The following is a 111,964-nucleotide window of genomic DNA, read 5'->3' as shown; positions in this document are numbered from 1 at the left end:
GTCCTGGAGCAGTTCGGCGGTGCCGAAGCGGACCGGATACGTGCCTGGGGTCGGTGCTGGTCTCACCGTCGGACCTTCCCGGTAGTCTCGCGGCCGTGGCTCTAGCTCTATACCGAAAGTACCGTCCGGCTACCTTCGCCGAGGTCGTCGGGCAGGAGCATGTGACCGATCCGCTGCGCACGGCGCTGTCCGCCGGCCGCATCAACCACGCCTACCTCTTCTCCGGCCCGCGCGGCTGCGGCAAGACGTCCAGTGCCCGCATCATGGCGCGGTCACTGAACTGCGCGAAGGGCCCGACGCCGGATCCGTGCGGCGAGTGCAACTCGTGCCGCAACCTCGCGCCCGAAGGCCCCGGCAGTGTCGACGTCACCGAACTCGACGCAGCCAGCCACGGTGGCGTCGACGACGCCCGCGAGCTGCGGGACAGGGCCTTCTACGCCCCGGCCGACTCGCGCTATCGCGTCTTCATCATCGACGAGGCGCACATGGTCACCACGCAGGGCTTCAACGCCCTGCTGAAGATCGTGGAAGAGCCGCCGGAGCACCTGATCTTCATCTTCGCGACCACCGAACCGGACAAGGTGCTCCCCACCATCCGGTCGCGGACGCACCACTACCCCTTCCGGCTGATCCCGCCCAGTTCCATGCGCGAGCTGCTGGAACGCAACGTCGCCGCCGAGGGCGCGAAGGTCGAGCCCGCGGTGTATCCGCTGGTCATCCGCGCGGGCGGGGGTTCGGCGCGGGACACGCAGTCGGTGCTGGACCAGCTGCTGGCGGGGGCCGGGCCGGACGGCGTCGACTACTCGCGCGCGGTGTCGCTGCTGGGCGTCACCGACGTCGCGCTCATCGACGGCATGGTCGACGCGCTGGCCGCGGACGACGCCGCCGCGGTGTTCGGCACCGTCGAGCGGCTCGCCGAGGCCGGGCACGACCCGCGCCGGTTCGCCACCGACCTGCTCGACCGCCTGCGCGACCTGGTGATGCTGCGTTCCGTGCCCGACGCGGGTGAGCGCGGACTCGTCGCCGCGCCGGACGACGAACTCAAGAAGATGAAGGAGCAGGCGGGCAAACTGGAGCCCGCCACGCTCTCGCGCTACGCCGACATCGTCCACAATGGACTTTTGGAGATGCGGGGCGCGACCTCGCCGAGGCTGGTCCTGGAGTTGCTCACGGCGCGGATGCTGCTGCCGTCGGTCGCCGAGGGCACCGACGCGTTGCTCGCCCGGCTCGAACGGCTCGAACGCCGTGCCGCTTCGGCTCCGGCGGCCGTCGCCGCCGCTCCGTCGCCGGCCGCTCAAGCCGCTCCGGTGGCCCAGTCCGCTCCGGTCGCTCCGGCGGGTGAGCCCGTGCGCGAGTTCCAGCGGCCGTCGCAACGGGCCGCCGCACCCGCGCAGCCGCAGGCCGCACCGGCTCCCCAAGCCGCCCAGCAGCCCGCTCCACGGCCCGCCGCGCGGCCCGAGCCGGTCATCGATCGGCCCACCCCGCCCCCGGCCGCCGCGCCCGCTCCCGCCGCGGCTTCCGATGGCGCGACGGACGTGGACGGGATCCGCGGCCGCTGGCCGCAGGTGCTCGCCGCGATCCGCAAGGTGCCGGGCGGCCGCAGCACCGAAGCGATGCTCACGCAGGCCAGCGTGGTGAGTGTCGAGGGCAACGCCGTCACGCTCACGCACAGCGCCGAGCCGCTGGCCCGACGGCTTTCCGAGCCGCACAACGCGGAGCGCGTCGCGACCGCGTTCAAGGAGGTCTTCGGCGGCGACTGGCAGGTGCGCTGCGTCCACGGCGCCGCACAGGCCCGGCAGGCCGCCGCGCCCAAGGCCGCGCCGCAGCCACCGGCGCCCGAGCGGTCCTTCACCCGCCGGTCCGTCGAAGCGCCCGCCGCCCCTCCTGCGCCGCCCGCGCCCAAGCCGGAGCCCCAGCGGCCGAAGGTGACGACCTCCGAGCCGGACATCCCGCTCCCGCCCGAGCCGGTCGAGGAGGACGAGGACCTCTACAACGAGGACGCGAGCCCCGCCCCGCCGCCTCCGCCGCTCCCGCCCGAGCAGGATCCGGAAGAGATCGCCCGGAAGCTGCTCGCCGACCATCTCAACGCCCGCCCGCTCGACGAGCGCAAGTAGTCCTCTGGATGCGGTCCTTGCACGCGCAACGACCGCATCCAGAGGACGAAACGCGGGGTCAGCGGGTCAAGGTGACCCGCCACGCCGGGTGGTCGGTGCCGGGGATCGACGTCTTCCCGGAGCTTCCGAAGCCGAAGACGCCACCGGCGATGATGTGCTGCACGCCGCCGTCGCCCTTCCGGAACGAGCCCGCGGGGACGCACGCCTGCGCGCTGGGGTCGCCCGGGTAGCGCAGGTTCAGGTCACCGCCGAACACGGTGCCGGTGCCGTACTTCGCCAGCAGGCCCTTCAGGTCCTGGCACTGCCGCTCGACCGCGGGTCGCTTTGTCGACAAATGCGTCGTGCACGCGGTGACCGTGCCGAACTTCGCGCACAGGTAGGCGCGCTGTTCCGCGCCGCCGTCCTGAGGCCCGTAGTAGCCGCCTTCGCGCGCCTTCACCGCGCCGAGGTCTTGCCTGGCCAGCACCGCGATGCCGTACTCGCCACGCCCTGACGTGCACGGATACGGTGACGTCCGGCCGTTCTCCTTCTTGCCGACGGGCTGCCACACGACCGTGTACGCCCGGCCGGACCGCGCCTTGACGTCGGCGGCCAGCTTCGTCGTTTCCGACGAGCAGGCCTCGTTCAAGGTCACGACGGCAGGGTTCACCGCGACGATCGTGCTCGCCGCCTTCGCCATCGGGTTCGTCCCGCCCTGGTCGAAGCAGTTCGCGACCCCGCTCCGGCACAGGTTCATCTGCAGCACCGGGAAGTCCGTCGCCGCGGCGGCTGGGGCGGCCGTGCCCACGATCAGGGCGACGGCGGCGAGTACCGATTTCATGGAGCGGTCCCTTCGTGGAGTTCCCCGGCGAGCAGTGCCGTGCCGAGCCGGGTGAGGTGGTGCAGGATGGCGCTGCCCTGCCGGGCACTGGTGACGAGCCCGGCCTCGCGCAGCACGGCGGCCTGTTTGCTGGCCGTGCCGATCGACGTGCCGAGGCATGAGGCCAGCTTGCTGGTCGTGCGCGGGGCACGCAGCGCGCCGAGGCTTTCGGCGCGGGTCCGGCCGAGGAGCGCCACCAGTTCGGGGGACACGTCCGCGGGGTGGGTGCCGGTCACCCTGGCCGGGTACAGCAGCACCGGCGGCAGCGCCGGATCGATGAACGTGACCGGCGTGTTCGCGCAGAACCGGCTCGGGATCAAGGTCAGCCCCCGGCCGTCGAGATGGACGGTCCGTTCCCGTGGGTACGCGATCTCCAGCACCTCGCCGTCCCAGCCGCGGACGCCGGGGATGCCGCGCATCATCGCCCCCGCCCCCTCGGTGGCCAGCGTGCGGACCCGCCGTGCCCGGTCGGCGGCGACGGTCTCGCGCATGCTGTGCCAGAACGGCTCGATCACCAAGCCGTACGCGTCCCGCAGCGCGCCGACGACCCCGCTGACCTCCTCGCGATCACCGTCGGCGAGCCGCTTCACCCAGGGCGGCGCGGCGCCGGTGAACACGGTCCGGAGATCGGCGCGCAACCGCCCGCGAGGCGTGCACGCCACCGCCTCGAGCCCGCTTTCGAAGGAACCCGCCGAGGTGGGCGGGGTCAGGAAGTCGGGAAAGTTCCCCTTCGGTGGAACCAGCGTGAACAAGGTCTTCAGCGATCGTGCCGCTTCTTCGTTCTGGCGCAGGTTCAGCCGGACCTGCTGCCGCCAGGCCGACGGGCGGTCCTCCCTCAGCTGATGCGAACCGAGGACCAGTTCCCACAGTGGGTCGGGTGCTTCGGCTATCCGGATCCCTTGGAGATCCTTCCGATCGAAGATCATGCGCAGAGTCATGCCCAGTCCCCCTCAAGACGGCATTTTCTTCTCCGCCGGTAACTCAAACGTGCCGGACATGCCGAGACAAGCCATTCGGCCCAATCCGGGAGGGTGGGACGGAAACCCGGCGCCGACCTGCGGAGACACCGGCGCGTGGGACGACATCGGGAGGTCTCACGCCGGGGATTTTTTCGCTGGGACGAAAAGGTGTGTCCCGTCGCTGGGTCCATCGGTGACGCTTAGTAGGCACCACGCGGGGAGGGATCCATGGCAGGGGGAGGACACGGCCGGGCCTTGGCGGAACTGCTCGAAGAGCTGAAACGGCGTAGCGGCCACAGCTACGAACGGATCGGCGTCAAGGCACATCTGAGCCGTTCGACCGTTCACCGCTACTGCAGCGGTGCCAGCGTCCCGGCCGCTTTCGGGCCGCTGGAACGGATCGCGACAGCCTGCGATGCGGGGCGCGACGAACTGTCGGCGCTCTTCCGGTTGTGGGAACGCGCGGACGCGGCAAGGGGAGATGTCGCGTCCGCGCCTCCCGTGCCCGATCCGGTGCCGGAGCCCAGGGCGCGGCACCGGATCGGATGGTGGCCGCTGGTGGCCTCGCTCGTCATGGTCACCCTGGTCGGGGCGAGCGCCGTGCCCGCGGCGGAACCGGTCGCGCGGACGGTCCACGCCCCGATGTGGACGGACCTCCCGGCCCCGGTGGGCAAAGAGTTCTTCGGGGTGACCGCGAACAGCGAGACCGGGCTGATGCCGTCGTTCGGCGCCGGGGCCGTCCGGCTGGGATTCGGGAACCCGCTGGCAGAACCTGGAACCGCGGCGTGGCAGGCCGGAATGGTCCACTTTGGACAGAATGGTCGACGGCGCGGGCCAGGCGGACCGCCGTCGGCGATGCCGGTTCGAGCGGGACGGCGAGGAGTTCCGGATCGCGTGGGCGCCCGCCGGCACCGCGCGCCTGTCCGCCCCAGGCACGGTGGAACTCCTGGACGGACGCGGCCGGAGACCGGGTCGGGCTTAGTCGAGGTCACGGGCAGCCCGGCGCTGCTCAAGCCCTAGGTCCAGGTGGTCGTGAGTGGCGATTCGGGTTCTCACCCGAATCGCCACTCACGACCCGGCGAGGTAGTCCTCGATGGCCTTCGCGATGACGGCGGCGTACTGCTGACGTCCTTCTTCGCTCGCCATCGCCGCGGCTTCGGCGGCGTTGCGCATGTTCCCGCATTCGACGAGCGCGGCGGGCCGCGTCGAGAGGTTGAGCCCCCCGAGGTCGGCGCGCGGGGCGAGCCCGTTCGACCCGAGGTACGTCGACGTCGGGAAGCCGCCCGCGCGGAGCCCGTCCCGCAACGCCGTCGCGAGTTTCATCGAGGGCTCGCCCTGCTGGGCGTTCAGCGGCGGTGCCGAGTAGGCGACGTGGAAACCGTGCGCCCCGGCGGAATTCGAGCCGTCCGCGTGGATCGACACGACCGCGTCCGCCTGCGCGTCGTTCCCGATCGCGGCGCGTTCGTCGACGCACGGCCCGACCCCGGTGTCGTTCTGCCGGGTAAGGACGACGCGGATTCCCTTGGCCGTCAACGCCTGCGAGATCCGCTGCGAGACGTCCCAGGTGAACGCGTGCTCGGAATAGCCGGAGTTCGTCGACGTTCCGGTGGTGTTGCACGGTTTCGTCTTGCCGCGCCCCGCCGGGACCTGCCTGTTGATCTCGCCCGGCTTGCCGGAGTTCCCGCCGTTGTGACCGGGATCGAGCACGACGACCTTGCCCGTTTTCGGCTGCTGCGTGCTCGGAGGCGGCGGCGCGCTCGAAGACGGCGGCGTGCTCGTCGTGGGACTCGGCTGCGGAAGGGTGGTGAAGACCGTCGTGGTGCCGGGCGGGGCCGGACTCGACGGCGAGGACGCGGGGGTGTCCACCCCGCACGCCGTGAACAGCGTCAATCCGATCGCCACCACAAGGCCCAGCCGTCGTCGCACGGCGCCCACGGTGCCACACGCGTGACGGCTAGGCTGGTAGGCGGCACGGGATTTTCCAGGAGAGGACCGATCGGATCATGGTGCAACCCGGTGGCGGCTTCGACCTGTCGCAGATCATGCAACAGGCCCAGCAGATGCAGCAGAAGCTGGTCGAGGCCCAGGAAGAGCTGGCCAACACGGAGGTGACCGGTACTTCCGGCGGCGGCCTGGTCACCGCGACCGTGTCCGGCGACAGCCAGCTCAAGTCGCTGTCCATCGACCCCAAGGTGGTCGACCCCGACGACGTCGAGACCCTGTCCGACCTGGTCGTCGCGGCCGTGCGGGACGCTTCGGCCAACGCGCAGAAGCTGACCGAGCAGAAGCTCGGCCCGCTCGCCGGCGGCCTCGGTGGCGGGATGCCCGACCTCGGCGGCTTCCCCGGGCTCGGCGGCTAGCTTGTACGAGGGTGTCGTCCAGGATCTGATCGACGAACTCGGGCGGTTGCCCGGCGTCGGTCCCAAGAGCGCGCAGCGGATCGCCTTCCACCTGCTGGCCGCCGATCCCGCGGATATCGCGCGCCTGCAGGAAGTGCTCGGCAAGGTCAAGGAAGGCGTGCAGTTCTGCGAGGTCTGCGGCAACGTCTCGGAGCAGGAGACCTGCCGGATCTGCCGCGACACCCGCCGCGATCTCACGGTCATCTGCGTGGTCGAGGAGCCGAAGGACGTACTGGCGGTCGAGCGGACGCGCGAGTTCAAGGGCCGCTACCACGTGCTCGGCGGCGCGCTGGACCCGTTGTCCGGCATCGGACCCGAGCAGCTGCGCATGCGGGAGCTGCTCGCGCGGATCGGTGGCGCGGAGATCAGCGAGATCATCATCGCGACCGATCCGAACACCGAAGGCGAGGCGACCGCGACGTACCTCGTGCGGATGCTGCGCGACTTCCCCGGCCTGACCGTGACGCGGCTGGCATCCGGTCTGCCGATGGGCGGTGACCTGGAGTTCGCGGACGAACTGACGCTGGGCCGGGCGCTCTCGGGACGGCGGGCTCTCTAGCTTCCTTAGCGCGTGAAGGCCCCCTTCCCTCGGCTCAGCCGCGTGAAGGGGGCCTTCACGCGCGCGTCAGTCACCTGCCTGAACGGGCCGATGACCACTGAAACGAGAGGAAAGACGTCATGCGAGCACGAAGAGCGCGGTCCGCGGTCGCGTCGGCACTGATCGCGGCGACGCTCGCCGCGGCGCACAGCCCGGCCGCGGTCGCCGACGACACCACGACGACGTTGAGTTTCGCGGCGCACCAGGACGACGACCTGCTTTTCATGAACCCCGACATCGCGTCGGACATCCAGGCGGGCTACAACGTCTGGGTCACCTATCTCACCGCGGGTGAGCTGCCCTGCGAAAGTCACCACCCCTGCGGTATGGAATACGCGGACACGCGGATCCAAGGTGTGCGCGCCGCTTACGCCGAGGCGGCCCGGGTGCCGAACGCGTGGACGTACGAGGAAATGCGGTTCGGTGGTCACCCCGTCGCCGTCAATCACCTCAACGGGACGAACGTGCACCTCGTCTTCACCTATATCCACGCGGCCGCCGGACCGGAGGACAATTGCGGGGACCTTTACCGGATGGTGCAGGACGACTCCTATGTGGTCCGGCCGATCGACCACCGGCCCGCGTACACCAAGGCCACTTTCGTCGGCATGGTGAGGTCGATCATCGACCATGTCGGGCCCGACTACATGCGGACGCAGAGCACCATCGGTCACCGGGAACGCCGGCGTGACGGGGTGGCGGACAACGTCGACCATGTCGCCGGTGCGATCCTCGTCGCCGACGCGAACGTCGACGGTGCCGGCGACACGGTGATCCGCAGGGACGAATACCAGGGTTACATAATCACGGATTTCCCGGACAATGTGGGCGGTTACTGGCGGGATCGCAAGCACCAGATCTGGAATCGCTACAAGCCTTTCGACCACCAGATGGGCCCCACCAGCTGGGACAACGTGATGGGTAAGCAATACCGGCCGCAGGGCCGGATCTTCTGGCCGGGTACGCCCTGGGTTCCGCCGGGCGACTTCGGCAAGTGCTAGTGGTATTAGCGGAGGACACGGACCGGCGGGCTCGGCGGGCAACGGTGCTCCGGCCAGGTGGGTCCGCCAGGTCGTACTCGGGTCGCCACGCTGCGTGAAAGGCAAGATCCCGGTAAACCCGTGCCTGCCGCCGTGTGTAAAAATCTGCGTCGGCCTGCCGATCGGACGGCGAAAGTTCGCCGTGTATCCGGATGCGTGCGTCAGGGCCGATAAGCGAGGAATTCCGCCATGGATTGGCTTGCCGCGATACCGGCTGTGTTGCTGTGCGCGTCGCTGTTGGTACTGCCAGGTCTGCCGATCACGTACCTGCTCGGCCTGCGCCGTCTGACGGCCGTCGCGCTCGCGCCGGTCGTCGTGGTGGCCGTGGTCGTGCTGACGGCGATGGCCGCTTCGAAACTCGGCATAGCCTGGTCTCCGTTGCCGGTACTCGGCGTCTTCGCCGGGTTGACGGTGGTGGTCGCCTGTGTGGTCGTCCCGCTCCGCAAGCGGCTGCCGCGGCCGGCGACGGGCGACGGCAGGCAGGTCGTCGGCGCTTCGGTTCTCGGCCTCGCCGGAGCCGCCCTCCTGGGCGCGCTCACCGTGCGCCTGTCGATCCGCGGCCCCGAAGAGCTGATCCAAACCGAGGACTCCGCGTTCCACTACAACGCGATCGCGAACATCCTCAACACCGGTGACGCGTCCACGCTCATGATCGACACCCTTGGCGTGCCGGGCCGGTCCCACGGGTTCTACCCGGCCGCCTGGCACGACCTGGCTTCGCTGTTCGTCATGATCACCGGAGGATCGGTGCCGGCGGCCGCGAACATCCTGTCGATCTCGATCGCGCTGGTCATCTGGCCGCTGGGCTGTGTCCTGCTGATGCGGCAGCTCGCCGGGCCGTCGCGGACGGCGCTGGGGCTCGCCGGTCTGATGAGCATCGCCTTCGGCGCGTTCCCGTGGGAAATGCTCGGCTGGGGGATCCTCTGGCCCAACCTGCTGGGCCTTTCTCTCGTGCCCGCCGCGTTGGCCGCCCTCCTGTCCGTGGCGAAGCTCGCCACGGAGGACGCCATCGGCCGCGGCCGGGCGTGGCTGCTCGTACCGATGTTCGGCGTGGCCGTGACGATCGCCCACCCGAACGCGGTGATCAGCCTGGCGGCGGTCGCGGTGCCGGTGGTGTTCGTCGGTTTCGCCAGGGCGTCGATCCGGCGGTACCGGGCCGGTCGTCGTGGTACCGCCGCCCTCATGGCGGCTCCGATCGTGCTGGCCGCTCCGGTGTACTGGCTGGTCGTCGTCAAATCCGGGCTGTTCGCGGGCACCATGAACGCGGAATCGCCGCCGTTCGAGTCACCGTCGCACGCGCTGGGGGAGGCACTGACCGGGGCCACGAACGGCCGCGGCGCGGGCTGGGTGCTGGCGGTGCTCGTGATCATCGGTGCGGTCTCGTGCTTCCGTCAGCGGTTCCGGCGGTGGCTGGTGGCCTCGCACGCCATCTCGGTCGGCCTCTACGTGCTGGCCGCGGGGGTGCCGGGCGCGGGACGCCGGGTGTTCACCGGCTTCTGGTACACCGACTCCCACCGGCTCGCGGCGATGATCCCGATCACCGGAGTCCCGCTCGCGGTGATCGGGACCATCGCGGTGGTGGCCGCGGTCCGGTCGTGGCTCTCGTCGGTGAGCTTCCTGGAGCACCGGCGGGTCATGGCCGCACGGGCCTCCGCCGCCGCGCTCCCCGTGGTCGTCGTCCTGGCGCTGGTGGCGACCGGCGGACTGAATCTCGTCGATCACCGCAACCGGGTCCTGAGCGCGTATCCCAAGGTCGATCCGCTCGTCAACCAGGAGGAACACGCGCTGTTCGAGCGGATCGGCGAACGAACCGAACCCGGCACGATCGTGGCCCAGATGCCGTACAACGGCAGCCCCTTGGTGATGGCGCTGAGCGGTCGCCAGGTGCTGTTCCCCCAGCTCAACATCGGCAGGCTCACCGCGGACCAGATCTACCTTGCCCGCAATCTCAGCAAGGCGGCGACCGATCCGCGGGTCTGCGAAATCGCCGGCAGGATCAACGTCCGCTACCTGCTGACCAACGACATCCCGCGAGGGAACCTGTGGGACGGGCTGACCTACCCGACCGGCGAGGGCTTCCGTCAGATCGACCAGGGCGGCACGTTCAAGCTGTACCGGATCACGGCCTGCGACGCGTCGGCCGACTGAGGCCGGAGGGGATCAGCAGAAGCCGAGCTGAGCCAGCGTGTTCACGACGATCTCGGACGGGTGGTACTTGTCCATCCAGTTGTCGCCGCGACGCGAGGTGTAGGTGTCGAGGAAGTTGCGCAGCTTGTCGCCGCTCATCTCGGTGAGCTCGATGTTGGCGCCGATGCCGACGTGCCGCTCGGTGCGGTTGCGGTGCACCGCGCACGGCAGGCCGAGGTAGCCGCATTCCTCCTGGAGGCCGCCGGAGTCGGTCACGACGTACTCGGCGCGCGCGACCAGCGGCAGGAACTTCAGGTACCGCAGCTTCGGCCGGATGATGAAGCGGTCGTCGAAAAGGTGCTCCAGCTTGAGAGCGCGCAGCTTCTCCCGCTCCGGCGCGCCCGCCATGTACAGCACCGGCATCTTGCGGCTTTCTTCACGCAGGATCTCGAGCACCTCGCGGTACTTGTCCGGCCGGGACAGCAGCTCGAAGCGGTGCAGGGTGGCGAGGCCGAACTTCTCCGGCAGGTCCTCGACCACCAGCGGCTGGCCGATGGCCAGGCGCATTGAGTCGATCGCGGTGTTCGCCTCGGTGTCGATCACGACGCCGCGGGTGTTCCGCAGGTTGTTCACCTCGCGCGACGTCGGGGCGAAGTGGATGTCGACGACCTTCGCCGCGATCTTGCGGTTGAGCTCCTCGGGCAGCGGTGACAGGATGCTGCCCGACCGCGCCCCCGCCTCGATGTGCCCGACCCGCGACTTGAGGATCCGCTTCCCGATCAGTGCGCCGTAGGGCGTGGTGAACGTGTCGCCGTGCACGAGGACCAGCGGCGGGCGACCGTCCGCGGTCAGCTCGGCACGCAGTTCTTCCCGGCGGCTCCACGCGGTGCGCAGCACCTGGCCGGCCCATCCCGGCACCTGCGCGGGCGACTCGAGATTGTGGGCCTTGTCCCGCGGCACCATCCAGAGATCGGGTTCCGGGAGGTTCAGGTCGGCCACCACGTCGGCCACCTCGTCGACGTGCTGCGCGGTGAACCAGATCTTCGGCCGCATACCGCGCTCGACGATCCCGTGGTAGACGGGCGCGATCTTGATCAGTTCCGCGGTGGTACCGAGGATGAAGGAAATCACCGTGAGTGCCCATTCTCGAGTCGGGTGCGGTGGGCCAAGGATACTGACCGACCCGTCGCCGGAGCTCCCGGGTAGCCTCGGCACCGTGAGTGCGAATCCGCTCGTCCCCTCGCTCAGTGTCGTGATCCCTGTCTACAACGAACAGGACTGGATCGAACGCAGTGTCGGCGCGCTGCTCGCCTCGGCCGAAGCGGCGAACTGGCCGATCGAGGTCGTCGTCGTGGACGACGGCAGTACCGACGCCACGCCGGTGAAGCTCGAAGAGCTGCGCGAACGGCACGGCATCACCGTGCTCAGCCAGGTCAATTCGGGCCGTTTCGAAGCGCGAAGCGCGGGCATCGCGAAGTCGTCCGGCGAGTGGATCGCGCTGCTCGACAGCCGCGTCATCGTCGGCCATGGCAGCCTCACGTTTCTGCGCCAACAGCTCTCGGGCCACTCCGAGCGCGCGGTTTGGAACGGTCACATCGACGTCGCCTCCGAGAACAATCCCTACGCCGGTTTCATGGCGGGGCTCGTGAAGGTTCCTTGGCGCGCGTATTTCGCGAATCCGCGGTTGACGTCCTATGGCATCGAGGAATTCGATGTTTATCCCAAGGGGACGACATTCTTCTGCGCGCGGCGTGAACTTCTCGAAGGGTCGATCACCGCATTCGTCTCCCTCTTCGACGACATTCGCTTCGCGAGTGACGACACCCGCATGCTGCGCTGGATCGCCGAACGCGAGCGGATCTGGCTGGCCCCCGAATTCAACGCGGTCTACAACGGACGCGACTCGTTCGAGAAGTTCGCCCAGCAGGCCTACTTCCGCGGCACCACCTACGTGGACTCCTACATCGGCTCGCCCGGCCCGGCCCGCAACGCCCTGTTCGGCGCGCTGGCCGTCGGAGTGGCCGGTCTCGCCTTCGCGGCGAAGAAGCCGAAGACGACGTTGGCCGCCGGAGTGCTCGGCGCCGTCGCGGCGGGCGAAGTCGTGAAGAAGTGCGGCGCGACCGGCCCGGAGGCCAAGGCGGTCACCAAGCTGCTGCCGGTGTTCGCCGGTGGTTTCGGTGCCGGTGTCCTGCGTGGCCTGGCCATGGCCGTCCGGGCCAGGCTCCGGCGCCGATGAGTTCCGCGGGCGTGGAGGAAGCGGGCGCGAAGGCCGGAGCGCGGAGCGGCCGGACGACGGCGGGCAGCCTCGGCGGCTCGCTGCTCGTGTCGATCGGTCTCGGCTACGTCCTGACCGTCGCCTGCCAGCGCCTGCTGCCCCCGCAGGAGTACGCGGTCTTCGTCACCTTCTGGGGCCTGCTGATGGGTCTCGGCAGCACACTTTCGCCGCTGGAGCAGGAGCTGTCCCGCCAGTCGGCGGTCGCGGCACTCGACGGGGGCAGGGCGGGCCGCCCCGCGCTGCGAGCGGTCGCCGTCGGCGCGGTCGTCGCGGCGGTCTTCTCACTGGCCTTGCTGATCCCGCCGATCAACGACCGGTTGTTCCGCGGTGACTGGACACTGGGGCTGATCGTGCTGGTCGGCGGTGTCGCCTTCGCCTTCCAGTTCGGTACCCGAGGGCTCCTGATCGGACAGCACAAGGTCAAGCCCTTCTCCCTGCTGGTGATCGCCGAACCGGCGGTACGGGCGCTCGTCCTCGGCGTGCTGTTCGTGGCCGTCGCCTACAACGTCGTCACGCTGGCCATCGCGGTCGCCGCCGGCTCGTTCGCCTGGCTGCTGTTCGCCCGCCCGGCCCGCCGTCTGATCGACCCGCACGCGGAGGGCGACGGTTGGGGTGTCACCTCCCGCCGGATGGGCATGCTGCTGGTCGGCGCCGCGCTGACGTCGGCGGTCATCACCGGCTACCCCGCGCTGGTCGGTCTGCTGGCCCCCGGTGACGACGGCGCCAGGGTCGGCGCGCTGTTCGCCGCGCTGGTCATCGCCCGGCTGCCGCTGACCCTGATCGGACCGGTGCAGTCGCTGGTCGTGCCGTTCGTCGTCCGGCTGTCGACCACCGACGAGGGCCGGAATCGCCTGCAACGCGTGCTCGCCCTCGGCGTCGTGGCCTCGTTGGCGCTCGCCGCGCTCGGCGCGCTGGTCGGGTTGTGGCTCGGTCCGTGGGCGGTGCGGTTCGTCAGCGGCCCCGGCTACGACGTCGACGGCTGGTCGGTCGCGGGGCTGGTCTGGTCTTCGGTGGTGCTGGTGCCGATGCAGCTGCTCACGGCCGTGCTCGTGGCCAGGACGCAGGCGCGTCTCGTGCTGATCACCTGGACCGTGGTCACCGGAACGGCCTCCCTGTTCCTGCTGTTCCTGCCCGGTGACACCGTGTTCCGCGCGGTCGTCGCGCTGGCCGTGGCGCCGACGCTCGGTCTCGCGGTCGTGGTCGCGTTCGTGCTCCGGCGTGCCCCGGTGAACGGGACGAAGACAACCCCTGGCTCCGCTGAAACGTCTTGATAGGAGCCCAGTAAGGTGCGACGCACCGGGCCGAATGGGACAGGACGGTGCCGGGCGCCGGTGAGATTGGGACAGCGAATTCGATGAACGTGCTCCTCGTTATGCTCGCGTTCTGGCTGCCGGGCCTGCTGTTCGGCGCCGCGATCCGGCTCCGAGGGTGGACGCTGGCCGCCGCCGCGCCGCTGCTCACCTTTGGTCTCGTCGCCATCGGTATCCCGGTCCTCGGCAACTTCGGCATTCGCTGGAACATGCTGAACGTCGCGCTCTGGACGATAGTCGTGTCGGCCCTGGGTTTCGCGCTCGCTTTCGCCGCAGCGTGGTTCACACGCCGCCGCCACCCCGACTGGGAGCGGGACCGGCCCGAACGCTCCGTCCGCGACCACGTACTCATCGGCGCCGGAGTGCTGACGGGCCTCGCCGTCGGCACGGTGACCTTCGTGCGTGGTTCGCACAGCCTGAACAACGTCCAGCAGGGCTGGGACGCCCCGTTCCACGGCAATCTGGTGCGCTGGATCGCCGAACACGGCGACGCCCGGCCGTCGACCGTCGGCACCATCGCGAACCTGCCGAACCAGACCGACTACTTCTACCCGGACACCTACCACGCGCTGCTCGCCCTGGTCTTCGACAAGGGCGGCCTGGCGATGATGCCGACGCTGAACCTGGCGGCTCTGATGGTCGTGCTGACCGTGCCCGTCGGCGTCGCGGCGATGTGCCGCGCGTGGGGGATGCCGGTCCTCGCGACGGCCGCCGCGGCGGCCGTGTCCACCTGGTTCACCGCCTTCCCGTACGACTCGCTCTGGCGCGGACCGCTGTGGCCGTACGTCGCCGGTGTGGCGCTCGTGCCCGCGATGCTCGCACTGGCCAAGCTCCTGGTGACACCGCGAGGTATCACCGGACCGGTGGCGATCGGTATCGGTGTCGCCGGCCTTGCCGGACTGCACACCAGCCTGATCTTCGTCATCCTCGTCTATTTCCTGCTGATCCTCCTGGCCGTGCTGTTCCGCCTCGAGAAGATCGATTGGCGCCGCAGCGCCGCGTCGCTGGTGGCCACGGTGGTGCTGGCGGCCGCGTTCGGCCTGCCGACCGTGCTGCCCGCGCTCTACAACGCGAGCGGGGTGACCGCCGCCTACTGGGCGTCGGAGACCAGCGTTTCCGGTGCGTTGGGGCAGACCATCACGTTCTCGCCGACGGCCGCCTTCCCGCAGTGGTGGATCGGTATCCCGGCGTTCATCGGCATCATCCTGCTGGTCCGGCACCGCAGGATGCTGTGGATGGTCGGGGCGTTCGTCGTCCTGGGCGGCCTGTTCGCCGCGACGATCTCGCTGGAGACGCCGCTCATCCATACCCTGACCGGGCCGTTCTACAACGACCACTGGCGGATCGGCGCGCTGGTCCCGCTGGCGGGCGCGGTCGGCTTCGGCGCCTTCGTGCACGCCACGGCGGGCAAGTTCGCCGAGAAGGTCGGTGAGCGCATGCCGAACCTGAACCCGGCCACCCTGGCGGTCGTGGGCGCGGTCGTGGTCGGTCTGGTGGCGGGCCTGCTGAGCAAGGGCGGTTACATCGGCCGCAATTCCGCGCGACTGGCGTTGAACTACGGTGAGGGCCCCTCGGTTTCCAAGGCCGAGGAAGAGGCCTATGCCTGGCTGGGCGCACATGTCGTGCCCGGTGAACGCGTGATGAACGACAAGGCCGACGGCTCGGTGTGGCTGTACGCGCTCGCGGGGGTTCAGCCGGTCGAGTGGACCAACTACGGCGCCGAGTTCACCACCAAGGCGGGCTGGCTCAGCGTGTTCCTCAACGACATCAACCGCGAGCCGCGTGTGCGCGAGGCGCTCACCGACCTCAAGGTGCGCTACGTGCTGGTCGGCAAGGGCAAGGTGGCCCCCAACGCGCAGTCCGCGGTGGGTCTCCAGCGCCTCGACATCACTCCGGGTTTCAAGCGCGTCTTCCGCAACCTCGACGCGTCGGTTTACGAAATCGAAGGTCAGCAAGGTGTAGTCGATCCCGGTTCGAGTATCGGGGCCGACACCGCTCACGGCCAGTAAGAGGATAGAGTGATCCAGTGTCCAGTACGACCGTGACCACCCGTCGCGTACTCATCGTGATGCCTGCTCTGAATGAGGAGGCCAGTGTCAGCGCGGTCATTTCCCAGGTCAAGAAGTCATTGCCGGGGATGGATGTGCTGGTCGTCGACGACGGTTCCGTCGACAACACGGCGAACCTCGCCCGCGCCGCGGGTGCCGAGGTCGCGCGCCTGTCGGTCAACCTCGGTGTCGGCGGGGCGATGCGCACCGGTTTCCGGTACGCCGCCGCCCGCGGTTACGACGTCGTGGTGCAGGTGGACGCGGACGGCCAGCACGACCCCGACGAGGTCGCGGCTCTGCTGGACGGGCTGAACGACGCGGACATCGTGATCGGTTCGCGGTTCGCGGGCAAGGGCTCCTACAAGGCGAGCGGCCCGCGGAAATACGCGATGGTCGTGCTGTCCTTGGTGTTTTCCCGGCTCGGCAAGACCCGGCTCACCGATGTCACGTCCGGCTTCAAGGCGATGGGTCCCCGCGCGATCAAGCTGTTCGCCGCGTATTACCCCGCCGAGTACCTCGGGGACACGGTCGAATCGCTGGTGATGGCGATCCGCGCCGAACTGAAGATCAAGGAAATCCCCGTGATCATGCGGGAGCGGGCGGGTGGCACGCCGAGCCATTCGCCGGTGAAATCGGCCGTTTATCTCGGTCGGGCCGGGCTCGCTCTGCTGCTGGCGCTCATGCGCCGTCGACCGGCTGTCGACTCGTCGGATTCGGCGTAAAGGAGCTTTCATGGCTGGCTGGCGCATTCTCAGTATCGTCATCGCCTGTTTGGTGCTGTTCGTCGTCCTCGAGATGATGCGGCGGCGGAAGCTGCGTGAGAAGTACGCGGGCGTCTGGCTCTTCCTCGCCGTCGGCGTGGTGGTGCTCGCGCTCGTTCCGCAGGCCGCCGACTTCCTCGCCGACGTCACCGGCATGCAGACGCCGTCGAACTTCGTGTTCCTGATGGCCGGTGTGGTGCTGGCCTTGGTCGCGCTGCATCTGTCGACCGAGGTCGGGCATCTCGAAGAAGAGGTCCGGACCTCCGTCGAGGAGATCGCGCTGCTCCGCTGCGAACTCGCCGACGCCCAGCGTGAGCTGGAAGAACGCGTCGCGGCACTCGAAGCCAAGACCGCGGCTCCCGACAACGTCAACGGGCTCCCCGAAGTGAGCCCCGCACGCGCACGCTGATCGACGCCCTTTTCGCGGCCCCGCCGAGGTTGGGCGCCGTCCGCGTGCTGGCCGTCGACGGCCCGTCCGGCTCCGGGAAGTCCACGCTGGCCGACAAGATCGTGGCCGAACTGGCCGGTCGTGGTGTCCGGGTGGCGCTGGTGAGCACCGACGAGTTCGCCACCTGGGACGATCCCGTTTCGTGGTGGCCGCGGCTGGAGACCGGTGTCCTGGAACCGCTGCGCGCGGGCAGGGTCGGCCGGTACCGGCGAGTGGACTGGTCCAGTGGTGTCCCGCTGCCGGGTGAAGAGGTCGAGATCCCGGTCCCCGAGGTGCTGGTGCTGGAGGGCGTTTCCAGTGGCCGCGCGCGGATGCGGCCGTCATTGTCCCTGCTGACCTGGCTCGACGGCGGGAGCGAGGCCGAACGGCTGGACCGCGGCGTCGAGCGTGACGGCGAGGGGTCCCGGGCGGAACTGCGGCGCTGGCAGTTGTTCGAGCGCGGGTGGTTCGCGGTCGACGGGACCCGGGCCGCGGCGGATCGCGTTGTCACCTCTCGTGAGTGGTAAGCCCCGTGCCGAGTGGCGGTTTCGGTACAAGCGGTCGTGAGTGGTAAGGACGGTTAGAACCGGCCTTACCACTCACGAGAGGCGGCCCGATACCCGCGAATGTCCTGTTTTGTCAGTGACCCATTGGTTGTAGCGGTAAGCACCCATTTGAGTCAGTGACCCGGCACTCTGCGCGTTAGTGGTCCGGAATTGATTACACTCCGTCCGGAATTGCGGACACTTTGCGGTCGTATTGGCCGTCGTGTAGCGCGATCGTAACCTCGCGTGCTTAAGTGCGGGCTGAGTTCCCGCTAGTGTCGGCGGGCACACCGATCGTCCGTGGAGCTCGACTTTCCGACCGACCGGACGGTGCCTAAACACCGAAAATCTCCTCAAGGGGTGCCAGATGCAGCAACTGCGGGTGACCCGAGCACGCCGAGTGGCCCTGATCGGGCTTGCCGGCGCACTCGCGGTCTCCATTTCCGCCTGTGCCGAATCGAAGCGTGAAGAAGGCGCAGGGGGTGGCTCGGGAGGCACGATGGTCTTCGGTGCCGCCGGTAACCCGAAGACGTTCGACCCGCTCTTCAACGACGACGGTGAGACCTTCCGCATCATCCGCCAGATGATGGACACGCTGATCATGAACAAGCCGGGGACCGCGGACCTCGAGCCTGGTCTGGCGGAGAAGTGGGAAGGCAGCAACGAAGGCAAGACCTGGACCTTCACCCTGAAGAAGGGTGTCAAGTTCCACGACGGCACCCCGTTCAACGCCGAGGCGGTCTGCTTCAACTTCAACCGCATGTACAACATGAAGGGCGCCGCCGCCCAGAGCCAGATGATCTACTACGGCGACGTCTTCGAGGGCTTCGCCAAGAACGAGGGCGACGCTTCCGGCGACCCGGTCTTCAAGGACTGCCAGGTCAAGGACGAGTCCACCGCCGTCCTCAACCTGAACAAGGCCAAGGGCGCCTTCCCGGCGGCCTTCACGCTGCCGTCGTTCTCGATCCAGAGCCCGGACGCGCTGAAGAAGTACAACGCCGACGCCGTCACCCAGAGCGGTGACTCGTTCTCCTACCCGGAGTACGCGCTGAAGCACCCCACCGGCACCGGCCCGTTCAAGTTCGAGAGCTGGGACCAGGCCAAGGGTGAGATCACGCTGGTCAAGGCCACCGACTCGCCGACCCAGACGGCCAAGCTCGACAAGCTGGTCTTCAAGGTCATCCCGGACGAGAACGCCCGCAAGCAGGCGCTCAAGGCCGGCGACATCCAGGGCTACGACTACCCGTCGCCCGCGGACTACGGCCTGCTGCGCAACGACGGCGAGCAGGTGCTCATCCGCCCGTCGTTCAACGTCCTGTACCTGGGCATCAACCAGAAGAACAACCCGAAGCTGAAGGACCTCAAGGTCCGCCAGGCGCTGGCTTACGGCCTCAACCGTGATCAGTTCGTGAAGTCGAAGCTCCCCGAGGGCGCCGAGACCGCGACCCAGTTCGTGCCGAAGGCGATCGACGGCTACAACGAGAACGTCACCAAGTACGACTACAACCTTCAGAAGGCGAAAGATCTGCTGCAGGAAGCCGGCGCCGAAGGCATGACCCTGAAGTTCTACTACCCGACCGAGGTCACCCGGCCGTACATGCCGAACCCGGCCGACATCTTCACCTCGCTGTCCGAGGACATGAAGGCCATGGGCATCAAGGTCGAGCCGATCGCCAAGCCGTGGAACGGTGGCTACAAGGACGACGTCCAGAAGGCGGGCAAGCACGACGTGCACCTGCTCGGCTGGACCGGTGACTACAACGACGCCGGTAACTTCGTCGGTACCTTCTTCGGCCGCGAGAAGCCGGAGTTCGGCTTCGCCAACCCGGAGCTGTTCTCGGCCATCTCGGCCGCGGACGCCGCGCCCGCCGGTGAGGCGCACACCAAGGCGTACCAGGAAGTGAACCAGAAGATCATGGAATACCTGCCCGCCATCCCGATCTCCTACGGCCCCCCGGCGATCGTCGTGGGCCCGAAGGTGAAGGGCCTGGTGGCCAGCCCGCTGACCGACGAGCGCTTCTACACCGTCACGGTCAACTGATCCACCACCACTGAGCCACTAGGGGGTGGGCGCTACCGCGCCCACCCCCTAGTGGCCCATTCCCGGGCTGGCAACAAAGGAACGCACGTGCTCCGTTTTCTCGTGCGTCGGCTGCTACAAGCGATACCGACGCTCTTGATCCTGTCCATTTTGATCTTCGCCTGGCTCCGGTCCCTGCCCGGTGGCCCCGCCGGCGCCCTCCTGGGTGACAAGGCGACCCCGGAGAAGATCGCCGACCTGAACAAGCTCCTCGGCCTCGACGATCCGATTTTCGTCCAGTACTTCAAGTTCCTCGGCCGGGCGATCACCGGCGATTTCGGCAACTCGCTGGTCTCCGCCCAGCCGGTCATGTCGGAGATCGGGAACTTCCTTCCCGCCACGATCGAGCTAGGCTTCTGCGCGATGCTCATCGCGGTGGGCCTCGGCATCCCGTTCGGCTACCTGTCCGCCCGCTTCCGCGGCGGGGCCGTCGACAACGTCATCATCGTGCTCAGCCTGGTCGGCGTCGCCGTCCCGGTGTTCTTCCTCGGCTACATGATGCAGGACCTGCTGGCCGCCCCGCTGGGACTTCCCTCGCAGGGCCGTCAGATGGCCGGTCTCGACGCCACCACCGTCACCGGGTTCGCGGTCTTCGACGGCATCATCACCCAGGAATGGGACGCCGCCTGGGACGCGCTCACCCACCTGATCCTCCCGGCGTTCGCGCTGGCCACGATCCCGCTCGCGGTCATCGTCCGGATCACCCGGGCCTCGGTGCTGGACGTGCTGAACGAGGACTTCATCCGCACGGCCAACTCGAAGGGCCTGACCCAGCCGATCGTGCGGCGCCGTCACGTGCTCCGCAACGGCCTCCTGCCGGTGGTCACCGTCATCGGCCTCCAGACCGGCGCGCTGCTCGGTGGCGCCGTGCTGACCGAGCGGGTGTTCAACTTCCGCGGCCTCGGCTTCCTGCTCGCCGAAGGCATCGAGCGGCGTGACTACCCACGTCTGCAGGCGCTGCTGCTGTTCGGCGCGCTGGTCTACGTGCTGGTGAACATGCTGGTCGATATCTCGTACGGGCTCATCGACCCGAGGGTGCGTGTCCGATGAACACCTTGCTGAACAAGAAGAAGGAGCCGATCGACAAGCTCGCGGCTTCGTCGGCGAAGGGCCACAGCCTCGGTGGCGAGGCGCTGCGCCGGATGATGCGGAGCCCGGTGGCCATCACCGGCGCCGTGATCACCGGCCTGTTCCTGCTGGTGGCGATCTTCGCACCGCTCCTGGCGCCGAAGGATCCCTACGAACGGTATCTGCAGAGCCAGGTCATCCTCGGCCAGGGCATCATCCCGGGCGCTCAGCCCGGTTTCCCGCTCGGTGTCGACGACTTCGGCCGCGACTACCTTTCGCGGCTGCTGGTCGGCGCGCAGAACACGCTGCTGGTCGGTGTGCTCGCGACGATCATCGGCGTCGTGGTCGGCATGATCATCGGTGGCCTCGCCGGTGCGTTCGGCGGCTGGGTCGACACCGTGCTGATGCGGCTCGTCGACGTCATGCTGTCCGTGCCGTCGCTGCTGCTGGCGATCTCGGTCGCCGCGCTGTTCCAGAAGCCGAGCCAGTGGACGGTGATCGTCGCGGTGTCGATGGTCAGCGTGCCGATCTTCGCGCGGTTGCTGCGCGGTTCGATGCTCGCGCAGAGAAACAGCGACCACGTGCTCGCGGCGACGTCGCTCGGCGTCAAACGCGGGGCGATCGTGTTGCGGCATATGCTGCCCAACTCGCTCGGCCCGGTCATCGTGCAGGCCACGCTGACCCTGGCGACCGCGATCCTCGAGGCGGCGGCGCTGTCGTTCCTCGGTCTCGGCGACCCGGACCCGAACCGGGCGGAATGGGGCATCATGCTGAGCCGCAGCGCTCGGCAGTTCCTCGACATCCGCCCCGAGCTGGCGTACTACCCGGCCATCGCGATCATCATCGTCGCGCTCGGGTTCACGCTGCTCGGCGAGTCCCTGCGGGAAGCCCTCGATCCGAAGAACAGGCGGTGACTTTCTGATGGCACTCCTCGAAGTACGCGACCTCAAGGTCGTTTTCCAGCGACGCGGTGAGAAGCCGTTCACCGCGGTGGACGAGGTCAGTTTCGACGTCGAACCCGGCCAGACGGTCGGTCTCGTCGGTGAGTCCGGTTGCGGCAAGTCCGTGACCTCGCTGGCGATCATGCGGCTGCTCGCGAAACGCGGCAACCAGGTCAGCGGTTCGGTGTCGTTCGAAGGCACGGATCTGCTTCGCCTGTCGGACAAGGAAATGCGGGACCGCCGCGGCCGTGACCTCGGCATGGTGTTCCAGGATCCGCTGTCCTCGCTGAACCCGGTCATCCCGATCGGCCTGCAGATCACCGAGGTGCTGGAGCGGCACCGCGGGATGGCGCGCAAGGCGGCGTCGGTGGAGGCGGCGGAGCTGCTGGACAAGGTCGGCATCCCCGACCCGACGCGGCGGCTTTCCGAGTACCCGCACCAGCTGTCCGGTGGGATGCGGCAGCGTGCGCTGATCGCGATCGCGCTGGCGTGCCGTCCGCGGCTGCTCATCGCCGACGAGCCGACCACCGCGCTCGACGTGACGATCCAGGCGCAGATCCTCGCGCTGCTGCGGGAACTGGTGCAGGACACCGGGACCGCGCTGATCATGATCACGCACGACCTCGGTGTCGTCGCCGGTCTCTGCGACGAGGTCAACGTGCTCTACGGCGGCAAGATCGTCGAGCGGGCGGAGCGGCACTCGCTGTTCGCCGAGCCTCGGCATCCGTACACGCACGGCCTGCTCGCCTCGATCCCGCGGCTCGACGCGGGCCGCGGCGAGAAACTGATCCCCATCAAGGGATCCGTCGCCGACAACATCCCGTGGGACGGCGGCTGCGCCTTCGCGCCCCGCTGCCCGAACGCTCTCGGCGTGTGCCGGGAGGTTTCACCGCAGCTGACCCCCGATCGCGGTGGACTGCTGCGCTGCCACAACCCGGTGATCCCGGCCGTGGCCGCACGAGGAGGGGTCCGATGACGCACGCGGTACCGGAGCAGGAAGTACTGCTCGAGGTCAACGACCTCAAGGTGCACTTCCCGATCAAACGCGGCATCGTGATCGACCGGACGGTCGGGTACGTGTACGCCGTGGACGGCGTCGATCTGGCCATCCGCAGGGGTGAGACCTACGGTCTGGTCGGGGAATCCGGCTGCGGGAAGTCCACTTTGGGCAGGGCGATCCTCCGGCTGACCGAACTGACGAACGGCAACGTCGTCTTCGACGGCACCGACGTCGCGGGCCTCAATGGCGAGGACCTGCGCAAGGCCCGCCGCCGGATGCAGATGGTCTTCCAGGACCCGATGTCCTCTTTGGACCCTCGGCAGTCGGTGGAATCCATTCTGACCGAAGGAATGAAGGCGCACGGCCTCGCCAAGGACAAGGAGGCGACGGCCAAGCGGCTGCGCGAACTCCTCGCCGCCGTCGGTCTTCCGGAGTCCTCGCTGCGGAAGTACCCGCACGAGTTCTCGGGCGGTCAGCGTCAGCGCATCGGGATCGCGCGGGCGCTCGCGGTCGAGCCGGACCTGATCGTCGCCGACGAACCGGTGTCCGCGCTGGACGTCTCGGTGCAGGCGCAGGTGGTCAACCTCCTGGAGGACCTGCAGGAGAAGCTCGGGCTCACGTACCTGGTGATCGCGCACGACCTCGCGGTGGTGCGGCATATCTCCGACCGCATCGGCGTGATGTACCTCGGCTCGCTGGTCGAAGAGGCCGACGCCGACACGCTGTACGAGAACCCGCTGCACCCGTACACGCGGGCGCTGCTTTCGGCGATCCCCGTGCCGGACCCGACGGTGGAGGACAACCGGGAGCAGATCCTGCTCGCCGGCGACCTGCCGTCGCCGGCGCGGCCGCCGTCCGGCTGCCGGTTCCACACGCGATGCCCGTGGAAACAGCAGAGCCTGTGCGACACCGACCGCCCGCAGTTGCGGGAGATCGGCGCCGGGCACCGGGTCGCCTGCCACTACGCGGAGGACATCCGCGACGGGCGGATCAAACCGCACGAGGTCAAGACGGAACTCGTCGGAGCCGGGGAGCTGAACCCCGACGTCGGCGGGCTGCCGGACGTCGGCTCGGCGGCGGAGATCCTCTAGTCCCGCTTGAAGTACATGAAGGCCCCCTTCCTTGCGTCTGGGTACAGGAAGGGGGCCTTCACGCGCTTCTCGCATTCAGAGGACTAAACGCGGGCAGGCGCGGAAGGCCGCCTTCGGGCAGACTCGTGTCATGCGGGTCACAGTGCTGGGAGCGTCGGGGCGGACGGGCATCCACGTGGTCCGGCTTCTGCGGGGCCGAGGCCATCAGGTGCGGGCGGGGCTGCGCAGTCGTCGCCGCGCGGAGGAGGTCGCCGGTCTCGGCGCCGAAACCGTGGTCGCGGACGTCACCGCGGACGCGGAAGACCTCGTCGAGGCGCTCGCCGGTTCCGAGGTGGTGATCAGCGCGATCGGCGCACCCGATCCCGATCAGGCCTCCGTCGACCTCGTCGACCGCGACGGCGTGATCACCGCGATCCGCGCCGCCGAGAAGGCGGGTGTCTCGCGGTTCGTGCAGCTTTCCGCGCAGTTCGCGGATTCGCCGGACCAGGGCGATCGCCTGGTGCGGTCGATCCTGATGGCGAAGCAGATCTCCGACAGTGTCCTGCGGCGCTCCAGCCTGAACTGGACGATCGTCCGGCCCGGCACGCTCACCGACGACCAGCCCACCGGCCGCGTCAAGCTCGGCGGTCACCTCGAACCGGGCCGCGTCTCCCGCGCGGACGTCGCCGCCGTCCTGGTCGCCACGCTGGAGGAGCCGCTCACCGAGAACCAGGGTTTCGACGTCATCGGCGGCGAGATCCCGATCGCCTCGGCGCTGGCTTCGTTCAGCTGAGCGCTTTCTTCCGCTCCCGCGCCGCCCGCAGGTTGGCGACGTTCCCGCAGGTGCGCACGTCGTGCCAGACCCCGCTGTTGTTGCGCGAGACGTCGTAGAAGGCCGAGCGGCAGCCGTCGAGACGGCACAGTTTCAGCCGCGGCCAGATCCCGGCCTGCTGCGCGAGCAGCGTCTCCGTCCACAGTGCCGACGCGAGCCACTGCAGTCCGGTACCGGACGGGAACAGCCGGACGACGCCGTCCCGCAGCGTCAGATCCGCCTTGACCGGTTTGCCGAAGTCCGCGTCCCCGTCTTCCACGAGCGAAACGAAGGTCTCTCGCAGGTCGCGAAGCGCGCGAAGGTCGCCTGGCCCCAGCGTGATCTCGGGCACCTCGGCGTCCCGTGCCCGCGACCATTCCGCCAGCGCCTCGGCGGCCCAAGGCCGCGTCAGGTCGGTGTCGTTCAGCAGGTCGAGGCCGTAGGTCTTGATCGCCTTCGTGTTGAGGAAGTCCTGAACGAGCGCCAGCCCCGAGGGGGCGGTGCGTAACCGGTATCGGTCCGTCGCGGTCCATGACATAGGTCAAGCGTACTTGACTCTGTCGGCGCGCGTCGCCATGCTGACGACAGAGGCAAACAATAAACACTTCTGTCAAGGGAGTACAGTCATGACCTCCATCGAAGGTGCCGTCGCCCTGGTCACCGGCGGGCAGCGCGGGCTCGGCAAGGCGTTCGTCGCCGAACTGCTGGCCCGCGGTGCCGCCAAGGTCTACGCGACAGCCAGGTCGCCGCGCGAGGAGACCGACCCGCGGATCGTCCCGCTCCCGCTCGACGTCACCGACCCCGAATCCGTCCGCGCGCTGGCGGAGAAGGCGGGCGACGCCACGATCGTCTTCAACAACGCCGGAGTCCTCGGCCTCGGTTCGCTGTTGACCGATGACGTCGACGCGCACCGCCCGGTCTTCGAAACGAACGTCTTCGGCGCGCTGCGGATCGCGCAAGCGTTTGCGCCGCAGCTCAAGGACGGCGGAGCGCTGGTCAACGTGCATTCGATCCTGTCGTGGGCGGCCGGCTCGGGCTCCTATGGCGCGTCGAAGGCGGCCTTCTGGTCCCTCACGAATTCGCTCCGCATCGAGTTCGCCGACCAGGGCACGCAGGTCGTCGGCGTCCACCTCGGCTACACCGACACCGACATGACCCAGGGCCTCGACATCCCCAAGAACGACCCGCGCGACGTCGCCCGCCAGGTCGTCGACGGGCTGGAGAAGGGCGAGACCGAGGTGCTCACCGACGACCTCACCCGCCACGTCAAGGCCGCGCTGTCCGGCCCGGTCGAGCACCTCGGCACCAGCCGGATCGGCGCGTAGAAAACGATTGGCGTGAGGCCTCCGGCCCGAGGTAGTTTCGCCGCCATGTGTGCTTCCGCGTTCACCAGGACCCGCCGCAACTAGCGGCGGATCCCCGGCGTCAAGCAAGGAACCGCCGCCCGAGCGAGTCATCGCCGGGCCTGCCTCGTGCTGCCCGGCTCACCTCGAAGCCGCGGAGATCCCTTGCGCACACAGCGTCCTGGCCGTCATGAACTCGGCCAGAACTTCCTCATCGACCGGAACATCATCGAAACCGTCGTGAAGCTCGTCGACGGTACGGACGGGCCGGTCATCGAATTCGGCACCGGCGACGGCGCGCTGACCTTGCCGCTCGAACGGCTCGGCAGGCCACTGACCGGCGTCGAGATCGACGACCGCCGAGCCGCCCGGCTGGCGGGCCGCGTCCAGCCCTCGACGAAGATCGTCACCGCGGACTACCTGCGGTTCCCCCTGCCGAAGACGCCACACGTACTGGTCGGCAATCTGCCGTTCCACCTGACCACCGCGACCCTGCGTCACGTCCTCGCCGCTCCCGGTTGGACGGACGCCGTCCTGCTCATGCAGTGGGAGGTGGCGCGCCGCCGGGCCGGGGTCGGTGGCGCGACCATGATGACCGCGCAGTGGTGGCCGTGGTTCGACTTCCGGCTGGCGGGGCGGGTGCCCGCCACGGCGTTCCGCCCGCGGCCCGGCGTCGACGGCGGTCTGCTCACCATGACCCGCCGCGAGCGTCCGCTCGTCGAAGACGCGGATCGTGTGCGCTACCAGGACTTCGTACGGCGGGTGTTCACCTGCCCCGGCAAGGAAGTCGTGCCCAAAAGCCTCACCGCACACCAGTGGGCTGAGGCGTTTCGGCTTCGGCGAGGAAATCCGGTTCGCGCACGCGGCGCTTCGTCGAACCGAACAGGACGCCCCCGATGACCACGGCCGCGGCGAGGATCTCTGCCAGTGAGGGGCGTTCGTCGAGGACCAGGAACGCCATCGACAGCCCGACGACCGGCACCAGCAGGGAGAACGGCGCGACCACGCCCGCGGGGTTGCGGCGCATCAGCGACGTCCAGATCCCGGAGCCGACGATCGTGCCGAACAGCACCACGTAGGCGAGGCCGCCGAGGCCGATCAGCCCGGTGGTGGTGCCGAGGGTGCTCAGCGAGTGGCCGATCTCGGCGGGGCCCTCCATGGCCAGCGACAGCGCGAACATCGGCAGCGGCGGCACCACGGACATCCAGAGGACGAAGTTCAGCGGGTTGTCCGGTGCCGCCTGCCGGGTGCTCAGGTTGCCGAACGCCCAGCTCAGGGCGCCGAGGAGGGTCAGGATCACCGGCAGCAGGGCGGCGTTCCCGGCCTGCTGCCAGGCGATCGTCGCCATCCCGGCGACGGCGAGCAGGATGCCGGTGAGCTGCCGTCCGGACACGCGTTCACGCAGGAAGACGGCGCCGAGCAGGACGGTGAACGGCGCCGACGCCTGCAGCACCAGCGACGCGAGACCGGTCGGCATACCGGTGTCCATCGCGATGAAGAGGAACACGAACTGCCCGGTGCCGAAGCCCAGCCCGTAGCCGAGCAGGTGGCGGATCTTCACCTTCGGCCACGGCACGAACAGGATCGTCGGGATGGCGATGACCGCGAAGCGCAGCCCGCCGGCGAAGACGGGCGGGAACTGGCCGAGAGTGGCGTGGATGGCGAGGAAGTTGCAGCCCCAGAGGACGGCGACGAACAGGGCGAGCAGACGATCGCGGGCGGGCATGTCTTCACTCTTACGTGGTGCGACCCTTTAGGACCAGCGAGAATATTTGCAGCGATCGTTCAGTTCGGCTTCACATATGCTGGCGGTATGGACATCGGCCGGTTGCGGACCCTGCGGGAGTTCGCCGATCGCGGCAGCGTGACGGCGGCCGCGAAGGCGTTGCACTGCACGCCGTCCGCGGTTTCCCAGCAGCTGCGCGCCTTGCAGAGTGACGTCGGTCTCGCGCTGACCGAACCCGCCGGAAGAGGACTGCGGCTGACCGACGCGGGTCGCGCGCTGGTCGCCCGCGCGGACGACGTACTCGCCGCCCTGGAGCGCGCGGAGTCCGAATTGGACACTTATCGCAGCGCCCCGCGCGGCCGGGTCCGGGTGGCGATCTTCCAGTCGGCCGGGCTGATGCTGCTGCCCGGGCTGCTGCACCGGACGGCGGAGTTCGACGGGCTGGACGTCATCGTGCGCGACGTCGACATGACCCCGCCGGAGGTCCCCGGGCTCGTCGCGGATTACGACATCGTGGTGGCGCACCGGGACGAGCACGCGCCGTCGCTCGGCTCGGACCGGCTGGAGACGCGGCATCTGCTGCGTGAACCGCTCGACGTCGCGCTCCCCGCCGGGCACCGGCTGGCGAAGCGGCGCCGCATCGAGCTGGCCGAACTCGCCGACGAACGCTGGATCAGCGTCAACGCCGGGTTCCCGGTGGACGACATCCTCCAGTCGCTGATCATCCGCACCGGGGTGCGCCCGCAGGTCGTCCAGCGCATCAACGATTTCCGCATCACCGAGCGGCTCGTCGCCGCCGGGCACGGGATCGCGCTGCTTCCCCGGTACACAATGGATACTCGGCGCGGCAGCGGCCTCGTTTGCCGCCCGCTCGCCGGGATCAAGGCGGCGCGGCACGTGGAAGCGGTCTACCGGATCGGGGCGGCTTCCCGGCCGGCGGTGGCGAAGGTGCTCGACGCGCTCGCCGGCGAGGTCGGCGCGCTCACGGGCGAGCGTGACTCCTCAGGTGGTCCAACGCGATCTTGAGCGCGTCGGCGATCGGCGTGACGTCGTGGCGCAGGTGGGCCATCAGCAGGCCGCCTTGGACGCAGCTCATGGCGGCTTGCGCGAGCCTGGCCGGGTCGGCGTCCGCGGCGAGTTTTCCCTTTTCTCGCAACGATTCCAGTCCGCGCTGGAGATGTGACTCCCATTCGCGGTAGGCCTTGTCCAGCAGCGGGGCCATCTGGGGGTCGTCGCCGAGTTCGCCGGTGAGGTTGCCCAGCGGGCAGGCGATCGGTCCCTTGGGCGTGGTCTGGATGGCCAGGATCTCGCTCGCCCACTGGTCGAAATCGGCCCAGTCGTGCAGCTCGAAGATGGTCGGCTGATTGCCGAGGATGTTTTCGAGGAAGCGGGCGATGACCGCCTCGACGAGCTGATCCTTGTTCTTGAAGTAGTGGTACATCTGCGATTTCCCGGCGCCGCTCGCCGCGAGCACCTTGTCGACGCTCGTCCCGGCGACGCCGTTGACGTACATCAGCTCCGCCGCCGCGTCGACGATCGCGTCCCTCGTCATCCGCCCCTGCGGGGTCTTCGCCGGTTGACCACTCATGTACCGAATAGTACAGTCGGCCTCACTGTACCGATCAGTACAACCGAAGGAGCTGTCGATGGGGGATCTCAACACCGACCTCGCCGAGCTGCGGGAATCCGTCGCGAGCCACGTTCCGGCCGAGGTCGCCGAGGTGCTCAAGGCCGACCGTGCGACGTTCGTGGGGGTGGTCGCCGAGGAGGCCGCGAAGCCGGGAACGGCGATGCCGGACCTCGTGCTGCCGGACGTCGGCGGCGAGCGGGTCCGGGTCGCGGACGGCCCCGCGGTCGTGGTGTTCTACCGCGGCGCGTGGTGTCCGTACTGCAACCTGGCCTTGCGTACGTATCAGCGGGAACTGTTGCCGGAGCTGGAGAACCTGGGCGTGAAGCTGGTCGCCGTCAGCCCGCAGCTGCCGGACGACTCCTTGTCCACGAAGGATCTCGAGTTCGCCGTGCTGTCCGATGTGGACAACCAGCTCGGCCGTGCGCTCGGCATCACGTTCCGGCTGGCTCCGGAGACGAAGCCGGCCTTCGACACGCTCATCGGCGACGTCGAGAAGATCAACGGGGCGGCGGAATGGGAGCTGCCCTATCCGACCGTCCTGGTCGTGGACGGCGAGGGGGTCATCCGGTACATCGACGTGCACCCGGATTACACGACGCGCACCGATCCGGCCGACATCCTGGCCGCCGTGAAGGCCCTCTAGCGCGTGAAGGCCCCTTCCCCTCGGCTCAGCCGAGGGGAAGGGGCCTTCACGCGCGAAGCGAAAACTACCGGTGAGCCCGGTTCACCGCGGAAACGACGGCCCGCAGCGAAGCGGTCACGATCGACGGGTCGATCCCGATGCCCCAGTACACCCGGTCGGAGATCGCGCACTCGATGTACGACGCTGCCCGCGCGTCGTCGCCTGGCGAGAGCGTGTGCTCGCTGTAGTCCAGCAGCCGCAGGTCGAACCCGACGGTCGACAGCGCGTCGAAGAACGCCGCGATCGGGCCGTTGCCCCGGCCGGTGACCTCGTGCTCGTCACCCTCGACCCGCACGGTGGCGGTGATGTCGTACTCGCCGTCGCCGTTGTCCCTGACGTGCTGGCGCACCAGCTCCAGCGGCGTCTTCAGCTCCAGGTACTCGGCCGAGAACGCGTTCCACATCGTGGCCGGGTCGACCTCGCCGCCCTCGGTGTCGGTGTGGCGCTGGACGACCTTCGAGAACTCGATCTGCAGGCGCCGCGGCAGGTCGAGCTGGTGCTCGGCCTTCATGATGTAGGCGACGCCGCCCTTGCCGGACTGCGAGTTCACCCGGATCACGGCCTCGTAGTTGCGGCCGATGTCCTTCGGGTCGATCGGCAGGTAGGGGACCTCCCACGGGTGCTCGTCGACCGGCGTCCCCACCTTGTCGGCGGCGGCCTTCAGCGCGTCGAGGCCCTTGTTGATCGCGTCCTGGTGGCTGCCGGAGAACGCGGTGAACACCAGGTCACCGGCCCACGGGCTGCGTTCGTGCACCGGCAGCTGGTTGCAGTACTCGACGGTCCGCTTGATCTCGTCCATGTCGGAGAAGTCGATCTGCGGGTCGACACCCTGGCTGTACAGGTTCATGCCCAGCGCGACCAGGTCGACGTTGCCGGTGCGCTCGCCGTTGCCGAACAGGCAGCCTTCGATCCGGTCCGCGCCGGCCTGGAAGCCCAGTTCGGCGGCGGCGATGCCGGTGCCGCGGTCGTTGTGCGGGTGCAGCGACAGGATCACCGAATCGCGGCGGTCCAGGTTGCGGTGCATCCACTCGATCGAGTCGGCGTAGACGTTCGGCGATGCCATCTCGACGGTGGCGGGCAGGTTCAGGATGACCGGCTTCTCCGGCGTCGGCTGCCAGATCCCGGTGATGGTGTTGCAGACCTCGAGCGCGTACGACAGCTCGGTGCCGGTGTAGGACTCCGGCGAGTACTGGAACCGGAAGTCGGTGTCCGGCTGCTTCGCGGCGTAGTCGACGACCAGCTCGGCGGCCTGCGAAGCGATCTTCGTGATGCCGATGCGCTCCTCGCGGAACACGACGCGACGCTGCAGGATCGAGGTCGAGTTGTAGATGTGGACGATCGCGCGCGGCGCGCCTTCGAGCGCCTTGAAGGTGCGCTCGATCAGCTCCGGGCGGCACTGGGTCAGCACCTGGATGCTGACGTCGTCCGGGATGGCGCCCTCGTCGATGATCTCGCGGACGAAGTCGAAGTCCGTCTGCGACGCCGCCGGGAAGCCGACCTCGATCTCCTTGTAGCCCATGCGGACCAGCAGGTCGAAGAACTTGCGCTTGCGCGCGGGCGACATCGGGTCGATCAGGGCCTGGTTGCCGTCACGCAGGTCGACGGCGCACCACAGCGGCGCGGTGTCGATGCGCTTGTCCGGCCAGGTGCGGTCGGGCAGCGAGATGTCCTCGACCAGGTCGTACCAGGGGCGATAGCGGTGCACGGGCATCGAAGTGCCGCGCTGGGTATTCCACGAAGCCTGCTCGGAAGGCGCAGGACGGGTGGGCTTGCGGATGCTCATGAGGGGACGGTTCTCCTGAAGAATCGGGTGCGACGACCGGCACCACGAAGCCCCGCGACGGGGAGCCGGTCCGATCAGGCCCCGTCGCGGCAGCGAAGCAGGAGAGCTCGAGCCACGACGCCACCTTAACCGCGTGATCTCCCGAAAGGAAACCCGGGCCGCGATCGAACCGTGACTCAAGTGGCGCCCATTCGGGTTACTCGCGGGTAGCAATCGGACCAGGCGGCGTGCCACACTGCCCGGCATGGGCGAGCACGCTGAAGAGAAGGAAACCGCTGATCAGCCGACCAGACGCAAGGTCGACTGGCGAGCGGGCGGTGGTCGCGCGGCCGGCATACTGGCGAGCGTGGTCCGCTGGGTCGGATTGATCTTCGCGGCCATCCTGGTGCTGCACGTCGTCTTCGTGATCGGCGAGGCGAACCCCGGCAACGGCATCGTGTCGTTCGTCCGAGGCGGGGCCGACGGGCTCCTGCTGGGCTTCAAGGATCTCTTCATGCCCGAGGACGCCAAGCTCCGCGTGTTGATCAACTACGGCATCGCCGCGGTCTTCTGGATGGTCGTCACGGGAATCCTCGCCAGGATCATCCGACGCGTCGGCGGTCCGGCTTAGCGCACGGAGCACTACGCTGGGGGGTATGCCCGCCCCCGACCGTCACGAGGCGATGGCTTACGAGATCGTCGCCGTGGGTTCCTCGGCGGGTGGAGTCAAGGCGCTCATGGCGATCCTCGGCGAGCTGCCCGCCGATTTCCGCGTGCCGCTGATCGTCGTCCAGCATCTCGATCCCCGGCACGACACGGTTCTCGCCGATATCCTCAACCGGCGGTCACGGCTGCGGATCAAGCTGGCCGAGACCGGGGACGTCCTCGAGCCCGGCGTCGTCCACATGGCACCGCCGAACCGGCATCTCCTGGTGAGACCCGGCGGTGTGCTGGAGCTTTCGGCGACCGAACAGGTGAAGTTCGTACGGCCGTCGGTCGATCTGCTCTTCGAATCCGTCGCCGCCGTCTACGGTCCCGCCGCCCTCGTCTGTGTCCTGACCGGGACAGGGTCCGACGGTTCGGCAGGGGCCGCGATGGTGAAGGCGCGGGGCGGCAGCGTTGTCGCCGAGGATCCGGCGACCGCCGAATTCAAGGGCATGCCCCAGGCCGTGGTGAAGGCCGTGCCGGTCGACTTGGTGCTTCCGCTGGACGAAATCGCCGGTGCTCTCGTCGGCCTGGTCAAGGGAACGAGGACGCTATGAACGCGCCGGACGGCGAAAACCACGACGATCGCGGGCTCGAGGACCTGCTGACGTTCATCAGGGATTCCCGCGGCTTCGATTTCACCGGCTACAAGCGGACCTCCCTCGCTCGCCGGATCCGGAAACGGATGCAGGCCGTGAAGATCGACGGATACGCCGAATACCGGGACTTCCTGGAGATCAACGCCGAAGAGTTCCTGGAACTCTTCAACACCATCCTGATCAACGTCACCAGTTTCCTCCGGGATCCCGAAGCCTGGCACTACCTGCAGACGACCGTCGTGCCCGAAATCGTGGCGAGGGTCGGCGAAGAAGGTGAGATCCGTATCTGGAGCGCCGGATGCTCCAGCGGCGAGGAGGCGTATTCCCTCGCGATCATCTTCGCCGAGCACCTCGGTGTCGAGGAGACCACGAGGCGGGTCAAGATCTACGGGACCGACGTCGACGAGGAGGCCCTGCGCGAGGCGAGGACGGGGCTGTATTCCTCGAAAGCGCTGGATCGATTGACCGAAGGACTGAAGAAGAAGTACTTCGAGCCGACCGGCAATCTGTTCGCCTTCCGGCGAGACCTCCGGCGTCGGGTGATCTTCGGCAGACACGACATCACGCGTGACGCCCCCATCTCCCGGGTCGACCTGCTCGCTTGCCGCAACACCCTGATGTACTTCAACGTCGAGGCACAGGCGAAGATCATCGAGCGCTTCCATTTCGCGCTCAACGAAGGTGGCTACCTGTTCCTCGGGAAGGCCGAAATGCTGCTTTCCGACGGCATCCGATTCGACGCGGCCAACATCCGTAACCGGGTTTTCAAGCTGCGAACGGGGGGTATGCCGGTGAAGCCCGCGCGGTTCGACGTCCGGGCAGGCGCGGGGGTGCGGGACGCCAACCGGCGACGTCACGTCACCGAACTCGCCTTGGCGTCGTCACCCGATTCGGTCCTCGGCGTCGAGCGTGACGGCACGGTCGCCCTGATCAACGGCTCGGCTCGGTTGCAGTTCGGGCTGTCCTCGGACGACGTCGGCAGGCCGTTCCACGATCTGGAGATCTCCTACCGGCCGATCGAACTCCGCTCGGTGATCGATCAGGCCCACGCCGAGCGCCGCAGCGTGCGGATCGATTCCGTCCGGCGCCAGAAGAGCACGGAAGAGACGCAGTACCTCGACATCATCGTCCGGCCGCTGATCACCATCGAAGGCGAGGACATCGGCGTGGCCATCACATTCGTGGACACCACCGAGGCGACCAGGCTCCAGCAGGAGGTGAAACGGGTGCAGGAGGACCTGGCGACGGCCTACGCCGAACTTCAGTCGACGAACGCGGAACTCGAAACGGTCAACGAGGAACTCCAGTCGAGCATCGAGGAACTCGAGACGACGAACGAGGAACTCCAGTCCACGAACGAGGAACTCGAGACCACGAACGAAGAACTCCAGTCGGGCAACGAAGAACTCGAAACCATGAACGAGGAGATGCGCATCCGCACCGCGGAACTCGACGAGACGCGCATGTTCTTCGAAGGAGTGCTTTCGAGCGTCGAAGCAGGCGTGGTCGTGCTCGACGGAGATCTTCAGGTGCGCAGCTGGAACCGGGGCGCCCAGGAACTGTGGGGTATGCGCGCCGACGAGGTCTACCGGCAGGATTTCTTCGGCCTCGACTTCGGCCTGCCGACCGCCGGGCTCCGCGACACCGTCGAGGTCTGCAACGAGACCGGGCATCGGGCGGCGCGGGTCGAGATCGACGCGGTGGACCGGAAGGGCAGGTCACTCGTCGTTTCGGTCAGCTCCTCGCCGCTGCGGGGACCGGGCGGCGGAGTGGTGCTGCTGATGGAAAAGCGGCGGGGGTGAGTCAGCGCCCGCGCGTCGTGTTCCTGGGGAGTGAACCCACCAGATCGGACGCCGTCACGCGACGGGTGACGATCAGTTCGCACAGGTCGCTGATCCGGCGGTTGTGGCCGCGCGCGTAGCGACGCAACAGGCGGAACGCTTCGCCCGGCTCGATCTCCAGCCGAGCCGAGACGATGCCCTTCGCCTGCTCGATGATCACCCGGCTGTCCAGCGCCACCTGCAGTTGTGCGGAGGTCCTGGTCAGGCCGGCGATCGCGCGGTGGTTGAGCATGCCGATCGTCGCCGCGTCGGCGAGCGCGACCGCGACCCGCAGGTCGGCCACCGGCAGCGGAGCGGTTTCCGTGGTCAGGATCGTGACGTCGCCGAGGACGTCTTCGCGGCGGCTGAACGGGAACGCGTGTACCGATCGGAAACCGAGCGAGAGAGCGGCGGGCACCAGTCGTTTCCAGCGTGTTCCCGCCTCGTCCAGAAGCACGTTGACGACCGGCTCACGCCCTGCGCGGCAGTCCACGCCGGGGCCTTCCTCGGCGAGGATCCGGGCGAGCGACGGTCTTTCGAGCCGTTCATCGGTGTGTACCGTGATCGGGTGGTCGCCTGCCGCGACGAGCCGGACCGAAGAGGACGAAACCAGCTCTGCGTAACGGTTCGTCACACAGAGCCAATAGTCTTTCGGGTCGAGCGCGGGTGCCAAGGTGTCGGCCAGCTCCACCAACGTGTCGGCGACCCATCTTTCCCGGTTCTGCATGAAATCCGGCCTTCCTGCGAAATACGGTTTCGAGGGCGCTGGGGAATCAACGCTAGTCCTCCGCCCGCTGACGGGGAACCCGCCGGGCTCAGCCGTTCGGGTCCTCTCCGCGGGCGTCGCCGGGCGTACGCTCAGCCCATGTGGGACGGCACCGGTGGTCGGTACGACCCGACCGCCATGCGCCGACTGATCGACACCGAGCGCGGGCGGGCGGATCGAGCGGCGGCAGTCGCGAGGCGGCACGAAAGCCTGATGGAGACGGCCACCGTCTCGATGCGGCCCTTTCATCTGCGGATGGCGGAGCTGCACCGCGCCACCGAGCGCAAGCACCGGGCCGCGGCGGACATGCACGCTGGCTACCTCGACGCCGTCGGGCGCTGGGCGGACCTGCCGGAGGAACCGGCGGGCGTGCCCCCGGCGTTCATGACGGTCGCCGCCGAGGCGACCGGCCTCCGGAGCCTGGCGGTGTCCCTGTTCAGCACCGGCGGGGGCGAGGCTTCGGTCGTCGTGTCCGATCCCATCGCCGCCAGGGCGCACGACCTCGAATACGCCCTCGGCGAAGGACCTGCCCGGGACACGACGGGGAGACCGGGGGTCTGCGGCGAGCCGGAACTCGTGAGCCGGTGGCCCCAGTTCGGCCCGGCGGCCAGGGAACTCGGCGTCCGATCGGTGGTGTCGGCCCGGCTTGGCCCCGCCGAGGTGCCGATGGGCAACGTCACCGCGTACCGGCCCGAGCCCGAACCGGGTGCCGAGGTAGCCCGGTCGGTGGGGGTGCTCGCCGACGTGCTGACCAGCACCGCGTTGGACCCGGCGGTGCGCCTGGACGTGGACGACGGCCTGCCGGTGCATCCGCTGTTCGGCGACGTCGACCTCTGCGTCGTGGCGCACCAGGCCACCGGGGTCGTGATGTCCACCCACGACTGCTCGGCGGCCGACGCTCTGGTCCTCATCCGCGCGCACGCCTTCGCACGGAACGAGAGCGTCACCGAGCTCGCCCGTGCCATCGTCGCCAGGACGTACCGGCTCAGCTGACACCGAGCCTTTCGTAAGCCTCGACAGCGGCCTTCGGGTCGTCCGCCTGGAACTTCACGACGCGGACGGTCTCGGTCTTGCCGAGCGGCCGGGTCACCGTGATCGGCTCACGCAGTTCGGCGACCAGGTTCGTCTCGTAGAAGTTGTCGTAGCTGAGCCAGGTTCCGTCGCGAAAGGGCTTCGCCTTGAGGGGATCGTGGCTTTCCTTCACGTGCCGCAGGCTGAGCACGTTCTCCCTGGGGATCCGCACGTCGTAAAAGGAGCTGTAGCGCACCCGCACCTCGCGCGACGAGATCACGTGCGGCCGGACGACGGTGCCGGCGTAGACCCCGAACACCAGCAGCGCCGAGTACACGCCAAGGGCGAGCAGCAGGAGGTCGACGACGAGGCCGAAGTCGATCAGCCAGAAGAGACCCGCTTCGACGGCGCTCACCACCGCGAACACGATGAAGATCGACTTCCCGTTCGCGCCGTACGGCACCGCGACGGCGTCCCCGTCGATGCCGTCCTTCCGGCGCCTGAGATACAGCCAGAGTCCGGCCATCGTGCGGGATTCGTTGCGGAGAACGCTGCGAAAGGCCCCCATGACCCCAGGTTAGCGATCGAAGTGGGTCAGGATCTTCAGCGCGTCGGCGGATCCCGGGTCCTTCGGCGTGTAGATCTCCAGCCGGTGGTCGGGGCTGTCGGGCTGGAGCCACACCTGGTAGTCGACGCTGACCGCGCCGACCGTCGGGTGACGCAGGTGCATGGCGCCGACGGTGCAATCAGCCACGTCGCCGGTCGCCCAGAGTGACGCGAACTCGTCGCTGCGCATCGAAAGCTCGCCGATGAGCCCGGCCAGGCGGGCGTCGGTGGGGTAGCGGCCCGCGGTCAACCGCAGGTAGGCGACGTGGATCGGCGCGAGTTCGGCCCGGTTCCGGTGCAGCTCGCGGGTCAGCGGGTCGAGGAAGAACATGCGCGGCAGCGACGGCCGCCGTTCGGGATCGTTCGGCGCGTCGAAATCCAGGTGTTCGGCCATGAGCGTGTGTCCGGCGTGGTTCCACGCGAGCACGTCGCCGCGACGGCCGAAGACGAGGGCGGGCACGGCCTCGCCGAGGTTCTCCAGCAGCGCGAGGACCCGCGGGTGCGGGTCTTCCGGGCCGGGGTCGGACAGCTTCGGGAGCGCGGATTGCCGGGCGAGGTTGTGCAGATGGCCGGTCTCGACGTCGTCGAGCCGGAGCGCGCGGGCGAGCGCGTCGAGCACCTGCCGTGAAGCGGTTTCGGCCAGTCCTTGCTCCAGCCGCGTGTAGTACCCGGCGCTCACTCCGGCGAGCTGGGCGAGCTCTTCGCGGCGTAGACCAGGTACACGGCGCGAAGTGCCGTACGTGCGCAGGCCGATCTCGGCGGGCGTCACGCGATCACGACGGCTCTTGAGGTATACGCCGAGGCTTTCCATGACTCCGAGCCTAAGTTCTCCGCCCGCCGCGTGGGTGTACCCGCCGGGTGTACCCACGGCACGGGGATGGCTGCTCACTCGAAGCCGGTACAGCGTCGAGGGCATGACACGACAGCACTCCCGGGCCTGGTTCGGCCTGCTGGTGATCCTCTGCCCGGTGTTCCTGGTCTCCATGGACGGGTCGATCCTGTTCCTCGCGATGCCCAGGATCAGCCAGGCGCTCACCCCCACGGCCGATCAGGCGCTGTGGATCCTCGACGTCTACGGCTTCGCGGTCGGCTCGCTGCTGATCGCGTTCGGCAATATCGGCGACCGGTACGGGCGGCTGAAGCTGCTGATGATCGGCGCCGCGGTGTTCGGCATCGGTTCGGCGGGCGCCGCGTTCGCCCCGAACCCGGAGCTGCTCATCACGTTCCGCGCCCTGATGGGGCTGGCGGGAGCGACGCTGCTGCCGTCCGCGCTGGCGGTGCTGAGCGAGCTCTTCCCCGACGCGCGACGCCGGGCGCGGGCCATCGGGATCTTCGCGGCCGCGTTCGCCGCCGGTTTCGCGATCGGCCCGGTCGTCGGCGGTGTCCTGCTGGAACGGTTCGCGTGGGGCTCGGTCTTCCTGGTCAACCTCCCGGTGATCGCGGTGTTCCTGGCGCTCGCGCCAGTGCTGCTGCGGGAGGTGCGGGCCACCGGGAAGGGACGCGTCGACGTGCTGAGCGTCGTGCTCTCCGCGGCCGGCCTGCTGCTCGCGATCTACGGGATCAAGCACGCGGCCGCCGACGGACTGTCCGTCACCGCGGTCTCCGCCGCCGTCGCCGGGGCGGGGCTGCTGGTGTGGTTCGCCCGGCGTCAGCGGGGTCTCGAGTACCCGCTGGTCGAGTTCTCCTTGTTCCGCGACCGTGTCTTCACGATCGCGATCGTCACCGGGCTGCTGCCGCTGGCGGCGTGGTCGGCGGCCGCGTACCTGTCGGGGATCCACTTGCAGTCCGTGCTCGGCCTGCCCGTGCTGCACGCGGCGCTGCTGGCGTTGCCGGGCGCGGCCGTGCTCACGATCATGTGCGTCGTCACGCCCGCGCTGGTCGACCGGATCGGCGCACGCGCGGCGCTGATCGTCTGCCACTTCTCCATCGCCGCCGGGCTCGCCCTGCTGCTCATGACCGGTGTCACGGGCGGAGCGGGCTGGTACGTCGCGTCGACGGTGGTCGCCGGCGTCGGCTACGGCATCTCGTTCAGCGTGGTGGCCGACACGGCCGTCGCCGCGGTGCCCGCCGCGCGCGCGGGAGCGGCGGGCGCGATCGCCGAAACGAGTAACGAGATCGGCAACGCGCTGGGGATCGCGCTCATGGGCTCGCTCGCCGCGCTGGTGTTCCGGCTGGCGGGCCCGGACCTCGCGCCGACACTCGGCGAAACCCTCGAGATCGCGCCCACAGCCGCTCTTGACGCGAAGGAGGCCTTCGTCGCGGGCCTCCACACCGCCGTCGCGGTGCTGAGCCTGCTGCACGTCGGGCTCGGCATTCTCGCCCTTCGCTGGCTCCCTCAGCCGTCGAAAGCGCTCGTGCCCCAGGCGTCGGCGTAGGCGAATTCAGCCAGCGGGACTCGCTCGCGCGGCGCCTTTTCGCGCTCGATGCGCCAGTCCTCTTCGAGCACCGAGGGGTCCGCGGGCGAGCCGACGGCGATCGCGACCTTCGGGACGACGTCGTCAGGGAGGCCGAAGAAGTCCTTCGCCGCTTCGGCGGAGAAGCCCGCCATCTGGTGCGCGATCAGGCCGAGGTCGACGGCCTGGAGCACGAGGTTCTCGCTCGCCAGCCCCAGCCCGTACTCGGCGTACGGGACTTCGCCCTTCTCGTTCGTGGTCACCATCACGCCGATCAGCAGCAGCCCGGCGCGATGGGCCCACGCCCGGTTGCCCGAGTTGAGCGTCGAGAGGATGCGGTCGAACGACGGCGTTCCCCGCAGGCCGACCAGGTAGCGGGCGGGCTGGGTGTTGCCGAACGACGGCGCCCAGCGGGCCGCTTCGAGCAGCGCGCGGAGCTGGTCTTCGGTGACGATCGCTGACTCGTCGTAGGCGCGCGGGCTCCAGCGGTGGGCCAGGATCGACGCGATCGGGGTACTCGTGTCGGCGGGTTTGTGCATGGCTCGGGAAGATACAGCGGAGCGGAGCTCCTCGTTCGAGGGTGGAGGCGGGGGCATGGATGGATAACAAGGGGTGCTCTCCGTCACTAAAGCGAAAGCCCTCCGACTATTTCGTTGGTGTTAAGGAAGATTTACTTCCAGGAGTCCTCGAAGTGGTGGTCAGGACCACTTACGAGGGTGGCGAGCGCGCGTCACCCCGGTAGGCTTTCGCCCAAATAAGGGACGCGGGGGCTCCTCGGTGCCCACCAGGAGCACGCCCGGCCCGTCGAGGAGGTTCGGGCGTGGCCCTCGTGGTCCAGAAGTACGGCGGTTCGTCGCTGGAAAGTGCCGACCGGATCAAACGCGTCGCGGAACGCATCGTCGCCACCAAGAAGGCGGGCAACGACGTGGTCGTCGTCTGCTCCGCCATGGGCGACACGACCGACGAGCTGCTCGACCTGGCTCAGCAGGTCAACCCGGCGCCGCCGGAACGCGAGATGGACATGCTGCTCACCGCGGGTGAGCGTATCTCCAACTCCCTGGTGGCGATGGCGATTTCGGCGCAGGGCGCGGAGGCCTGGTCGTTCACCGGCTCGCAGGCCGGTGTGGTGACGACGTCGGTGCACGGCAACGCGCGGATCATCGACGTCAGCCCCAGCCGGGTGACGGAAGCCCTCGACCAGGGCTACATCGCGCTGGTGGCCGGGTTCCAGGGCGTGTCGCAGGACACCAAGGACATCACCACCCTCGGCCGCGGGGGTTCGGACACCACCGCCGTCGCGCTGGCCGCCGCGCTGAACGCCGACGTCTGCGAGATCTACTCCGATGTGGACGGTGTGTACACCGCCGATCCCCGGGTCGTGTCCGACGCGCGCAAGCTCGACACCATCGCCTACGAGGAGATGCTGGAGCTGGCGGCGAGCGGGTCGAAGATCCTGCACCTGCGTTCGGTGGAGTACGCGCGCCGCTACGGCGTCCCGATCCGAGTCCGTTCTTCCTACAGTGACAAGCCGGGCACCACGGTGACCGGTTCTATCGAGGAGATCCCCGTGGAACAAGCGTTGATCACCGGTGTGGCGCACGACCGCTCCGAAGCCAAGATCACGGTGACCGGCGTGCCCGACACGACCGGTGCCGCCGCCCGGATCTTCCGCGTGATCGCCGACAACGAGATCGACATCGACATGGTGCTGCAGAACGTGTCCAGCACCGTCTCGGGCCGCACCGACATCACCTTCACCCTGTCGAAGGCCAACGGGGCCAAGGCCGTGCAGTCGCTGGAGAAGATCAAGGACGAGATCGGCTTCGAGTCGGTCCTCTACGACGACCACGTCGGCAAGGTGTCGCTCGTCGGCGCGGGGATGCGTTCGCACCCCGGTGTCACGGCGACGTTCTGCGAGGCGCTCGCCCAGTCGGGCGTCAACATCGAAATCATCAACACCTCGGAGATCCGGATCTCGGTGCTGATCCGGGACGCGCAGCTCGACGACGCGGTGCGCGCGATCCACGAGGCGTTCGAACTCGGCGGCGATGAAGAAGCCGTCGTCTACGCGGGGAGTGGTCGCTGATGCCGGAAGGTTTGCGGGTAGGCGTGGTCGGGGCGACCGGTCAGGTCGGCGGCGTCATGCGCCGTCTGCTGGCCGAACGGGGCTTCCCGGTCGCCGAAATGCGGTACTTCGCCTCGGCGCGGTCCGCCGGTTCGAAGCTTCCTTGGCGTGACGGGGAAATCGTCATCGAGGACGCGACGACCGCGGATCCGTCCGGTTTGGACATCGCGCTGTTCTCGGCCGGTGGCGCGACCTCCAAGGCACAGGCGGAACGGTTCGCCGCGGCCGGTGCCACGGTCATCGACAACTCGTCGGCGTGGCGGATGGACCCGGACGTCCCGCTGATCGTGAGCGAGGTCAACCCGGAGGCGATCAAGGAGGCGCGCAAGGGGATCATCGCGAATCCCAACTGCACCACCATGGCCGCGATGCCGGTGCTCAAGCCGCTGCACGCCGAAGCGGGTCTGGTGCGGCTGGTCGCCAGCACCTACCAGGCCGTGTCCGGCAGCGGGCTCGCCGGCGTGGAGGAGCTGGAAGGCCAGCTCGCCGCGGCGGCGGCGAACGCGGGCGCGCTGACCCACGACGGCGCGGCGGTGGACTTCCCCGAGCCGAAGAAGTACGCGCGGCCCATCGCGCACAACGTCCTCCCGCTGGCCGGGTCCATTGTGGACGATGGTCTGTTCGAGACGGACGAGGAGAAGAAGTTCCGCAACGAGAGCCGCAAGATCCTGAGCATCCCGGAGCTGCTGGTCTCGTGCACCTGTGTGCGGGTGCCGGTGTTCTCGGGGCACTCGATCTCGATCAACGCCGAGTTCTCGCAGCCGCTTTCGGTCGCCCGTGCGACCGAACTGCTGACCGGCGCCCCCGGCGTGGAGCTGTCGGACATCCCGACGCCGCTGCAGGCCGCCGGCCAGGACCCGTCGTACGTCGGGCGGCTACGGACGGACCCGGGCGTCGACGGCGGTCGTGGTCTGGTGCTGTTCCTGTCGAACGACAACCTGCGGAAGGGTGCGGCGCTCAACGCCGTGCAGATCGCGGAACTGGTCGCCGCGAACTCCTGACGCCTGCTTGCGCGTGAAGGCCCCCTTTCCTCGGCTGAGCCGAGGGAAGGGGGCCTTCACGTCGTAATTGCGTTGTCGAGGGCCTTCGGCCCGTGCATGCTCAAGGGCGGCAAAACGTTTCCACGAAGGGAAAATCATGTACACGGCGGTCGAAGGCTCGCGGGTTCCGATCCGGATGTGGGCAGACCCCACGTCGGTCGAGGACCAAGCCATGCGACAGCTGCACAACGTCGCCAACCTGCCGTGGGTGCACGGCGTCGCGGTCATGCCCGACGTCCACTACGGCAAGGGCGCGACCGTCGGCAGCGTGATCGCGATGCGCGACGCGGTGTCCCCGGCCGCCGTCGGCGTGGACATCGGCTGCGGGATGAGCGCGGTGCGGACCTCGCTCACCGCCACCGACCTGCCCGACGACCTGCTGAAGCTCCGCCGCCGGATCGAATCGGCCGTCCCGGTCGGGTTCGGCCTGCACAAGACCCCGGTGAACCCGGCGAAGGTGCACGGAGTCGGTGGCTGGGACGCGTTCTGGAAGTCCTTCGGCGACCTGCATCCCGGCGTCCAGGAGCTGCACGACCGCGCGTCGCGCCAGATCGGGAGCCTCGGTGGCGGCAACCACTTCATCGAGGTCTGCCTCGAACAGGGCGGCGAAGACGAAGGCCGCGTGTGGCTGATGCTGCACTCCGGTTCCCGCAACATCGGCAAGGAACTCGCGGAACGGCATATGGCCGTCGCGCGGAAGCTGCCGCACAACGCGGACCTGCCGGACCCGGATCTCGCGGTGTTCGTCGCGGGCACGCCCGAGATGCAGGCGTACCGGCGCGACCTGTTCTGGGCGCAGGACTACGCGGCGCGCAACCGCGCCACCATGGTCGCGCTCGTGAAGCAGGCGCTGAAGGACGTCGTGCCGCACACGACGTTCGACGACGCGATCAGCTGCCACCACAACTATGTCGCCGAAGAGACCTACGACGGCGTCGATCTTCTGGTGACCCGCAAGGGCGCGATCCGCGCGGGTTCGGGCGATCTCGGGATCATCCCGGGCAGCATGGGCACCGGTTCGTACATCGTGCGCGGTCTCGGGAACGAGTCGTCCTTCCAGTCCGCGTCGCACGGCGCGGGCCGCCGGATGTCGCGGAACAAGGCGAAGAAGCTGTACACCGCCGAGGACCTCGCCGCGCAGACCGCCGGCGTGGAATGCCGCAAGGACTCCGGTGTGGTGGACGAGATCCCGGCCGCGTACAAGGACATCGAAACGGTGATCAAGGCGCAGACGGATCTCGTCGAGGTGGTCGCGCACCTCAAGCAGGTCGTCTGCGTGAAGGGCTGAATTACCGGGCGGTTCGTGGGTGGTGGCCGGGGGAACCCGACATACCACCCACGAAATCGCTAGTCTTGACCGCATGAAGAGGTTGGGAATCGCGGCGCTCCTGGCGGCCGCCGGGCTCGCGCTGGCGGGCTGCAGCGAGGTCACGAACGCGGTCGATCAGACGAACAAGGCGGCGACGAAGGTCAGCGCCTGCGCCGAGGCGCTCAGCCTCGCCGACCTCAATCCGGACCCGGCGACGCTCAAGGAGCGCGCCGCGGACAAGGAGAAGCGCCTGCGTGAGCTGGCGGGCAGCGTCGGCGAGCAGAACGTGGCGGGTGCGCTCACCGGTATGGCCGACTCGTACCTGCAGGTGCAGAAGGAGAACATCCAGGACGCGGGCAAGGTCGCGGACTGGACCAAGCGCAACCTCGAGCAGCTGGAAGCCCTCCGGAAGGTCTGCGCCTAGCCCTGTTTCGCATTTCGTCCTCTGAATGCGGTAGTTGCGCGTGCAACGACCGCATTCAGAGGACGAAACGCATCAGGAGGAAGTGAGCGCGGGCACCTGGGCGGGGGGCCGGGAGCGGCGCCAGAACAGGCCGGCCGAAGCGATCGCCAGCGCGCCCAGCGCCGAGGCCGCGAAGCCCCAGCCGGGGCTGGAGTGGTCGATCACGAACCCGATGATCGGGCTCCCGATCGCCAGCCCGATCCGGCTGGCCGCGTCCAGCAGGCCCATCGCCTCCCCGCGCACGCGGGCGGGCGCCGCGGCGCTGACCGTCTCCGTGCTCGCCGCGAGCGTCGGCGCGCACAGCACGTTGCTCGGGAAGAGCACGATCGCCAGCAGCCACCACGGCTCGGCGATCAGCCCGGCCGGCAGGGTCAGCACCGCGAGCAGCACCATCAGCGTGCCCTGCGAAAGCGACCGCCGGACCGCGCCGTGGATCGCCCCGCCGAGGACCGACGCGACGCACATCAGCGTGATCAGCAGCCCGGACCAGGCGATGTCACCGCTCGCGCGCAGCGTCGCCAGCGCGGCGAGCTCCATGCCGACCAGGCAGAACAGCGCGCCCGCGGCGATGAACATCGCCATCACGAGCCGTCCGGTGAGCCAGCTCCGCACGGTCGGCCGCTCCCCGGTGAACACCTCGGCGTCGGCCTCGGCGCGGATCGGCGGGTTCTGCCGGTAGATCAGCGTCGCCGAAAGCGCGAAGCAGACCCCGATCCCGGTGAGCGCGTAGACCGCGGGCAGCTGAGTGATCGCCATGATCCCGGCCGACGGCCCGATCATGAACGACGCCTCCACCAGGATCGTGTCCAGCGAGTAGGCCGCCCGCCGTTGTTCGAGTGGCACGAGCGCGGTGAGCACCAGCCGCGCGAGCGTGCCGGCGGGCACCGACAGCACCCCCGCGGGGAGCGCGACCGCGAGCAGCACCTGATACGGCAGATGCGGCGCGCTGATCCAGAACGCCGACGAGGCCAGTCCGCAGATCGCGACCACCGGCCGCAGCCCGTAGCGGTCGACGTACCGGCCGACGAGCGGTGCCCCGATCGCGCTGCCGAGCGTGGTGGCGGCGCCGACCAGCCCGGCCGCGCCGTAGCCGCGGCCCAGGTCGTTGACCACGTACAGCGTCATCGTCACGCCCATGGCCGTCATCGGGAGCCGGGCAAGGAACATCAGCAGCATCGAGCTGGGAACTCCGGGCACGGCTAACACGCGACGATACGGAGCGAGGGCCATACGTCCGATGAGAACGTAACTTGGTACGCGCGTGCAAGTTTTTTTCGCGTTGCCCGGATCACCCGGTCCGGGGTGTTTTCTTGACTGATTCCAGATTAGACGAGAGGGTGGGGGAGGACTGACCGCTCACCACCACGAACCAGGAGGCACCGGCGTGACCCTGCCGACCACGAACAACGTGGGCATCCCCGTCGCGAGCGACAACGATTCCCTGACCGTAGGCGCCAACGGCCCGATCCTGCTCCAGGACCACTACCTGATCGAGAAGAACGCCCAGTTCAACCGTGAGCGGGTGCCGGAACGCGTCGTCCACGCCAAAGGCGGCGGCGCGCACGGCTTCCTCGAGGTCACGGAGGACGTCAGTCAGTTCACGAAGGCCGCGCTGTTCCAGCCGGGCGTGCGCACCGAGAGCCTGGTCCGGTTCTCCTCGGTCGCCGGGGAGAACGGCTCGCCCGACACGTGGCGCGACCCGCGCGGTTTCGCGGTGAAGTTCTACACCTCCGAGGGCAACTACGACCTCGTCGGCAACAACACCCCGGTGTTCTTCATCCGCGATCCGATCAAGTTCCCCGACTTCATCCACTCGCAGAAGCGCCGCGCCGACAACCATCTGCGCGACCACGACATCCAGTGGGACTTCTGGACGCTGCGGCCCGAGTCCGCGCACCAGGTCACCTGGCTGATGGGCGACCGCGGCATCCCGTCGAACTGGCGCGAGATGGACGGCTTCGGCTCGCACACCTATCTGTGGGAGAACGCGGGCGGCGAGAAGTTCTGGGTCAAGTACCACTTCAAGACCGACCAGGGCATCGGCTACCTCACGCAGGCCGACGCGGACCGGATCGCCGGCGAGGACTCGGACTACTACATCCGCGACCTGTTCAAGAACATCAAGCAGGGCAATCACCCCAGCTGGACGCTCTACGTCCAGGTGATGCCGTACGCCGAGGCCGCGGACTACCGCTTCAACCCGTTCGACCTGACCAAGGTGTGGCCGAAGGGCGACTACCCGCTGATCAAGGTCGGCCGCTGGGTACTCGACCGCAATCCGGCGAACTACTTCGCGGAGATCGAGCAGGCCGCGTTCGAGCCGTCCAATCTGGTGCCGGGCATCGGCCCGTCGCCGGACAAAATGCTGCAGGGCCGCCTGTTCGCGTACCCGGACGCCCACCGCTACCGGATCGGCGCGAACTACACGCAGTTGCCGGTCAACGCGCCGAAGTCCCCGGTGAACAGCTACTCGCGTGACGGCGCGATGCGCTACAACAACCCGGGCGACCCGGTGTACGCGCCGAACTCGTACGGCGGTCCGCACGCGAACGCGGAGATCGCCGCCGAGACCGCTTCGGGCTACGGCGTCGAGGACGAGGTCATCCGGTCGGCGTACAAGCTCCACGCCGAGGACGACGACTTCGGCCAGCCGGGCACGCTCGTCCGCGACGTGATGGACGACGCGCAGCGCGAGCGGCTCGCGAGCAACATTATCGGCCACGCCTCGAACGACGTCTCGCGCCCGGTGCTCGAGCGGGTCTTCGAGTACTGGCGGAACGTCGACAAGGACCTCGGCGACAAGGTCGCGGACGCCTTCCGCGAGTAAAGGACCTCTCCTGGAGAGGTTGCTCCCACCACGGAACGCCCCCGGTGCGCGCACCGGGGGCGTTTCCATGTCCCCACTCGCATGTGAAACCAGAAGAGGGCGTGACGTGCGTGGGGGACACCCCGAGTGGAGCAGTACGACACGCCTGTCCGACGGAGTGATGAAGCCAAACGATCACCGTTTACACCGCTGTGGGTGAACGAGCCGCACCACGGTGTCGACCGGTCACAGGTGGTCATAAATCGGCGGGAAAAGGATGATCTTCAGGGGGAGGCGCAAGATTTCGCCGTTAATCAATTGCGGGAGTCTTACCCGGGAATGAATCCGGCACGTAAGGGTTAGAAAAGTGTTCCAACCGGTGATCGGGTGGTGTTCGGCCGATACGGGGGGTATCGATTTACCTCGTCAGGTCCCAGAGGCCAGGAGGTAAGGGAATGAAAGGCAACATTGCCCGGACGATTGCCGCGGTCGCCGCAGGCAGTCTGTTGGCGGTGGCCTCGGCCGGCGCCGCTACGGCTGGCACCGATGGTGGGAAGGGCTCGTCGAACACACAGGCGCTCGCCGCGCAGGTGCTGCAGATGCGAGACGGCCTCACCAAGGTGGCCTACGCCGGCGACGTCGCCAAAACGCGGGCGGACTTGGACAAGCTCAGCCCCGTCCTCGGTGACATCGCCGCGGGCAAGCGCTACCAGATCCAGACCGAAACGCAGAAGCTTGGCGACCTGGCCCAGGGCCGTTCCGTCGAGTCCAGCAGGCTGCTGGCCGACCCGACGGCGAAGGCGCGACAGCTGCCGCCGCTGCCGGTGCCGATCCCCTCGCTCCCGGACCTTCCCGGACCGCTGAAGATCGTCAGCGACCTGGTGAAAGCCCTGCTCGCGGCCGTGACCGGCATTCTCGGTGGCCTGCTCGGCGGACTCCCTGTCCCGCCGCTGCCGGTCCCGCCCGTACCGCTTCCCACACCCTAGAAGGAGACCGGGAGTCGTCAGGGTTCGCCGTGCAGGGCGGCGGGCCACGATATGGGGGCCGGAGCCCGAGTGGGGACATTTCTCCTCACTCGGGCTCTGGCTTTCACTTCGGCGCGAGACCCAGCCGCAAGGCTCCCGCCGCTTCGGCCGTCGCCTCACGGAACCGCCGTCCGACGCCGAGGAAGTTGATGTACCCGTGGATCAGATCCGGCTGGCGGCTGAGCGCCACCGGAACACCCGCTTTCCGCAATTTCTCCGCGTAGGCCTCGCCCTCGTCGCGCAGCGGATCGAAACCGGCCGTCGCGATATACGCGGGCGGCAATCCGGAAACGTCACCGTGCAGCGGCGACAGTTTCGGGTTGTACAGATCGGTGCCCTTCGGCACGTAATGTCCCTCGAACCACGTCATATCCGTGTCGGTCAGGAACAGATCCTCCGCGAACAATTCCCGGGAGCGGCGGCGCACGGTGAAATCGGTCGCCGGGTAGAACAGCAGCTGGAACGCCGGGACCCCGCCGCCGCGTTTCACTGCCCGCTGCGCGGTCACCGCGGCGAGGTTCCCACCGGCGCTGTCACCGCCGACGGCGATGCGCGCCGGGTCTGCGCCCAGGTCCCGCGCTTTCGCGAAGGCGTACTCGAACGCCGCGATCGCGTCTTCGGTGGCGCCGGGGAAGCGGGTCTCCGGCGCGAGCCGGTACTCCACCGAAAGAACCCGCACACCCGCCTGTTTCGCCAGGTAGCGAACGGTGTTGTCGTGGGAGACGCGGCTGCCGACCACCCAGCCACCGCCGTGGAAGAACACCAGTAGCCCGGACGGATCCGGCAGCCCGGCCGGCGTGTAGAGCGTGGCGGGCACGTCGCCGTCACCCGTGGGGATGAGCAGTTCCCTGGTGGCGACCGGTTCGATCGTCGGCCCGCTGACCAGGTGCCTGCTCGCCAGGAGCATGGTGCGCGACTCTTCGACGGTCCCTCGCACCAGCGACGCCTTCGCCAGCTTCTGCAGGCGGAGCAGGAGCTGGGCGTCCAGCGCGAGTTCCTGTCCGTCCAGGCGGAGGGGCGGTCCCGCGATGGCCCGTCTGACCGGCTTCGGGAGCCAGAACGCAAGCTGCGAAAACGCGGCCTCGGCACGGATCTGGAGCGGTATCGCCATGCTTCCTCCTGAGGGCTTCCCGTCAGGTTACTTTCGAGTAGGTATGCCGTCCAGCGGGGAACGGGGCGGTTGAGGCGAACGGGTGTGACGCAGGCCTCCGTTTCAGATCCTGGTCCTCCACTTAAGTAGAGGGGCTAGCCTCGAAAGCGTGACTTCGACGAACGCGGTGCATGTCCTCGGGATCGGCGGCTCTCTGCGGGAGGGCTCGCAATCCGAGCGTGCGCTGCGCATCGCGCTCGGCGCCGCGTCCGAAGCCGGAGTCACCACCGAGCTGATTCCCGGGCCCGAGCTGGTGTTGCCGTTCTACGACACCGCGCTGGGGGAGCGGCACGAGCGAGCCACCCGGCTGGTCGAGGCGATCCGCCGCGCCGACGGGATCGTCGTCGTCTCGCCCGGCTACCACGGCGCGCTGTCCGGCCTGGTGAAGAACGCCCTGGACTACGCCGAAGACCTGCGCGACGACACCCGTCCGTATCTCGACGGCCGCGCGGTCGGCCTCGCCGCCGTCGCGTACGGCTGGCAGGCCGCGGTCACCACGTTGGAGCAGCTGCGCACGATCACGCACGCGCTGCGCGGCTGGGCCACCCCTTTGGGTGGTTCGATCAACACCGCGGAGACCAAGTTCGACGAAGCCGGCGGCGCCTCGGACGAGAAGAGCGTCCGCACGCTTCGCCTGATCGGAAGCCAGGTCGCCGAGTTCGCGCTGAGTCGCGCCGGTCACTAGTCGTTTGCTCCGGTCGTCGTCCGGGTAATTCCCGGACGTGACGCCTGCCATGGGGTGGCAAGGTTTCGCGGTTGCGGGATGTTGACACCGAAGAGACGCTCAACGGGGCGTGTCTTGAGACCAGGAGGTAGGCGAAGAATGGCTGAGGCTCTGTACACCGCTGTGGCCACCGCTCGCGGCGACGGCCGCAACGGTGAGGTCACGTCCTCTGACGGCGTCATCGACGAGTCGCTGGCGATCCCGAAGGAGATGGGCGGGCCGGGCGGGGACAAGACCAACCCCGAGCAGCTCTTCGCCGCCGGCTATTCCGCCTGCTTCCACTCCGCGTTGCAGCTCGTCGCGCGCCAGGCGAAGGTGACGCTGGACGGCTCCACCGTGACCGCCGAGGTCAGCGTGCTCAAGCAGGGCGAGGGCTTCGGTCTCGGCGTGGCGCTCAAGGTTTCGCTGCCCGGCCTGGAGCAGGCGCAGGCCGATCAGCTCGTCGAGCAGGCGCACCAGGTGTGCCCCTACTCGAACGCGACCCGCGGCAACATCGAGGTCGTACTGTCCGCGACGGTCTGATCCCGTCCGCGGCAGAGGTCCATTCCCGAACCGACTGATTTCCGAAAGGAAGACCGAAGATGGGCAAGTCTCCGATCAAGAGTCCGCTGAGCGACGCCGACAAGGAGATCACCGGTAACGCCTTGCAGGCCACTCTGGTCGATCTGGTGGATCTGTCGCTGATCGCGAAGCAGGCTCACTGGAACGTCGTCGGCGCGAACTTCCGCAGCGCGCACCTGCAGCTCGACGAGCTGGTCGCCACCGCGCGCCAGTACGTCGACGAGGTCGCCGAGCGCGCCAACGCCATCGGCATCTCGCCGAACGGCCAGGCGAAGGCCGTCGTGGAGAGCTCCGGACTGCCGGACTACCCCGACAACTGGCAGTCCGTCGAGTCCACGGTCGCCGCGATCGTCGACATCCTCGCGGCGCTGATCGAGCGGCTGCGCAAGCGCATCGACGAGACCGACAAGAGCGACCTGGTCACGCAGGATCTCCTCATCGAGATCACCCAGGAACTCGAAAAGGCGCACTGGATGTGGCAGGCGCAGCAGGCCTGACCTGACCTCTCTCGCCGCTCTCGCGTGCAATGAAGGGGCCTTTCATAGCAAAATTTGCTATGAAAGGCCCCTTCATTGCACTTGGCGGAGGGTGAGTCCGAGTGCCGGTTCCACGCTGCCGGGCTACGTTCGATCCATGGTGCTGCACAAGGGAACCGCGTCCGATCCGGACCGCAAGGGCGGGGCCAACCCGCTGCACGCCGGCGCGTATCCCGCGCTCGCCGCGAACATCCGCCTCCCGCACGACAGCCTCGCCGAGGACCCGCTCCCGCCCGACGCCGCGCTCCAGCTGGTGCGCGACGAGCTGATGCTCGACGGCAATGCCCGGCTGAACCTCGCCACGTTCGTCACCACGTGGATGGAGCCGCAGGCCCGCGAGCTGATGGCCGAATGCGTCGACAAGAACATGATCGACAAGGACGAGTACCCGCAGACCGCGGAACTCGAACGGCGCTGCGTGAACATCCTCGCAGATCTGTGGCACGCGCCTGATCCCGCCGCGATCATGGGCTGCTCCACGACCGGTTCGTCGGAAGCCTGCATGCTCGCCGGGATGGCGCTGAAACGCCGCTGGTCGAAACTGGGCCGCACCGGGAAGCCGAATCTGGTGATGGGCGCGAACGTCCAGGTCTGCTGGGAGAAGTTCTGCGAATACTGGGAGGTCGAGCCGCGGCTGGTGCCGATGGACGGCGACCGTTTCCACCTCACCGCCGACGAGGCGATCGCCCGCTGCGACGAGAACACGATCGGCGTCGTCGCGATCCTCGGGTCCACGTTCGACGGCAGCTACGAGCCGGTCGCCGAGATCGCGGCCGCGCTCGACGGCCTGGCGGAACGCTCCGGCTGGGACATCCCGGTGCACGTCGACGGCGCTTCGGGCGCGATGATCGCGCCGTTCCTCGACCCCGGGCTGAGCTGGGATTTCCGCCTGCCGAGGGTGGCGTCGATCAACACCTCCGGGCACAAGTACGGCCTGGTCTACCCCGGCGTCGGCTGGGTGGTGTGGCGCGACAAGGAGGCGTTGCCGGCAGAACTCGTCTTCAACGTCAACTACCTCGGTGGAGACATGCCGACTTTCGCCTTGAACTTCTCCCGTCCCGGCGCCGAGGTGGCCGCGCAGTACTACACGTTCGTCCGGCTCGGCCGCGAAGGTTTCCGTGCCGTGCAACAGGCTTCGCGTGACGTCGCGACCCAGCTGGCGGACGGGATCGCCGGACTGGGCCCCTTCCAACTGCTGACGCGAGGCGATCAGCTGCCCGTGTTCGCCTTCACGACGAAGGCGGATGTAGAGGGCTTCGACGTCTTCGACGTGTCACGGCGGCTTCGTGAGCGTGGCTGGCTTGTCCCGGCGTACACGTTCCCGGACAACCGGACCGATCTCGCGGTGCTGAGGATCGTGGTGCGCAACGGTTTCACGCACGACCTCGCCGATCTGCTGCTCGCCGATCTCCGGCGGCTGCTGCCCGAGCTCGATCACGGCCCGCGACCGCGGACCGCGTTCCATCACTGAGCCGGGTGCCCTGCGTCACGCCGGATTTCCCCGCGCCCTACCGGCGCGTAACGTCGTGGGGTATGGGAGTCGCCGGAGACGAACGTCGTGCGTTGAGCGAGCTTTTCGAAGAGGTCGGCCCGGACGCGCCGACCCTGTGCGCGGGCTGGAAGACGCGGGATCTCGCGGCGCATCTGCTGGTCCGCGAGCGGCGGCCCGACGCGGCGCCCGGCATTCTGGTCCCTGCGCTGGCGTCGTACACCCAGCGAGTGCAGGACTCCTACGCCGCGCGACCCTGGTCCGAGGTCGTCGGCAAGGTCCGGTCCGGCCCCGCCTGGTACTGGCCGACGTCGATCGCCGCGCTCGACGAGCTGGCGAACAGCGCGGAATTCCTGATCCACCACGAGGATGTCCGGCGCGGACAGCCCGGCTGGGAACCGCGTCCGGCGGACTCCGCGCGGGATGCGGCTGCCTGGAAGTCGGCGAAGCAGGCCTCGAAGCTGAACCTGCGGAAATCACCGGTCGGCGTGATCCTGAAGACCCCCGAAGGCCGCGAAGCGCGGGTGAAGGAAGGCCCGGACACGGTGACCGTGATCGGCTCGCCGCTCGAACTGCTGCTGTTCGTCTTCGGCCGCGACGCCGTCCGTCTCACCTTCGAGGGCGACGCCTACGCCGTCGACCGTCTGCGGAAGCACGATCGCGGGCTCTAGAGTCCGTTCATGCCGATGATCAGTGTTTCGATGTTCCCCGGCCGCACGGCCGAACAGAAGCAGGCCCTCGTGCGCGAGGTGACCGACGCCTTCGTCCGCACCTGCGGCGGCAAAGCCGAAGGCGTCTGGGTGACGATCAACGAGATTCCCGCCGAACACTGGGCGTCCGGCGGGACTCTCTTCTCCGAGCACTGACCTCGCTCGCCGGGGTCAGCGAAGCCCGACCGCCCGCAGCGCGAAGAACACCTCGATCGCGGTCTGCTTGATCGTCTCGGCGATCACCAGCGACCCGTGGCCCGCGTCGAACCGGTAGAACTCGAACGGGATCTCCCGCTTCGCGAGCCTGTCGAGGTAGTTCTCGACCTGCCGGATCGGGCAGCGCGGGTCGTTGTCCCCGGCGAGCACCAGCACCGGCGCCGTCACGGCTTCGACGTAGGTGATCGGCGAGCATTCGCGGTACACCGCCGGCACCGTCTCCGGCGAACCGCCGAACAGCGCCCTGTCGAACGAGCGGAGCTGCTCCATCTCGTCCTCGTACGCGGCGACGTAGTCCGCGACAGGCACTCCGGCGATCCCCGCCGCCCAGCGCGCCGGCTGGGTGCCCAGAGCCAGCAGGCTCAGGTACCCGCCCCACGAAGCGCCGTTCACCACGCATTTGGCCGGATCCGAAAGTCCACTTTGGACGGCCCAGTCGTGTACGGCGGCGACGTCTTCGAGTTCGGTCAGGCCGGGACGGCCTTCGATGGCGTCACGCCAGGCCGAGCCGTAGCCGGTCGAACCGCGGTAGTTGACCTCGACGACGGCGAATCCCGCGTCGAGCCACACGGCGCGGTACGCGGAGAAGCGGTCCTCGTCGGCCGAATGCGGCCCGCCGTGCAAGGAGAAGACCGTGGGCAGCGGACCTTCCGGCGCGTCGGCCGGGCGCGAGACGAGTGCGTGGATCCGCCCGCCGATCCCGTCGACGAACGCGTCGGTGACCGGTGCCGATCCCGGGGCGCGCTCGCCCGGCGGTTCGAGGAGCACCGAGTCTTCGCCGTCCGCCGTCCGTGCGCGCACGGACGGCGGCTGCGCGGCACTGGACCACGAGTACTCGACGATGCCGTCGGGCCGCACTCCCGCGCCGCCGATCCGGCCGGGTGGGGTGTCCAAAGAGGACAATTCGCCACTGGCGAGGTCGTAGTGGTGGAGGGAACTGCGGCCTTGGTGGAAGTGGACGACCAGCAGCGCCCGCGCGTCCTGGTACCAGCCCGCGACCACCTCGCCGGGCAGGTCCAGCTCGATCTCCTGCTCGGTGTCCGCGGCGGTGTCCCAGATCAGGAGCTCTTCGCGACCGCGCCGCTCGTGCAGCACCAGCAACCGCTGGTCGCCCGCGACCGGGGAGAACTCCAGCGCGCCGAGGCCCTTGCCCTCGCCGTCCCATTTGTCGGCGACCGTCGTGAAGCCGTCGGTCGACAGGACGCGAAGCGCGGGGTGTCGTGAATCACCGTGCTCGGAGTGGGAGATCACGAGCAGCGACTCGTCGCGGGACAGTGACGCGACCCCGGCGTCGTCCTCGTGCTTGTAGAAGGACGCGGTTTCGCCGTCGATATGGGCGAAGAGCTCGCTGCCGTCGTCGGTCGAGACGCCGACGGCGACCACCTTGGTGCCGATTTCGAGCCCGGCTGGGTAGCCGTCGTGGACGCCCGGCACCGCGCGCTCGGCGGCTGCCCCCGGCGCGAACGGTTCGCGGACCCAGGAGCCGAATTCGTCGCCGTCGGTGTCGTTGAACCACCAGATCCAGCGGCCGTCGGGGGATGGGGTCGTGTGCATGGTGCCGTTGGGCCGGTCGGTGACGCGGCGGTGCTCACCGGTCGACCGGTCCCAGGAGTAGACCTCCCACACGCCGCTGGCGTTGGAAACGTAGACGTTGGCGTCCGGGGCGTCGATGGCCCATTCGGGCACCGAGATGCGCGGCGCGCGGAAGCGGGCCCGCCACCTGGCCTCGGCTTCGGCGTCGTCGAACAGGCGGTCCGGGACCACCGCGGACGGATATTCAGTGCCTGGCTGCGTGCTCACCCCTCGATCCTGCCACTCCGGAGCCGTACTGTGTGCGGGGTGCTGGAGGGAAACGCGCCGCGCGCCGCGGTGTCCGCGCGGTTCGCGCGTCAGGCGGTCGAGCGGGCCGTGTTCGCGCAACCGCTGTTCGGACCGGGGATGGGGTGCGTCGACGTCGGCTGCGGGCCGGGTTCGATCACCCTCGGTATCGACAACGGGCACAGAAAGTCCACAGTGGACTTTTTGGTGGCGGAGGCGTGCGCGCTGCCGTTCGCCGAGGCTTCGGTGGACGTGGTCTTCGCGCACGCCGTCTTCGAACATCTGAAGGAGCCGGGCGCCGCGCTGGCGGAGCTCCGGCGGATCCTCAAACCGGGCGGCACGCTCGCACTGTCCACATCGGACTGGAGCCGGGCTCGGCTGCGGCCGAAGACGGCGAACGTCGACGCCGCCCTCCGCGGTCACTATCTGCTGTGCCGCCGCGCGGGCGGTGACCCGTTCGCCGGACGCTCGCTGCCCGCCGCGGTCACGGCCGCCGGTTTCACCGACGTGCGAACGAAAATCCGCTACCGCACGGACACGACATACCGGGCGCTGGCGACCTCCGTGGAGGCGCGGCTGGTGACGGCGCTGGAAACCGCGACGACCCCGGACCGCGATCAACTCGCTTCGGCGGCCCGCTCGGCCTGGTCGTGGGCGCGCTCGGGCGATGGGGATTTCGCCCAGTGCTGGACCGAGCTCCTCGCCACCCGCTGAGGCCTTTTCGGTGCCTCCCTCTCTGGTGTCCCCAATGTGGCACAGGGGACGTTGAGTGTCCCCAATGCCACATTGGGAACCCTTGGGCCTCGGCGCGCCCTCGGCTGTCCACAGACGCTCACCGTTGTGGGCAACCAGCCCCGCCGCCCCCTCTTTCGGCCAGCCCCGACGCCCCTCGCCGATAGACTGGCCTCGGGGTCGCCCCCTGGGAGTGGCGGGGGCTGGCCGGTGGTCGGCGCCTTTCGCGTGGGCCTTCTGGTGCGCCGGTGATGCGTGTCCTGAAGGGGGCCTTTGGGACATCGAGCGTCTCAAAGGAACCTTCAGGACACCTCTGGGGTCCCGCAACGCGAAAGAGCCTTGCTCGCCAAAGCGAGCAAGGCTCTTTCGATCCAACGTCGGGGTGGCGGGATTCGAACCCACGACCTCCTCGACCCGAACGAGGCACGCTACCAAGCTGCGCCACACCCCGGGGTACTGCTTAACGGGTCGTGGAGAAGTCTAGCGGACGGTGTTCCGGGCTTTGCGGGGGGCCGCGTTCCGGTGATTGTCGCTGGTCGTACCCCGTGGGACGAGGGTCAGCAGGCTCGCTTCGGGAGGGCACGCGAAGCGCGCGGGAGCGTACGGCGAGGTGCCGAGCCCGGCGGAGACGTGAAGCCACATCTGGGCGCCCCATCGGGACGCACCGCGGGCGCGGGTGCGGTCGAGTTCGCAGTTGGTGACGAGCGCGCCGTAGCCGGGGACGCGGAGTTGCCCGCCGTGGGTGTGCCCCGCGAGGACGAGGTCGTAGCCGTCGCCGGCGAACTCGTCGAGAACGCGGGGCTCCGGCGAATGCGTGACGCCGATGCGTACGGCGGCCGCGGTGTCCACCGGGCCGGCGATGTCGGCATAGCGGTCGCGGTGGAGATGCGCGTCGTCGACGCCGGCGGTGAACACGTACTGGTCGGCGACCTCGATGGTGCGGCGGACGTGGGTGAGGTCGTGCCAGCCGTGTTCGACGAAGGCCGCGCGGAGGTCGCGCCATGGCAGGTGCTCGCCGTGGATGCGCTTCTTCTTGCCCTTCGGCATGAGGTAGCGCGCGGGGTTCTTCGGTTTCGGCGCGTAGTAGTCGTTGCTCCCGAAGATGAACACGCCGGGCCGGTCGAGCAGGGGGCCGAGCGCGCGCAGTACGGACGGGACGGCCTGATGATGTGACAGGTTGTCACCGGTGTTGACGACGAGGTCCGGTTCGAGTTCGTCGAGCGCCGCTACCCAGCGTTGCTTGCTCACGTGACCGGGCAGCATGTGCAGGTCCGAGATGTGGAGGATCGTGAAGGGTTTCGCCCCTGCCGCGAGGACCGGGAGCTCCGCGGTGCGAAGCGTCCACCGGCGCCTTTCGATTCCGACCGCGTAACCGAGGGTCGCGGCTCCCAGGGCGACGGTTCCCACGGCCAAGCGCCGTACCGTCGCCCCCGAAGTGTTTTCGTTACTGAGCGTGCTCACAATGTCCAGTTTACGTGCTCTTCGGTGGTGACCGTTCGCCCCCATTCCGGCGATCTCGGTAAATCGCTGGAATGGCCTCTTTTCTTCACCTTCCGTGGTCGGCGCGGGGTGTCGCGATCAACCGACATGATCTCGTCGACCACTGTTCCCCGTTAGGCCGCCAGCCGCTCACTCAAAGTTAGATTTGTGTGACTCATCGTGATTTGCGCTGGTGAACGCGGCCGTTGCGGATCAGCGTCCGCCGCCCATGTACTTCGGGTCCGGCTGCGGCAGCGGCAACGGTTCCTGGCCTTCGAGAATCTTCGACATCGCCCCGAACCAGGTCTGCGCCGGCGTCTTCCCGCCGAACATGTTTTCGCAGCCGCGAGTGGTCACGTTACCCGGGCCGAGGTAGCAGAGACCGCCGTTTCCACCCTTCGGACGGAACACCATCGCGGCGCCCGCGAGCTGCGGCGTGGCCCCGAGGTACGTCCCCGAGCCGTTGCTCTGGGTGGTCCCGGTCTTGCCCATCACCGGCCGGTTCCACCGGGCACCGTTCGCGGCGCCGAACGACGTCCCGCCGGGCTGACTGTCCCTGCTCATGCCGACCGCGAGGGTGTTGGCGAGCCCTTCGGGCACCACCTGCTCGCAAGCGGCTTCCTTGACGGGTACCGGCTTTCCGTCCCGGTCGGTGACACCGGCCAGCGGGGTCGGCGGGCACCAGACGCCGCCGCTCATGATCGTGGCGCCGACGTTCGCCAGCTCCAGACCGCTCAGCGGGGCGGGGCCGAGGGTGAACGACGCGTTTCCGGGCCAGCCGGGCCTCGGGCCGAAGGCCTGGAGCTGACTGGCGTTGACGCCGGGATTGTCGGACTTCGGGTCGACGGCGCCACCGCCGAGGTTGCTGGCCATGGTGTCGCGCATGCCGAGTTTGCGCGCCATCTCCACGATCGGGCCGGTGCTGCCGACCCGCTCCTCCAGTGCCACGAACGCGGTGTTCGGCGAGGTCGCCAGTGCCTGCTGCAGTGACATGGTCCCGCCCGCCGGGTTGTAGTCGCCCGCGTTGCCGAGGCAGTACCAGCGCGAGCGCAACGGCGGCCCGGTCGGGGCGCACTTGTTCCCACCACCGGCGAACACGTGGGAGGTGTAGAAGTCGGGCACCGGCAGGGGAGAGTTGATCCCTGCCACACCGGCCTCCAAGGCCGCGGCGGCGGTGAAGACCTTGTACGCCGAGCCGGCGCCGCCCGTGTTGTAGACGCCGGAAGGCAACGCGAAGGTCGTCTGCCCCTGGTCTTCGTGGAGCCCGTAGTCACGGTTCGCCGCCAGCGCCACGACTTCGTGCCGCTGCTTGCCCGGTTTCACCAGCGAGAGCGTGTTCGCCACGTTGTCCTGGGTCTTCTTGACCTGGGCTTCGGCCGACATCTTGGCTTCGTGGTTCGCCCGTTCGTCCAAAGTGGTCTTGATCTGGTAGCCGCCGGTGTAGAGGTCGTCCTTCGTCATCCCGGACTTGAGGAGGTAGTCCTCGACGTACTGGCAGAAGAAACCGTTCTCCGGACCGGCGCCGGTGCAGTTCGAAGCGGGCTTCTGCGGGCCGCCCTCGACGACGCCGAGCGGCTCGGCCTTGAAGCGTTCCGCGTCCACCTTCGCGAGCTTCTGGTTGTCGACCATGCGGTCCAGCACCAGGTTGCGGCGCTCGGTCGCCTTCGCCGGGTTCTTCCACGGGTCGTTGACGATCGGGTTGTTCACCAGACCGGCCAGCAGCGCCGCCTGCGGCACCGTGAGCTTCTCGACGGGCGTGTTGAAGTACGCGTTCGCGGCCGCGCCGACGCCGTAGATCTCGCGCGAGAACTCGACGACGTTCAGGTAGCCGGTCAGGATCTGCATCTTGTTCAGCTTGGTTTCCAGCTGGATCGCGATCCGGGCTTCCTTCAGCTTCCGGGCGACCGACTGCTCCTGTGCGCGCTTCTGCCCCGGCTTGTCGTCCCGGTAGACGACGTTGATCAGGTAGTTCTTGACGTATTGCTGGGTCAGCGTCGACGCGCCCTGCGTGTCGCCGCCGGTGCTGTTGCTGACCGCGGCGCGCAGCGTGCCCTTCCAGTCCACCCCGTTGTGCTCGTAGAAGCGCTTGTCCTCGACCGAGATCAGCGCCCACTTCATGGCGTCGTTGATCTGGGTCTCGCTCGTCGGGATGCGGAACTGCTTGTACAGCGTCGCGATCTGCTTGCCGGTGTTGTCGGTGATCGTCGTCACCAACGGCGGCGGGATGTCCGCCAGGTCCGAAGATGTCTTGTCGACGGTCTCGCTCGCCTGGTTCGACAGCACCCCCGCGGCGCCCGCCACCGGGAACAACATCCCCGCGACCAGCACCCCCGCGAGCACACACAGGCCAATGAGCTTCAGCAGACCGTCCGTTTTGCGCACGCGGACCAGGGTACGCGGATCCCGTTAGCCCACCGTGACGTCACCTCGCTGTAAGTGGGGATTCGGTCACGAAATCGACCCCATGAGGTGACGTTCGGTAACGCCAGGCATTCTAGGGCTTGGCGGGGGGAACCGAGGGCCCCTACAGTCCGTCAACGTCTCACGTATGAAAAAGCCGACAGACGGGTGAGTGCGAGCGGCAGTCGCATTCGGCCGAACGGAGGCACCGGCACCGGGGAGGTGTCGGCTCAACCGACGTGAGCACACAGGGAGACACGCTCATGGGGGCAGGAGCGCAGGCTTTTCGTCCTCCCGTGGTGTGTCGAACACCAGGGTAGGGAGCTGGGGGTATGGAAACCAACCAGTCGAGCTGGCGAGTCAATGCGTCGTGCCGCGACACCGATCCGGACGGTTTGTTCGTCCGGGGGGCGGAACAGAACCGGGCCAAGGCGGTCTGCCTCGGTTGCCCGGTCAGGACGGAATGCCTCGCCGAAGCGCTCGATGGCCGGATCAACTTCGGCATCTGGGGAGGTATGACCGAACGGGAACGGCGGGCGCTGCTGCGGCGGCGGCCGGACGTTTCCAGCTGGGCGGACCTGCTTGAAGCGGCGAAGCGCAGTTTCACCGGGATCGACGAAGAGGAAGACGTACGCGTCCGAGTCTCGTGATCATGGTTTCGTGAAGGACCCCTTCCCTGAGTCCAAGGTAGGGAAGGGGTCCTTCACGGAAACTCAGGACTGGGTGGCCAGCCTGGTCCCGATGTCGCGCAGGCCTTCGAGATCGTGCACGTCACTGGGGAGCGCGGGCACCCGCACCAGCGGGACCTCGGGATGCGCCCGCGTGAACCTGGCGAGCAGCCGCGTCTCTCGATCGGCCAGCGCGACCCGGTCCGCGTGCAGGCGAAGGACGGCTTCGGCCAGCGGAGCGCTGGCCTCGCCCTTCGCGAGCTGCTCGGCCGCGGCGATGGCTTCGGCACTGGACAACGGCGCCAGCACCGGGTGCGTCCGGTTCGCGACCAGCCCGGCCAGCGGCATGCTCTCTTCCGAGAGCCGCTCCACGAAGTAGGACGCCTCGCGCAGCGCGTCCGGCTCCGGCGCGGCCACGACAAGGAAAGAAGTGCCGCCGGACCGCAGCAGCTCGGAGGTCTTGCGCGCGCGTTCGCGGAACCCGCCGAACATGCTGTCGAAGGCCTGCATGAACGCCGAAGCATCGGTCAGCAACTGGCCGCCGATGATCGTCGAGACCGCCTTCGCGAACATCGAGAACCCGGCGTTGACGACCTTGCGCAAGCCCCAGCCGCCCGCCTTGGCGGGACCGGTGAGCAGCCGGATCATCCGGCCGTCGAGCGCGCTGGAAAGCCGCGTCGGCGCGTCGAGGAAGTCCAGCGCGGACCGGCTCGGCGGCGTGTCGACGATGATCAGATCCCACTCGTCGGTGGCCGCGAGCTGCCCCAGCTTCTCCATCGCCATGTACTCCTGCGTTCCGGAGAACGAAGTGGAAATGGTCTGGTAGAAGGGGTTCTGGAGCAGCTGCTCGGCGCGTTCCGGGCCGGCGTGCACGCGCACCATGTCGTCGAAGGTGCGGCGCATGTCGAGCATCATCGCCCAGAGCTCGCCCTTGGGCTCGAAGCCTTCGACCCGCACCTGCTTCGGGTGGTTGCCCAGTTCCCGCAGGCCGAGCGCCTGCGCCAGCCGCCGGGCCGGGTCGATGGTGAGCACCACCGTCTGCCGCCCGCGTTCGGCCGCGCGCAACGCCAGCGCCGCCGCGGTGGTCGTCTTGCCGACCCCGCCGGACCCGCAGCACACGATGACCCGGCTCTCCGGATCGTCGATCAGCCTGTCGACCTCCAAGACGTCCGACATCAGCGCACCCCCTGCTCGGTCAGCGCTTCGGCGAGGTCGTAGAGCGCCGCGACGTCGACCCCGTCGGTCAGGTCCGGCAGTTCGAGACCCGGCAAGTCCGCTTCGGACAGTTGCTCGCGGGCGCGTTGCTCGGCCGCGACCCGCACGGCGTGCTCGACGGTTTCCTCGACCAGCGCGTCGAGGGTGCTGTCGGGCAGGTTCAGCCCGGCCGACGCGAGCCCGGCGCGGACGCGCGAGGCGTCGACGCGGCCGTCCGCGGCGGCGGTCACCGAACGGGCGGGCAGCCGCGGCGGGCGAACCCGGTTGACCAGGACCGCGCCGGGGCGCAGGTCGGCGCCGTCGAGTTCGGCGACCGCTTCGACGGTCTCCCGCACCGGCATCTCTTCCAGCAGCGTCACCAGGTGGACCGCGGTCTCACCGGAGTGCAGCAGGCGCACGACCCCGTCGGCCTGGCCGCGGATCGGGCCGGTCTTGGCGAGATCGGTCAGTGCCTTGGTGACGTCGAGGAACTTCACCACCCGGCCGGTGGGCGGCGAGTCGACGACGACGGCGTCGTAGGTGTGGCGGCCGTCCGATTCGGTGCGGCCGACACATTCCTTGATCTTCCCGGTGAGCAGGACGTCGCGCAGACCCGGCGCGAGCGTGGTCGCGAACTCGATCGCGCCCATCCGCCGCAGCGTCCGCCCCGCGAAGCCGAGGTTGTAGAACATCTCGAAGTACTCGAGGAGCGCGGCCTCGACGTCGATGTGCAGGGCGCGCAGTTCGCCGCCGCCGGGAACGGCCGCGATGCGCTGCTCGGCGTACGGCAGCGGCTCCGTGTCGAAGAGCTGGGCGATGCCCTGGCGGCCCTCGACCTCGATCAGCAGCACCCGGCGTCCGCCCTTGGCGAGCGCGAGGCCGAGGGAGGCGGCGAGCGTTGTCTTGCCCGTCCCGCCCTTACCGGTGACGAAATGCAGCCTGGCTCTCGCGAGTTCGTCGGTCCAGCCGGCAAGGGGTGTGCTCACCGGCCCCACCCTAATTGAGCGGTCAGCTCGCCAGCATCATGACGCCGAGCGCGGCCACGACCACCGCGACGACGCCCCAGGTCAGAGCGCCGGGCAGGACCGTGAGCATCACCACACCGAGCAGCAGGAGGGCCACCAAGGCCACAGCGCCGGTGATCGCGACCGTCGCCGAGCGGTCCGTGCGGTCCCGTGCCTTCGCCATCAGGACCAGCACCAGCGGCAGCCCGGCCGCGGCGAGCAGGACGGTCGCGACCACACGCCAGGTCTCCACGGGCCCAGCCTAGTGCGCGTCACACGCGTGCTCGGGCACCGAACTCGCGTGCTTGAGCCCGGAACTCGCGTGCTTAAAGACGGATCACGCGAGTTCCGCCCTCAAGCACGTGAGTTCCGTCTTCAAGCACGCGAGTTCGGGATTCGAGCACGCCAGGTCGGTCAGCTCCCGATGGGGGTCGCGGGCACGCAGGGGACCGGCTTCGCGTGCGCAGGGTCCAGCGCGTTGAGGACATGCCCGGCCGCGTTGCGGTCGGCGGCGACCCCGGCGTGCTCGGCCAGGTCCAGCACGCAACTGTCCTGAAGCACGATGTTCTTCACGTTCGGCCCCTTGCCCATCCCGCTCGTGTACGGGACGACGGCCTCGTCGTACCGGGTCATGATGTTCGTGTAGGTCACGCCCGGCTGGAAGACGCCGTTGCCCGACCGCAGCTTCGTGAGGAATTCCGAGCCGCGCAGGAACTGGCGGCAGGAGCCGCAGAGCGGGTCGAGGATGCCGTTGAAGCCGGTCGCGAGCCCCAGCGCGCCGGCGAGCGCGTAGAGACGCGAGGCGCCGAACAGGGTCGTGCCGTCCCAGAGCGGGGTCAGGCTGACGTACTTGTCCACTTTGGACGCCCCGCCGAGGAACTTCACGTAATAGGAAGGCATCAGCGTGCCTTCGGAATGCCCGAGGAGGTCCACCTTGGCCGCGCCGGTCGCGCCGAGCACCTTGTCGACGAACGCCGAAAGCTCCTTCGCGCTCTGCTCCATCGGCAGGAGGCCGCCGGGCTGGTAGACCGGCAGCGGCTTCCCGGGGACCCCGTAGGTCAGGGAGAAGACGCAGTACCCGTTGTTCTTGAGCAGTGGGGCGAACGTCTGCCAGTTCACCGTCTGGTTGGCGCTCAGGCCGTGGGTGAGCACCACCGGATTCGGGTGGGCCTCGCCCGGACGGCAGCCGAAGTCGTTCGAGCCGGGCGGCGGGCCGCCGGGATTCGCCGCCTGCGCGGGCAGTGCCGCGGCGAGGGTCCACGGGACGGGGAGTTCCTCGTCGGCGTTCGCCGGTGAAGCGCAGATCAGGGCAAGGGCCGCGGCCAGGAAGGTGGCGGCGAGGGACTTCGTCGTCCGCATGTCGGCGTCCTATCTACTCCCGAGTAGGTGTGAAGTGAAACACATCGGCGGGAATTCGGCGAACCGGTCGCGAGAGGGTTTTCCGCATGTGTGTCGGGCGCGCTTGCCGGTTTGGCTACGCTCCCGGGCATGAGCGCCACCAAGTGGGAGTACGCGACCGTCCCCCTGTTGATCCACGCCACCAAGCAGATCCTCGACCAGTGGGGTGAGGACGGCTGGGAGCTCGTCACCGTGCTCCCGAACCCGACCGGCGAGCAGCACGTCGCCTACCTCAAACGAGCGAAGAACTGAGGGATTGAAGTCATGACCTGGAGCGATCGACTCGCCGAGCTCGGTATCGAGCTGCCAGCCGTCGCCGCCCCGCTGGCGGCTTACGTGCCCGCCGTCCGCACGGGTTCGCACGTCTACACGGCCGGGCAGCTGCCCTTCGTCTCCGGTGAGCTCGAAGCGACCGGCAAGGTCGGCGCCGAGGTCAGCCCCGAAGAGGCGAAGCAGTACGCGCGGACGTCGATCCTCAACGCCCTCGCCGCGGTCGACTCGGTCGTCGGCATCGACAACGTCGTGCGGGTGGTCAAGGTCGTCGGGTTCGTGGCGTCCGCGGAGGGCTTCACCGGTCAGCCCGCGGTGATCAACGGGGCATCCGAGCTGCTCGGCGAGATCTTCGGCGAGGCGGGTATCCACGCCCGCTCGGCCGTCGGGGTCGCCGAGCTGCCGATCGGGGCGCCGGTCGAGATCGAACTGATCGTGGAGGTGAAGTGATGGACCCGGACATCGAACGGTCCTCGCACGAGCTCCTGCTCCGGCTGGCCGGACGGCTGCCGGACCAGCTCTTGTGGCGGTTCCGTGACTGGCTGGGCGAGGGCGCGATGGGCACGCTCGCGCGCACCCTGCCCAGGTCTTTGCTTAAGCACAGGATCGACCTGGATCAGACTGAGTATCGCCTGCTAGTCGCCGGACTCATCCCGCACGGAGCCGACTGGCATCAGGTGAGTTCCACCCTGGGGGTAGACGACGTCACCGAGACCAGGTACACATTCACGCAGAGTGCGCCCGAATGGGTGAACTCCGTCGACTCTGTGTCCGTATTGATCCACGCGACGTTGCGGGGACGGCCGGATGTGGGTGAAGTGCGGCAAAGCTGGCGACACCTCGGTGTGGTCGGCGAGGGTGGGGCGAAACGAGTCCTCCTGGTCACGGCGACGAACGGCCTGCCGAGGCTGACCGGCGAGCTGCAGCGCGTCCTGCGCGTGCTCGGTGACGAGGAGCCCGGCGTCGAGGTTCTCCCGCCGAGCATCGACCTCACCGGCTATCACCGCACCGCGCTCGCCAACTCCGAGCTGGTCTGTGTGGGCGCGGTGGACACCGGAAGTCGGCTGGTCGCCGCTTAACGCTCGCTCCACCAGGCGAGCCGGGAGGGAGCAGAGCAATGGTGGAGGTCCACGACGGCCCGCCCATGGACGGGTTCTCGGTGCCCCTGCGCCTGCACAACCTGTTACTGGCCCTGGCGGGTCGGATCGACGACAGTGCTTTGACCGAAGCGCGTGAGCTGATCGCGCGTGCGCACATCGACGAAGCGGTAGAGCTCACCACCGGCACCCTGATCGCGGGGAAGATCCCGGTGAGCTCGGCCGAACAGCGTGAACTCGCGCTCGTCCTCGAGATGAGCAGGTCCGACGCCACCCTGGCGAACGACCTGCTGGTCGTCGAGGAGGACGAGCCGGTGCTCACCCACCGGTTCACCGGTGAGAACCAGCCCGAATTCGGCCTCGCCGAGGCGCTCGACCGCACCCTGCAGGTGCTGCCGGACGTCCGGTCGGTGCACGCGGTGTGGCGGAACACGCCGGCGGGCAGCGTGCCCGGCGCGCTGCCGCAGCGGGTGGTCCTGGTCGAGATCGGCCCGGAGGGCAACCCGCCCGCGGTCGCGTTCCGCGTGGACACCGCGCTTCGCCGCGCGGGGATCCGTTCGGTCGTCGAGGTCGCGGGGCCCGGCGTCGCGCGGTCCGCGTACCACCAGGCCGCGTCGTCGGCCGCGAGTCCTGTCTGGGTCACCGGGAGTACCCACTCCAGTGACTTTCGGTCCGAGCCGGTGACCCCGCCGCCCGCTCCCAGCCCGGCTCCCGAGCCGGTCAAGGAGCAGCCGAGCAGGCACGGGCTGCGGCCGGTCAGCAGCAGTACTCACGAACCGGTCGAGCCGATCGCGCCGGTGGTGCCGATCGTGCAGCAGGCGCCCTCGGCGACGCCGTCGTCCTCGTCTTCGTCGGAGTCGGCACCGCCGCGCAAGTCGCGGGCGGAGACCCGCGCCGAGCGCACGGCCGACCTGACGCCCGCCGAGGTGGCGCAGCTGCGCCAGGCGCTCAAGGAGGACCCCGAAAAGGGCCGCGAGATCGCCACGGGCAAGCCGAGCATGCACGAGGTCGTCGAGCTGCCCGCTCTCGACCTCGACGACCCCAGCCTGAGCGAGCGCGACCGCGCGCTCCTGCGCGAGCTGCACGCCGAGCTCGCCGAACGGGAGCGCGCCGAAGCGGCGAAGATCCGGCTGAACGGTGCTTCGCGCAGCAGCGGCTGGTCTTCCTGACATGTTCTGAGCATTTCGTCCTCTGGACGCGGTGGTTGCACGCGCAACTACCGCATCCAGAGGACGAATTGCGATGTTAGGTTGCGAGGGTGGCTGAAGAACTGACATTCGACATCCCGGTGGGGGCCGGGGTGGGCACCCGCGCCAACGCCGACGGCGAGCCCGTGACGCCCAAGGACGCGGCGACCGTGATCCTCCTCCGGGACGGCGCCGACGGCGTCGAGGTCTTCCTGCAGCACCGGGTGAAGGGCATGCCGTTCGCCGGCGGGATGACCGTCTTCCCCGGCGGTGGCGTGGATTCCCGCGATGTCGACACCTCCGTCAGCTGGGCCGGCCCGGAGCCGGCGTGGTGGGCTGAACGCTTCGGCTGCGACGAATCGCTCGCCCGCGCCCTGGTGTGCGCGGCCGTGCGGGAGACGTTCGAGGAGTCGGGCGTGCTGCTCGCGAGCCTCGGGGACACCGTCGTCACGGACACGACGCCCTACCACGGCGCCCGCGCGAAGCTGATCTCCCGGGAACTCTCACTCGCCGCGTTCCTCGAAGCCAACGGCCTGACGCTGCGCGCGGATCTCCTGCGCCCGTGGGCGAACTGGGTCACCCCGCCGCAGGAACCGCGCCGCTACGACACCTGCTTCTTCGTCGCCGTGCTGCCCGAGGGACAGGAGGCGGACGGCGCCACCTCCGAGGCCGTCAGCTCCGGCTGGCAGCGGCCCGCCGAGGCCATCGCCGATGCCAAGGAAGGGCGCCGCATGCTCATGCCACCGACCTGGATCACGCTCGCGGAACTGGGCGAATTCGACTCGGCGGCCGCGGCGCAGGCCGTCGAGCGCGAGATTTCGAAGATCATGCCGACGCTGGTGCGCGAAGGCGACAAGGTCCGCGTCGTCCTGGACCCGGCATGAGCGCCCCCGCGTACGGCGTGCTGCGCCAGGTGACGCCGACGGCTTCCGTGCTGCTGGAGCACAACCCGTCGTCGATGACCTTGGAGGGCACCAATTCCTGGGTGCTGCGCGGACCGGGTGCGGCCGGTTCCGTGGTCGTCGACCCCGGGCACGAGGACATCGAACATCTGACGCTGCTGGCGGAAACCGGCGCCGTCGCGCTGATCGTCCTGACCCACCACCACCCCGACCACGCCGAGGGCGCGCCCTGGTTCGCCGAGCGCGTCGGCGCCCCGGTGCGGGCCTTCGACGAGTCGCTCTGCGTCGGCGGGAAGTCCCTTGTTGACGGTGAGGTGATCGAGGCCGCCGGTCTCCGGCTGTCGGTGCTGCACACGCCCGGCCACACCGGCGACTCGATCTGCTTGGTGTCCGACGGGCAGATCCTGACCGGTGACACCATCCTCGGCCGCGGCACCACCGTGCTGCACGACCTCGGCGACTACCTGCGCTCGCTGCGGAAACTCATCGGCCTGCCCGGCGGCACCACCGGTCTGCCGGGGCACGGCCCCGAACTGCCCGACCTGGCCGCGACCGCGCGCGAATACCTGGCACACCGGGAAGAACGGCTGGACCAGGTGCGTTCGGCACTGGAGAAGCTCGGCGCGGACGCCACCCCGCGCCAGGTGGTCGAGGTCGTCTACGCCGACGTCGACAAGGCTCTGTGGGCGCCCGCGGAGTGGAGTGTGCAGGCACAGTTGGACTACCTGAGGTCGGAGGACGGCGAATGAGTGACGTCGAGGTCGAGTTCTACTGGCGCCCCGGATGCGGGTTCTGCGCCGCGCTGGAACGGCCGCTGTCGAGGAGCGGCTTCAAGGTGAAGCGGGTCAACATCTGGGAGGACCCGGACGCCGCCGCGCGGGTGCGTTCGGTGGCGAACGGGAACGAGGTCGTGCCGACGGTCTTCGTGGGCTCGAAGGCGATGGTGAATCCTTCGTTCGGTGAGATCGAGGCCGCCGTGAAGGCCGCGTCCGCCTAGGTCGCCAAATGCCATGAAAGGTCCTTTCCTTGCAAAATTCGCAAGGAAAGGACCTTTCATGGCGTTCGGCAGGGGTGACTGCGTCGAGTTTGGGGCGCCGAGGTGGCGTTGCGGCATAGGTCCCTTGTGGACAGTGTCAGCGCGCCAGCATCGGCATCACGTAGTACGTCAGCTCCACATCGCCAGGCTCCACCGCCCGGATGACGCAGGCCCGCATCCCGGGCTGGATCTCGAGCCGCACCCGTTCCCCGGCGAAACCCTGCAGCGCGTCCAGCAGGTAGCGCGCCTGGAACGACGGTGAAGTCCGGCCGCCCGAAACCTCGGCCTTCAACGTCTCCTCGGCCTCCCCGGTGTCCTGCTTCGAGCTGGCCAGCCGCAGATGTGAGTCGCCGACCTCCAGCGTCAGCACCCGGCGATCGTCCGCGTAGACACCAACCCGGCGCACGGCGGCGGCCAGCGCGTCGGCGGCGACCTCGACCGTTGTATCCACAGTGGACGAGTCGATCAGCTTCTCCGACAGGAATCCCGCGTCGAGTACGGCGGTGGTGACGGTGACTCCCGCCCAGCTCAGCCCGAAGCGGGTCTTGTCGCCGTGCAGGCCGACGACGCCGCGTGCCTGCTTCCCCGTCTCCGCGAGCAGGCCTGCCGGGACAAGCGCGTCGATCGGCTCGCCTTCGGACCGCAGCGGCAGGGTGGCCACGGCCATCCGGTACCGGTCGGACGCCGTCAGCCGCAGCTCGCGGCTGAAGCTCTGCACGCGGACACCGGTGAACATGGGCAGCGCGTCGTCCTTGGCCGCCGTGCCCGCGACGGTGCGCAACGCGGTCACCAGTGCGTGACCGTCCACTTCGGACACCTTGGGCGGCATGTCCGGGAGGTTCAGTTCGCGGCTCAGCAGCGGAAGCGCGTAACGGCCGCCCTCGACCCGCACGGCCAGCCGCGAACCCTCGACGACCAGGCGTACCAGGTCGTCTTCGAGCATCCGCAGCGTTTCCGCGAGCGGCCCGGCCGGGACGAGGACCTCGCCGTCGGTGTGGACCATGGCGTCACTGGTCAGGCGGACCGCCCGTTCACCGTCGCTGCCGCAGACGGTCAGCCCATCCTTCCCGGCGCGCAGGAGCAGGCCGGAGCGGGCCGTGAGCAGCCGGGCGGCGGCGGAAACGGCGGACGAGAGGGAGCGGGTGGCGGCAGTCAGGTCCATGCCCGCAAGCTAGCGGGCGGCACCGACAAGTTCGGGGGCCTCGGCGACGGCTCCGGCCGGCTGCGGGCGGAAGGTGCCGCGCAGCAGCCACACCACCGCGGCGAGCGCGAACCCGACACCGCCGGCGGCGAGGAACGCCGCTTCGTGCCCGGCGTGCTCGACGAGGTAGCCGCTGATCGACTGCCCGAACGCGAGACCGAGGGTCACCGCGGTGAGTACCCAGCCGAACGCCTCGGCCGCCGTGCCCTTCGGCGCGGCGATTTCGATGGCCGCCGAATGCGTCGTCGACTGCGGCGTGATGAGCGCGCCCGCGGCGAGCATGGCGAGCGCGAGGCCCCAGAGCGAGCCGGGCAGCGCGAGCAGCGCCACCAGCGCGCCGAATCCGGCCAGCAGCACCGGCAGCCGCAAGCCCATCTGACGTGGCCACGGGCGCAGGCTGTACGCGACCCCGAACGCGACCGAGCTGACCGACCAGGCCGAGAGCAGCAGGCCGCCGATGGAGGTGTTCCCCGCCTCGGTGGCGGCCGCCGGGACGGCGACCTCGACGAATCCGATCACGGCACCGAAGCCCAGCGCGGCGACCGCGAGCGTGCGCATTCCGGGGCTGGCCAGCGCGCCGAGCAGTTTGCCGCCCGACGAAGGCGACGGACCCCAGGCGCGCACGGTCGGGCTCAGCGCGAACAGCACCGCGCCCGCGATCATGGTCAGCGAGCCGGTCACGATCCCGGTGCCCGCCCACGGCGCGGCGATCAGCAGCCCCGCGAACCCGGGTCCGAGGATGAAGAAGACCTCCATGCTGATGGCCTCGTAGGAGAACGCGGCGTTCCGCGTCGGCCCGGCGGGCAGCAGCCGTGTCCACAGCGCGCGCGAGGCCGAACCGACCATCGGTTCCGTGATCCCGGTGCCGAAGGCGAGCGGGACCAGCACGAGAGTCGGCGCGTGCGCCTCGATCGCGAGCACCAGCGCGGTCATCGCCAGCGCGAAAAACACCGTGGTGGTCAGCAGCGGCCTTGTCGGCCCGAAGCGGTCGATGAGCCGTCCCTGCACGACCGCGCCCACGGAGACGCCCACCAGCGACCCGGCCGACACCAGCCCGGCCGCGGCGAAGGAGCCCGTCTCGCGCTGGACGTAGAGCAGTGCGGAGATGCCGATCATCGCGATCGGCAGGCGGGCGAGCAGGGACGCGATCACCGCCCCGCGGGATCCGGGCGCGGTCAGCGCGGCTCGGTAGTCGGCGAGGGAGGTGCGGTGGCTCTCGGCGGAAGCGGACACAGACTGGGACACGCGTACCAGTATGAACTACTTTGGTACGCTAGTACCAGATCTGCGGCGGTAAGTTTGGTCACCACCGGATTCGGGTATTACGGACCTTGAATCGCCCTGGTTCGTCACGATCAGGTAACAGTCGGTCGATTCTGGGTCATTCGGGGCAACAAATCGACGCGTTTGGCGTCCTTGAGAGTGAAAGAACTTGAGTTCACGGCCGACGGCCGTGGATGGTTGTACGACAATCACACAGTCTCCAGCTCCCTCCGGCGTACGGGTCGGGGCCTTGTTCCGGAGGGCGGGGAGCGCGGATCGTCGGGGGATGATCCGCGCACAGCGAAGAGCCGGTGCGCCACGTCGGGGGTGGCGCCCGGCTCTTCGTTGTGTTCGGCACCAGGCGCAATGAAGGGGCCTTTCATCGCGAAATTTGCGATGAAAGGCCCCTTCATTGCACGTGAAGCGGGGTCCTAGCGGGCGCGGCGGGCCAGGCGCTCCGGGTCCAGGATCAGCACGCTCTTGCCTTCGAGCCGCAGCCAGCCGCGGTGCGCGAAGTCGGCGAGAGCCTTGTTGACGGTCTCGCGCGAAGCGCCGACGTACTGGGCGATCTCTTCCTGCGTCAGGTCGTGCGTGACCCGCAGCAGACCGGCCTCCTGGCTGCCGAAGCGCTGCGCCAGCTGCAGCAGCGCACGCGCCACGCGTCCGGGGACGTCGGTGAAGATCAGCTCGGCGACCATGTTGTTCGTCCGGCGCAGCCTACGGGCGACCACGCGCAGTAGCTGCTCGGCGATCTCCGGGCGGGTGGAGATCCACTGCCGCAGCGCCGGGCGGTCCATCGTCACCGCACGGACCTCGGTCACGGTCGTCGCGCTGGACGTCCGCGGACCGGGGTCGAAAATGGACAGCTCGCCGAACATGTCGGACGGGCCGAAGATGCCCAGCAGGTTCTCGCGGCCGTCGGGTGACTTGCGGCCGATCTTCACCTTGCCGGACTGGATGATGTAAAGCTTGTCTCCGGGTTCACCCTCGTTGAAGATGACATGCCCGCGAGGGAACTCCACGGATTCCAAGGTCTGTGCCAGCGCCTCGGCGGCTGCCGGCTCAACACCCTGGAAAATGCCCGCTCGGGCCAGGGTTTCGTCCACCTCGGGTGCCTCCTCATCGAGATACGACGTCGGTCCTCATCGGGCGAGGACCGTGTCGTCGATCACTTTTCGCGTCAGTCTAGGTCGTGCGCGCGAGATCGCTCGTCGGCACGCCGAACGCGCGCGCGGGCCGGGAACGATCTCGCTCGAACGTGGAGCCTAACTCCGCACGCGTCGCGCGCGAAGCCTGGCCGCCTTCCCGCCCAGCCTGCGCAGCCGGAAAAGCTCGAGCGCGCGCCCGATGCCGTGCCCGTAAAGGGCCCTGACCTCGTTGGGCTGAGCCTGCTCGAGGAACTCCTCGACCTCGTTCTCCTGCACCGCGACGTGCTTGAGCCTGGTCTCCACGCGTTCCATGAACAGCGCGAAGAACATGATCACCAAGGGGACGAGGATGACGAACCAGACGGTCATGCGCCCTGCCCAGGGAATTCCGAAAAGTTGTGCATTACTCCAGATCCTCGCTCATGGCGTCCTCGATCGAAGCGCCGAGGTGGTGCTCTGGCGTGTCGGCCGTCGACCGGCGGGTGCTCCCACTGGCTCGTCCGATGGCGCCCGTAGGCTATCGGGGTGCCTCCTGCCCCCACCAATGCCCCCCGTGCGGGGGGCAAGGGTGAAAGCCGGCTCGCATTGGTAAGACGCGCCAGGCGGATGAAGCGTTGCCTCGACGACGAGTTCCCGGACGCGCACTGTGAACTTGACTTCACCACTCCGCTCGAATTGCTGGTCGCGGTCGTGCTTTCGGCGCAGACCACCGACGTCCGCGTGAACCAGGTCACGCCCGCGCTCTTCGCCCGCTACCGGACGGCCGCCGATTACGCCGGCGCCGACCGCGCCGAACTCGAGGAGTACCTCCGGCCGACGGGGTTCTTCCGTGCGAAGGCGAACTCGCTGATGGGCCTGGGCGCGGCGCTGGTGGAGCGCTACAACGGCGAAGTGCCCGGCAAGCTGAAGGACCTCGTCACGCTGCCGGGTGTCGGCCGCAAGACGGCCAACGTCGTGCTCGGCGACGCCTTCGGGGTTCCCGGGATCACCGTCGACACCCATTTCGGCCGTCTCGTCCGCCGCTGGGGCTGGACCGAGGAGGAGGACCCGGTCAAGGTCGAGCACGCCGTCGGCGAGCTGATCCCGCGCAAGGAGTGGACGCTCCTCTCACACCGGACGATCTTCCACGGCCGCCGCGTGTGCCACGCCCGTAAACCCGCCTGTGGCGCCTGCCCGCTGGCCAAGATGTGCCCCTCGTACGGAATCGGCCCGACGGGGTTCGAAGAGGCCGCGAAGCTGGTCAAGGGCGAAGAACGCGAGCACATCCTGGAACTGGCGGCCGTCCGGTGACCAGGGTCACCAAACTGGCCCTCGGGGCCGCCGTGCTGGTGGTGGCCCTGATCGTCGCGCTGCTCACGACGCGTGACGGCCAGGCGCCCGCCAAGACGTCGGGGGATCTCACGGCCGCGCGGGCGAAGGCCGCGCTCGCCCCCTGTCCGCCGCCTGGGCCGGGCGAAGTGGCGAAGCTGCGCGGAGTCGATGTCGAATGCCTCGGCGACGGCTCGCGGGTCGACCTCGCCAAGGTGGTCTCGGGTGGTCCCGTACTGGTCAACCTGTGGGCGTCGTGGTGCGAGCCGTGCCGCGCCGAACTGCCGTTGCTCCAGCAGTACGCCGCGCTGCCCGGTGCCGCGCGCGTGCTCCTCGTCCAGGTCGCGAGCTCCGGGGCCGACGGGCTCGCGATGCTGAGCGAACTGGGTGTCCGGTTGCCGTCGGTGTTCGACGGTGACGGGCAGTCGGGGCCGGTGCGGACGGCACTGAAGGTCCCTTCCTCCCTCCCCGCGACGTACCTGGTCACGGCGGGTGGCGACGTCCGGCTCATCGAGAACCCACGCGTCTTCCTGAACACTGACCAGGTGCGCGCCGCTGTGGAAGGGACACCATGACCGGCCCCCTCGTGGACCCGGAGGACGTGCCCGCCTGGTTGCAGCCGCTGGTCAAGATCAGCGGCGAGGTCGGCGCGGACGCGTTCAGCCGGTTCAGCGTGCCGAGGGACGCGACCTACCGGTCCGCGTCCGTCCTGATGCTCTTCGGCGAGGGCCCGCGGGGGCCCGACGTCCTGCTCCAGCGCCGCGCCGACACACTCGGCTCGCACGCCGGGCAGGTCAGCTTCCCGGGCGGGGGCGCCGAGCCGGATGACGGTGGGCCGGTCGGCACCGCGTTGCGCGAGGCGGAGGAGGAGACCGGCGTCGAACCCTCCGGCGTGCTGCCCATGGCGGTCTTCCCGGAACTGTTCGTGCCGGTGTCGAGCTTCGCCGTGACGCCGGTGCTCGCCTACTGGCGGACGCCGTCGCCGGTGCACGCGGTCGATCCAGGCGAGACCGCGGCGGTGGCCAGGGTGCCGATCGCCGAGCTCACCGACCCGGCCAACCGGTTCCAGGTCAAACGCGAGGGTTACGACTGGAAGGGGCCCGCGTTCGACGTCGGCGGGATGTTCGTCTGGGGGTTCACGGGCGGCCTGCTGGCGATGACGTTGTCGCTCGGCGGCTGGGAACGGGACTGGGACCACGGCGATGTCCGGGAGCTTGACGTAGCGTTGGCCGAACATCAGGCGCGGGTCGACGGGCGGCAAGTGCCGGAGAAGGAGTAGGCGCCGGTGAACTGGGTCGACGTACTGGTGATCCTCCTCGCGCTGCTGGCGGGCGTGTCCGGCGCGTTCCAGGGGGTGATCATCGCCCTCCCCTCGCTGGTCGGGGTGGTGCTCGGAGCGCTCGCGGGGATCAAGATCGCGCCGCTGGTCGTCGAACTCTTCCAGCATCCGGCGGCGAAGGTCGCCTTCGCGGTGGCCACCGTGGTGTTCCTGGTCGCGCTCGGCGAGACCCTCGGTGTCTGGGCAGGCCGGAAGCTGCGGCAGAAGATCAACCCGGACAAGCTTTCCGGTGTCGACAAGACGCTCGGCGCGGTGGTGCAGGCCGCCGTGGTGTTCGTGGTCGCGTGGCTGATCGCGACGCCGCTGACGGCCGTCTCGGGCGTGCCAGGGCTGGCGAAGTCGATCAACAGCTCGGTGGTGCTGGGCGGCGTCAACGACGTGATGCCGGAAGCGGCGCAGGGCTTCCCGAGCGAACTGCGCAAACTGCTGGACGCGTCCGGCTTCCCGTCCATTGTGGACCCGTTCCAGAAGCCGAACGTCCAGGACACCAGCCCGCCGGACACCACGCTGCAGGCGAGCGCGATCGTCAAACAGGTGCACCGCAGTGTCGTGAAGATCCGCGGCAACGCGACTTCGTGTTCGCGGGCGCTGGAAGGCAGCGGATTCGTCGTCGCGCCGCAGCGCGTGATGACGAACGCGCACGTCGTCGCGGGGACCGACGAGGTCGCCATCGAATCGACTTCGGGCAAGTTCCCGGCCAGGGTCGTCTACTTCGACCCCGAGGCCGACGTGGCCGTGCTCGCGGTGCCGAGGCTCCAGGCGCCGGTGCTGCCGTTCACGCCGCGGGTCGCGCGGGCCGGCGACAACGCGATCGTGCTCGGCTACCCGCTCGACGGCCCGTACACCGCGACGCCCGCCAGAGTGCGCGGCCGGATCAACCTGCGCGGACCGGACATCTACGAGGCCAACACCGTGCAGCGGGACGTGTTCACCGTGCGCGGGCAGGTGCGCAGCGGTAACTCGGGCGGGCCGATGATCAACCCCGAAGGCGAGGTCATCGGAGTCGTCTTCGGCGCGGCCGTCGAGGATCCGGAGACCGGCTTCACGCTGACGTCGGAGCAGGTGCGGCCGGTGGTGGAGACGGCTCCCGCGCTGAGCGCGAACACGTCGACGGGGCCCTGCGCCAACTAGCCCATTCACGTGCAATGAAGGAGTCCTTCATCGCAAGCGCGAGGGGGGTCAGGAGGAAGGAGAGAGGCCTTCGCGCCACGAAGCGACGGTCTCGTCCACGTCCAGCGGCCGTGCCCGCAGCACCGGACCTCCGGCCGGACGCCGGTGCTCGGCGCGGATCCGTTCGTTCAGGTCCTCGACGATCTCCCGCACCCGTGCCTCCCGGCGCACCTTCGCCAAGGTGTCCGGCAGGTCGTCCAGCTCCTTCGCGATCGCCAGCGACGGCGGCAGGAGCGCCGAGACGTCGTGCCCTTCGGCGCGCACCTTGTTCACCACCCAGGCCAGCGCGGTGTCCTTGCCGTCCGTTTTCGGCAGCGGCTTCCCCGCGCCGGGCAGGTCGTCGAACTCGCCCTTCGCCTCCGCGGCGCTGATCTGCCGGTCCACCCAGGACTCGAACGACACGCCCGTCGGTTTGCGCTCGGTCATGTTTCCAAGATACGGAAGAAGTCCAGCAGCGCGGCCGACGTGCGCTCCGGGGCCTCCAGATGCGGGAAGTGCCCGATCCCGGGCCAGCGCTCGAGGCGGGCGTCCGGGGCCCAGCGACGTGACGCCGCCGCGGTGTCGGGCAGGACGCACCGATCCTCCTCGCCGTGTAGCTGCAGCACACGGGGAGCGAAGCGGCCTCGCAGTGCTTCGCTGAATCGGCGTCCTTCGCCGCGGAACTGTGCGCGGAACGCCCATCGGTAGTACTCGAGCGCGCTGTGCGGCACCCCCGGCACGAGCATCGCCTGCCGGAACGCGCGCACGGTCTCGGTGAAGTCGGAAGTGACCGTCCACTGTGGACCGGACCAGGCGTGGAAGAGTTCCTCGACGGCGAGCGCGTCGTCCTTGACCAGCCACTTTTCCGGCGCCATCGGCACCTGGAAGCGGAACAGATGTCCCGAAGCGCGCAACTGCCCCGGCCGCCGGATGGACCGGCGCAACGCCAGCGGATGCGCGCCGCCCAGCACGCTGACCGACGACACCAGCCGCGGGTGCAGCGCGCCGACCGTCCACGCGAGCATGCCGCCCCAGGCATGCCCGACGAGATGGGCCTTGCGCGCGCCGAGCGACTTGATCAGCCCGCCGACGTCGCCCGCGAGAGTCCAGGCGTCGTAGCCGCGCGGGGGTTTGTCCGAGTCGCCGTACCCGCGCAGATCGACCGCGACCGCGCGGAAACCGGCGTCGGCGAGCGCCTTCAGCTGGTGATGCCAGGTCCACCAGAACTCGGCGAACCCGTGCAACAGCAGGACCACCGGCCCGTCACCGAGTTCGGCGACGTGCAGCCGGATGCCGTTCGCCGAGACGTCACGATGGGTCCACGGACCGTCGATCCGGACGATCGACGGATCCGGTGTCGCCTGCACCGACTCGAAAACTTCTCAGTCGCGGTTCGCGGGCGCGTCGTCATGACGCGGCTTGAACGCGGCGGCGGTGTCCTTGAAGCTGTTGATCGTGCGCTCCGGCGCCTTGATCTTCTTCACCTTGCGATAGCCGAGGAAGCCCGCGGCCGCCGTCGCGACGAGCATCAGCCCGAACACGATCGCGAACGCCGCCCAGCGCATCAGCCACTCCGACAGCAGTTCGCCGAGGAAGAAAAAGAAGAAGAACGAGCTGTACAGGCCGATGACCAGCGCGACCAGGAAGAAGATGGCGCCCTTGAGGCCCTTCTTCGCCTCCGCGACGACTTCGGATTTGGCCAGCTCGACCTCGGCGCGGATCAGCGTCGAGACGTGCTGTGTGGCATCGCCGACGAGTTTCCCGAGGGACTGCTCGCTCGCTACCACGTCGTCATCGCTCGACAGGGGGAGGTAGGGCACGGCCCCCACGCCGTCGGGGCCGGTACGTTCGTGCTTGGGGCTGCTCACACCGGCCATCGTGCCACGTGCCCCGATCACGGGCGCGACGGACCGGCGAGTGTCGCGTTCTCAATCCTCGCGCGCGTGCACGCGGCTGCGGTGCAGCAGCATCCCGGCGCCCGCCAGAGAGGCGACCGCCGAGGCGATCAAGACCGCCATCTTGGCTTGGTCCACGGCTTCGCCGTCGAGCGCGAGATCGGCGATCAGCAGGCTGACGGTGAACCCGACGCCGCCGAGCATCGACAGTGCCCCGATGTCACGCCAGCCCATACCCCTGGGTTTCTCCGCGAGTTTGAACTTCACCGCGAGCAGGCTGGCACCGAAGATCCCGAGCAGCTTCCCGCCGACCAGCCCGATCAGCACGGCCAGCGGCAACGCCGTGGTGAACACCGCGCTGAGCGATTCGCTGTCCACTGTGATCCCGGCCGCGAACAGCGCGAACAACGGCACCGCGACCGCGGCCGACCACGGCTGCAACCGGTGTTCGAGCCGGATCGCGGGCGCGTGCTCCTCGCCCTCGTCGGCGCGGACGCGGGTGAGCAGGCCGAGCGCGACACCGGCGATGGTGGCGTGGATGCCGGCCGAGTGCACCGCGATCCAGGTGATCAAGGCCAGCGGCACGTAGATCCAGGCGCTGCGGACGCGGCGTTTCTGCAGGTAGGCGTACAGCGCGAGCGCGACGACGGCGACGCCCGCGGCGACGAGGTCGAATTTCGCGGTGAACAGGATCGCGATGACGAGGATCGCGCCGAGGTCGTCCACCACCGCGAGCGAGAGCAGGAAGACACGGGCGCTGCTCGGCAGGTTCGACGCGGTCAGAGCCAGGACGCCCAGCGCGAAGGCGATGTCCGTGGCGACCGGGATGGCCCACGCGCGTTCGATGCCCGGCGCTCCCCAGCCGACCGCGAGCGCGACCAGCGCCGGGACGACCATGCCGCCGATCGCGGCGACCACCGGCAGGATCGCCTGCTTGAACCGCGAAAGTTCACCGACCACGAGTTCGCGTTTGAGTTCGAGCCCGGCGACGAAGAAGAACAACGCGAGCAGGCCGTCCTTCGCCCAGTCGCCGATCGTCAGATTCAGGTGGAGGAATTCGGGGCCCAGCCGGAAATCGCGGATCGCGCGATAAAGGTCGTCGATGGGCGAATTGGCCCAAATGAGGGCGATCGCGGTGGCGCCGAGCAGGATCATCCCGCCGGTCGTCTCCGTGCGCAGGTAGCGGGTGAACTCTGCGACGGCTTTCGCGGGGCGGGTGGGGCCGGACAAGGCATCCTCCGGGTTTCGGCAACGACGAATACTGTTGCCGACCAGACTTCCCGGCGCACCTTGACGCGATTTTAATGCCTCAAGCTGCGGAAATCCCGCCTTCATGACAGCTGCCACAGAGATCATGCGGACGTCGGTGTCCCGTCCACATAGTGGGCTTCTAGCATGTCAACCGGAAACCGACAACGATGTCTTCACTAAGGACGGCATGGTGAGTACCTCTACCGAGGTCCAGCGGGACACGAGGTTTTTCGGGCACCCACGAGGGCTCGCGAACCTCTTCGGCGTCGAGATGTGGGAGCGTTTCTCGTTCTACGGGATGCTCGGCATCCTCCCGATCTACCTCTACTACGAAGTCAGCCAGGGCGGCCTGGCGCTGCCGAAGGCCTCCGCGCTCGGCATCGTCGGCGCGTACGGCGGCATGGTCTACCTGTCGGCGGTGATCGGCGCCTGGGTCGCGGACCGGGTGCTCGGCTCGGAACGCACGCTGTTCTACAGCGCGATCCTGATCATGATCGGCCACATCAGCCTCGCCGTCCTGCCCGGTCTGGCCGGTATCGGTGTCGGTCTCGTCTGCGTGGCCGTCGGCAGCGGCGGGCTGAAGTCCAACGCCACCGCCATCGTCGGGACGCTGTACGCGCCAGGCGACGAGCGACGTGACGGCGGCTTCACGATCTTCTACATGGGCGTGAACGTCGGTGGCTTCGTCGGCCCGCTGCTGACCGGGCTCGCGCAGAGCGAGATCGGTTTCCACGTCGGCTTCGGGCTCGCCGCGTTCGGTATGGCGCTCGGCCTGATCCAGTACACGATCGGCCGCAAGAACCTCGGCGAGAAGGCGAGCGAGGTCCCCAACCCGCTGCCCGCGTCGCAGCGACCGCTGGTCTTCGGTGGCACCGCGGCAGGTGTCGCCGCGATCGTGCTGCTCGTGGTCTTCGGCGTGATCACCCCGGCGAACCTGGTCGACGTCGTCGTCTGGGCCGTCGCGGTCATCTCGGTGATCTACTTCGTGGTGATCATCAGCAGCAAGAAGATCACCGCCGACGAACGCAGCCGGGTGTACTCGTTCATCCCGATGTTCATCGCGAGCGCCGCGTTCTTCTCGCTGTACCAGCAGCAGTTCACCGTGGTCGCGGCCTACACCGACGAACGCCTGAACCGGACGATCTTCGGCTGGGAGATGCCGGTGGCGTGGGTCAACTCGATCAACCCGGTGTTCATCATCCTGTTCGCGCCGGTGATCGCGGCGGTCTGGACGAAACTCGGCTCGCGGCAGCCGTCGTCGCCGATCAAGTTCGTACTCGGCACGGTCACCATGGGCGTGGCGTTCCTGCTGTTCCTCCCGATGGTCGGCAGCGGCAAGAACGCGAGCCCGCTGCTCGCGCTGGCCGGCATCCTGTTCGTGTTCACCATGGCGGAACTGATGCTTTCGCCGGTCGGTCTCTCGCTGTCGACCAAACTCGCGCCGGAGGCGTTCCGGACGCAGATGGTGGCGCTGAACTTCCTGTCCATCTCGCTCGGTACGGCGATGTCCGGAAAGCTCGCCGAGTTCTACACGGTGGACGACGAAGCGCCGTACTTCAGCATCGTCGGCGGGGTGGCCATCGTGGTCGGTGTGGCGCTCCTGGTGGCTACGCCGATGATCCGCAAGCTGATGAAGGGCGTTCACTGACGCGCTTCGCTGTCCAGATGGTCGTGAGTGGCGATTCGGGTTCTAACCCGAATCGCCACTCACGACCCCAGCGCGCGACCGCTTACGCCACGCTCGTCCCGAACAGCACACCGACGTAGTAGGTCACCAGCATCGTCAGCGCACCGACGCCGACGTTCCGCGCGATCGCGCGGCCCACGCGGGCGTCGCCGAGTTTCGCGCTGATGAACCCGGTCAGCGCCAGCCCGGCCACGACCGCCGACGCGCACGCCCAGACCCGCGCCGAGGTCTGCGTCCACACGATCGCCAGCAGCGGCAGGAGCGCGCCGACGGTGAACGCCACCAGCGACGCCCACGCCGCCTGCCATGGGCTGGTCAGATTGTCCGGATCGATGCCGAGTTCGGCTTCGGCGTGCGCCTGCAGCGCGTCCTTTTCGGTCAGTTCGCGGGCGACCTCGGCGGCGAGTTCCGGGGAAAGCCCCTTCTCCTCGTAGATTTCCGCGAGTTCCCGTTCTTCGGCCTCGGGCATCTCTTTCAGTTCGCGCTTTTCCAGCCGCAACTGGGCGCGTTCGGTGTCGCGCTGTGTGCTCACGGAGACGTATTCGCCGCCCGCCATGGAAAGCGCGCCCGCGACCAGTCCCGCGATTCCCGCGGTGGCGATCGCGGTGGAGTCGGTGGTCGCGCCCGCGACGCCGACCACGATGCCCGCCACCGAGACGATCCCGTCGTTCGCGCCGAGAACCCCGGCGCGCAACCAGTTCAGCTTGCCGCCGAGGTCCGCGTGCGGTTCGTGCGGATGTGAAGTCGATACGGTATCGGTCACCTTTTCAGTGAAACACAAAGAACGGTATCCGGCGAGCGAAGACCGTTTCGGTAAATAGAGGCAATCCTTATTGACTATTGCCTTACCTAACCCATCGGCTACGTTGTGTCCGTGGCCGAGGTGGTGATCCTGATCGGGCTCCAGGCAGCCGGGAAGACGACGTTCTTCCGCCGGGAGTTCGCGGCGACGCACGTCCACGTCAGCAAGGACACCTTCCCCAACGCCCGGCGGCCGCAGGCCCGGCAGCTGCGGATGCTGGCCGAAGCGCTCGAGGGCGGCCGTTCGGTGGTCGTGGACAACACCAACCCCTCGCCGGAGGAATGGGCGCCGTTGGTCGAAGTCGCCAGGCGGTACGGCGCGCGGGTCCTCGGATACTGGTTCCCGCCGGATCTCGAAGGCTCCCAAGAGCGCAACGGCCGCCGGAAAGGGAAAACCCGGGTGCCCGACGTCGGTCTGTATGCGACGCTGAAACGCCTCAGGCGCCCGAGCGCCGAAGACGGTTTCGACGAGCTGTACACCGTCGGTTTCGACGGCGAAGGCGGTTTCGTCGTCGAGCGGGAGTGAACCATGGACGCCGGTGATTTCGAGGCGCGGCAACGGGAACGGGAGTGGTTCCACGGGCTGACCGTGCCGCCGGGAGCCTGGACGGTGCTCCGCGTCGACGGCCGGGGTTTCTCGAAGTTCACCGAAGCGCGGTTCGAGAAGCCGTTCGATCCCCGGTTCGCCGACTGTATGGCCGAGGCGGCGGGCGCCTTGTTGTCGGAGTTCGCTTCGCCTTACGTATACACGGAAAGCGACGAGATCTCGCTCGTGCTAGCCCCGTCCGCCGACCTCTTCGGCCGGGGTGTCGAGAAGCTCGTGTCGATCTCCGCCGGCGTCGCCTCGGCCGCGTTCACCCACGCGGCCGGGGTACCCGCGCACTTCGACGGCCGCGTTTGGCTCGGCACGACGGCGGAGGACGTCGTCGACTACTTCTCCTGGCGCCAGGCGGACGCGGCCCGATGCGCGCTCAACGGCTGGTGCTACTGGATCCTCCGCAAGGCGGGGAAATCGGCGAGCGAGGCCGGAGCCGTCCTCGACGGCGCCGGCGTCTCCGAGAAGAACGAGCTGCTCTTCGCGCACGGCGTCAACTTCGCCGAAGTCCCCGCCTGGCAACGGCGCGGCGTCGGGCTGTACTGGGAGTCCTACGAGCGCGCCGGATTCGATCCGGTGCGGGAGATCGAGGTCTCCGCGACCCGCCGCCGCGTCCGCGTGGAACGCGAGCTGCCGATGAAGGACGAGTACCGGGCCTTCCTCGGCGAGCTGCTTCAGCCGATCGGTTCGGGCAGCCGTCGCACGGTGTAGGCGAGTTCGATCGTCTCGCCGGTCGCCGGGTCGCCCAGTTCCACGCGCCAGGAGTCGGCGAACTGGTCGACGCCGTGCACCATCGGGATCGTCCCCGAGATCAACACGGTGCCCGGGGCGTGGAGGTCACGCTCGCGCAGCACGTCCAGCCAGTACGACGGCGGCAGCAGTTCCGCGAGCTTTCCTTGCTGGATAAGGTTTTCCCCGGCCCAGGCGGACAGCGTGAGGTCGTCGAGCCGGTCCTGGACGTCGACGAGCCGCCACGCCTTGGCGGCGAGGACGTCGGGGCCGGCGTTCTTGCTCCACGCGACGCCGTGCGCTTCGAGCGCGCGGTCGGTGTGGTCGCAGGCGGCGGTCAGGAGGACGTCCTCGGGCGCGGGGCCGGTGATGACGATGGCCCATTCGGCCTCGCCGGAGGTCCGCTCGTGCTGCACCGGGACCTCGTCGGTCTGGGTCGCCAGGTACGGCGCGACGGGGTAGAGCGCCGGGATCACCGAAGGCGCGGGGACGCCGAGTTCGGCCAGTTCGGCCACGTGGGCGGCGACGTCCTCCTGGCTGCGACCGGCGTATCCGGCGTTCAGCAGCGTGTGGACCTCGGTCCGCCGCTCCTGACCGCCGGGAAGGGTGAAACGCAGCTCAGGCATTTGTCCTCCGAGATCGGGGGTTGCGCATACAGCTTGTATACAAGGAGTATATCCGCAATTCAACCCCTCCCGGCGGGGTTGCGGATCTCCTACGGACGGATGTGGACATGACCTCACCAGCCGGTGACCGGCGTTCGTTGCACAAGGCCTTCGCGGCCAGCCTCTCGGGAACAGCGCTCGAGTGGTACGACTTCGCGGCCTACTCGGTGGCGGCCGCGACGATCTTCGGGAATCTCTTCTTCCCCTCGGAAGACCAGCTCGCGAGCACGATGGCGGCGTTCTCCACCTACGCCGTCGGCTACCTCGCCCGGCCGCTCGGCGGGTTCCTGTTCGGCCGCCTCGGCGACGTGCTCGGCCGCAAGCGCATCCTGGTCATGACGCTCGTGCTCACCGGGGTGGCGACGTTCCTCATCGGTGTCCTGCCCACTTACGAGACCATCGGCGGCTTCGCGGCGGTGCTGCTCGTGGCGCTGCGGTTCGCGCAGGGTGTCGGCATCGGCGGCGAGTGGGGTGGCGCCGTCCTGCTCTCGAGTGAGTTCGGCGATCCGAACAAACGCGGTTTCTGGGCCTCCGCCGCCCAGATCGGCCCGCCCGCGGGCAACCTGCTCGCCAACGGCGTCCTCGCCGTGCTGGCCGGACTGCTCACCGAGGACCAGTTCAACAGCTGGGGCTGGCGGATCGCGTTCTTGCTTTCCGGCGCGCTGGTCGGGTTCGGCCTGTGGATCCGGCTCAAGCTGGAGGAGACCCCGGTCTTCAAGCAGATCCAGGAGCGCGGCGAACGTCCGTCGGCGCCGATCTCCGAGGTCTTCCGCACCGAACGCCGCGCGCTGGTCGCGGCCGTGCTGATCCGTGTCTGTCCGGACGTGTTGTACGCGCTGTTCACCGTCTTCGTCCTCACGTACGTCACCACGCACACCGATCTCTCGCGCGGCGCCGGCCTGGCCGCGGTGATGATCGGTTCGGCGTTCCAGCTGGTGCTGATGCCGCTGTTCGGCGCGCTCTCGGACCGCGTCTCGCGGCGCAAGATGTACCTGATCGCGACCATCGCCGCCGGGATCTGGCCGTTCGTGTTCTTCCCGATGGTCAGCGGTGGTTCGTTCCTCATGCTGGCGATCGGGATCGTGCTCGCGCTCGTCATCCACGCGGCGCTCTACGGGCCGCAGGCCGCGCTCGTCACCGAGCAGTTCTCGCCGCGCCTGCGTTACACCGGCAGCTCGCTGGCGTACACCCTGGCGGGCGTGATCGGCGGGGCTCCCGCGCCGCTGCTGTTCACGGCGCTGCTGGCCGGTTTCGACACCTGGCTCGCGATCGGAGGCTACTTGCTCGTGACGGCGGTGGTGACCACCATCGGTGTCGTGCTCGCCCGTGACCCGGACCGCGAGGAGGCGGCTGCCATGGAGCCCGTGCGATGACCTGGACGACCATGTCCACAGTGGAGGGTCTGCCGCTGATCGGCGGACAGGGCCGGTTCCGCACGCTCGCCACGGCGGAAGGCGGGCTGGCGTACGAGATCGCCTACCCGGCGGGCGTCGCTTCTCCCGTGCACAGCCACGATCACGACAGCATCGTCTACCTGGTTTCGGGTTCGCTGCGCGGCACGCTCGACGGCCGGGAAGTGACCCTCGAAGCGGGCGGCACGATCGTCCACCCGCGCGGCGTCCCGCACAGCGTCGAGGCCATTGTGGACAGTCAGTGGGTCGAATTCAAGACGCCGCTGCCCACGCGGGCACCGATCGCGGAATGAAAAACCGGGGCGGACACTGATTTCCAGCGTCCGCCCCGGTCGGGAGGAAAGTCTTACGCGTCCAGCTCGGCCAGCGCCAGCTTCGCCTTCTCCAGCTCGGCTTCGAGCTGGGCGACCTTCGCGGCCTGCAGCTCGCGGGCGGCGTTGATGACCTCGTCGATCGGGCCCGACAGGTCGGCGTGCAGTTCCTTGGCGGCGCGGGACACGGCCGCGGCCGGGATCTCCAGGCCCTTCGTGACCCACTTGCTGCCGTTCTTGAGCTCGGCCTGCCACTCGCCGTCGGCGGTGCCGGTGACCGTGAGGGTCAGCTCGACGGTGCGGGTCTTCTTCGCCGTCGTGGCGACCTTCGGGCGGCCACGCTTGGGCTTGGGGGACTCCGCCATGTTGTCGGTGGCGGGGGCCTCTTCGGCGGGGGTCTCGGTCTTGGCCTCGGCCGGGGCTTCGGTGGCCTCCGAGGTGGTCTCCGCCTGCGGCGTCGAGTCGACGGGCGCTTCGGTAGCCGCTTCTTCGGACACGGCGTCAGTGCGTGTCAAGGCATCCACGGTCATCGTCGGTGTCGTCTCCTTGCCCGGGTATGGGGTGGTACCCGGCACATCCTAGAACAGGCGTTCGAGTGAGGCGAACTGGGGTGTGGTAGGCGTGTCGGATGACATGAAGGAGTCTTTCATCGCAAATCTTGCGATGAAAGACTCCTTCATGTCAGGTGGGAGGTCGCTACTCCTCGGACTTGCCGGACTTCAGGCCCGAAGAGATCAGGTCCATCACCGACGAGTCGGCCAGCGTGGTCACGTCGCCGACCTGGCGGTTCTCGGCGACGTCGCGCAGCAGGCGGCGCATGATCTTGCCGGACCGCGTCTTCGGCAGCTCCTGCACGACCAGGATCTGCCGCGGCTTCGCGATCGGCCCGATCTCCTTGGCGACGTGGTTGCGCAGCTCCTGCACGGCCGCGTCACCACCGTCGACCGCGTTGCCGCGCAGGATGACGAACGCGACGATGCCCTGCCCGGTGGTCGGGTCGGTCGCGCCGACGACGGCGGCCTCGGCGACCGTCGGGTGCGAGACCAGCGCGGACTCGACCTCGGTGGTCGAGATGCGGTGCCCGGACACGTTCATCACGTCGTCGACCCGGCCCAGCAGCCAGACGTCGCCGTCGGCGTCGTACTTCGCGCCGTCGCCGGCGAAGTAGTAGCCCTGGTCGGCGAAGCGGGACCAGTAGGTCTCGCGGAACCGCTCCTCGTCGCCCCAGATGCCGCGCAGCATGCCCGGCCACGGCTTGTCGAGCACCAGGTACCCGCCGCCGCCCTTGCCGACCTCGACGCCCTGGTCGTCGACGACCTTCGCCGAGATGCCCGGCAGCGCCTTCTGCGCCGAGCCCGGCTTCGTGGCGGTGACGCCCGGCAGCGGCGAGATCATGATCCCGCCGGTCTCGGTCTGCCACCAGGTGTCGACGATCGGCGCGGAGTTCGCGCCGACGTTCTCGCGGTACCAGATCCACGCTTCGGGGTTGATCGGCTCGCCGACGCTGCCGAGCACGCGCAGCGACGAGAGGTCGTACTTCTGCGGGATCTCGTTGCCCCACTTCATGAACGTGCGGATCAGCGTGGGCGCGGTGTAGTAGATGGAGACCTTGTGCTGCTGGACGATCTCCCAGTGGCGGCCCTCGTGCGGGGTGTTCGGCGTGCCTTCGTAGACGACCTGCGTCGTCCGGTTCGCCAGCGGCCCGTACACGATGTACGTGTGCCCGGTGATCCAGCCGATGTCGGCGGTGCACCAGTAGACGTCTTCGCCGGCCTTGTGGTCGAAGACGTTGTGGTGCGTGTACGCGGCCTGGGTCAGGTAGCCGCCGGAGGTGTGCAGGATGCCCTTCGGCTTCCCGGTGGTGCCGGAGGTGTAGAGGATGAAGAGCGGGTGCTCGGAGTCGAACGCCTGCGGCGTGTGCTCCGCGGACTGGCCGTCGACCAGTTCGTGCCACCAGATGTCGCGGCCTTCGGTGATCGGCACCTCTTCGCCAGTGCGGCGCACGACGATGACCTTCTCGACCGATTCGGCGCCTTCGAGCGCTTCGTCGACATTGGCCTTCATCGGGGCGGCCTTGCCGCGACGGTACTGGCCGTCGGTGGTGATGACGATCCGCGCCGCCTGGTCGTCCACGCGGGAACGCAGGGCTGTCGGGGAAAAACCACCGAAGACGACACTGTGCAGGACGCCGATCCGGGCGCAGGCGAGCATCGCGACGATCGCCTCGGGCACCATCGGCATCTGGATGGCGACGCGGTCGCCCGCCTTGAGGCCGAGGGACTCGAGCGCGTTCGCGGCCTTGGAAACCTCGTCCTTCAGCTGGGCGTAGGTGATGTCGCGGCTGTCGCCGGGCTCGCCGACCCAGTGGATGGCGACCTGGTCGCCGTGCCCGGAATCGACGTGGCGGTCGACGCAGTTGTACGCGACGTTGAGCTTCCCGCCCACGAACCACTTCGCCACCGGCGCATTGGTCCAGTCCAGTACCTGCGACCACTTCGTTTCCCAGTGAAGGCGCTCGGCCTGCTTGGCCCAGAACGCTTCCCGGTCGGCGTCGGCTTCGGCGTAGAAGTCGGCGGTGGCATTCGCTTGCGCGCTGAAAGCCTCACTCGGGGGGAAGGTCCTGCTCTCCGTGAGCAAATTGTCCAGCGCCGGCGACTGCTCGGTCATGGTGCGATGCCTCCTGTGATTCGCGTGTCTTCACGCCCGTTGGCACGCTATCGACGTTACGACGCGAAGTAAAAGGTTGCATCGTGGTTGCGCGCGGCGTTCACACGCTTGAGGACAAAGCGGTACGGACCGCGGGCCATTCTGGTCCGGTGAGGGAGTAGACGACGGTGTCGCGGACGCTTCCGTCGGGCCGGACGCGATGCGCGCGCAGCACCCCTTCCCGTTGCGCGCCGAGACGTTCGATCGCCTTCTGTGACTTGAGGTTGCGGATGTCGGTCTCCCACGAGACGCGGTTCGCGCCGAGGTCGTCGAAAGCGTGGCGCAGCAACAGGAGTTTCGACTCGCGGTTGAGTCCGGTCCGCTGCCATTCGGAACCGATCCAGGTGTGGCCGATGGAAACGATCTTGTGGCGCGCGCTCATCGCGTAGAACGACGTCGTGCCCGCGACTTCGCCGGTGCGCGCGTCGATCTGGGCCCAGGCGCGGCGGTCGGTGTCGGCGAGGATGTCGTCGACCATGGCTTCGGCGGCGGCGAGGTCCTGCGGCTGCCGGAGGCTGAGCCAGGCCCAGATCGCCGGGTCGGAGCCCGCCGCGAACAGGCCCTTCGTGTGGTCGCGGGTGAGCGGTTCGAGGTGGACGCGTTCGCCGCGCAGGGTGGCGTGGGTGTTCCAGTCGGTCACGGCCTCGACGCTACGGACGGCAATGGCCTTACTGGATAGCCAGTTTCGAAGCATTCGAGAAGGCCACTGCGGCGTTGCCTATGCTCGCGGGAACGATCGAGAAGGCGAGGCAGCATGGCCGAGGAGCGGGAAGAGCTCACCTGGGAGTTGTTCGGGACGGCCAGCAGGGAGCTGGCGCAGGCCGTCGCCGACGACGGCTTCGAGCCGGACCTCATCCTGTCGATCGCGCGTGGCGGGCTGTTCGTCGCCGGCTCGCTCGGTTACGCGCTCGACGTGAAGAACCTGCACGTGATGAACGTCGAGTTCTACACCGGCGTCGACCAGCGTCTCGACCTGCCGGTCATGCTGCCGCCGGTGCCGAACGTCGTCGACCTGACGAAGAAGAAGGTGCTCGTCGCCGACGACGTCGCGGACACCGGTGCGACCCTGAAGCTGGTCCGCGACTTCTGCGCCGATCACGTCGCCGAGGTGCGCTGCGCGGTCGTCTACGAGAAGCCGCGCTCCGAGGTCAAATGCGAGTACGTCTGGAAGCACACGGACCGCTGGATCAACTTCCCGTGGTCGGTGCAGGCGCCCGTGGTGCGGCGCGTGGGCCAGGTGCTGGACGCGTGACGGATCCGCTGAAGCCACTGCTGGACCTCGAAGGAGTCGCCGCGGCCGCGAAATCGGCGCAGGACGCGGTGTTCGCCGTCCATCGGCTGCCCGCCAACCTGCGCGGCGGCGCGGCGACGGCCGCCGAAGCGTCCGTGCGGTCGGCGCGGGCGTCGGCCGGGATCGAGGGTGCCGCGCCCGAACTGCCCGAATCCGGTGAAGTGACCGATCCGGTGCTGGCGGGCGCGCTGCGGGTCGCGGAAGCGCTGGAGGGTCTGCTGCCGACGTGGCGGCGCGCGCCGTTGCAGGCGTTGGCGCGTCTGCACGTTCTCGCCGCGTCGGATCTGGTGACGGATCTCGACGCGCTGGGGCGGCCGCGGTCGTCCGGTGACGTCGGGCCGCGGCTGGAGATGCTGGCGCAGCTGGTCACCGGTGCGACGTCGGTGCCGGGGCCGGTGCTGACCGCCGTCGTGCACGGGGAACTGTTGGCACTCAAGCCTTTCGGCTCCGCGGACGGTGTTGTCGCGAGGGCGGCGGCGCGGCTTTCGGCGGTGGCGACCGGACTGGACCCGAAGGCGCTGACGGTGCCGGAGGTCGCGTACTTCCGGCGGGTGCCGAAGTACCTCGAAGCCGCTTCGGCGTTCGCGGGCGGAACCCCGGAGGGCGTCCGGGCTTGGCTGCTCTTTTCGTGTGAAGCGTTCGAGGCGGGCGCTCGTGAGGCGAAGTCGATCTCCGACGCCGCCGGCTGACTTCCCGCATTTCGTCCTCTGAATGCGGTACTTGCGCGTGCAACTACCGCATTCAGAGGACGAAATGCGGGAGTGGGGTGAGCCCACACGGGATCTCGCGCAGGTGTAGGGCGTGACCACATGGTCTAAGTGCCGGGATCGACCTAACGTCGTCCGGCATGAGTGGTGCGTATCACAGCGATCTGGCCGGTAAGTCCGCGCTGGTCACAGGCGCGGCGAGCGGGATCGGCCTGGCCTGCGCCGAAGCGCTCGCCGAGGCGGGGGCCAAGGTCCACCTCGCCGACATCGACGACGCCGTCGAGAAGGTGGCGGCCGACGTCAACGGCATCGCGCACGTCGTCGACCTCACCGACGCCCAAGCCGTCGAGACGCTCCCGGCCGAGGTCGACATCCTCGTCAACAACGCCGGTTTCCAGCACATCGCGCCGATCCACGAGTTCCCGCCGGAGACGTTCACCCGCGTCCAGGCGCTCATGGTCACCGCGCCGTTCCTGTTGATCCGCCGCGCGCTGCCGCACATGTACGAACGCGGCTGGGGACGCGTGGTCAACATGTCCAGCGTCCACGGCCTCCGCGCGAGCCCGTTCAAATCCGCGTACGTCACCGCGAAGCACGCGCTCGAAGGCCTCTCCAAGGTCACCGCGCTCGAAGGCGCGGAGCACGGCGTGACCAGCAACTGCGTCAACCCCGGCTACGTCCGCACGCCGCTGGTCACCGGCCAGCTCCAGGCGCAGGCCGAGGAACACGGCCTCGAACGCGACGCCGTCATCGAACAGGTCCTCCTGCGCCGTTCCGCGATCAAGCGGCTCATCGAACCCGCCGACGTCGCCGCGTGCGTGCTCTGGCTGTCCGGCGAGCACGCCGCCCATGTCACCGGTACCTCGATCCCCCTCGACGGCGGCTGGACCGCCGCGTGAACCCCCAAGAAAGGACGTCTTCGGTGACCACCCAGAACCGTGGCTCGATCGCGAAGGTCGTCAGCGCCAGCCTGATCGGAACGACGATCGAGTGGTACGACTTCTTCCTCTACACCTCCGCCGCGGCGCTGGTGTTCGGCAAATTGTTCTTCCCCTCCAACGATCCGCTGACCGGTACGCTGCTCGCGTTCCTGACCTACGCCGTCGGTTTCCTCGCGCGGCCGATCGGCGGGCTGGTGTTCGGCCACTTCGGTGACCGCGTCGGCCGCAAGAAGCTGCTGGTGCTGAGCCTGTTGCTGATGGGCGGTTCCACCTGCGCCATGGGCATCCTCCCGACGTATGCCTCCGTCGGTGTCCTGGCACCGATCCTGCTGACGCTGCTGCGGCTCGTGCAGGGTTTCGCGCTCGGTGGCGAATGGGGTGGCGCGGTGCTGATCGTCTCCGAACACGGCGACGACAAGCGACGCGGATTCTGGGCGTCCTGGCCGCAATGCGGTGCTCCCGGCGGGAACCTGCTCGCGACGGCGGTGTTGGCGATCCTCGCCGCGACACAGTCCGACGAGGTGTTCCTCAGCTGGGGCTGGCGGATCCCGTTCCTGCTTTCCGGTGTCCTCGTGGTGATCGGGCTGTGGATCCGGCTCGCGGTCAGCGAATCACCGGTCTTCCTTGCCGCGCAGGAGAACAACGCGACCACGCACGCGCCGGTCGTCGAGGTGTTCCGCAAGAGCCGGCGCGCGGTGCTGATCACGATCGGCTCGCGGATGGCGGAGAACGTCTCGTACTACGTGATCACGGCGTTCATCCTCGTCTACGTGACCACCGGGCTGAGCCTGCCGAAATCGGCGGGACTCAACGCGGTGCTCATCGGTTCGGCCGTGCACTTCCTGACCATTCCCTTGTGGGGCATGCTTTCCGACCGGATCGGCCGCCGCCCGGTGTACCTGTTCGGCGCGATCGGCATGGCGGTGTGGAGTTTCGCGTTCTTCGCCATGCTCGACACGAAGAACCCGGGCGTCATCATTCTCGCGGCGACCGTCGGGCTGGTGCTGCACGGCGCGATGTACGGCCCGCAGGCCGCGTTCTTCTCCGAGCAGTTCCCGACGCGGGTGCGCTACACCGGACTTTCGGTCGGCGGTCAGTTGTCGTCGATCGCGGCCGGGGCGGTGGCGCCGCTCATCGCGGTCGCGTTGTTCAGGGAGTTCGGCAGCACGATCCCGGTCTCGCTCTACGTGGTCGCGATGTGCGTGCTGACCGTGATCGCCCTGCTCGCCGCCCGCGAGACCAAGGGCGAGTCCCTGCACTCCGAAGTTCTCACGGAGCGCGGTCACGTGTCAGCATGACCGTTGTGGACGGTTCCGCGCAGTTGCGCCGGCTGCTCGAACTGCTCGCCTCCGGGGCGGGCAGCGAGCAGCTGGCGCACGTCCCCGTCGACCCGAAGGCCACCGAGCTGGCGCTGCGGATCCGGGACACCGTCGCCGAGCACAGGCGGCGCGAGGCGGAGCTGGCCGCGCTGTTCGACACGGCCAGCGACCTCGCCCGGCTGGACGATCCGGACGCCGTCCTGCGGTCGATCGTGCGGCGGGCGCGGGCGTTGCTCGGCGTGGACGTCTCGTATCTCAGCCTCAACGACGAGACCGAAGGCAAGACCTACGTCCGGGTGACCGACGGCTCGGTCTCCGCGCTGTTCCAGGACATCGTGCTGGGCATGGGCGAGGGGCTCGGCGGGCTGGTCGCACAGACCGCGCGGCCGTACGCGACGGCGGACTACTTCGACGACAAGCGGTTCCGCCACACCGCCTCGATCGACACCGGGGTGCTCGACGAGGGCCTGACCGCGATCCTCGGGGTACCGCTGGCGATCGGCAGCAAGGTCATCGGGGTGCTGTTCGCCTCCGACCGGACCACCCGCGAGTTCTCGCCCGACGAGGTCGCGCTGCTGTCGTCGCTGGCCGACCACGCGGCGATCGCGCTGGACAACGCGCATCTGCTCGACGAGACGCGCCGCGCGGTCGCCGAACTGAACGCCGCCAACGCGACGATCAGCGCGCACAACGACGCGATGCGCCGCGCCGAGGACGCTCACGACCGGCTGATGGATCTCGTGCTGCGCGGTGGTGACCTGGCCGAGGTCGCCGCCGCGGTCGCGGACGTGCTCGGCGGCGCGATCGCCGTCTATGACGCCGACGGCGTCGTCCTCGCCAGGACCGACGGCGAGCTGAGCCTTTCGCGTGCGGCGGTTTCGGCGTCCAGGACGAGCGGACGCGCTGTGTCCACTGAGGACGGTTGGCTGTGCGCGGTCCAGGCGGGGCAGGAATTCCTCGGCAGTCTGGTACTCGGCGGCGGGCCGTCGCTCGGCGAGGCCGACCGGCGGCTGTTCGAGCGGGCGGGCGTGGTCACCGCCGTCCTGCTGATGCAGCGGCGTTCCGTCGCGCGCGCCGAGGACGAGGTGCGCGGGGAGTTGCTGTCGGACCTGCTCACCGCGCCGGGCCGCAATCCGGCCGCGCTGCTGGCCCGCGGCCGCCGCCTGGGGGTCGATTTGTCGGCACCGCACGCGGTGCTGGTCGCGCATGCCGACGACGTCTCCCGGCGGAGGCTGGCCACGGCGGCCGCGCGGCACGCGGACCTCGTCGGTGTCCACGCCGACGAAGTGGTCCTTCTGATTCGAGGTGCGGACGCCGGGGCGCTCGCCCGGTCCGTCGCCGCCGAGCTGGCGTCCACAATGGACTGTGCGGTCACGGTCGGTGCGGCGGGGCCGGCCGCGTCACCGCGGGAGCTGGCCGTGGCGCACGCCGAAGCCGCGCGATGCGTCGCGTCGCTGCTGGCGCTGGGCCGGGCGGGGGAAGGCGCGAGCATGGCCGACCTCGGTTTCGTCGGGCTGCTGCTCGGCGAGCACGCCGACCTCGGCGCGTACGTGACCGCCACGATCGGCCCGGTGCTCGACTACGACGAACGCCGCGGCACGGATCTGATCGGCACCCTTCGCGCGTATTTCGCCTGTGGCGGCAACTTGACGCGCGCGAAGGACCTGCTCCACGTGCACGTCAACACCGTCGTGCAACGGCTGGACCGCATCGCGTCACTGCTGGGCGAGCAGTGGCAGGCGCCCGAGCGCGCGCTGGAACTCCAGCTCGCGCTCAGGCTGCACCGCCTCACCAATGACCGAAACGAATGACGTCGTCGAAGTCGCGGCGAGCGATCTTGGTCGCCGAAGAACCGGGTGAAGGCCCGGATTCCGCACCGTGTCCGAGCGCCACGACGCCGATCGGGTCGTGGTCCTCCGGCACGCCGAACTCGCTGTGCAGCCGCTCCACGCCTTCCGGCGCCAGCCCGAAGAACACCGCGCCGAGACCCTCGTCGACCGCCGTCTGGAGGATCAGCATCGTCGCCATCCCGGTGTCGACATCCCAGTACGGCACGCGCCACCACGAGTCGTCGCCCTCGGCGAAACCCTTGTCCGGCTTGGCATAGCGGTCGAGGTACGCGTTCTTGACCGAAAGCGGCACGATCGCGACCGGGGCCGTGGTGACGGTTTCCGGCGCCCAGCTCGCCCCGAACTCCCAGAATTTGGCGAGTTCTTCGCCGATGAGGACGAGAAATCCTTGTCCCTGTGAGAATCCGGCGGAGGGGCCTTTCAGCGCGTTGCGCAGAATGCGCTGCAGGCTCGCCTCGGCGACGGGTTCGCCGGTGAACTTCCGGACCATGCGACGGCGTCGTACGACGTCCTGGAATTCCATCCGATCAGCTTAGTGCGCAAGTGGTCGCCAGGTCACCGCTCGCGCGCGGGATCGTCGCCGAAGCGGGCGGGCGGACGCCGTCGAGCCAGCCTTCGAGAGCGCTGAAAGCCGTGCGGAAACACGGGCCGATGGGCCGCAGCTTGTCCGGGTGCGCGTCGTAGAGCCCGTCGACGTGGTTGCCGTCGACGATCCGGTAGTAGCGCTGGAGTCCGGCACGGCCCTGGTCGGCGATCATCCGCTGGTAGACGTCGGAATCGCGGGTGATCGGCAGCAGGGTGTCGAGGGTGCCGTGCAGGGTGATCAGCGGTTTGCCGATCCGGCCGGTCAGCGAGATCCGTTCCACCGCGCGGTGCACCGACGGCGGGCGAGTGGTGTAATCGTAGTCGGTTCCGGCGAACGACGGATCGAATTCCGCCTGATAGATGCGCTGGGTCAGGCCCCAGTAGACGTCGTTGTGATACGGCCAGAGGAACTCCGAGCCCGGCGCGAAACCGGCGTCGAGAATCCGCTGATGGGCTTGCGCGGAACCGGCGGCGTAGGCGGGGTAGGCCTTGATCGCGGGCGGCAGGAAGGTGAACAGGTTCGGGCCGTCTTCGTGCCAAAGCGTGCCCTCCCAGTCGATACCGCCGTCGTAGAGCCATGGCCGGTTCTCGAGCTGCCAGCGGACGAGATAGCCGCCGTTCGACATCCCGGCCGCGAGGGTGCGGCTAGGCAGGCGCCCGTAGCGATGCGCGACGGCGGCCTTCGCGGCGATCGTCAGCTGGGTGACCCGTGAGTTCCACTCGGCGAGCGCGTCACCGGGGCGGCGTCCGTCGGTGTGGAAGCCGGCGCCGGTGTTGCCCTTGTCGGTGGCGGCGAACGCGTAGCCGGCGGCGAGGACCTGGTCGCCGATCGCGCGATCGTTCGCGTACTGTCGTCGCACACCGGGGGACCCCGAGACCACCAGGCCACCGTTCCAGCGATCGGGCAGCCGCAGCACGAACTGCGCGTCGTGGTTCCAGCCGTGCGTCGTGTTGGCCGTCGACGAATCCGGGAAGTAGCCGTCGATCTGGATGCCGGGAACCGCCTTGGGCGCGGGGAAACCGGCGGAGGTGAGCCCGGCCCAGTCGGACTGGACGGTGTGCCCGGTGACCAGGGTGCCGGTGGTGGTCAGATCGTCCAAACAGGACAGTTGTTGGGTCGCGGCGCCGGGAACGCGCACGTTCCCGCAACCGCTCGCCGCCTGGGCGGGTGTCGCCATGGCCAGCATCATCGCGAGGACCAGAATGAGCCGCATCGGACGACGGTAAGCGGCGGCTTCGTGTGCCGGTATCTGGTGTGACCACACAAAACGGGCCGCCGCTGTGGTGGTCTTCCACGTGGGAAGCGGGCGTCGGTGGTTTTAGCCTGAGGTGATGCGAAAACTCCTCATCGGCGCGGTGGTTTCGGCATTGGTCCTTCTCTTTCCGGCTCCGGCACAGGCGGCGGCGATCCGCCCGGTCACCGGGTTCGGGAGCAATCCCGGCGCGTTGCAGATGTTCGAATACGTTCCCGACGGGCTGCCGTCCGGACGTCCGGCGGTGGTCGTGCTGCACGGCTGCACCCAGGACGTGGCCGGGTACGCGCGTGGCTCCGGCTGGATCGGTCTCGCGGACAAGCTGCGGTTCAAACTCGTTCTGCCGCAGCAGGTTTCGGCGAACAACTTCAGCAAGTGCTTCAACTGGTTCCAGGCGGGTGACATCAAGCGAGGATCCGGAGAGGCCGAATCGATCGCGCAGATGGCGCGGTTCTCGGCCGGGAGCCGGACGTACGTGACCGGCCTGTCGGCGGGTGGCGCGATGACTTCGGTGCTGCTGGCGGCGTATCCGGAACTGTTCGCGGGCGGCGGTGTCGTCGCGGGACTGCCTTATGGCTGCGCGACTTCGATGATCGACGCGTACTCCTGCATGAATCCCGGCAAGGACCTGACCCCGAAGCAGTGGGGCGACAAGGTGCGGGCCGCGAGCAGTGGGCCGCGTTCGCCGGTCAGCGTCTGGCACGGGACCGCGGACTACACGGTGGCTCCGATGAACATGCGCGAGCTTGCCGAGCAGTGGACCGACGTCGGCGCGGCCGTCGACACGCACGCCGTCACCGGGATGGGGCACGGTCAGCCGATCGCGCCGGGAGCCGGATGCGGGCAGGCGGGGCCGTATCTGCTCGACGTCGGCGTGTGCGCCGCGGCGGAACTCGCGGCGAAGTGGGGGCTAGGCGGTGTCCTGTAAGTCTGTTCGACCGCGGACGTGGCTTGCAGGACAGCGCCTAGGCGAGTACGGCGTCCAGTAGCCCGGGGAAGCGCGCGTGGACGTCCTCGGTGCGGAGCTCGACCCAGCGGGTCCGGCCCTCGACGAACGTGGTCGTGAGGCCGGCCTCGCGCAAGACCTTCCAGTGATGGGAGAGCGTCGGCGCGCTGATCTCGACGTCGTACTCGGTGATGGCGCAGCTTCGCGGCGAAGGATTGCTCCGCAGTGCGCGGAGCAGCTCCAGGCGTACGGGGTCCGCGAGCGCCTGGAGCACCGGCACGATCTCGATCTCGTCGATCGACGGCTGCGGCAGCGTGGTGCTCACTTCACTCCAATCTGTTTGACAGTCATCGAATAGTCACGCCACTATACCGCGTATGACGATTCGACGATCATCAAATGATCGGCTCGCTCTGGGGGCTCTGCTGGTACTCGCCGTCGGGACGTTCACCGTCGGCACCGACGGATTCGTCCTGAACGGGCTGCTGCCCGCCATCGCCGCGGACCTGCGCGTCTCCGAAGCCGTCGCGGGTCAGCTGACCACGGTCTTCGCGGTGACCTACGCGGTTTCCTCGCCGATCATCGCGGCCTTCACCGGACGGCTCGACCGGCGCTGGGTGCTCGGCGCGGGGATGGTGCTCTTCACGATCGGCATGGCCGGTCAAGCGCTCGGCGAGTCCTTCGCCGTGGTCGCCGTCGCACGCGTGCTGGCCGCCCTCGGCGCCGCCGCGTTCCAGTCCAACGCCTATGTCCTCGCCGGTGCTCTGGCGTCGGACGAGCGCCGTGGTCGGGCACTGGCCACGGTCTCCGCCGGGATGAGCGTGTCGATGGTGCTCGGCGTGCCGATCGGGGTGCTCGCCGGGAACTGGTTCGGCTGGCGTGCGGTGATGTGGGGGATCGGCGCGGTGGCGCTGATCGTGATGCTGCTCGTGCCGCTTCTGCCGGGAGTCCGGATGCCGGCGGTGTCGTTGCGCGACAGGCTCGCCGTCGTCGTACGGCCACCGATCGCGCGCGTGCTCGGCGTGAGTGTTCTCGGTACCGCCGCGGGCTTCGCGGCCTTCGTGTACTTGCCGGTGCTGGTCGCTCCGGTGGCGGCGGGCGCGATGATCTCGTGGCTGCTCGTCGGTTTCGGGATCGGGCAGATCGCGGGCAACGCCTTCGCGGGCCGGGCCACCGACTCGCTCGGCCCCGCGCGCGTCCGCGCTCTCTCGCTCATCGGGACGGTCGTGACCCTGGCGCTGGTGGACGTCGCCGTGCTGAGCCTGCCCGGCGCGCTGATCCTCGCGCTGGCATCGGGCGTGTTCGGCGGAATGCTGATGGTGCCGCAGCAGCACCGGCTGTTCTCGCTGGCGCCCGACGTGCCGACGGTCGCCTTGGGGCTGAACGGTTCCGCGATCTACGCGGGTGGTGCACTCGGCGCCGCGCTGGGTGGCGTCGTCTTGTCCTCGGCGGGCGTTTGGTGGGTCGGTCCCGTTGCCGCCTTCGTCGCTCTGCTGGGCTTCGCGCTTTCGGTGCCTTCGCGGACGCGGGTGCCCGAGCCCGCCTGATCAAAAGGGGGGAGCAAGGGACCTTTGCTCTCGTTTACGTAGGCATGCTAACTACCGCGTGGACGCGCCCAGCGGCAGCAAAGGTCCCTTGCTCTCTTTTCGCAGGTCAGACCGCTATTCGACGGACCAGCGCTCCTCGATACGCGCGAAGCGCCACACGAGGAGCGCGAAGAGCCACGTAAGCACGAAGAGCGCTACGACCGCGTAGCCCACGTAGTCGAGGCTCATCGACCCGATCGCCGCGAGCGGTCCGGTCGTGATGCCGAAGCGTTCGGTGATGATCGAGATGACCTCGATCGTCCCGATGAGCAAGGCGACCGCGACGGAAAGCGCCGTCACGGTGAGGTTGTAGTAGATCTTCCGCACCGGCTTCGCGAAGGCCCAGCCATACGCGTAGTTCATGAAGCAGCCATCGGCGGTGTCGAACAGCGTCATCCCCGCGGCGAACAGGATCGGCAGCACCAGGATCGCGTACCAGGGTAGCGAAAACGCGGCCGCCCCGCCGGCGAGCACCAGCAGGCTGATCTCGGTCGCGGTGTCGAAGCCGAGGCCGAACAGCAAGCCGATCGGGTAGATGTGCCACGGCTTGCGCACCGCTTTGGTGGCGCCACGGAGCAGGCGGTTCAGGAAGCCGCGGTTGTCGAGTTGCCGCTCCAGCGCCGCTTCGTCGAACTCGCCCCGCCGCATCCGCCGGAACACCTTCACGATGCCGACCAGCACCACCAGGTTCATGATCCCGATGAGGTACAGGAACACCGCGGAAACCGACGTTCCGATCAGCCCGGTCGCCTCGTGTAGCGCCGAGGAGTCGTCCTCGACGGCGCCAGCCAGCGCTCGCACGCCGAGCGACAGCAGCAGGCACAGGGCGAACACGATCGTCGAATGGCCGAGGGAGAACCAGAAACCGACCGAAAGCGGCCGTTGCCCGTCGGCCATCAGCTTGCGAGTGGTGTTGTCGATCGCGGCGATGTGGTCCGCGTCGAACGCGTGCCGCATCCCGAGCACGAACGCCGTGACACCGAGGCCGGCCCCGAACACGCCCGTGGCGCCGAGCTCGTATTGGCGCGGCGCCACGAAAAGCGTCAGGACCCCCCAGCCGATGACGTTGAGCAGCAGGATGAACCCGGCCATCCCGGCGACGGACACCCGTTCGCGTCGCGTGAGCGCGAGGCGTCGGGATGAACGGGTCTGTCCGCCGGAACTGGGCAATCGATCAGCTCGCGCGCACCCGCAGGGAGTCGAGAGCCTTGCGTACGTGGCCATCGTTGGCCGCCAGCGCCTTCGCCGCACTCGCGACGTCCTCGCCGGACAGCAGATGGACCAGCGCGACCTTGAGGTCGCCGTCGGCCTCGGTGAGCGCGTCGGAACAGTCCGCCATGCTCATGCCGGTGGCCTCGCGCAGGATCCGGATGGTCCGTCCGCGCAGCTTGGCGTTGGTCGCCCGCATGCTGACCATCAGGTTCGAATACGTGCGCCCGAGCTTGATCATCGTCGCGGTGGAGAACGCGGTGAGGATGATCTTCTGCGCCGTGCCCGCCTTCATCCGCGTCGACCCGGCGATCGCCTCGGGGCCGGTGTCCACCGCGATGAGGACATCGACGCCCGGCGGCGTCACCGCGGCCGGATTGCCCGACACCAAGGCGGTGCGGGCACCGCGACGGCTGGCCGCGGCCAGCGCGCCGAGGACGTAGGGCGTCCGGCCGGAAGCGGTCAGCCCGAGCACGAAGTCGCCGGGTGCGACGGACTCGGCCACCTCGGCGGCTCCGGCCTTCACGTCGTCCTCGGCGTCTTCGACGGCTTGGCGCAGAGCGCGCGCGCCGCCCGCGTGATGCGCGATGAACCAGTCCGAGGGCACGTTGAACGTCGGCACGAGCTCCGCCGCGTCCAACGTCGCCAGCCTGCCGGAGGTGCCGGCCCCGAAGTAGTGCACGCGGTGTCCCGACCGCAGCGCTTCCACGGCGAAGTCGACCGCCCGCGCCACCTGCGGCAGCACCGCGGCGACGGCTTCGGGGACCCGGCGGTCCTCGGCGTTGATCGCGCCGAGGATGCCCATGGTCGACATCAGGTCGATGTCGGTCGTCCGTGGATTGCGCTGTTCGGTTGGCGAATCGACGTGCACCACCTGGCGTGGGACGGTCATCATGCGCCTCACTTTTTCGCTCATTTGCCGGTTTCCCGCGGCCGCCGCCTGCCGTCGGGCCGGACGCCCAGACGGTGCGAGCCAACCGCGTCCCTGGTCGCGTCGAGCGCGTTGACCGACGCGTCCATGTGCCGCTGCGCGACACCGATGAACAGGCAGTCGATGACGGTCAGCTGCGCGATGCGACTGGCGGTCGCACCCGAGCGGAACGTCGTCTCCCGCGCGGCCGTGGTCAGCACGTGGTCGGCGACCTCGGTGATCGGCGAACGCGGGAAGTTCGTCACGGCGACGGTGATCGCGCCGTGCTCACGGGCCACACGCAGCGCCTCGACGGTGTCCGTGGTCGCGCCCGTGTGGGAGATGCCGATCGCGACGTCTCCTGGGCTCAGCACGGCGGCCGAGGTCAGCATGATGTGCGTGTCCGACCAGGCGAAGCTGACCCGCCCGATGCGGTGCAGCTTCTGCTGCAGGTCCGCGGCGACGAACGCGCTCGCGCCCACGCCGTAGACGTCCACGCGCCCCGCGCCGGCCACGATGTCGATCACGCGCTGTAGCGACGGGACGTCGAGCTGGTCGGCGGTCTCCTCCACGGCGCGGGCGTCCGCGAAGCTGACCTTGCCGATGACCGCGGCCAGGTCGTCCTCCGGCCCGATCTCGCCGCCGAGGTTGCGGGACGACCGCGCCTCGGACCGGGCGGTGTCGGCCGCCAAGGCGATCCTGAGCTGCGGATACCCGCCGACGCCGACCGCCTTGCAGAACCGCGTGACGGTGGTTTCGCTGGTGTTCGCAGCCAGTGCGACCTCGGTGATGCTGCGCCGCGCGACCTGCGCGGGGTCGTCGAGGACGACCTTCGCGACGCGCTGCTCTGCCCGGGCGAGCCCGGGCAGGAGGGAGCGAATCCGGACGAGCGGGCTCGCGTCGGCGTCCCGTGTCGGCTGCGCCGGCACGGCCTCGGACGGTGCGGCCGCGATTACGGATTCGGTATCGCCCACCGTGGGAAAGTTACTAACCGTTGGCATCTGCGACAAGGCTACCCACACCCTTCGGGAAGATCGCAACCTATCCGTGTCTGCGGATTCGATTTGCGATTAATCGTTGACCAGAAAGTCGCTAACCAGGTCGAGGTCGTTAACGAGGTCGAGCTAACGACTTGGCAACTTAGTGTCGCGACGCAAGGGGTCGTGTCCCGGTCAACGGGGCGGTCTGGTCAGCGCATCGGAGCTGGCCGGTTACCTAGTGCTCAACTTCCAGCCGGTAGCGACGAAAGTAGGCGGATTATGCTCACTGTCCAGCAGTATGTGGCCGCGTTCAGTGACTTTCACACCGTCCAAGGAAATTCCTCGTCCGGTGTAACGAGCATCGGTCGTGTAACGCCAGCGGAGGGTGATTTGTGAGCTTTGCGACACCTCGGCCGCAGCCCGCCACCAAGCCCGATGACCGTGCCCGCCGAGACCGGGTTGGTCCCCGGCGGGAGCGCCTGGTCCGTTTGCACGCAGAGTAATCGTTTTCCAGGTGGCTCCGCCGTCGGTACTTGTTTCCAGGAACAGCGAGTCCGAGGGGCCTTCGGTGTCCACGAAGGTGTCGAAGGTGACCTTCAATGGCCCGCCGCGCGTCTGTAACGGCGGAGTCGTGAGAGTGGCCGTGGAGACGTCCCCGGCGCCGCTGAACCACGCGTCGTGGCCGCGCGCCGGGCGGACGGCCATCGCCTTCGCCAGCGAGCTCGCCCAGGTCTCGCGGGCGATGTTGATCGAGCCCCAGTTCCGTGTCGGGTGCACGCGGTTGGTGAGCAGGATCGCGAACGACCGCGACAGCGGGTCGATCACCAGCGACGTCCCGGTGAACCCGGTGTGCCCGGCCGTCGAGGGCGCCGACAGCGCACCCATGTACCAAGGCTGGTCGAGTTCGAAGCCCAGGCCGTGCGCGTTGTCGGGGAACTTGTGGTTGTAGTTCGTCAGCATCGCCCGCACGGTCTCCTCGCGCAGGATCCGGTGGCCTCGGTACGCGCCGCCGTTGAGGAGCGTCTGCGCCAGCACCGCCATGTCGGCGGCCGTGGAGAACACGCCCGCGTGCCCAGCGACGCCGCCCAGTGACCAGGCGTTCTCGTCGTGGACCTCGCCGCGTACGAGCCCCCGAGGCGGCTTCGTGGCGTACTCGGTCGCCGCGACCCTGGCCAGTTTCGACCCGGGCGGGTTGTACCCGGTGTCGGCCAGGCCCAGCGGGGTGGCGATGCGGTCCTGGACCACCTTGTCCAGCGGTGCCCCGGCCACCTTCTCGGCCAGGAAGCCGAGCGTCAGCAGGTTGATGTCGGAGTAGAGGTAGGTGCTGCCCGGCGCGTTCTTCAGCGGGCTGTCGAGGACGGCCTTGCGGCGTGACGGGATGTCCGGGTAGCCCTCCCACAGCGACGGGAGCGGTGTCGCGGCGAAGCCCGAGACGTGGGTGAGCAGCTGCTGGACGGTGACGGCCTCCTTGCCGTTCACCCCGAACTCCGGCAGATACCGCACCACCGGCGCCGAGATGTCCAGCTTGCCCGTCTCGGCCAGCTGCATCACCGCGATGGAGGTGAACAGCTTCGAGATCGAGGCCATGTCGAAGATCGTGTCCGCGCGCATCGGCACCTGCTGCTCGGGCGGCAGTTCGGTGCCCTTGGCGTCGGCGTAGCGGACAGCGCCACCGACGGCCTGGCGCTCGACCACCACGCCGTCGTGCGCGAGCAGGCCGACCGCTCCGGAGAAGTGCGGGTGCCCGGTGGCGTCCGGCTTCGTCCAGCTCTCGATGAACTGCTCGGCCGCTTTGATCGGCTCCGGGTCGAGACCGACTTCGGACGGCGCGCCGTCACGCAGGACGGTGGACGCGGGCGCGAAGCCCTCACGCGGCTTGTCGAACCGGCCCGCCGCGCGGTCGCGCTGCTGCTCGCTCCCTGGAATCGCCTGTGCTCCCGCCGTCGACAGCGTGGTCGCCGCGACCAGTACGGAGACGGCCGCGATCAGGATCTTCCTAACACGCAAGGTCGTTCCCCTCAGCGATAGATGAGATGGCGACGGCGTTTCCGGTCGAACTCGGCCAGTTCGGCCTGCCAGGACCCGACGATCTCGTCCACTCCGGCGCCTTTGTCGATCATCGTGCGCAACCTGTCGGAGCCGGAGAGCTTGTCGAGGAAGTTGTCGGGCCGCCACTTGAACTTGTCCGGGTGCACCTGCTTCGCGGTGACGAACATGGTGACCGCGGTGCGGATGGCGTCGAACGCCCGCGGGTCCGTGACGGTCACCTGTACGCCGCCGCAGGGCTCGTTGACGAACTTGCCGAACGTCGGCACGAAGTACGCCTCACGGAACTTCACCCCGGGAAGCCGTAGCTCGCCGAGCTTCTCGCGCCAGCGCCAGTCGAGGCCCGGCGCACCGATGATCTCGAACGGCCTGGTGGTGCCCCGGCCTTCGGAGAAAACGGTGCCCTCGAACATCCCGGTGCCGGGGTAGACGAGCGCGGTGTCCGGCGTCGGCATGTTCGGGCTCGGCGGGACCCAGGTCAGCCCGGTGCGGGCGAAGAGCTGATCGCGGCGCCAGTCGCGCACCTCGACGATTTCGAGCTTGCCCGGCGTGACCCCTTCGGCCGGCAGGAACTCGGCCGCGAAGAACCGCGCGAGTTCGCCGACGGTCATGCCGTGCTGCTGCACGATCGGCTTCCGGCCGACACCCGAGGCGAACGCCGGGTTCAGCATCGGCCCGGCGGCCTTGCCGCCCAGCGGATTAGGCCGGTCCAGCACGACGACCGCCGCGCCGGCCTTCGCCGCCGCGACCATCGCCGTGTACAGCGACCAGATGTAGGTGTAGAACCGCGCGCCGACGTCGGCGATGTCGAAGACGACGGTGTCGACGCCCGCCTTCGTGAACATCCCGGCGAGCTTCGTCGCGTCGGCGCCGTACGCGTCGTACACCGGCACGCCGGTGCGTGGATCGGTGTAGTCGCCCTCGGAACCGCCTGCCTGCGCGCTGCCGCGGAAACCGTGCTCCGGCCCGAACGCGGCGAGCGGCCGGACCCCGGCGGCGACCATCGAGTCGACGATATGGTCGCCGCTCGCCAGCACACCCGTCGGATTCGACAGCACGCCGAGCTTGCGGCCCGACAGCGGTGCCCAGCCCCGTGCGGCGAGCACGTCCGCTCCGGTGCGGGTGAGCGGGGGACCTTTGCTCTCGCTTTCCGGCTGGGCCCCCGCGACCGAGGACCCGGCCGTCAGCGCGGGGACCGCGAGCGCACCGGTGGCGAGGAAGTGGCGGCGGTTGAGGTTCACCAGGTCAGCCCGTGGCCGAAGGGGTACTTCACCGTGCCGACGTCCTTGCCCGCGGGAACGTCCACCGGCAGCTTGCCCTGCGGCTTCACCTTCCCGAGGATCACCTTCGCCAACGCTTCGAGCGAAGGCGAGATGTAGCCGTACGTGGCGAGCCACGTCTTGATCGGGTTCTCGTAACCGGCGTCGTACGGGATCTGGGCGGCGACCGCGACGACGGGTTTCCCGGTGTCGGCCAGCGCCTGCAACAGCTTGCCCTGCAACGGATACGTGCCGACGTTGTTGGTCAGCACGACGACGAGGTCGACGTTCTTGGCCGCCGCGACGGCCTGGGAGATCTGGGCGTCGGTCGGCGTCTGACCCGTCTGCAACGCGGTCGCCTGCGTGCCGTGTGCGGTGAGCTTCGCGGCCAGCGACGTCGTCGTGCTCACGCCCCAGCCGGTCACGAGCGTCTTCGCGGGCTGTTGCTTGAGCGGCAGGACGCCGCCGTCGTTGCGGATCGCGGTGACCGACCGGTCGGCGATGCCCTGCGCGGTCGCGAGGTTGGCCGGGGTGCCGACCTTCGACATCACCTTGGCCGGGTCGACGAACGGCGAGGTCAGGACGCCCCGGTTCAGCTTGAGCTTGAGCACCCGCAGGACGCTCTCGTCGATGCGCCGCTCGGTCAGCTCACCCTTGCGGACGGCGTCGAGCACGGAGTTGATGGCGAGTTCGAGGTTGACCGGCATGAGCAGCTGGTCGATACCCGCCTTGAGGGCCAGCACCGGGATCTCCGCGTCGGTGTGCATTTCGCGCACGGCGTCCATCGACAGCGAGTCGGTGACGACGACGCCGCGGTAGCCGAGTTCCTCGCGCAGCTTGCCGGTGAGGATCGGCTTCGACAGCGTGGCCGGCTCGCCCGAGGGGTCGAGGCTGGGGAACTGGATGTGGGCGCTCATGATCGAGTCGATACCCGCCTTGATGGCGGCCTTGAACGGCGGCACGTCCGTCGCGCGCCAGCTGTCCTCACTGCGGTCGATCCTGGGCAGCTCGTGGTGACTGTCGGTGGCCGCGTCGCCGTGGCCGGGGAAATGCTTCGCGGCGGCGGACACCGTCTCCGAGCGCCGTCCGGAGTTCTGGAAGCCCCTGACCTGGGCTTCGACGAACTGGCTCGCCAGCTCCGGGCGGCCGGAGAAGGAACGGACGCCGATCACCGGGTTCGCCGGGTTCGAGTTCACGTCGGCGTCGGGGGCGAAGTCCTGGTTGATACCGACTGCGCGCAGCTCGTGCCCGAGGATGCGGGCGGCCTCCTGCGCGGCCTTGGTGTCACGGCCCGCCGAGATCGCCATCGCGTTCGGCAGCTCGGTGGCGGGGGCACCCATCCGGGTGACTGTGCCGCCTTCCTGGTCGGTCGCGATCTGCAACGGGATACGGGCTCCGCTGCGGAGCGCGGCCCGCTGGAGCCCGTTCGACAGCTTGGCGACCTGCACCGGGTCGTCGAAGTTGTCGCGGCTGTCGTTGTTGAAGTAGATGACGCCGCCCAGGTGGTACTTCTCGATCACCTGCGCGGGGGTGTCGACGCCGAAGTCGGCCTTGTTCTTGGCGTTGACCTCGTCGGCGGACTTCCCGTTCACCCACGTGACGAACAGCTGCCCGACCTTCTGCTCCAGGGTCAGCCCGCGCAGCGTCCGCTGCGCCTCCACGTCCGCCGTCACCGGCTGCGCGGTCGCCGGGACGCCCGCGACACCCAGGGTGAGCAGGCCCGCGAGGGGCAGGGCGAGCGCATGGATCCTCCGATGACGGGCGTGCGCGGTTCGGGTCGTCACCTCAAGCCTCCCAGATTCGTGCCTGACTCTCAGATGGAAAGAAGTCCACCTGGAAGCACTGATATCCGGAAGCTACCCACGAGCACTTTGCTTGTCCATCGGCCACCCGCACGAACGGTCCGTTCATACACAAAGGGACGCGAAGGGGCCTGTCACGCTTGAAAACGGGGGCAAAACACTGGCGGCGCCCGTCGGCAAGAAGCCGGCGGGCGCCGCCAGTCAGTGCGGGCGACTCGGGCGACCAAGCGTGCAACTCTGGTCGTACCTTCATGGACTCGGCGTCCGGCGTCCCGGTACGCAGTCCCTAGACGACGAGCCTCCCGCGGCGCGCTGCGCGTGGGTACCCGGTGTCCGCACACGGAGATTCGCCGGGGTGGAACAGGCTTCTCTTCTACCTGTTCCCTGGCCGACCGAACGTCCGCACCTACTTTCTACGCCGTGAGCCGGGTCACTTCAAGTGCGCAGACGGGTGCACCGGTACAGAGGCTCGATCTAGTGACACGGGCACCCTCCGCGACGGACAATTCGCGGCCCTGACTAAGAAAACCGGCCCGGTACCGCCGTGTGGGCGTGTGCTCAGCGGGTGCGTTTGCGCCGGTTGTAGCCGTACCAGGTGGCTCCCGCCGCGACGGCGCCGAGCGCGACCAGTCCGGCCGAGCGCGCCGGGATCCGGGTCCGCAGCGACATCGGGTGCTCGAAGGCGAGGATCTCCCAGCCTTGTTCCGTCGCGTGCTTGCGCAGTACGCGGTCGGGGTTGACCGCGTGCGGCCGTCCGACGACCTCGAGGAGCGGGATGTCGGTGCTCGAGTCGGTGTACGCGTGGCACTGGGTGAGGTCGTAGCCGTAGGTCGCCGCGAGCTGCTTCGCCGCGACGGCCTTGTTCTCGCCGTAGCAGTAGAAATCGACTTCGCCCGAGTAGCGACCGTCCACAATCTGCATTCGCGTGGCGACGCTGCGCGTCGCGCCGAGCATTTCGGCGACCGGCGCGACGACTTCCTCGCCGGTCGCCGACAGGACCACGACGTCGTGCCCGTCCGCGCGATGCGAGGAGATCAGTTCCGCCGCCTCCGCGTAGACGAGCGGGTCGACGACGTCGTGCAGCGTCTCGCGGACGATCGCGGAGACCTGCGCGACGTCCCATCCGGCGCACAGCGCGGAAACCTCGGCCCGCATCCGCTCGGTCTTCGCCGCGTCCGCGCCCGCGAGAGAGAAGACGAGTTGGGCGTACGCGCTGCGAAGCGCGGCTCGGCGGTTGATGAGGCCTTCGCGCAAAAGCGGCTTGCTGAAGGCCAACGCGCTCGATGACGCGATGATCGTCTTGTCGAGATCGAAGAACGCCGCGACCTGGCTGGGCGTCGTGCTGGGTCGGTCCACTCGCCAAGGATAGGAGAGCCGGATCGGCGCGCGCCCGTTGGTCGACCACGATCGGGATACCGCGGTGGAAAATTCACGACCGCGCCCCCGATCGGGCGCGTCGTGCCGTTACCGAATTGTGGGTACGGAGGTCGCCCGCAACAGGCCGGTATCGGAGTTACAGTGAGATTGTCCGGTGTCGCACCGGGCCCAGGTTCAGTCCGACCCCCCGGGGCTGAACCCCAGGCGGCCCTCGTCCCTCCCCCCTGGCGAGGGCCGCCTCCTTTATCCCTTGTGGTTTCAGTGGTTCAGACCTCGTCGGCCGCGAAAACCGCGCCCGGGCAAGGCTGGAACCGCCCGGAGTTCGTTGACTTTCTTTTCTCTCAACTGTTTTCGTGCTCGGCACCGTGTCGAAAATGGGCCGTGGGTTCGTGCTAGGAAGGACCGACAAAACCGTGGGAAACCGGTTTCCCGCGGCGGAGTTGTCCACAACACCCCGGTTGTCCACAGGCGGTACGGAATGGCGTTGTGCGCGGCGGGGACCGGCGCGACCGTGGAGTCATCACCCGAGTCCGACCGAATCACTGGGGGAGCCATGACCGCGGAACATCCGCTCGTCGTCGCCGGCGACGACATCCTGCTCGACGAGATCCTGCGCGTGGCCGCGGCCGCGGGCTGCGAGGTCGAACGCGCACCCGATCTGGCCGCCGCACGCGGCAGGTGGGCCCGCGCGCCGCTCGTGGTGCTCGACGAGGAAGCCGCGAGCGCGCCGGACCGCCTGCTGCGGCGGAACAAGGTCCTGTTGGTCTGCAAGGGCGCGCCGACGCCGGTGACGTGGGAGCGTGCTTTCAACACCGGTTCGGAGAAGGTCCTTTCGCTCCCGGACGAGGAAGGCGACCTCATCGGCGAGTTCGCCGACGTCGTCGACGGGCCGGCGCGTGACGACGGCGTCGTCATCGGGATCATCGGCGGGCGGGGCGGTGCCGGGGCTTCCGTGCTGGCGGCCGCCGTCGCGTACCAAGCGGAGAAGTCCGGCACCGGCGGGCTGCTGGTCGACTGCGATCCGCTCGGTGGCGGGGTCGACGTCCTCCTCGCCGCCGAGCGCGATCGCGGGCCCCGGTGGCCGGAGCTCGATCTCGGCGGCAGGGTGTCCATGGCCGCGTTGAGCGAAGCCCTGCCGCGAAAGAAATACTCGACCGGCTCACTGTCCTTTGTGTCCTATGGCAGGGAAGGACGCGGTCCCGGGCCCGACGCGATCGAGGGCGTGCTGAACGCCGGACGGCGGGCGGGGCGGACGGTCGTCTGCGATCTGCCGAGGTATTTCGGCGCCGAGACGGGCACCGTGATCGGGCTGGCCGATCTCGTCGTGGTCGTGGTCCCCGCGGAACTCCGTGCCTGTGCGGCGGCGAAACAGGTCCTCGCCAGGCTCGAACCTCACGCGACGAGGATCGGTGTCGCGGTCCGTGGGCCGTCGCCCGCCGGGCTGATCCCGCAGGAGATCGCCGACGCCGTCGGCGTCCCGCTCATCACGTCGATGGGTCGCGAGCGATCCCTCTCGGCGGCCCTCGACCGCGGCGAATTCGTCCCGAGGCATCGCGAGCACCTGGCCACCGCGGCCACCGAAGTCCTCGTGGCGGCGCGCGGAAACCTGGCCGGTGCCTCGCGATGACCGAAGATCTGGTCGAGCGGGTCCGGCGGCGGCTGGCCGGATCGGCCGCCCCGGCGGATCCGGTGAGCGTCGCGCGGGCGGTGCGCGCCGAAGCAGGCGGTTCGCTCGGTCAGGACGCCGTCCTCGGAGCGGTCAGGCTGGCCCGCGACGAGTTCGTCGGCGCCGGCCCGCTCGCGCCGCTTCTCGAAAAGCCCGGCGTCACCGACATTCTCGTCACCGCTCCCGACAAGGTCTGGGTGGACACCGGTGAAGGTCCCCAGGAGACGGAAATCCGTTTCGCCGACGAGGAAGCGGTCCGCCGGCTGGCCCAGCGGCTCGCCCTCGCCGGCGGGCGGCGGCTGGACGACGCGCAACCATTCGCCGACTGCTGGCTGCCGGGTGTGGGGCCGCAAGGCCGGGTCCGCATGCACGCCGTACTCCCACCGCTCGCGCCCGCCGGGACCGCTCTCTCGCTCCGCGTTCTCCGGCCCGCCACCCATGACCTCGCCGAACTCCGGTTGCGCGGGGTGTTCGGCACCAGCGGCGCGGATCTGCTCGACTCGGTCATCCGGCGACGGCTCGCGTTCCTGGTCTCCGGCGCGACGGGGTCGGGCAAGACGACCTTGCTCGCCGCGTTGCTCGGCGCCGTGCCCCCGTCCGAACGCATCGTCTGCGTCGAGGATGCCGGAGAGCTGCAACCGGACCATCCGCAGTTCGTCAGCCTGCTCACCCGCCCGGCCAACGTCGAGGGCGCGGGCGAGATCGGGCTGAGCGAACTGGTGCGTCAGGCGTTGCGGATGCGCCCGGACCGCCTGGTCGTCGGAGAGGTGCGTGGCCGGGAGGTGATCGCGCTGCTCAACGCGATGAACACCGGGCACGAGGGTGGCGGCTGCACCCTGCACGCCAATTCCTCGGAGGAGGTCCCGGCACGCATGGAGGCGCTGGCAGCGCTCGGCGGGCTGAAACGTGACGCGCTGCACAGCCAGCTGACGGCGGCGGTGCGGGTGGTCCTGCACATGGTCCGTCTGCCGAGCGGGATCCGGCGGCTGGACGAGGTCGGTGTCCTTAGGTCCTTTCGAGGTGAGGCCAAAGTCGTCCCGGTTTGGAGCAAAGGCACCTGGATCGGTGACGAGACTCCTTTCGAGGAGTTGGCGGCATGAACCCCTGGTTCCTGCTCGCCTGCGGCGCGGGGCTGGCCTGCTGGCCGAAGCAGATGGTGCGCGCGCCGATCGCCTGGCGTTTGCCCCAGGCGGTTCGGACGGGTTGGTGGCCTCTGCCGGCGCTGTTCGTCCTGCCGTTCCTCGGGATCGGCTGGGCGGTGGCGGTACTCGTGTTCACCGTGACCGTCCGCCAGGAGGTCCGGTCGCGGGCGCAGGCGAACGCGGCGCTGGCCGAAGCGGAGCTCACCGCGTCCGTGCTACGGACGATGATCGGTGAACTCCGCGCGGGCGCCCATCCGGTGACGGCGGCCGAAGCCACCGCGGAGGCGATCCCCGCGGCGTCCGAGCGGCTGCGCGGACTCATCGCGGCCGCCCGGCTCGGTGGTGAGACCGCCGCCGACCCTGACGCGCCACCGGCACTGGTGAACGCGTGGACGCTCGCGAACCGGTTCGGGCTGCCGATGGCCGACGTGCTCGACGCCGCGAGGCGGGACGCGGAGGCGGGGATCGGCTTCCGCCGCCGGCTCAAAGCCAAGATGGCCGGTCCCCGGGCGAGTGCCGCCATGCTCGCGGCCCTCCCGCTGGTGTGCCTGCCGCTCGGCGAGGCGATGGGGGCGGGCCCGGTCCAGGTCCTCACCGGGACCGGCGCCGGTCAGCTGCTGCTCGTCGTGGGCAGCGGGCTGATCTGGGCGGGAACGGCTTGGTCTCGGGCCCTCACCGGGCGGGTGGCGTCATGCTGACCGGCGCCGCGTTGGTCCTGCTGGGCGGTGCCGTCTTCTGTTGGCCACACGTCGCGGCCGGAGGCGTAGCACGACCAGGTCGGCTTCTCATTCTCACGCGGATCCGGGCACGGTCGCCCCGGG

Annotated in this window: 113 protein-coding genes and 1 tRNA gene (2 of these 114 cut by a window edge); 68 read left to right on the top strand and 46 right to left on the bottom strand. The window is 68.8% G+C overall.

Annotated elements, in window-relative coordinates; genetic code table 11:
- Positions 1-66, bottom strand: partial view of a spermidine synthase gene (locus tag AC069H_RS27355; RefSeq protein ID WP_478234268.1) — the beginning only. 768 nt of this gene lie to the left of the window's left edge; only the first 66 of its 834 coding nucleotides appear in the window; it begins with the start codon at positions 64-66; its stop codon lies beyond the left edge, outside the window.
- A 29-nt stretch (positions 67-95) separates the two neighbouring features.
- Here AC069H_RS27355 and AC069H_RS27350 point away from each other — a divergent pair, with 29 nt between their 5' ends.
- A complete protein-coding gene (locus AC069H_RS27350) occupies positions 96-2,114 on the top strand; it encodes a DNA polymerase III subunit gamma and tau (protein ID WP_478234267.1) in 2,019 nt (672 codons plus the stop codon).
- A 58-nt stretch (positions 2,115-2,172) separates the two neighbouring features.
- Here AC069H_RS27350 and AC069H_RS27345 read toward each other — a convergent pair whose 3' ends face one another.
- Positions 2,173-2,934, bottom strand: a complete 762-nt coding sequence (locus AC069H_RS27345; RefSeq protein WP_478234266.1) for an endonuclease/exonuclease/phosphatase family protein — start codon at positions 2,932-2,934, stop codon at positions 2,173-2,175.
- Positions 2,931-3,911, bottom strand: coding sequence for an ArsR/SmtB family transcription factor (locus AC069H_RS27340; RefSeq protein ID WP_478234265.1), 981 nt, complete (start codon positions 3,909-3,911; stop codon positions 2,931-2,933). The genes AC069H_RS27345 and AC069H_RS27340 overlap by 4 nt, the downstream gene beginning before the upstream one ends.
- A 249-nt stretch (positions 3,912-4,160) precedes the next feature.
- Between AC069H_RS27340 and AC069H_RS27335 the strand changes: the two genes are divergently transcribed.
- A complete protein-coding gene (locus AC069H_RS27335; RefSeq protein ID WP_478234264.1) occupies positions 4,161-4,952 on the top strand; it encodes a helix-turn-helix domain-containing protein in 792 nt (263 codons plus the stop codon).
- 48 nt (positions 4,953-5,000) lie between these two features.
- Here the strand turns inward: AC069H_RS27335 and AC069H_RS27330 are convergent, their stop codons facing one another.
- Entirely contained in the window at positions 5,001-5,867 is an 867-nt protein-coding gene (locus AC069H_RS27330) for an N-acetylmuramoyl-L-alanine amidase (protein WP_478234263.1), read from the bottom strand.
- Positions 5,868-5,935: 68 nt separating this feature from the next.
- On the opposite strand from AC069H_RS27330, the gene AC069H_RS27325 reads away from it, so the two are divergent.
- From AC069H_RS27325 to AC069H_RS27310, 4 genes are all read left to right on the top strand, one after another.
- Positions 5,936-6,292, top strand: a complete 357-nt coding sequence (locus AC069H_RS27325) for a YbaB/EbfC family nucleoid-associated protein (RefSeq protein WP_007035126.1) — start codon at positions 5,936-5,938, stop codon at positions 6,290-6,292.
- Between the two features lies 1 nt (position 6,293).
- Positions 6,294-6,890, top strand: coding sequence for a recombination mediator RecR (gene recR / locus AC069H_RS27320; RefSeq protein ID WP_005166260.1), 597 nt, complete (start codon positions 6,294-6,296; stop codon positions 6,888-6,890).
- 119 nt (positions 6,891-7,009) lie between these two features.
- Positions 7,010-7,930 carry a PIG-L family deacetylase gene (locus tag AC069H_RS27315; RefSeq protein WP_478234262.1) on the top strand — a complete coding sequence of 307 codons (921 nt, stop codon included), beginning with the start codon at positions 7,010-7,012 and terminating at the stop codon, positions 7,928-7,930.
- Between the two features lie 228 nt (positions 7,931-8,158).
- Positions 8,159-10,117: a DUF6541 family protein gene (locus tag AC069H_RS27310; RefSeq protein ID WP_478234261.1), complete on the top strand. Its 1,959-nt coding sequence runs from the start codon at positions 8,159-8,161 to the stop codon at positions 10,115-10,117.
- Between the two features lie 12 nt (positions 10,118-10,129).
- Here AC069H_RS27310 and AC069H_RS27305 read toward each other — a convergent pair whose 3' ends face one another.
- Positions 10,130-11,227: a UDP-N-acetylglucosamine 2-epimerase gene (locus tag AC069H_RS27305; protein ID WP_478234260.1), complete on the bottom strand. Its 1,098-nt coding sequence runs from the start codon at positions 11,225-11,227 to the stop codon at positions 10,130-10,132.
- An 85-nt stretch (positions 11,228-11,312) separates the two neighbouring features.
- Here AC069H_RS27305 and AC069H_RS27300 point away from each other — a divergent pair, with 85 nt between their 5' ends.
- From AC069H_RS27300 to AC069H_RS27245, 12 genes are all read left to right on the top strand, one after another.
- On the top strand, positions 11,313-12,332 hold the full coding sequence (locus AC069H_RS27300) for a glycosyltransferase (protein ID WP_478234259.1): 1,020 nt from the start codon (positions 11,313-11,315) through the stop codon (positions 12,330-12,332).
- Entirely contained in the window at positions 12,329-13,642 is a 1,314-nt protein-coding gene (locus AC069H_RS27295) for a lipopolysaccharide biosynthesis protein (RefSeq protein WP_478234258.1), read from the top strand. Before AC069H_RS27300 ends, AC069H_RS27295 begins: the two co-directional genes overlap by 4 nt.
- A gap of 83 nt (positions 13,643-13,725) precedes the next feature.
- Entirely contained in the window at positions 13,726-15,690 is a 1,965-nt protein-coding gene (locus AC069H_RS27290) for a DUF6541 family protein (protein ID WP_478234257.1), read from the top strand.
- A 59-nt stretch (positions 15,691-15,749) separates the two neighbouring features.
- A complete protein-coding gene (locus AC069H_RS27285) occupies positions 15,750-16,451 on the top strand; it encodes a glycosyltransferase family 2 protein (RefSeq protein ID WP_478234256.1) in 702 nt (233 codons plus the stop codon).
- 10 nt (positions 16,452-16,461) lie between these two features.
- Positions 16,462-16,899, top strand: coding sequence for a DUF2304 domain-containing protein (locus AC069H_RS27280; protein ID WP_034314607.1), 438 nt, complete (start codon positions 16,462-16,464; stop codon positions 16,897-16,899).
- Positions 16,896-17,444: a uridine kinase family protein gene (locus AC069H_RS27275; protein ID WP_478234284.1), complete on the top strand. Its 549-nt coding sequence runs from the start codon at positions 16,896-16,898 to the stop codon at positions 17,442-17,444. Before AC069H_RS27280 ends, AC069H_RS27275 begins: the two co-directional genes overlap by 4 nt.
- Positions 17,445-17,829: 385 nt before the next feature.
- A complete protein-coding gene (locus AC069H_RS27270; RefSeq protein WP_478234255.1) occupies positions 17,830-19,503 on the top strand; it encodes an ABC transporter substrate-binding protein in 1,674 nt (557 codons plus the stop codon).
- Positions 19,504-19,590: 87 nt separating this feature from the next.
- Complete coding sequence (locus AC069H_RS27265; RefSeq protein WP_063275656.1) at positions 19,591-20,592, top strand: ABC transporter permease; 1,002 nt, start codon at positions 19,591-19,593, stop codon at positions 20,590-20,592.
- Complete coding sequence (locus AC069H_RS27260; protein WP_034314615.1) at positions 20,589-21,524, top strand: ABC transporter permease; 936 nt, start codon at positions 20,589-20,591, stop codon at positions 21,522-21,524. The genes AC069H_RS27265 and AC069H_RS27260 overlap by 4 nt, the downstream gene beginning before the upstream one ends.
- A 7-nt stretch (positions 21,525-21,531) precedes the next feature.
- The gene (locus tag AC069H_RS27255; RefSeq protein WP_340686321.1) at positions 21,532-22,527 is read left to right on the top strand and encodes an ABC transporter ATP-binding protein; all 996 of its coding nucleotides are present in this window, start codon (positions 21,532-21,534) and stop codon (positions 22,525-22,527) included.
- Entirely contained in the window at positions 22,524-23,642 is a 1,119-nt protein-coding gene (locus AC069H_RS27250; RefSeq protein WP_478234254.1) for an ABC transporter ATP-binding protein, read from the top strand. The genes AC069H_RS27255 and AC069H_RS27250 overlap by 4 nt, the downstream gene beginning before the upstream one ends.
- A gap of 130 nt (positions 23,643-23,772) precedes the next feature.
- Positions 23,773-24,414: an SDR family oxidoreductase gene (locus AC069H_RS27245; RefSeq protein ID WP_478234253.1), complete on the top strand. Its 642-nt coding sequence runs from the start codon at positions 23,773-23,775 to the stop codon at positions 24,412-24,414.
- Here the strand turns inward: AC069H_RS27245 and AC069H_RS27240 are convergent.
- Positions 24,407-24,970 carry a CGNR zinc finger domain-containing protein gene (locus AC069H_RS27240; protein ID WP_478234252.1) on the bottom strand — a complete coding sequence of 188 codons (564 nt, stop codon included), beginning with the start codon at positions 24,968-24,970 and terminating at the stop codon, positions 24,407-24,409. The genes AC069H_RS27245 and AC069H_RS27240 overlap by 8 nt on opposite strands.
- A gap of 88 nt (positions 24,971-25,058) precedes the next feature.
- On the opposite strand from AC069H_RS27240, the gene AC069H_RS27235 reads away from it, so the two are divergent.
- Entirely contained in the window at positions 25,059-25,757 is a 699-nt protein-coding gene (locus AC069H_RS27235; RefSeq protein ID WP_478234251.1) for an SDR family oxidoreductase, read from the top strand.
- Positions 25,758-25,940: 183 nt separating this feature from the next.
- Positions 25,941-26,675, top strand: coding sequence for a 23S ribosomal RNA methyltransferase Erm (gene erm / locus AC069H_RS27230; protein ID WP_478234250.1), 735 nt, complete (start codon positions 25,941-25,943; stop codon positions 26,673-26,675).
- On the opposite strand, the gene AC069H_RS27225 is transcribed toward erm, so the two are convergent.
- The gene (locus AC069H_RS27225; protein WP_478234249.1) at positions 26,578-27,501 is read right to left on the bottom strand and encodes an EamA family transporter; all 924 of its coding nucleotides are present in this window, start codon (positions 27,499-27,501) and stop codon (positions 26,578-26,580) included. The genes erm and AC069H_RS27225 overlap by 98 nt on opposite strands.
- Before the next feature lie 87 nt (positions 27,502-27,588).
- Here AC069H_RS27225 and AC069H_RS27220 point away from each other — a divergent pair, with 87 nt between their 5' ends.
- A complete protein-coding gene (locus tag AC069H_RS27220) occupies positions 27,589-28,527 on the top strand; it encodes a LysR family transcriptional regulator (RefSeq protein WP_478234248.1) in 939 nt (312 codons plus the stop codon).
- Here the strand turns inward: AC069H_RS27220 and AC069H_RS27215 are convergent.
- The gene (locus AC069H_RS27215; protein ID WP_478234247.1) at positions 28,484-29,089 is read right to left on the bottom strand and encodes a TetR/AcrR family transcriptional regulator; all 606 of its coding nucleotides are present in this window, start codon (positions 29,087-29,089) and stop codon (positions 28,484-28,486) included. The two genes, AC069H_RS27220 and AC069H_RS27215, sit on opposite strands and share 44 nt — an antisense overlap.
- Positions 29,090-29,147: 58 nt before the next feature.
- On the opposite strand from AC069H_RS27215, the gene AC069H_RS27210 reads away from it, so the two are divergent.
- On the top strand, positions 29,148-29,774 hold the full coding sequence (locus AC069H_RS27210; protein WP_478234246.1) for a peroxiredoxin-like family protein: 627 nt from the start codon (positions 29,148-29,150) through the stop codon (positions 29,772-29,774).
- 64 nt (positions 29,775-29,838) lie between these two features.
- On the opposite strand, the gene leuA is transcribed toward AC069H_RS27210, so the two are convergent.
- Complete coding sequence (gene leuA / locus AC069H_RS27205) at positions 29,839-31,596, bottom strand: 2-isopropylmalate synthase (protein ID WP_478234245.1); 1,758 nt, start codon at positions 31,594-31,596, stop codon at positions 29,839-29,841.
- A gap of 244 nt (positions 31,597-31,840) precedes the next feature.
- Here leuA and AC069H_RS27200 point away from each other — a divergent pair, with 244 nt between their 5' ends.
- Genes AC069H_RS27200 through AC069H_RS27190 form a run of 3 tightly spaced genes read left to right on the top strand, consistent with a single transcriptional unit; the run spans position 31,841 to position 34,681 of the window.
- Entirely contained in the window at positions 31,841-32,206 is a 366-nt protein-coding gene (locus AC069H_RS27200) for a hypothetical protein (RefSeq protein ID WP_478234244.1), read from the top strand.
- Between the two features lie 25 nt (positions 32,207-32,231).
- The gene (locus tag AC069H_RS27195; RefSeq protein WP_478224325.1) at positions 32,232-32,837 is read left to right on the top strand and encodes a chemotaxis protein CheB; all 606 of its coding nucleotides are present in this window, start codon (positions 32,232-32,234) and stop codon (positions 32,835-32,837) included.
- Complete coding sequence (locus tag AC069H_RS27190) at positions 32,834-34,681, top strand: CheR family methyltransferase (protein WP_478234243.1); 1,848 nt, start codon at positions 32,834-32,836, stop codon at positions 34,679-34,681. The genes AC069H_RS27195 and AC069H_RS27190 overlap by 4 nt, the downstream gene beginning before the upstream one ends.
- A gap of 1 nt (position 34,682) precedes the next feature.
- Here the strand turns inward: AC069H_RS27190 and AC069H_RS27185 are convergent, their stop codons facing one another.
- Positions 34,683-35,426, bottom strand: a complete 744-nt coding sequence (locus AC069H_RS27185; protein ID WP_478234242.1) for an ANTAR domain-containing protein — start codon at positions 35,424-35,426, stop codon at positions 34,683-34,685.
- A gap of 138 nt (positions 35,427-35,564) precedes the next feature.
- Here AC069H_RS27185 and AC069H_RS27180 point away from each other — a divergent pair, with 138 nt between their 5' ends.
- Positions 35,565-36,458, top strand: coding sequence for an ANTAR domain-containing protein (locus AC069H_RS27180; RefSeq protein ID WP_478234241.1), 894 nt, complete (start codon positions 35,565-35,567; stop codon positions 36,456-36,458).
- Here AC069H_RS27180 and AC069H_RS27175 read toward each other — a convergent pair.
- The gene (locus AC069H_RS27175; protein WP_478234240.1) at positions 36,451-37,044 is read right to left on the bottom strand and encodes a hypothetical protein; all 594 of its coding nucleotides are present in this window, start codon (positions 37,042-37,044) and stop codon (positions 36,451-36,453) included. The two genes, AC069H_RS27180 and AC069H_RS27175, sit on opposite strands and share 8 nt — an antisense overlap.
- Before the next feature lie 9 nt (positions 37,045-37,053).
- Positions 37,054-37,893 carry a helix-turn-helix transcriptional regulator gene (locus AC069H_RS27170; protein ID WP_478234239.1) on the bottom strand — a complete coding sequence of 280 codons (840 nt, stop codon included), beginning with the start codon at positions 37,891-37,893 and terminating at the stop codon, positions 37,054-37,056.
- A gap of 103 nt (positions 37,894-37,996) precedes the next feature.
- Here AC069H_RS27170 and AC069H_RS27165 point away from each other — a divergent pair, with 103 nt between their 5' ends.
- Positions 37,997-39,457, top strand: a complete 1,461-nt coding sequence (locus tag AC069H_RS27165) for an MFS transporter (protein ID WP_478224331.1) — start codon at positions 37,997-37,999, stop codon at positions 39,455-39,457.
- Here the strand turns inward: AC069H_RS27165 and AC069H_RS27160 are convergent.
- Positions 39,418-40,014 (bottom strand): nitroreductase family protein, encoded by a 597-nt coding sequence (locus tag AC069H_RS27160; protein ID WP_478224332.1) that lies wholly within the window; start codon positions 40,012-40,014, stop codon positions 39,418-39,420. The two genes, AC069H_RS27165 and AC069H_RS27160, sit on opposite strands and share 40 nt — an antisense overlap.
- Before the next feature lie 281 nt (positions 40,015-40,295).
- Here AC069H_RS27160 and AC069H_RS27155 point away from each other — a divergent pair, with 281 nt between their 5' ends.
- The 4 genes from AC069H_RS27155 (at position 40,296) to AC069H_RS27140 (ending at position 44,373) form a co-directional block, all read left to right on the top strand.
- A complete protein-coding gene (locus tag AC069H_RS27155; protein ID WP_478224333.1) occupies positions 40,296-41,561 on the top strand; it encodes an aspartate kinase in 1,266 nt (421 codons plus the stop codon).
- A complete protein-coding gene (locus tag AC069H_RS27150) occupies positions 41,561-42,601 on the top strand; it encodes an aspartate-semialdehyde dehydrogenase (protein WP_478234238.1) in 1,041 nt (346 codons plus the stop codon). Before AC069H_RS27155 ends, AC069H_RS27150 begins: the two co-directional genes overlap by 1 nt.
- Before the next feature lie 136 nt (positions 42,602-42,737).
- Positions 42,738-43,928, top strand: a complete 1,191-nt coding sequence (locus AC069H_RS27145; RefSeq protein WP_478234237.1) for an RtcB family protein — start codon at positions 42,738-42,740, stop codon at positions 43,926-43,928.
- A gap of 73 nt (positions 43,929-44,001) precedes the next feature.
- Entirely contained in the window at positions 44,002-44,373 is a 372-nt protein-coding gene (locus AC069H_RS27140) for a hypothetical protein (protein WP_034314657.1), read from the top strand.
- A gap of 72 nt (positions 44,374-44,445) precedes the next feature.
- On the opposite strand, the gene AC069H_RS27135 is transcribed toward AC069H_RS27140, so the two are convergent.
- On the bottom strand, positions 44,446-45,588 hold the full coding sequence (locus AC069H_RS27135) for an MFS transporter (RefSeq protein ID WP_478234283.1): 1,143 nt from the start codon (positions 45,586-45,588) through the stop codon (positions 44,446-44,448).
- Between the two features lie 208 nt (positions 45,589-45,796).
- Between AC069H_RS27135 and AC069H_RS27130 the strand changes: the two genes are divergently transcribed.
- Entirely contained in the window at positions 45,797-47,239 is a 1,443-nt protein-coding gene (locus AC069H_RS27130) for a catalase (RefSeq protein WP_478224337.1), read from the top strand.
- 434 nt (positions 47,240-47,673) lie between these two features.
- Positions 47,674-48,204, top strand: coding sequence for a hypothetical protein (locus AC069H_RS27125; RefSeq protein ID WP_478234236.1), 531 nt, complete (start codon positions 47,674-47,676; stop codon positions 48,202-48,204).
- A gap of 103 nt (positions 48,205-48,307) precedes the next feature.
- On the opposite strand, the gene AC069H_RS27120 is transcribed toward AC069H_RS27125, so the two are convergent.
- The gene (locus AC069H_RS27120; RefSeq protein WP_478234235.1) at positions 48,308-49,354 is read right to left on the bottom strand and encodes an alpha/beta hydrolase; all 1,047 of its coding nucleotides are present in this window, start codon (positions 49,352-49,354) and stop codon (positions 48,308-48,310) included.
- Positions 49,355-49,502: 148 nt separating this feature from the next.
- Here AC069H_RS27120 and AC069H_RS27115 point away from each other — a divergent pair, with 148 nt between their 5' ends.
- The 6 genes from AC069H_RS27115 (at position 49,503) to AC069H_RS27090 (ending at position 53,569) form a co-directional block, all read left to right on the top strand.
- On the top strand, positions 49,503-50,078 hold the full coding sequence (locus tag AC069H_RS27115; protein WP_478234234.1) for an NADPH-dependent FMN reductase: 576 nt from the start codon (positions 49,503-49,505) through the stop codon (positions 50,076-50,078).
- Between the two features lie 138 nt (positions 50,079-50,216).
- On the top strand, positions 50,217-50,639 hold the full coding sequence (locus AC069H_RS27110; protein ID WP_478224340.1) for an organic hydroperoxide resistance protein: 423 nt from the start codon (positions 50,217-50,219) through the stop codon (positions 50,637-50,639).
- 59 nt (positions 50,640-50,698) lie between these two features.
- Positions 50,699-51,175, top strand: a complete 477-nt coding sequence (locus AC069H_RS27105) for a Dps family protein (protein ID WP_034314675.1) — start codon at positions 50,699-50,701, stop codon at positions 51,173-51,175.
- A 136-nt stretch (positions 51,176-51,311) separates the two neighbouring features.
- A complete protein-coding gene (gad, locus tag AC069H_RS27100; RefSeq protein ID WP_478234233.1) occupies positions 51,312-52,685 on the top strand; it encodes a glutamate decarboxylase in 1,374 nt (457 codons plus the stop codon).
- 62 nt (positions 52,686-52,747) lie between these two features.
- Complete coding sequence (locus AC069H_RS27095) at positions 52,748-53,374, top strand: TIGR03085 family metal-binding protein (protein ID WP_478234232.1); 627 nt, start codon at positions 52,748-52,750, stop codon at positions 53,372-53,374.
- Positions 53,375-53,383: 9 nt separating this feature from the next.
- A complete protein-coding gene (locus AC069H_RS27090) occupies positions 53,384-53,569 on the top strand; it encodes a 2-hydroxymuconate tautomerase (protein WP_478234231.1) in 186 nt (61 codons plus the stop codon).
- A gap of 15 nt (positions 53,570-53,584) precedes the next feature.
- Here the strand turns inward: AC069H_RS27090 and AC069H_RS27085 are convergent, their stop codons facing one another.
- The gene (locus tag AC069H_RS27085) at positions 53,585-55,429 is read right to left on the bottom strand and encodes a S9 family peptidase (RefSeq protein ID WP_478234230.1); all 1,845 of its coding nucleotides are present in this window, start codon (positions 55,427-55,429) and stop codon (positions 53,585-53,587) included.
- A gap of 39 nt (positions 55,430-55,468) precedes the next feature.
- Between AC069H_RS27085 and AC069H_RS27080 the strand changes: the two genes are divergently transcribed.
- Entirely contained in the window at positions 55,469-56,161 is a 693-nt protein-coding gene (locus AC069H_RS27080; protein WP_478224344.1) for a class I SAM-dependent methyltransferase, read from the top strand.
- 395 nt (positions 56,162-56,556) lie between these two features.
- Here the strand turns inward: AC069H_RS27080 and AC069H_RS27075 are convergent.
- The 3 genes from AC069H_RS27075 to AC069H_RS27065 form a co-directional block, all read right to left on the bottom strand.
- A tRNA-Pro gene (locus tag AC069H_RS27075) sits at positions 56,557-56,630 on the bottom strand.
- A gap of 29 nt (positions 56,631-56,659) precedes the next feature.
- Positions 56,660-57,586, bottom strand: coding sequence for a metallophosphoesterase (locus tag AC069H_RS27070; protein WP_478234282.1), 927 nt, complete (start codon positions 57,584-57,586; stop codon positions 56,660-56,662).
- A gap of 285 nt (positions 57,587-57,871) precedes the next feature.
- A complete protein-coding gene (locus AC069H_RS27065) occupies positions 57,872-60,040 on the bottom strand; it encodes a transglycosylase domain-containing protein (RefSeq protein WP_478234229.1) in 2,169 nt (722 codons plus the stop codon).
- A 350-nt stretch (positions 60,041-60,390) separates the two neighbouring features.
- On the opposite strand from AC069H_RS27065, the gene AC069H_RS27060 reads away from it, so the two are divergent.
- Complete coding sequence (locus tag AC069H_RS27060; protein WP_005166974.1) at positions 60,391-60,708, top strand: WhiB family transcriptional regulator; 318 nt, start codon at positions 60,391-60,393, stop codon at positions 60,706-60,708.
- Positions 60,709-60,771: 63 nt separating this feature from the next.
- On the opposite strand, the gene bagB is transcribed toward AC069H_RS27060, so the two are convergent.
- From bagB to AC069H_RS27040, 4 genes are all read right to left on the bottom strand, one after another.
- Positions 60,772-61,902: an ATPase BagB gene (gene bagB / locus AC069H_RS27055; RefSeq protein WP_478234228.1), complete on the bottom strand. Its 1,131-nt coding sequence runs from the start codon at positions 61,900-61,902 to the stop codon at positions 60,772-60,774.
- Positions 61,902-62,906: an ATPase BagA gene (bagA, locus tag AC069H_RS27050; protein ID WP_005166973.1), complete on the bottom strand. Its 1,005-nt coding sequence runs from the start codon at positions 62,904-62,906 to the stop codon at positions 61,902-61,904. The genes bagB and bagA overlap by 1 nt, the downstream gene beginning before the upstream one ends.
- Before the next feature lie 22 nt (positions 62,907-62,928).
- Complete coding sequence (locus AC069H_RS27045; RefSeq protein ID WP_478234227.1) at positions 62,929-63,177, bottom strand: hypothetical protein; 249 nt, start codon at positions 63,175-63,177, stop codon at positions 62,929-62,931.
- A gap of 161 nt (positions 63,178-63,338) precedes the next feature.
- On the bottom strand, positions 63,339-64,283 hold the full coding sequence (locus AC069H_RS27040) for an esterase/lipase family protein (RefSeq protein ID WP_478234226.1): 945 nt from the start codon (positions 64,281-64,283) through the stop codon (positions 63,339-63,341).
- Between the two features lie 129 nt (positions 64,284-64,412).
- Between AC069H_RS27040 and AC069H_RS27035 the strand changes: the two genes are divergently transcribed.
- The 7 genes from AC069H_RS27035 to AC069H_RS27005 all read left to right on the top strand — a co-directional run bounded on the left by AC069H_RS27035 (position 64,413) and on the right by AC069H_RS27005 (position 68,775).
- On the top strand, positions 64,413-64,574 hold the full coding sequence (locus tag AC069H_RS27035; protein WP_005166970.1) for a Sp36 family protein: 162 nt from the start codon (positions 64,413-64,415) through the stop codon (positions 64,572-64,574).
- A 12-nt stretch (positions 64,575-64,586) separates the two neighbouring features.
- Complete coding sequence (locus tag AC069H_RS27030; protein ID WP_125679755.1) at positions 64,587-65,042, top strand: RidA family protein; 456 nt, start codon at positions 64,587-64,589, stop codon at positions 65,040-65,042.
- On the top strand, positions 65,042-65,671 hold the full coding sequence (locus tag AC069H_RS27025; protein WP_016337887.1) for a hypothetical protein: 630 nt from the start codon (positions 65,042-65,044) through the stop codon (positions 65,669-65,671). Before AC069H_RS27030 ends, AC069H_RS27025 begins: the two co-directional genes overlap by 1 nt.
- 38 nt (positions 65,672-65,709) lie before the next feature.
- Positions 65,710-66,858, top strand: a complete 1,149-nt coding sequence (locus AC069H_RS27020; RefSeq protein WP_478234225.1) for a hypothetical protein — start codon at positions 65,710-65,712, stop codon at positions 66,856-66,858.
- Positions 66,859-66,947: 89 nt separating this feature from the next.
- Positions 66,948-67,760 (top strand): NUDIX hydrolase, encoded by an 813-nt coding sequence (locus AC069H_RS27015; protein ID WP_478224350.1) that lies wholly within the window; start codon positions 66,948-66,950, stop codon positions 67,758-67,760.
- Entirely contained in the window at positions 67,757-68,527 is a 771-nt protein-coding gene (locus AC069H_RS27010; RefSeq protein ID WP_478224351.1) for an MBL fold metallo-hydrolase, read from the top strand. Before AC069H_RS27015 ends, AC069H_RS27010 begins: the two co-directional genes overlap by 4 nt.
- The gene (locus tag AC069H_RS27005; RefSeq protein WP_478234224.1) at positions 68,524-68,775 is read left to right on the top strand and encodes a glutaredoxin family protein; all 252 of its coding nucleotides are present in this window, start codon (positions 68,524-68,526) and stop codon (positions 68,773-68,775) included. The genes AC069H_RS27010 and AC069H_RS27005 overlap by 4 nt, the downstream gene beginning before the upstream one ends.
- Positions 68,776-68,911: 136 nt before the next feature.
- Here the strand turns inward: AC069H_RS27005 and dnaN are convergent, their stop codons facing one another.
- The 4 genes from dnaN to AC069H_RS26985 all read right to left on the bottom strand — a co-directional run bounded on the left by dnaN (position 68,912) and on the right by AC069H_RS26985 (position 72,795).
- Positions 68,912-69,976: a DNA polymerase III subunit beta gene (gene dnaN, locus AC069H_RS27000; protein WP_478234223.1), complete on the bottom strand. Its 1,065-nt coding sequence runs from the start codon at positions 69,974-69,976 to the stop codon at positions 68,912-68,914.
- A 9-nt stretch (positions 69,977-69,985) separates the two neighbouring features.
- Positions 69,986-71,248 (bottom strand): MFS transporter, encoded by a 1,263-nt coding sequence (locus AC069H_RS26995; protein WP_425342027.1) that lies wholly within the window; start codon positions 71,246-71,248, stop codon positions 69,986-69,988.
- A 461-nt stretch (positions 71,249-71,709) separates the two neighbouring features.
- The gene (locus tag AC069H_RS26990) at positions 71,710-72,384 is read right to left on the bottom strand and encodes a Crp/Fnr family transcriptional regulator (RefSeq protein ID WP_003081747.1); all 675 of its coding nucleotides are present in this window, start codon (positions 72,382-72,384) and stop codon (positions 71,710-71,712) included.
- 159 nt (positions 72,385-72,543) lie between these two features.
- Positions 72,544-72,795 carry a hypothetical protein gene (locus AC069H_RS26985; RefSeq protein WP_005166943.1) on the bottom strand — a complete coding sequence of 84 codons (252 nt, stop codon included), beginning with the start codon at positions 72,793-72,795 and terminating at the stop codon, positions 72,544-72,546.
- Between the two features lie 237 nt (positions 72,796-73,032).
- Between AC069H_RS26985 and nth the strand changes: the two genes are divergently transcribed.
- Genes nth through AC069H_RS26965 form a run of 4 tightly spaced genes read left to right on the top strand, consistent with a single transcriptional unit; the run spans position 73,033 to position 76,204 of the window.
- Positions 73,033-73,716, top strand: a complete 684-nt coding sequence (gene nth / locus AC069H_RS26980; RefSeq protein WP_478224353.1) for an endonuclease III — start codon at positions 73,033-73,035, stop codon at positions 73,714-73,716.
- Positions 73,713-74,309, top strand: coding sequence for a TlpA family protein disulfide reductase (locus tag AC069H_RS26975; protein WP_478224354.1), 597 nt, complete (start codon positions 73,713-73,715; stop codon positions 74,307-74,309). Before nth ends, AC069H_RS26975 begins: the two co-directional genes overlap by 4 nt.
- Positions 74,306-75,013, top strand: coding sequence for an NUDIX hydrolase (locus tag AC069H_RS26970; RefSeq protein WP_340685288.1), 708 nt, complete (start codon positions 74,306-74,308; stop codon positions 75,011-75,013). The genes AC069H_RS26975 and AC069H_RS26970 overlap by 4 nt, the downstream gene beginning before the upstream one ends.
- A 6-nt stretch (positions 75,014-75,019) precedes the next feature.
- Positions 75,020-76,204: a MarP family serine protease gene (locus AC069H_RS26965; RefSeq protein WP_478234222.1), complete on the top strand. Its 1,185-nt coding sequence runs from the start codon at positions 75,020-75,022 to the stop codon at positions 76,202-76,204.
- 48 nt (positions 76,205-76,252) lie between these two features.
- Here the strand turns inward: AC069H_RS26965 and AC069H_RS26960 are convergent, their stop codons facing one another.
- Genes AC069H_RS26960 through nhaA form a run of 4 tightly spaced genes read right to left on the bottom strand, consistent with a single transcriptional unit; the run spans position 76,253 to position 79,347 of the window.
- Positions 76,253-76,669, bottom strand: coding sequence for a DnaJ family domain-containing protein (locus tag AC069H_RS26960; RefSeq protein ID WP_478234221.1), 417 nt, complete (start codon positions 76,667-76,669; stop codon positions 76,253-76,255).
- Positions 76,666-77,589 (bottom strand): alpha/beta fold hydrolase, encoded by a 924-nt coding sequence (locus tag AC069H_RS26955; protein WP_478224357.1) that lies wholly within the window; start codon positions 77,587-77,589, stop codon positions 76,666-76,668. Before AC069H_RS26955 ends, AC069H_RS26960 begins: the two co-directional genes overlap by 4 nt.
- Before the next feature lie 15 nt (positions 77,590-77,604).
- Complete coding sequence (locus tag AC069H_RS26950) at positions 77,605-78,099, bottom strand: phage holin family protein (protein WP_478224469.1); 495 nt, start codon at positions 78,097-78,099, stop codon at positions 77,605-77,607.
- Between the two features lie 51 nt (positions 78,100-78,150).
- The gene (gene nhaA, locus AC069H_RS26945) at positions 78,151-79,347 is read right to left on the bottom strand and encodes a Na+/H+ antiporter NhaA (protein ID WP_478234220.1); all 1,197 of its coding nucleotides are present in this window, start codon (positions 79,345-79,347) and stop codon (positions 78,151-78,153) included.
- Positions 79,348-79,555: 208 nt separating this feature from the next.
- Between nhaA and AC069H_RS26940 the strand changes: the two genes are divergently transcribed.
- A complete protein-coding gene (locus AC069H_RS26940) occupies positions 79,556-81,016 on the top strand; it encodes a peptide MFS transporter (RefSeq protein WP_478224359.1) in 1,461 nt (486 codons plus the stop codon).
- 82 nt (positions 81,017-81,098) lie between these two features.
- On the opposite strand, the gene AC069H_RS26935 is transcribed toward AC069H_RS26940, so the two are convergent.
- Positions 81,099-81,818 (bottom strand): VIT1/CCC1 transporter family protein, encoded by a 720-nt coding sequence (locus tag AC069H_RS26935; protein ID WP_478224360.1) that lies wholly within the window; start codon positions 81,816-81,818, stop codon positions 81,099-81,101.
- Between the two features lie 111 nt (positions 81,819-81,929).
- On the opposite strand from AC069H_RS26935, the gene AC069H_RS26930 reads away from it, so the two are divergent.
- Together AC069H_RS26930 and AC069H_RS26925 are read left to right on the top strand one after the other, a co-directional pair.
- Complete coding sequence (locus AC069H_RS26930; RefSeq protein ID WP_478234219.1) at positions 81,930-82,382, top strand: AAA family ATPase; 453 nt, start codon at positions 81,930-81,932, stop codon at positions 82,380-82,382.
- A 3-nt stretch (positions 82,383-82,385) separates the two neighbouring features.
- On the top strand, positions 82,386-83,162 hold the full coding sequence (locus AC069H_RS26925; RefSeq protein WP_478234218.1) for a tRNA(His) guanylyltransferase Thg1 family protein: 777 nt from the start codon (positions 82,386-82,388) through the stop codon (positions 83,160-83,162).
- Here AC069H_RS26925 and AC069H_RS26920 read toward each other — a convergent pair.
- Positions 83,126-83,806: a DUF2848 domain-containing protein gene (locus tag AC069H_RS26920; RefSeq protein ID WP_478234217.1), complete on the bottom strand. Its 681-nt coding sequence runs from the start codon at positions 83,804-83,806 to the stop codon at positions 83,126-83,128. The genes AC069H_RS26925 and AC069H_RS26920 overlap by 37 nt on opposite strands.
- A 107-nt stretch (positions 83,807-83,913) precedes the next feature.
- Here AC069H_RS26920 and AC069H_RS26915 point away from each other — a divergent pair, with 107 nt between their 5' ends.
- Both AC069H_RS26915 and AC069H_RS26910 read left to right on the top strand, forming a co-directional pair.
- The gene (locus AC069H_RS26915; RefSeq protein ID WP_478234216.1) at positions 83,914-85,218 is read left to right on the top strand and encodes an MFS transporter; all 1,305 of its coding nucleotides are present in this window, start codon (positions 83,914-83,916) and stop codon (positions 85,216-85,218) included.
- Complete coding sequence (locus tag AC069H_RS26910) at positions 85,215-85,550, top strand: cupin domain-containing protein (protein WP_478234215.1); 336 nt, start codon at positions 85,215-85,217, stop codon at positions 85,548-85,550. The genes AC069H_RS26915 and AC069H_RS26910 overlap by 4 nt, the downstream gene beginning before the upstream one ends.
- A 53-nt stretch (positions 85,551-85,603) precedes the next feature.
- On the opposite strand, the gene AC069H_RS26905 is transcribed toward AC069H_RS26910, so the two are convergent.
- From AC069H_RS26905 to AC069H_RS26895, 3 genes are all read right to left on the bottom strand, one after another.
- Positions 85,604-86,098 carry a DUF6319 family protein gene (locus AC069H_RS26905; RefSeq protein ID WP_478234214.1) on the bottom strand — a complete coding sequence of 165 codons (495 nt, stop codon included), beginning with the start codon at positions 86,096-86,098 and terminating at the stop codon, positions 85,604-85,606.
- 166 nt (positions 86,099-86,264) lie between these two features.
- Positions 86,265-88,235, bottom strand: a complete 1,971-nt coding sequence (gene acs / locus AC069H_RS26900; protein ID WP_478234213.1) for an acetate--CoA ligase — start codon at positions 88,233-88,235, stop codon at positions 86,265-86,267.
- Between the two features lie 100 nt (positions 88,236-88,335).
- Complete coding sequence (locus AC069H_RS26895) at positions 88,336-88,914, bottom strand: GNAT family N-acetyltransferase (RefSeq protein WP_478234212.1); 579 nt, start codon at positions 88,912-88,914, stop codon at positions 88,336-88,338.
- Positions 88,915-89,028: 114 nt separating this feature from the next.
- Between AC069H_RS26895 and AC069H_RS26890 the strand changes: the two genes are divergently transcribed.
- From AC069H_RS26890 to AC069H_RS26870, 5 genes are all read left to right on the top strand, one after another.
- Positions 89,029-89,526 (top strand): phosphoribosyltransferase, encoded by a 498-nt coding sequence (locus AC069H_RS26890; protein ID WP_478234211.1) that lies wholly within the window; start codon positions 89,029-89,031, stop codon positions 89,524-89,526.
- Entirely contained in the window at positions 89,523-90,254 is a 732-nt protein-coding gene (locus tag AC069H_RS26885; RefSeq protein ID WP_340685302.1) for a Fic family protein, read from the top strand. The genes AC069H_RS26890 and AC069H_RS26885 overlap by 4 nt, the downstream gene beginning before the upstream one ends.
- Positions 90,255-90,412: 158 nt before the next feature.
- Positions 90,413-91,171: a 3-hydroxybutyrate dehydrogenase gene (locus AC069H_RS26880; RefSeq protein ID WP_478224369.1), complete on the top strand. Its 759-nt coding sequence runs from the start codon at positions 90,413-90,415 to the stop codon at positions 91,169-91,171.
- A gap of 23 nt (positions 91,172-91,194) precedes the next feature.
- The gene (locus AC069H_RS26875; RefSeq protein ID WP_478234210.1) at positions 91,195-92,511 is read left to right on the top strand and encodes an MFS transporter; all 1,317 of its coding nucleotides are present in this window, start codon (positions 91,195-91,197) and stop codon (positions 92,509-92,511) included.
- Positions 92,508-94,343, top strand: a complete 1,836-nt coding sequence (locus AC069H_RS26870; protein ID WP_478234209.1) for a helix-turn-helix domain-containing protein — start codon at positions 92,508-92,510, stop codon at positions 94,341-94,343. The genes AC069H_RS26875 and AC069H_RS26870 overlap by 4 nt, the downstream gene beginning before the upstream one ends.
- Here AC069H_RS26870 and AC069H_RS26865 read toward each other — a convergent pair.
- The gene (locus AC069H_RS26865; protein WP_478224372.1) at positions 94,321-94,905 is read right to left on the bottom strand and encodes a nitroreductase family protein; all 585 of its coding nucleotides are present in this window, start codon (positions 94,903-94,905) and stop codon (positions 94,321-94,323) included. The two genes, AC069H_RS26870 and AC069H_RS26865, sit on opposite strands and share 23 nt — an antisense overlap.
- A gap of 4 nt (positions 94,906-94,909) precedes the next feature.
- A complete protein-coding gene (locus AC069H_RS26860) occupies positions 94,910-96,181 on the bottom strand; it encodes a tannase/feruloyl esterase family alpha/beta hydrolase (protein WP_478224373.1) in 1,272 nt (423 codons plus the stop codon).
- A 118-nt stretch (positions 96,182-96,299) separates the two neighbouring features.
- Here AC069H_RS26860 and AC069H_RS26855 point away from each other — a divergent pair, with 118 nt between their 5' ends.
- On the top strand, positions 96,300-97,148 hold the full coding sequence (locus AC069H_RS26855) for an extracellular catalytic domain type 1 short-chain-length polyhydroxyalkanoate depolymerase (RefSeq protein ID WP_478234208.1): 849 nt from the start codon (positions 96,300-96,302) through the stop codon (positions 97,146-97,148).
- A gap of 37 nt (positions 97,149-97,185) precedes the next feature.
- Here the strand turns inward: AC069H_RS26855 and AC069H_RS26850 are convergent, their stop codons facing one another.
- The gene (locus AC069H_RS26850; protein ID WP_478234207.1) at positions 97,186-97,491 is read right to left on the bottom strand and encodes an ArsR/SmtB family transcription factor; all 306 of its coding nucleotides are present in this window, start codon (positions 97,489-97,491) and stop codon (positions 97,186-97,188) included.
- A gap of 52 nt (positions 97,492-97,543) precedes the next feature.
- Here AC069H_RS26850 and AC069H_RS26845 point away from each other — a divergent pair, with 52 nt between their 5' ends.
- Positions 97,544-98,713, top strand: a complete 1,170-nt coding sequence (locus AC069H_RS26845; protein WP_478234206.1) for an MFS transporter — start codon at positions 97,544-97,546, stop codon at positions 98,711-98,713.
- Positions 98,714-98,827: 114 nt separating this feature from the next.
- Here the strand turns inward: AC069H_RS26845 and nicT are convergent, their stop codons facing one another.
- The 7 genes from nicT to AC069H_RS26810 form a co-directional block, all read right to left on the bottom strand.
- Complete coding sequence (gene nicT / locus AC069H_RS26840) at positions 98,828-99,976, bottom strand: Nickel transporter NicT (RefSeq protein ID WP_478234205.1); 1,149 nt, start codon at positions 99,974-99,976, stop codon at positions 98,828-98,830.
- Positions 99,927-100,856, bottom strand: coding sequence for an N-acetylmuramic acid 6-phosphate etherase (locus tag AC069H_RS26835; RefSeq protein WP_478234204.1), 930 nt, complete (start codon positions 100,854-100,856; stop codon positions 99,927-99,929). Before AC069H_RS26835 ends, nicT begins: the two co-directional genes overlap by 50 nt.
- 17 nt (positions 100,857-100,873) lie before the next feature.
- Entirely contained in the window at positions 100,874-101,872 is a 999-nt protein-coding gene (locus AC069H_RS26830; RefSeq protein WP_026467087.1) for a MurR/RpiR family transcriptional regulator, read from the bottom strand.
- 210 nt (positions 101,873-102,082) lie between these two features.
- A complete protein-coding gene (locus AC069H_RS26825) occupies positions 102,083-103,858 on the bottom strand; it encodes a serine hydrolase domain-containing protein (RefSeq protein ID WP_478234203.1) in 1,776 nt (591 codons plus the stop codon).
- 11 nt (positions 103,859-103,869) lie between these two features.
- On the bottom strand, positions 103,870-105,138 hold the full coding sequence (locus AC069H_RS26820) for an exo-beta-N-acetylmuramidase NamZ family protein (RefSeq protein WP_478234202.1): 1,269 nt from the start codon (positions 105,136-105,138) through the stop codon (positions 103,870-103,872).
- Positions 105,135-106,940, bottom strand: coding sequence for a glycoside hydrolase family 3 protein (locus AC069H_RS26815; RefSeq protein WP_478234201.1), 1,806 nt, complete (start codon positions 106,938-106,940; stop codon positions 105,135-105,137). The genes AC069H_RS26820 and AC069H_RS26815 overlap by 4 nt, the downstream gene beginning before the upstream one ends.
- Positions 106,941-107,516: 576 nt before the next feature.
- Entirely contained in the window at positions 107,517-108,314 is a 798-nt protein-coding gene (locus AC069H_RS26810; RefSeq protein ID WP_340685316.1) for an HAD family hydrolase, read from the bottom strand.
- Between the two features lie 574 nt (positions 108,315-108,888).
- On the opposite strand from AC069H_RS26810, the gene ssd reads away from it, so the two are divergent.
- The 4 genes in view from ssd to AC069H_RS26790 are tightly spaced (each overlapping or abutting the next) and all read left to right on the top strand, a layout consistent with a single transcriptional unit that may run on beyond the window.
- Entirely contained in the window at positions 108,889-109,962 is a 1,074-nt protein-coding gene (gene ssd / locus AC069H_RS26805; RefSeq protein ID WP_478234200.1) for a septum site-determining protein Ssd, read from the top strand.
- Positions 109,959-111,101 (top strand): TadA family conjugal transfer-associated ATPase, encoded by a 1,143-nt coding sequence (locus AC069H_RS26800; protein ID WP_478234199.1) that lies wholly within the window; start codon positions 109,959-109,961, stop codon positions 111,099-111,101. The genes ssd and AC069H_RS26800 overlap by 4 nt, the downstream gene beginning before the upstream one ends.
- Positions 111,098-111,841 carry a type II secretion system F family protein gene (locus AC069H_RS26795; protein ID WP_478234198.1) on the top strand — a complete coding sequence of 248 codons (744 nt, stop codon included), beginning with the start codon at positions 111,098-111,100 and terminating at the stop codon, positions 111,839-111,841. The genes AC069H_RS26800 and AC069H_RS26795 overlap by 4 nt, the downstream gene beginning before the upstream one ends.
- Positions 111,835-111,964 carry the 5' end (the start) of a type II secretion system F family protein gene (locus AC069H_RS26790; protein WP_478234197.1) on the top strand. The gene runs 455 nt beyond the window's last position, so only the first 130 of its 585 coding nucleotides appear in the window; it begins with the start codon at positions 111,835-111,837; the stop codon falls past the right edge of the window. The genes AC069H_RS26795 and AC069H_RS26790 overlap by 7 nt, the downstream gene beginning before the upstream one ends.

Source organism: Amycolatopsis sp. NPDC043887 (assembly GCF_056435665.1).
The sequence above is the reverse complement of the archived record's forward strand: the minus strand, read 5'-3'. Positions and strand labels throughout refer to the sequence as shown.

Coding starts and splice junctions, on each gene's coding strand:
- AC069H_RS27345 (WP_478234266.1), bottom strand. CDS start 2,934: ATGAAATCGGTACTCGCCGCCGTCGCCCTGATCGTGGGCACGGCCGCC.
- AC069H_RS27340 (WP_478234265.1), bottom strand. CDS start 3,911: ATGACTCTGCGCATGATCTTCGATCGGAAGGATCTCCAAGGGATCCGG.
- AC069H_RS27335 (WP_478234264.1), top strand. CDS start 4,161: ATGGCAGGGGGAGGACACGGCCGGGCCTTGGCGGAACTGCTCGAAGAG.
- AC069H_RS27325 (WP_007035126.1), top strand. CDS start 5,936: ATGGTGCAACCCGGTGGCGGCTTCGACCTGTCGCAGATCATGCAACAG.
- AC069H_RS27315 (WP_478234262.1), top strand. CDS start 7,010: ATGCGAGCACGAAGAGCGCGGTCCGCGGTCGCGTCGGCACTGATCGCG.
- AC069H_RS27310 (WP_478234261.1), top strand. CDS start 8,159: ATGGATTGGCTTGCCGCGATACCGGCTGTGTTGCTGTGCGCGTCGCTG.
- AC069H_RS27295 (WP_478234258.1), top strand. CDS start 12,329: ATGAGTTCCGCGGGCGTGGAGGAAGCGGGCGCGAAGGCCGGAGCGCGG.
- AC069H_RS27290 (WP_478234257.1), top strand. CDS start 13,726: ATGAACGTGCTCCTCGTTATGCTCGCGTTCTGGCTGCCGGGCCTGCTG.
- AC069H_RS27285 (WP_478234256.1), top strand. CDS start 15,750: ATGCCTGCTCTGAATGAGGAGGCCAGTGTCAGCGCGGTCATTTCCCAG.
- AC069H_RS27280 (WP_034314607.1), top strand. CDS start 16,462: ATGGCTGGCTGGCGCATTCTCAGTATCGTCATCGCCTGTTTGGTGCTG.
- AC069H_RS27270 (WP_478234255.1), top strand. CDS start 17,830: ATGCAGCAACTGCGGGTGACCCGAGCACGCCGAGTGGCCCTGATCGGG.
- AC069H_RS27260 (WP_034314615.1), top strand. CDS start 20,589: ATGAACACCTTGCTGAACAAGAAGAAGGAGCCGATCGACAAGCTCGCG.
- AC069H_RS27255 (WP_340686321.1), top strand. CDS start 21,532: ATGGCACTCCTCGAAGTACGCGACCTCAAGGTCGTTTTCCAGCGACGC.
- AC069H_RS27250 (WP_478234254.1), top strand. CDS start 22,524: ATGACGCACGCGGTACCGGAGCAGGAAGTACTGCTCGAGGTCAACGAC.
- AC069H_RS27245 (WP_478234253.1), top strand. CDS start 23,773: ATGCGGGTCACAGTGCTGGGAGCGTCGGGGCGGACGGGCATCCACGTG.
- AC069H_RS27240 (WP_478234252.1), bottom strand. CDS start 24,970: ATGTCATGGACCGCGACGGACCGATACCGGTTACGCACCGCCCCCTCG.
- AC069H_RS27235 (WP_478234251.1), top strand. CDS start 25,059: ATGACCTCCATCGAAGGTGCCGTCGCCCTGGTCACCGGCGGGCAGCGC.
- AC069H_RS27225 (WP_478234249.1), bottom strand. CDS start 27,501: ATGCCCGCCCGCGATCGTCTGCTCGCCCTGTTCGTCGCCGTCCTCTGG.
- AC069H_RS27220 (WP_478234248.1), top strand. CDS start 27,589: ATGGACATCGGCCGGTTGCGGACCCTGCGGGAGTTCGCCGATCGCGGC.
- AC069H_RS27215 (WP_478234247.1), bottom strand. CDS start 29,089: ATGAGTGGTCAACCGGCGAAGACCCCGCAGGGGCGGATGACGAGGGAC.
- AC069H_RS27210 (WP_478234246.1), top strand. CDS start 29,148: ATGGGGGATCTCAACACCGACCTCGCCGAGCTGCGGGAATCCGTCGCG.
- leuA (WP_478234245.1), bottom strand. CDS start 31,596: ATGAGCATCCGCAAGCCCACCCGTCCTGCGCCTTCCGAGCAGGCTTCG.
- AC069H_RS27200 (WP_478234244.1), top strand. CDS start 31,841: ATGGGCGAGCACGCTGAAGAGAAGGAAACCGCTGATCAGCCGACCAGA.
- AC069H_RS27195 (WP_478224325.1), top strand. CDS start 32,232: ATGCCCGCCCCCGACCGTCACGAGGCGATGGCTTACGAGATCGTCGCC.
- AC069H_RS27190 (WP_478234243.1), top strand. CDS start 32,834: ATGAACGCGCCGGACGGCGAAAACCACGACGATCGCGGGCTCGAGGAC.
- AC069H_RS27185 (WP_478234242.1), bottom strand. CDS start 35,426: ATGCAGAACCGGGAAAGATGGGTCGCCGACACGTTGGTGGAGCTGGCC.
- AC069H_RS27180 (WP_478234241.1), top strand. CDS start 35,565: ATGTGGGACGGCACCGGTGGTCGGTACGACCCGACCGCCATGCGCCGA.
- AC069H_RS27175 (WP_478234240.1), bottom strand. CDS start 37,044: ATGGGGGCCTTTCGCAGCGTTCTCCGCAACGAATCCCGCACGATGGCC.
- AC069H_RS27170 (WP_478234239.1), bottom strand. CDS start 37,893: ATGGAAAGCCTCGGCGTATACCTCAAGAGCCGTCGTGATCGCGTGACG.
- AC069H_RS27165 (WP_478224331.1), top strand. CDS start 37,997: ATGACACGACAGCACTCCCGGGCCTGGTTCGGCCTGCTGGTGATCCTC.
- AC069H_RS27160 (WP_478224332.1), bottom strand. CDS start 40,014: ATGCACAAACCCGCCGACACGAGTACCCCGATCGCGTCGATCCTGGCC.
- AC069H_RS27150 (WP_478234238.1), top strand. CDS start 41,561: ATGCCGGAAGGTTTGCGGGTAGGCGTGGTCGGGGCGACCGGTCAGGTC.
- AC069H_RS27145 (WP_478234237.1), top strand. CDS start 42,738: ATGTACACGGCGGTCGAAGGCTCGCGGGTTCCGATCCGGATGTGGGCA.
- AC069H_RS27140 (WP_034314657.1), top strand. CDS start 44,002: ATGAAGAGGTTGGGAATCGCGGCGCTCCTGGCGGCCGCCGGGCTCGCG.
- AC069H_RS27135 (WP_478234283.1), bottom strand. CDS start 45,588: ATGCTGCTGATGTTCCTTGCCCGGCTCCCGATGACGGCCATGGGCGTG.
- AC069H_RS27125 (WP_478234236.1), top strand. CDS start 47,674: ATGAAAGGCAACATTGCCCGGACGATTGCCGCGGTCGCCGCAGGCAGT.
- AC069H_RS27120 (WP_478234235.1), bottom strand. CDS start 49,354: ATGGCGATACCGCTCCAGATCCGTGCCGAGGCCGCGTTTTCGCAGCTT.
- AC069H_RS27110 (WP_478224340.1), top strand. CDS start 50,217: ATGGCTGAGGCTCTGTACACCGCTGTGGCCACCGCTCGCGGCGACGGC.
- AC069H_RS27105 (WP_034314675.1), top strand. CDS start 50,699: ATGGGCAAGTCTCCGATCAAGAGTCCGCTGAGCGACGCCGACAAGGAG.
- gad (WP_478234233.1), top strand. CDS start 51,312: ATGGTGCTGCACAAGGGAACCGCGTCCGATCCGGACCGCAAGGGCGGG.
- AC069H_RS27095 (WP_478234232.1), top strand. CDS start 52,748: ATGGGAGTCGCCGGAGACGAACGTCGTGCGTTGAGCGAGCTTTTCGAA.
- AC069H_RS27090 (WP_478234231.1), top strand. CDS start 53,384: ATGCCGATGATCAGTGTTTCGATGTTCCCCGGCCGCACGGCCGAACAG.
- AC069H_RS27060 (WP_005166974.1), top strand. CDS start 60,391: ATGGAAACCAACCAGTCGAGCTGGCGAGTCAATGCGTCGTGCCGCGAC.
- bagB (WP_478234228.1), bottom strand. CDS start 61,902: ATGTCGGACGTCTTGGAGGTCGACAGGCTGATCGACGATCCGGAGAGC.
- AC069H_RS27040 (WP_478234226.1), bottom strand. CDS start 64,283: ATGCGGACGACGAAGTCCCTCGCCGCCACCTTCCTGGCCGCGGCCCTT.
- AC069H_RS27035 (WP_005166970.1), top strand. CDS start 64,413: ATGAGCGCCACCAAGTGGGAGTACGCGACCGTCCCCCTGTTGATCCAC.
- AC069H_RS27030 (WP_125679755.1), top strand. CDS start 64,587: ATGACCTGGAGCGATCGACTCGCCGAGCTCGGTATCGAGCTGCCAGCC.
- AC069H_RS27025 (WP_016337887.1), top strand. CDS start 65,042: ATGGACCCGGACATCGAACGGTCCTCGCACGAGCTCCTGCTCCGGCTG.
- AC069H_RS27020 (WP_478234225.1), top strand. CDS start 65,710: ATGGTGGAGGTCCACGACGGCCCGCCCATGGACGGGTTCTCGGTGCCC.
- AC069H_RS27010 (WP_478224351.1), top strand. CDS start 67,757: ATGAGCGCCCCCGCGTACGGCGTGCTGCGCCAGGTGACGCCGACGGCT.
- AC069H_RS27005 (WP_478234224.1), top strand. CDS start 68,524: ATGAGTGACGTCGAGGTCGAGTTCTACTGGCGCCCCGGATGCGGGTTC.
- dnaN (WP_478234223.1), bottom strand. CDS start 69,976: ATGGACCTGACTGCCGCCACCCGCTCCCTCTCGTCCGCCGTTTCCGCC.
- AC069H_RS26985 (WP_005166943.1), bottom strand. CDS start 72,795: ATGACCGTCTGGTTCGTCATCCTCGTCCCCTTGGTGATCATGTTCTTC.
- nth (WP_478224353.1), top strand. CDS start 73,033: ATGAAGCGTTGCCTCGACGACGAGTTCCCGGACGCGCACTGTGAACTT.
- AC069H_RS26970 (WP_340685288.1), top strand. CDS start 74,306: ATGACCGGCCCCCTCGTGGACCCGGAGGACGTGCCCGCCTGGTTGCAG.
- AC069H_RS26960 (WP_478234221.1), bottom strand. CDS start 76,669: ATGACCGAGCGCAAACCGACGGGCGTGTCGTTCGAGTCCTGGGTGGAC.
- AC069H_RS26950 (WP_478224469.1), bottom strand. CDS start 78,099: ATGGCCGGTGTGAGCAGCCCCAAGCACGAACGTACCGGCCCCGACGGC.
- AC069H_RS26940 (WP_478224359.1), top strand. CDS start 79,556: ATGGTGAGTACCTCTACCGAGGTCCAGCGGGACACGAGGTTTTTCGGG.
- AC069H_RS26925 (WP_478234218.1), top strand. CDS start 82,386: ATGGACGCCGGTGATTTCGAGGCGCGGCAACGGGAACGGGAGTGGTTC.
- AC069H_RS26920 (WP_478234217.1), bottom strand. CDS start 83,806: ATGCCTGAGCTGCGTTTCACCCTTCCCGGCGGTCAGGAGCGGCGGACC.
- AC069H_RS26915 (WP_478234216.1), top strand. CDS start 83,914: ATGACCTCACCAGCCGGTGACCGGCGTTCGTTGCACAAGGCCTTCGCG.
- AC069H_RS26910 (WP_478234215.1), top strand. CDS start 85,215: ATGACCTGGACGACCATGTCCACAGTGGAGGGTCTGCCGCTGATCGGC.
- AC069H_RS26905 (WP_478234214.1), bottom strand. CDS start 86,098: ATGACCGTGGATGCCTTGACACGCACTGACGCCGTGTCCGAAGAAGCG.
- acs (WP_478234213.1), bottom strand. CDS start 88,235: ATGACCGAGCAGTCGCCGGCGCTGGACAATTTGCTCACGGAGAGCAGG.
- AC069H_RS26890 (WP_478234211.1), top strand. CDS start 89,029: ATGGCCGAGGAGCGGGAAGAGCTCACCTGGGAGTTGTTCGGGACGGCC.
- AC069H_RS26880 (WP_478224369.1), top strand. CDS start 90,413: ATGAGTGGTGCGTATCACAGCGATCTGGCCGGTAAGTCCGCGCTGGTC.
- AC069H_RS26870 (WP_478234209.1), top strand. CDS start 92,508: ATGACCGTTGTGGACGGTTCCGCGCAGTTGCGCCGGCTGCTCGAACTG.
- AC069H_RS26865 (WP_478224372.1), bottom strand. CDS start 94,905: ATGGAATTCCAGGACGTCGTACGACGCCGTCGCATGGTCCGGAAGTTC.
- AC069H_RS26860 (WP_478224373.1), bottom strand. CDS start 96,181: ATGCGGCTCATTCTGGTCCTCGCGATGATGCTGGCCATGGCGACACCC.
- AC069H_RS26855 (WP_478234208.1), top strand. CDS start 96,300: ATGCGAAAACTCCTCATCGGCGCGGTGGTTTCGGCATTGGTCCTTCTC.
- AC069H_RS26845 (WP_478234206.1), top strand. CDS start 97,544: ATGACGATTCGACGATCATCAAATGATCGGCTCGCTCTGGGGGCTCTG.
- nicT (WP_478234205.1), bottom strand. CDS start 99,976: ATGGCCACGTACGCAAGGCTCTCGACTCCCTGCGGGTGCGCGCGAGCT.
- AC069H_RS26835 (WP_478234204.1), bottom strand. CDS start 100,856: ATGATGACCGTCCCACGCCAGGTGGTGCACGTCGATTCGCCAACCGAA.
- AC069H_RS26830 (WP_026467087.1), bottom strand. CDS start 101,872: ATGCCAACGGTTAGTAACTTTCCCACGGTGGGCGATACCGAATCCGTA.
- ssd (WP_478234200.1), top strand. CDS start 108,889: ATGACCGCGGAACATCCGCTCGTCGTCGCCGGCGACGACATCCTGCTC.
- AC069H_RS26800 (WP_478234199.1), top strand. CDS start 109,959: ATGACCGAAGATCTGGTCGAGCGGGTCCGGCGGCGGCTGGCCGGATCG.
- AC069H_RS26795 (WP_478234198.1), top strand. CDS start 111,098: ATGAACCCCTGGTTCCTGCTCGCCTGCGGCGCGGGGCTGGCCTGCTGG.